The organism is Aquimarina sp. BL5 (assembly GCF_003443675.1).
In the GTDB taxonomy this organism is placed as follows: domain Bacteria; phylum Bacteroidota; class Bacteroidia; order Flavobacteriales; family Flavobacteriaceae; genus Aquimarina.
Genome location: NZ_CP031963.1, coordinates 1,538,872 through 1,654,214, shown reverse-complemented (window position 1 = coordinate 1,654,214; position 115,343 = coordinate 1,538,872). Strand labels below are relative to the sequence as shown.

General features: G+C 32.9%; 86 protein-coding genes (1 of these 86 running past the window's edge). 13 read left to right on the top strand and 73 right to left on the bottom strand.

The window, feature by feature from the left end:
* Positions 1-160: 160 nt before the first annotated feature.
* The 14 genes from D1818_RS07060 to D1818_RS06995 form a co-directional block, all read right to left on the bottom strand.
* A complete protein-coding gene (locus D1818_RS07060; protein ID WP_147406211.1) occupies positions 161-589 on the bottom strand; it encodes a hypothetical protein in 429 nt (142 codons plus the stop codon).
* A gap of 330 nt (positions 590-919) precedes the next feature.
* Positions 920-1,837 (bottom strand): SH3 domain-containing protein, encoded by a 918-nt coding sequence (locus tag D1818_RS07055; protein WP_118457394.1) that lies wholly within the window; start codon positions 1,835-1,837, stop codon positions 920-922.
* 325 nt (positions 1,838-2,162) lie between these two features.
* Entirely contained in the window at positions 2,163-3,008 is an 846-nt protein-coding gene (locus tag D1818_RS07050) for a toxin-antitoxin system YwqK family antitoxin (protein WP_147406210.1), read from the bottom strand.
* A gap of 200 nt (positions 3,009-3,208) precedes the next feature.
* A complete protein-coding gene (locus tag D1818_RS07045) occupies positions 3,209-3,796 on the bottom strand; it encodes a hypothetical protein (protein ID WP_233558631.1) in 588 nt (195 codons plus the stop codon).
* Positions 3,797-3,842: 46 nt separating this feature from the next.
* Entirely contained in the window at positions 3,843-4,874 is a 1,032-nt protein-coding gene (locus D1818_RS07040) for a methyltransferase (protein WP_118457387.1), read from the bottom strand.
* 253 nt (positions 4,875-5,127) lie between these two features.
* Positions 5,128-5,751, bottom strand: coding sequence for a hypothetical protein (locus D1818_RS07035; protein ID WP_120752564.1), 624 nt, complete (start codon positions 5,749-5,751; stop codon positions 5,128-5,130).
* Between the two features lie 200 nt (positions 5,752-5,951).
* Positions 5,952-6,605: a hypothetical protein gene (locus tag D1818_RS07030; RefSeq protein WP_118457383.1), complete on the bottom strand. Its 654-nt coding sequence runs from the start codon at positions 6,603-6,605 to the stop codon at positions 5,952-5,954.
* Positions 6,606-6,800: 195 nt separating this feature from the next.
* Complete coding sequence (locus D1818_RS07025; RefSeq protein ID WP_118457380.1) at positions 6,801-7,958, bottom strand: hypothetical protein; 1,158 nt, start codon at positions 7,956-7,958, stop codon at positions 6,801-6,803.
* A gap of 211 nt (positions 7,959-8,169) precedes the next feature.
* Complete coding sequence (locus D1818_RS07020; RefSeq protein WP_118457378.1) at positions 8,170-8,745, bottom strand: RDD family protein; 576 nt, start codon at positions 8,743-8,745, stop codon at positions 8,170-8,172.
* A 193-nt stretch (positions 8,746-8,938) separates the two neighbouring features.
* On the bottom strand, positions 8,939-9,490 hold the full coding sequence (locus D1818_RS07015) for a hypothetical protein (RefSeq protein WP_147406209.1): 552 nt from the start codon (positions 9,488-9,490) through the stop codon (positions 8,939-8,941).
* Positions 9,491-9,698: 208 nt separating this feature from the next.
* Positions 9,699-10,037, bottom strand: a complete 339-nt coding sequence (locus tag D1818_RS07010) for a hypothetical protein (protein ID WP_118457374.1) — start codon at positions 10,035-10,037, stop codon at positions 9,699-9,701.
* Positions 10,038-10,116: 79 nt separating this feature from the next.
* Positions 10,117-11,496, bottom strand: a complete 1,380-nt coding sequence (locus D1818_RS07005) for an IS110 family transposase (RefSeq protein ID WP_118456823.1) — start codon at positions 11,494-11,496, stop codon at positions 10,117-10,119.
* Between the two features lie 403 nt (positions 11,497-11,899).
* The gene (locus tag D1818_RS07000) at positions 11,900-13,381 is read right to left on the bottom strand and encodes a serine hydrolase (RefSeq protein ID WP_118457371.1); all 1,482 of its coding nucleotides are present in this window, start codon (positions 13,379-13,381) and stop codon (positions 11,900-11,902) included.
* A 409-nt stretch (positions 13,382-13,790) separates the two neighbouring features.
* The gene (locus D1818_RS06995) at positions 13,791-14,489 is read right to left on the bottom strand and encodes a hypothetical protein (RefSeq protein ID WP_118457368.1); all 699 of its coding nucleotides are present in this window, start codon (positions 14,487-14,489) and stop codon (positions 13,791-13,793) included.
* Between the two features lie 251 nt (positions 14,490-14,740).
* Here D1818_RS06995 and tssD point away from each other — a divergent pair, with 251 nt between their 5' ends.
* Genes tssD through D1818_RS06980 form a run of 3 tightly spaced genes read left to right on the top strand, consistent with a single transcriptional unit; the run spans position 14,741 to position 17,990 of the window.
* A complete protein-coding gene (gene tssD / locus D1818_RS06990; protein WP_118457366.1) occupies positions 14,741-15,442 on the top strand; it encodes a type VI secretion system tube protein TssD in 702 nt (233 codons plus the stop codon).
* A 3-nt stretch (positions 15,443-15,445) separates the two neighbouring features.
* Entirely contained in the window at positions 15,446-17,011 is a 1,566-nt protein-coding gene (locus D1818_RS06985; RefSeq protein ID WP_118457364.1) for a glycoside hydrolase family 19 protein, read from the top strand.
* Positions 16,983-17,990: a tetratricopeptide repeat protein gene (locus tag D1818_RS06980; RefSeq protein ID WP_118457362.1), complete on the top strand. Its 1,008-nt coding sequence runs from the start codon at positions 16,983-16,985 to the stop codon at positions 17,988-17,990. Before D1818_RS06985 ends, D1818_RS06980 begins: the two co-directional genes overlap by 29 nt.
* 251 nt (positions 17,991-18,241) lie before the next feature.
* On the opposite strand, the gene D1818_RS06970 is transcribed toward D1818_RS06980, so the two are convergent.
* From D1818_RS06970 to D1818_RS06930, 9 genes are all read right to left on the bottom strand, one after another.
* Positions 18,242-19,852, bottom strand: coding sequence for a hypothetical protein (locus D1818_RS06970; protein ID WP_118457358.1), 1,611 nt, complete (start codon positions 19,850-19,852; stop codon positions 18,242-18,244).
* A complete protein-coding gene (locus D1818_RS06965) occupies positions 19,849-20,802 on the bottom strand; it encodes a hypothetical protein (RefSeq protein ID WP_162897267.1) in 954 nt (317 codons plus the stop codon). Before D1818_RS06965 ends, D1818_RS06970 begins: the two co-directional genes overlap by 4 nt.
* A gap of 637 nt (positions 20,803-21,439) precedes the next feature.
* The gene (locus D1818_RS06960; RefSeq protein WP_118457354.1) at positions 21,440-22,309 is read right to left on the bottom strand and encodes an alpha/beta fold hydrolase; all 870 of its coding nucleotides are present in this window, start codon (positions 22,307-22,309) and stop codon (positions 21,440-21,442) included.
* Positions 22,310-22,376: 67 nt separating this feature from the next.
* Positions 22,377-24,464, bottom strand: a complete 2,088-nt coding sequence (locus D1818_RS06955; protein WP_118457352.1) for an acylase — start codon at positions 24,462-24,464, stop codon at positions 22,377-22,379.
* Between the two features lie 382 nt (positions 24,465-24,846).
* Entirely contained in the window at positions 24,847-25,419 is a 573-nt protein-coding gene (locus D1818_RS06950; RefSeq protein ID WP_118457350.1) for a cysteine hydrolase family protein, read from the bottom strand.
* 140 nt (positions 25,420-25,559) lie between these two features.
* Positions 25,560-26,243 carry a DUF2490 domain-containing protein gene (locus tag D1818_RS06945; protein ID WP_118457348.1) on the bottom strand — a complete coding sequence of 228 codons (684 nt, stop codon included), beginning with the start codon at positions 26,241-26,243 and terminating at the stop codon, positions 25,560-25,562.
* A gap of 25 nt (positions 26,244-26,268) precedes the next feature.
* On the bottom strand, positions 26,269-28,218 hold the full coding sequence (locus tag D1818_RS06940) for an alpha/beta fold hydrolase (RefSeq protein ID WP_118457346.1): 1,950 nt from the start codon (positions 28,216-28,218) through the stop codon (positions 26,269-26,271).
* Positions 28,219-28,230: 12 nt separating this feature from the next.
* A complete protein-coding gene (locus D1818_RS06935; protein ID WP_118457344.1) occupies positions 28,231-31,461 on the bottom strand; it encodes a hypothetical protein in 3,231 nt (1,076 codons plus the stop codon).
* A gap of 18 nt (positions 31,462-31,479) precedes the next feature.
* Positions 31,480-32,253 (bottom strand): MBL fold metallo-hydrolase, encoded by a 774-nt coding sequence (locus tag D1818_RS06930; RefSeq protein WP_118457342.1) that lies wholly within the window; start codon positions 32,251-32,253, stop codon positions 31,480-31,482.
* Between the two features lie 113 nt (positions 32,254-32,366).
* Between D1818_RS06930 and D1818_RS06925 the strand changes: the two genes are divergently transcribed.
* Positions 32,367-32,600 (top strand): hypothetical protein, encoded by a 234-nt coding sequence (locus tag D1818_RS06925; protein WP_118457340.1) that lies wholly within the window; start codon positions 32,367-32,369, stop codon positions 32,598-32,600.
* Between the two features lie 19 nt (positions 32,601-32,619).
* Here D1818_RS06925 and D1818_RS06920 read toward each other — a convergent pair whose 3' ends face one another.
* From D1818_RS06920 to D1818_RS06910, 3 genes are all read right to left on the bottom strand, one after another.
* Positions 32,620-32,961, bottom strand: a complete 342-nt coding sequence (locus D1818_RS06920; RefSeq protein WP_118457338.1) for a hypothetical protein — start codon at positions 32,959-32,961, stop codon at positions 32,620-32,622.
* 269 nt (positions 32,962-33,230) lie between these two features.
* Positions 33,231-34,265: a serine hydrolase gene (locus D1818_RS06915; protein WP_240338282.1), complete on the bottom strand. Its 1,035-nt coding sequence runs from the start codon at positions 34,263-34,265 to the stop codon at positions 33,231-33,233.
* 142 nt (positions 34,266-34,407) lie between these two features.
* Positions 34,408-35,877, bottom strand: a complete 1,470-nt coding sequence (locus tag D1818_RS06910) for a M28 family peptidase (protein ID WP_118457334.1) — start codon at positions 35,875-35,877, stop codon at positions 34,408-34,410.
* Between the two features lie 218 nt (positions 35,878-36,095).
* On the opposite strand from D1818_RS06910, the gene D1818_RS06905 reads away from it, so the two are divergent.
* The gene (locus tag D1818_RS06905; RefSeq protein WP_118457332.1) at positions 36,096-37,226 is read left to right on the top strand and encodes a VWA domain-containing protein; all 1,131 of its coding nucleotides are present in this window, start codon (positions 36,096-36,098) and stop codon (positions 37,224-37,226) included.
* Positions 37,227-37,263: 37 nt separating this feature from the next.
* Positions 37,264-38,727: a magnesium chelatase gene (locus D1818_RS06900; RefSeq protein ID WP_118457330.1), complete on the top strand. Its 1,464-nt coding sequence runs from the start codon at positions 37,264-37,266 to the stop codon at positions 38,725-38,727.
* Between the two features lie 75 nt (positions 38,728-38,802).
* Here the strand turns inward: D1818_RS06900 and D1818_RS06895 are convergent, their stop codons facing one another.
* The 14 genes from D1818_RS06895 to D1818_RS06825 form a co-directional block, all read right to left on the bottom strand.
* Entirely contained in the window at positions 38,803-39,624 is an 822-nt protein-coding gene (locus D1818_RS06895; RefSeq protein ID WP_118457328.1) for a DUF1853 family protein, read from the bottom strand.
* Positions 39,625-39,632: 8 nt separating this feature from the next.
* A complete protein-coding gene (locus D1818_RS06890) occupies positions 39,633-41,693 on the bottom strand; it encodes a response regulator (RefSeq protein ID WP_118457326.1) in 2,061 nt (686 codons plus the stop codon).
* 3 nt (positions 41,694-41,696) lie between these two features.
* Positions 41,697-43,784 carry a response regulator gene (locus D1818_RS06885; protein WP_118457324.1) on the bottom strand — a complete coding sequence of 696 codons (2,088 nt, stop codon included), beginning with the start codon at positions 43,782-43,784 and terminating at the stop codon, positions 41,697-41,699.
* A gap of 127 nt (positions 43,785-43,911) precedes the next feature.
* Positions 43,912-44,931, bottom strand: a complete 1,020-nt coding sequence (locus D1818_RS06880; protein ID WP_118457322.1) for a pirin family protein — start codon at positions 44,929-44,931, stop codon at positions 43,912-43,914.
* Positions 44,932-44,967: 36 nt separating this feature from the next.
* Complete coding sequence (locus tag D1818_RS06875) at positions 44,968-46,413, bottom strand: amidohydrolase family protein (RefSeq protein ID WP_233558585.1); 1,446 nt, start codon at positions 46,411-46,413, stop codon at positions 44,968-44,970.
* The gene (locus D1818_RS06870) at positions 46,385-46,846 is read right to left on the bottom strand and encodes a DUF3291 domain-containing protein (RefSeq protein WP_118457318.1); all 462 of its coding nucleotides are present in this window, start codon (positions 46,844-46,846) and stop codon (positions 46,385-46,387) included. Before D1818_RS06870 ends, D1818_RS06875 begins: the two co-directional genes overlap by 29 nt.
* Before the next feature lie 3 nt (positions 46,847-46,849).
* Positions 46,850-47,926 (bottom strand): proline iminopeptidase-family hydrolase, encoded by a 1,077-nt coding sequence (locus D1818_RS06865; RefSeq protein ID WP_118457316.1) that lies wholly within the window; start codon positions 47,924-47,926, stop codon positions 46,850-46,852.
* Positions 47,927-47,937: 11 nt separating this feature from the next.
* Positions 47,938-51,246, bottom strand: coding sequence for an amidohydrolase family protein (locus D1818_RS06860; protein ID WP_118457313.1), 3,309 nt, complete (start codon positions 51,244-51,246; stop codon positions 47,938-47,940).
* A 75-nt stretch (positions 51,247-51,321) separates the two neighbouring features.
* Positions 51,322-51,900 (bottom strand): YdeI family protein, encoded by a 579-nt coding sequence (locus D1818_RS06855; RefSeq protein ID WP_118457311.1) that lies wholly within the window; start codon positions 51,898-51,900, stop codon positions 51,322-51,324.
* On the bottom strand, positions 51,890-52,600 hold the full coding sequence (locus tag D1818_RS06850; RefSeq protein WP_118457308.1) for a DUF2490 domain-containing protein: 711 nt from the start codon (positions 52,598-52,600) through the stop codon (positions 51,890-51,892). The genes D1818_RS06855 and D1818_RS06850 overlap by 11 nt, the downstream gene beginning before the upstream one ends.
* A 3-nt stretch (positions 52,601-52,603) precedes the next feature.
* Positions 52,604-53,188 carry a hypothetical protein gene (locus D1818_RS06845; protein WP_118457306.1) on the bottom strand — a complete coding sequence of 195 codons (585 nt, stop codon included), beginning with the start codon at positions 53,186-53,188 and terminating at the stop codon, positions 52,604-52,606.
* A gap of 163 nt (positions 53,189-53,351) precedes the next feature.
* Positions 53,352-54,221 (bottom strand): hypothetical protein, encoded by an 870-nt coding sequence (locus D1818_RS06840; protein ID WP_118457304.1) that lies wholly within the window; start codon positions 54,219-54,221, stop codon positions 53,352-53,354.
* A 298-nt stretch (positions 54,222-54,519) separates the two neighbouring features.
* Positions 54,520-55,056 carry a GNAT family N-acetyltransferase gene (locus tag D1818_RS06835; RefSeq protein ID WP_240338281.1) on the bottom strand — a complete coding sequence of 179 codons (537 nt, stop codon included), beginning with the start codon at positions 55,054-55,056 and terminating at the stop codon, positions 54,520-54,522.
* Between the two features lie 567 nt (positions 55,057-55,623).
* The gene (locus tag D1818_RS06825; RefSeq protein ID WP_118457302.1) at positions 55,624-57,735 is read right to left on the bottom strand and encodes a serine hydrolase; all 2,112 of its coding nucleotides are present in this window, start codon (positions 57,733-57,735) and stop codon (positions 55,624-55,626) included.
* A gap of 234 nt (positions 57,736-57,969) precedes the next feature.
* Here D1818_RS06825 and D1818_RS06820 point away from each other — a divergent pair, with 234 nt between their 5' ends.
* Positions 57,970-59,610 carry an ABC-F family ATP-binding cassette domain-containing protein gene (locus D1818_RS06820; RefSeq protein WP_118457300.1) on the top strand — a complete coding sequence of 547 codons (1,641 nt, stop codon included), beginning with the start codon at positions 57,970-57,972 and terminating at the stop codon, positions 59,608-59,610.
* A gap of 48 nt (positions 59,611-59,658) precedes the next feature.
* On the opposite strand, the gene D1818_RS06815 is transcribed toward D1818_RS06820, so the two are convergent.
* The 18 genes from D1818_RS06815 to D1818_RS06730 all read right to left on the bottom strand — a co-directional run bounded on the left by D1818_RS06815 (position 59,659) and on the right by D1818_RS06730 (position 75,856).
* A complete protein-coding gene (locus D1818_RS06815; protein ID WP_118457298.1) occupies positions 59,659-60,150 on the bottom strand; it encodes a CIA30 family protein in 492 nt (163 codons plus the stop codon).
* 67 nt (positions 60,151-60,217) lie between these two features.
* Positions 60,218-60,385 (bottom strand): Lacal_2735 family protein, encoded by a 168-nt coding sequence (locus D1818_RS06810; RefSeq protein WP_118457295.1) that lies wholly within the window; start codon positions 60,383-60,385, stop codon positions 60,218-60,220.
* Positions 60,386-60,448: 63 nt separating this feature from the next.
* Positions 60,449-60,745: an ankyrin repeat domain-containing protein gene (locus D1818_RS06805; RefSeq protein WP_118457293.1), complete on the bottom strand. Its 297-nt coding sequence runs from the start codon at positions 60,743-60,745 to the stop codon at positions 60,449-60,451.
* A gap of 8 nt (positions 60,746-60,753) precedes the next feature.
* Positions 60,754-61,563 carry an arginase family protein gene (locus tag D1818_RS06800; RefSeq protein WP_158596972.1) on the bottom strand — a complete coding sequence of 270 codons (810 nt, stop codon included), beginning with the start codon at positions 61,561-61,563 and terminating at the stop codon, positions 60,754-60,756.
* Between the two features lie 11 nt (positions 61,564-61,574).
* Positions 61,575-63,215 carry a M1 family metallopeptidase gene (locus D1818_RS06795; protein WP_118457289.1) on the bottom strand — a complete coding sequence of 547 codons (1,641 nt, stop codon included), beginning with the start codon at positions 63,213-63,215 and terminating at the stop codon, positions 61,575-61,577.
* 12 nt (positions 63,216-63,227) lie between these two features.
* Positions 63,228-64,166 carry an alpha/beta hydrolase gene (locus D1818_RS06790; RefSeq protein ID WP_118457287.1) on the bottom strand — a complete coding sequence of 313 codons (939 nt, stop codon included), beginning with the start codon at positions 64,164-64,166 and terminating at the stop codon, positions 63,228-63,230.
* A 43-nt stretch (positions 64,167-64,209) separates the two neighbouring features.
* A complete protein-coding gene (locus tag D1818_RS06785) occupies positions 64,210-65,550 on the bottom strand; it encodes a M28 family peptidase (RefSeq protein WP_118457285.1) in 1,341 nt (446 codons plus the stop codon).
* Between the two features lie 339 nt (positions 65,551-65,889).
* Positions 65,890-66,444, bottom strand: coding sequence for a hypothetical protein (locus tag D1818_RS06780; RefSeq protein WP_118457283.1), 555 nt, complete (start codon positions 66,442-66,444; stop codon positions 65,890-65,892).
* Between the two features lie 24 nt (positions 66,445-66,468).
* Positions 66,469-67,029, bottom strand: coding sequence for a hypothetical protein (locus D1818_RS06775; RefSeq protein ID WP_118457281.1), 561 nt, complete (start codon positions 67,027-67,029; stop codon positions 66,469-66,471).
* 207 nt (positions 67,030-67,236) lie between these two features.
* On the bottom strand, positions 67,237-67,536 hold the full coding sequence (locus tag D1818_RS06770; RefSeq protein ID WP_118457279.1) for a hypothetical protein: 300 nt from the start codon (positions 67,534-67,536) through the stop codon (positions 67,237-67,239).
* Positions 67,533-68,198, bottom strand: coding sequence for a hypothetical protein (locus tag D1818_RS06765; protein WP_118457277.1), 666 nt, complete (start codon positions 68,196-68,198; stop codon positions 67,533-67,535). Before D1818_RS06765 ends, D1818_RS06770 begins: the two co-directional genes overlap by 4 nt.
* Positions 68,198-69,421, bottom strand: a complete 1,224-nt coding sequence (locus D1818_RS06760; protein ID WP_118457274.1) for a PAAR-like protein — start codon at positions 69,419-69,421, stop codon at positions 68,198-68,200. The genes D1818_RS06765 and D1818_RS06760 overlap by 1 nt, the downstream gene beginning before the upstream one ends.
* Positions 69,418-70,365, bottom strand: a complete 948-nt coding sequence (locus tag D1818_RS06755) for a hypothetical protein (RefSeq protein ID WP_118457272.1) — start codon at positions 70,363-70,365, stop codon at positions 69,418-69,420. Before D1818_RS06755 ends, D1818_RS06760 begins: the two co-directional genes overlap by 4 nt.
* Positions 70,366-70,381: 16 nt before the next feature.
* Positions 70,382-72,163: a type VI secretion system Vgr family protein gene (locus tag D1818_RS06750; protein WP_118457269.1), complete on the bottom strand. Its 1,782-nt coding sequence runs from the start codon at positions 72,161-72,163 to the stop codon at positions 70,382-70,384.
* A gap of 188 nt (positions 72,164-72,351) precedes the next feature.
* Positions 72,352-72,801 (bottom strand): GNAT family N-acetyltransferase, encoded by a 450-nt coding sequence (locus tag D1818_RS06745; protein WP_118457267.1) that lies wholly within the window; start codon positions 72,799-72,801, stop codon positions 72,352-72,354.
* Positions 72,802-72,921: 120 nt separating this feature from the next.
* Positions 72,922-74,247, bottom strand: a complete 1,326-nt coding sequence (locus D1818_RS06740; RefSeq protein ID WP_118457265.1) for an SH3 domain-containing protein — start codon at positions 74,245-74,247, stop codon at positions 72,922-72,924.
* A gap of 25 nt (positions 74,248-74,272) precedes the next feature.
* The gene (locus D1818_RS06735; RefSeq protein WP_255424782.1) at positions 74,273-74,554 is read right to left on the bottom strand and encodes an ATP-grasp domain-containing protein; all 282 of its coding nucleotides are present in this window, start codon (positions 74,552-74,554) and stop codon (positions 74,273-74,275) included.
* Positions 74,555-74,674: 120 nt separating this feature from the next.
* Positions 74,675-75,856 (bottom strand): nuclear transport factor 2 family protein, encoded by a 1,182-nt coding sequence (locus tag D1818_RS06730; protein WP_118457261.1) that lies wholly within the window; start codon positions 75,854-75,856, stop codon positions 74,675-74,677.
* Between the two features lie 484 nt (positions 75,857-76,340).
* Between D1818_RS06730 and D1818_RS06725 the strand changes: the two genes are divergently transcribed.
* From D1818_RS06725 to D1818_RS06705, 5 genes are all read left to right on the top strand, one after another.
* Complete coding sequence (locus D1818_RS06725; protein ID WP_118457259.1) at positions 76,341-77,090, top strand: hypothetical protein; 750 nt, start codon at positions 76,341-76,343, stop codon at positions 77,088-77,090.
* 4 nt (positions 77,091-77,094) lie between these two features.
* Complete coding sequence (locus D1818_RS06720; RefSeq protein ID WP_118457257.1) at positions 77,095-79,863, top strand: carboxypeptidase-like regulatory domain-containing protein; 2,769 nt, start codon at positions 77,095-77,097, stop codon at positions 79,861-79,863.
* A gap of 3 nt (positions 79,864-79,866) precedes the next feature.
* Positions 79,867-81,102, top strand: coding sequence for a DUF4249 domain-containing protein (locus D1818_RS06715; RefSeq protein WP_118457255.1), 1,236 nt, complete (start codon positions 79,867-79,869; stop codon positions 81,100-81,102).
* A gap of 80 nt (positions 81,103-81,182) precedes the next feature.
* Complete coding sequence (locus tag D1818_RS06710) at positions 81,183-82,421, top strand: DUF4249 domain-containing protein (RefSeq protein WP_118457253.1); 1,239 nt, start codon at positions 81,183-81,185, stop codon at positions 82,419-82,421.
* Between the two features lie 53 nt (positions 82,422-82,474).
* Positions 82,475-84,259 carry a hypothetical protein gene (locus tag D1818_RS06705; protein WP_118457251.1) on the top strand — a complete coding sequence of 595 codons (1,785 nt, stop codon included), beginning with the start codon at positions 82,475-82,477 and terminating at the stop codon, positions 84,257-84,259.
* A 13-nt stretch (positions 84,260-84,272) separates the two neighbouring features.
* Here the strand turns inward: D1818_RS06705 and D1818_RS06700 are convergent, their stop codons facing one another.
* A complete protein-coding gene (locus D1818_RS06700) occupies positions 84,273-85,391 on the bottom strand; it encodes an MFS transporter (protein ID WP_370449439.1) in 1,119 nt (372 codons plus the stop codon).
* 55 nt (positions 85,392-85,446) lie between these two features.
* Positions 85,447-87,651, bottom strand: a complete 2,205-nt coding sequence (locus D1818_RS06695; RefSeq protein ID WP_118457247.1) for a bifunctional alpha,alpha-trehalose-phosphate synthase (UDP-forming)/trehalose-phosphatase — start codon at positions 87,649-87,651, stop codon at positions 85,447-85,449.
* Between the two features lie 92 nt (positions 87,652-87,743).
* Between D1818_RS06695 and D1818_RS06690 the strand changes: the two genes are divergently transcribed.
* Entirely contained in the window at positions 87,744-89,549 is a 1,806-nt protein-coding gene (locus D1818_RS06690; RefSeq protein WP_118457245.1) for a glycoside hydrolase family 15 protein, read from the top strand.
* 108 nt (positions 89,550-89,657) lie between these two features.
* On the opposite strand, the gene D1818_RS06685 is transcribed toward D1818_RS06690, so the two are convergent.
* The 13 genes from D1818_RS06685 to D1818_RS06625 all read right to left on the bottom strand — a co-directional run.
* Entirely contained in the window at positions 89,658-90,977 is a 1,320-nt protein-coding gene (locus tag D1818_RS06685) for a DUF4302 domain-containing protein (RefSeq protein ID WP_118457243.1), read from the bottom strand.
* A gap of 19 nt (positions 90,978-90,996) precedes the next feature.
* Positions 90,997-91,923, bottom strand: a complete 927-nt coding sequence (locus D1818_RS06680; protein ID WP_118457241.1) for a substrate import-associated zinc metallohydrolase lipoprotein — start codon at positions 91,921-91,923, stop codon at positions 90,997-90,999.
* Positions 91,924-91,931: 8 nt separating this feature from the next.
* Positions 91,932-93,410 (bottom strand): RagB/SusD family nutrient uptake outer membrane protein, encoded by a 1,479-nt coding sequence (locus D1818_RS06675; RefSeq protein WP_118457239.1) that lies wholly within the window; start codon positions 93,408-93,410, stop codon positions 91,932-91,934.
* An 11-nt stretch (positions 93,411-93,421) separates the two neighbouring features.
* Positions 93,422-96,871: a SusC/RagA family TonB-linked outer membrane protein gene (locus D1818_RS06670; protein ID WP_118457236.1), complete on the bottom strand. Its 3,450-nt coding sequence runs from the start codon at positions 96,869-96,871 to the stop codon at positions 93,422-93,424.
* Positions 96,872-97,460: 589 nt separating this feature from the next.
* Positions 97,461-98,255 (bottom strand): CBM9 family sugar-binding protein, encoded by a 795-nt coding sequence (locus tag D1818_RS06665; RefSeq protein WP_233558575.1) that lies wholly within the window; start codon positions 98,253-98,255, stop codon positions 97,461-97,463.
* Between the two features lie 226 nt (positions 98,256-98,481).
* Positions 98,482-100,770: a starch-binding protein gene (locus tag D1818_RS06660; protein ID WP_118457233.1), complete on the bottom strand. Its 2,289-nt coding sequence runs from the start codon at positions 100,768-100,770 to the stop codon at positions 98,482-98,484.
* A gap of 1,173 nt (positions 100,771-101,943) precedes the next feature.
* Complete coding sequence (locus tag D1818_RS06655) at positions 101,944-104,931, bottom strand: carbohydrate-binding protein (RefSeq protein WP_158596961.1); 2,988 nt, start codon at positions 104,929-104,931, stop codon at positions 101,944-101,946.
* 123 nt (positions 104,932-105,054) lie between these two features.
* A complete protein-coding gene (locus tag D1818_RS06650) occupies positions 105,055-109,023 on the bottom strand; it encodes a T9SS type A sorting domain-containing protein (protein ID WP_118457228.1) in 3,969 nt (1,322 codons plus the stop codon).
* 381 nt (positions 109,024-109,404) lie between these two features.
* Complete coding sequence (locus D1818_RS06645) at positions 109,405-111,222, bottom strand: acyl-CoA dehydrogenase family protein (RefSeq protein WP_118457226.1); 1,818 nt, start codon at positions 111,220-111,222, stop codon at positions 109,405-109,407.
* Between the two features lie 28 nt (positions 111,223-111,250).
* The gene (locus D1818_RS06640; RefSeq protein ID WP_118457224.1) at positions 111,251-112,441 is read right to left on the bottom strand and encodes an acetyl-CoA C-acyltransferase; all 1,191 of its coding nucleotides are present in this window, start codon (positions 112,439-112,441) and stop codon (positions 111,251-111,253) included.
* Between the two features lie 17 nt (positions 112,442-112,458).
* Positions 112,459-112,839, bottom strand: a complete 381-nt coding sequence (locus D1818_RS06635) for a four helix bundle protein (RefSeq protein WP_118457222.1) — start codon at positions 112,837-112,839, stop codon at positions 112,459-112,461.
* Positions 112,840-112,878: 39 nt separating this feature from the next.
* Positions 112,879-115,284, bottom strand: a complete 2,406-nt coding sequence (locus D1818_RS06630; protein ID WP_118457220.1) for a 3-hydroxyacyl-CoA dehydrogenase/enoyl-CoA hydratase family protein — start codon at positions 115,282-115,284, stop codon at positions 112,879-112,881.
* Positions 115,285-115,301: 17 nt separating this feature from the next.
* Positions 115,302-115,343 carry the final stretch of a MarR family winged helix-turn-helix transcriptional regulator gene (locus tag D1818_RS06625; protein ID WP_118457218.1) on the bottom strand. The gene runs 414 nt beyond the window's last position, so 42 of the gene's 456 nt are visible here — the last part of the coding sequence; its start codon lies off the right edge, out of view — the gene reads right to left on this strand; its stop codon occupies positions 115,302-115,304.

Sequence of the window (115,343 nt, the reverse complement as noted above, 5' to 3'; positions counted from 1 at the left end):
AAGTCTACAATATTCATTTTTTTAATTATTTTTAATAAAATTAATTTAAGTATTAAAAAGCCAAAGAGTTCTTGTTTTTTAATTCTGACTAACGCCAAATATATGAATCAGAGCGTTGGAGGAAGAATTAACTACATATTTGTGTGAGAAATATTTTATATTACCTTTTTCTTTTTATTATTTCAAATATTCCTAAAGTCAAAATTGTAATTACTATACCTTGTAGGAATATCATTCCAATTCCGAATACAAATAAATCTATCAATTCAATATTTCTATTTCCATCTAAATAATCACGGTGAAAACTAGTCACGATGATTACAAAACGTTCAAAATACATTCCACTTTTTATTCCAAATACCACTAATAGAACATACCAAAATTTTGATGCTAATTTTTTAAAGAATAAAGTCAGAGGTAAAATCAAAGCAGATAGAAACATGATCCAGTAAGCCCAAGCATAGACTCCAGTCGCTCTATTAATAAAAGCATATTCATCTGGTTTTTCAGTCGTTGCCATTCCGATTAGATAGAATGTCCAAGTAATAATGGTATAGAAAATAATTGTCCAGCGAATTAAATTCAACACTTTTTTTACTTCAAATCGGTCTTTAAAAATCAGTTCGATAAAAATTAAAGTCAAAATTATCGGAATCAGACAGTTAATCAGATTCGCGTCAACTATTTCAATAATCCTTTTATATAATTCCATTTTTTGTTTTCGTAGAATGCTCCCTAAATTGTCCGCGATAATAATGTATACCTATTACTATATCTGTACTATGTTTAGAGGATAAGTATCACAAAACTAACTGATTTTTATAATGTTGTAATTTCGTTATTTTAGATTTATTTAAAATTATTGGCTAAATTCCGTTTTACACTTTTTTTTCGTTTGAGTGAATTCTTTGTGAAAATCCTAACACCCGTATGACAAGTTGATGTTAACATATTTAACTTCTGTAGTTCCATTACTATAATACAAAACTATTTTTAAAATAGCATCAGGTATTGAATGTACGCAGGGTTTTCCACGATAACTCATAGTTGCTGTTGTACCTCCCATTTCTCCAGGATAATGTACCAGAGTATCTCTTAACTTTAAGTTTACTTGTCTAGAAGTTTCCATCTTTTCATATTCTATTTTTGGGAATAGCGCAATGTTTCTTGTAAGTGGCAGTTTTTTAAATGGGCTATTTCCTTGCCACGTATAATATTTTTTAGAAGTAAGTGCATCTGCTCCATATTCCCAAACCTTTTCCTTAAATGTGTAAAACAATTCAATTTTATCTGTTTTTACTTTAGGCTGAATATGAATTAATTTATCGTTTAATTCATTAAACACATTTTCATAAACATACATCGTATCATTTTTTACAACATTATAATCTTCATAACGAGTATCCGTTTCATAAAAACAAAAAGTAAGATTAAAATTTCTAAATTTTAATGTAGAATTTTCGGTTGAAGTGGCGTCAGAAGGATTGTAAGGTCTGCTCTTGTTTTTTAGTAAATATCCACTAAACACATAACCTGTTAATGTTGGTTTGTCGTCCCAACTATGGTTCATTCTCTTTACTTTAAACCAATTTCCATGTACCGCTAAACCATTATCTACAATAGATAATAATTTTCCTGTATCTTCTATAAGTTCTAAATGCTCTCCTAGAGGAAACTTTCCTAATTTTTCACCATCTATTGAAGGTTTACTCCTCACTGTAAGACCACTTGGAGCAGCAACAGTATAAAAAGCATCACCTTTTAATTGACTTTGAGACCATACATCACAATGATTACAGAAAATAAGAACTAGTAGAATTATGCATTGTTTTTTCATGGTAAAGTGCTTGAGATTTTTAAACAAGTTAAAATTCTGCTATGATTTTCATTCCGCATTGGAGTGAGAATTTAGCATAAAATCATTGCAGGGTATACTCGTTCAAAATTAGTATTTTAAATTCCTGTTTTTTCGTTTACGAGTACATTCCGAAATGAATGACAAGGTTATATATATGTCTTTAAAGTGCAAAATGTTACCCAACAATCAACACATTTATATTGATATTTGATTAAGTCGAGTGTAGGGATATAAATTTTATCAGCTTAAATACAGGGCTATCGCAAATATACTAGAATCGATTATTACCTGAGTGTTATGATGGTTACCAAAATAAAAACCGAGGATGCTTTTTTGTTTTTATCAGGGTTCCGTTTTTATCATAGTATTTAAATTCTCCGATTTTCTTTCCTTTTTTATAATTTCCTTCCTCTTTAATAATATGATTAGGATAGTATTCTTTCCAGTATCCACTTTTCACACTTTTATAATTGGATAATCCACCAAAATTAATGGTGTAAAATCCGATTTTACGTTTTGAAACATAACAATTTCTATGTGTTTCGGTTTTTGGTGCGAATAATGGAATTCGGCAACTATCTTCAAAATCAACATTCATTAGATCTCTAATAGGGTTTAAGATAATAGCTTTTATCAAACGATTTTCTATTTCGATAAATTCGATTGGATAATTTTTGTCAGATGCTAATCTCGTAACTAAAAACGAAATATGATCATTCTTAATAATCCAGTATTTTTTTCCATTAGTAGATGTAAGACTTGATTTTGGGTACTGTTTAGATATTTCTTTTACAGTCGTTTTTCCTAACTCTATATTTTTTGTAGCATCAATTTTTCCTTTAAAAGGTGCATACAATAAAACTTTATGTATTAACTCACCTGTTTGATAATTTGCCTGAAATACTATTCCAAGTTTTTTGATAAAGAGAGAATTCAATTCGCCATAAATGGATTTTCCACATTTGTCTGTATGTGGACAATTAGACGTGATTGTATCAGTAATTATTTCTGATTTGTACTGTTCTCGAACATCCGAAAGCGTAGAATATCCGAATTGAAATCGATCAAGAGATTTTCCAGTTACAATCATATGTTCTTGACTAAAACATAGAAAAGGAATGATAAAGAAAAATATAAAACTGAATTTCATTGGTTTCATCTAATTACTGGCGATACTACATATAAGTATCGTAGCTGTACATAATGTTACCTTTTTTTTTGGTTTTTCCTGCACATTGATTGCTAGCTTTTACTTGTTGCAAGTATTGTGCCTTCGTTAATATACAACAACTAACCGATTGATTATTTTGCCGCTATGGCATCATATACGTTGTTCTGCACAGGTTTTGTTCAGCTTACCCAATTTCCAAAATTTTCTTTTTCAATCCACGTACCATTTATGTATTCATAAATGCGTTCTTCTCCACCACCACAGAGGCTACCACATACAGTTCCGATTTGTATATATGCTAAAGTATAATTTTCATTGAATATGGGTTTAGAAATCGAGCTATATCCATCAGAGCAATTGTTTTCTAACCAATCCCAAAACTTGAATTCTCCTAGTTCAGATTTCCGTTCGAATTCTTTAAATTGGGATTGTGTAAGAATATTTTTTCCTTTTGTAATATCAGAAGTCAGAATGAATTTTTTATATGATTCTAATTGAAGGTTATAATGTATGGAGTCTTTAATTTTGAGATGGTTTTTTACATATTCATCAAAATCAGAGACCATTGGACGATTAACACCTCTGGCTTTTTCAGTTATACAATTAGTGAATAAAAATCCCTTTTTCTCATCTTCAAAAATCTGAGTTATAAGCTCAGTCGTTTTTTCTACATCTTGGTTTTTCAATTCAGTCAATCGGACTTTTGATTCATCTTTACAAGAGATAAAAATCAAATTCAGAATTAATAGTTTGAGTAAGTTTTTCAAATTGCGTAGAATGTTTTAATGGTGCTGATTTATGTTAGCAAATGTTTTACTTTATAGCTATTACAGCACTTGTATTTCCGGTCAAAGGCATCGTTGAAACTTGTGAAAAACCAATCTCACGTACCCATATATTAAAATCAGCAGCTGTAAAGTCAAAACCGGCGGGTGTTTCCATTAGCATTTGTAATGACATCATTAGGCCAAATGCATTTGTTTTTCTATTATCATCAATAATATTTTCAATTACAATTAATGCGCCTTCATTTGGTAAAGCATCATAGGCTTTTTGGATAAGCATTTTTTTATCTTCTAATCCCCAGTTATGAAGAACGTTACCCATTGTAATCACATCAGACTCCGAAAATTCGTCTTTAAAAAAATCACCTGTTTGAAATGACACTCTATCACTTAATTGGTGAGATAAAATATTTTCTTTGGCAAGAATTTCTAAAGGAGGTAAGTCAAAGATGGTGGTTCTCATATGAATATTATTTTTTGCTATTTGTATAGCTAAATGCCCTGAAGAACCTCCTATATCACAAAGTGTTTTGTAATTTGAAAAATCAAATTTTTGGATCAACATCTTAAAATTAGAACTTTGGAGACCTTCCATCGCTTTCAAAAATTCTTTCAATTTTTGCTGGTCAGCATATACATCTTCAAAAATTGAAATATCTCCATTTTGTGGCTCGCCTGTTTTTAACCCATCTTCGAGTGTGTCCCAAAAGCGATATAATCTATTATTTGATAGTTCAAGCATTCCGCCAATGTAACTTGGCTTCTCTTTGTCAAGAAACAGATTGGTTTCCTCAGTATTGGCATATGTAGCGGACTCTTTTATCCCTGTCCTTTTTAAGAAATTTAATGCGACTAAAGTATCTAAAAAATCATAAAGACCTCTTTGGTGTAAATCTAATTTTTTCTTTATAGTTTCCCCAGAAGATTCTTCCTTCGCTAAAAGAGTAAACAAACCCATATTAACAGCTGATAATAATGTTTTTGAAGCCCAGAAACCTAATCCAACTTGCATTATTCTAGAAGGATTTAACTGCTCTTTAACGACTGTTTTATTTTCCATAATTACTATTTATTTTCTTAATGTATAATACTACGTATATGAAAAGTAACGCTGAAAATAAGCGGTTACTTTTCGGATAAACACAGAGCCGAATTTTTATATTTTGTTTTTATTTTTTCTTTTATAGCCAAATTAAAAATTTGGTGGTCTTTATAAATAAAATATAAACCTTTTGATTTAGTAATGATTAGCTATGTATTTATACACCTTATTGGCAAATGTTATTAAACATAACAATAATAGGGCCTATTTATCATTTCGAATATTCTATAAAACTAATCATAAACCATCCAGGAAGTAATTTCTTTTTATCATTACAATCTTGAAACTCCAACTTTAAAGTTGCTTTCGAATTGTCGTTTTCCCATTCTATCAATTTTTCTTTTGGTTCTGTTTTTAAAATAGACTTTTTAGATGAAGAGTATTTATTATCAAGTATTTGTTCCAACTTTGAAAAGAAGTCAGAATATTTATTTAACTTATCACATTCTGCCTCAACCAATTCTTGTAGTTTTTTTCGGTTAAATAATGTTTCATCGTCTATTCTATTAAAAAAAGCCCATTTATAAGAACTGTATTTTACTTCTCGCGAATTTTTATCATAGTAGTATTCGATATTTGCTGGGAAATCATTTGGTATAACTCTTGAAATTTGTTTTGGATTATTTAAATCATATTTATCAACGTACGGATAGAGTTCAGGAGCTAAAACTATTGTTGCGTAGTTTTTGTCAACTTTAGAATTAAGGTTTACTTCAAATTTAATAGCTTCTTCTATTGATTTTCCTGTAAAGATTAGATTTTGAATTTGTGATTCTTGAGAACAGGAATAGAGACTTGAAATCAAACAAAAAATGAAGGTAATTATTTTTTTCATATGGAGTATTCTGTAATATTTGCCAATGTTAAATATATGAATAGGAGCAAGGCAAACATACCTGAACCGATTGATCTATCTGCGCATTTTTATTTCATTATTAATTTATAAAAATCTTGTGCCATTGCAAAAGGAAATAACCTTTTGATTTAGCACCAAACTTTGCTCTGATTTCATATATGATGTTAGCAAATCGTTTTTTAGGGTATTAGTATAAATCGTTGTTTTAATTTTTCATTTCCAAATACCCAAACTATTAAATAGCCTCCAGCGCCATCGCCGTTCCATTGGTGGACTATATAGTCATCTTTGTTTTTGTTAATAGTAACTTCATTATCACATTCAAAAAGATCTTCATAAAATACTTCTGGGATGTCAATTGTTTTTCCATTTATTGTAACGTCAATTCCAGCAATTTCTATTTTGGGAATATTTCCGTCTGTTCCATAAAAATGCCGACCATTTATTCTCGTCAACCATTTTCCATCAAAGTCAGTTACTTTATTTTCAAGATTAAATTTGGTTAATTTATATTTGAAAAGAAACTCATTCCCTTTATATATTTCAATATTTTCAATTGGACTTATACGACTTTTGTGAATATAGCCAACAAAAGTATCTTGTCCATCACATCCCAATTGGTATCTGTTTTTTGAAATATTTACAGTCATCCAATCATTTTCTGATTCTTGATAACTAAAGATTTCAGAGTCTTTTAATTTGTATATAACTTCTGATTTAGAGTCTGGAAGTTTTCGAACATTGGTAAAACCATCTTTATCTTTTATGACAGCTATCTGACCAAAATTGGAATTACTAAAAAAAAGAATTGATATGATTATGAGATACTTCATCTAATTTTTTCAAAATGAGAGATAACGCCAAATATATGAATAGGAGCAAGGCAAACAACCCTGAACCGATTTATCTATTTATTCATTTTTATTTCTTATTAAACTTATAAAAATTTAGCGCCATTGCAAAAGGAAATGACGTTTAGATTAAATACTAATCGCCTAGTTTGTTGATATAGTGTTTGGCAACGTTTTTTATTTTTTATGGAATAAATAATCTAGTTCAATCTCAATTCGTGGTTTTTCAAATTCTATGTCAGTTAATGGCGAATACAGAATCTTAAAGGGCAATCTCATGGCTTTAAAAGTTTTGAAATATGCAATATAATTTTCTCTATCAATATATTCTCCTCTGTCAATTGACGAGCCGTGCAACAAAAGAGTCGCTGTGATATTCTCAATTTCTCCGTCTGAATTTTTTGAAACCACAATATTTTCCAAATACTTTTCAACTGGTGCGTTATTTGTCAATTCAACTTTATATTTCGAGGATAAATTATCCTTTTCGATTAAAATCGTTTTGTCCGTTGATTTGAAAAAAGGCAAAGAAACTACATCGCCAATTTTGTTCATTTTCCCAATATATGATTTGATATCCTTATCTGTATTTAGTCTTGGAGATTCATTCTGAATATTTCCATTTTGGTCATAAGTTCTTACGTATATTTTTTTAATTCTTTCGATTTTGAAATATTGATCAATTTTTTCTTGATAATCGAAAAATGAATTTTTAAATTCATCTACGTTATTAGCAATCCATTCGGTTTCTATTTCTCCAAATAAGTCAAAACCTATTAAATTCATCACGTTGTTCTGGATAGTAGAATAAGGAATATTTAGTCTAAATCTACCAAATAGGTTTTTGCCTAGTTTTCCTTCATTATCTTTCAGTAATTCCATATTCTCGAATAGTGTTCCATAAAAACTGAACTTATCGATTGTTTTATCAATAAGTTTTGAATACTCTGATAACCTATAAAAATTAGTATTCTTTTTATGATTTACTATATCTAACAGATAGACATTATTTCTCGTTAAATTTTTTGGGTAAATGTTTTTCGATGGATTTCCTTTTAAAAGATAATGTTTAATAATCTTCTTTTTTTGAGTTAGTTGAAAATCATAAATAACATTATTAAGAATGTATTTATTCCAAACCTCTTCTTGCTTCAGAGAATCAAGATTTTTGAACTCAGGGTTTTCCAAAACTAAATTTTCGTAAGGATCGAAAAATATAACTTTAAGTTCATAATTCTTAAACTCAAGTTTTTCAATTGTTTTAGATTTCTGCGCAAATGGAGTATTTAATCCGAATATTAAGAAGGTAATTAAAAGAACAAACTTTTTGGTCATAGTTTAATTTTGTTTTTTTGGCAAATTTGCCCTAACGTTTAATATAAGTGTCGTAGTAGAGCAAAATGTTACCTTTTTTCAGGTTTTTCTTGCACATTGATTGCTAGCTTTTACTTTCTGCAAGCAATGTGCCTTCATAAATAAACAACAAATAACCGATTGATTATTTTGCCGCTATGAACGTATATATAATGTTGTATGTACGTTTTTTTTAATTCATTCCTGGAAATATTAAGCTTAATCCGTAAAAATAGAATCCTCCAATTATTATAATTCCGATAAAATTTACTTTCAGTTTTACATTTTTTAAATCACTCCAAACCGTTTTTGGCTTCTCTTTTTTAGAATTAATAACTTTTGTATTTGCAATAAAATCACCAACTCGTCTTTTAGGGTTTATAAGTCCGACAACTACTTCTATGGGCCAAACAATTATAGTTAGATTTCTAATAAAGCATTGAAGTTCGTTTGCTGGTTTATTAGTTTTAACATCTATGATTTGATACCCCATTAACCGTTTTGCTAAACTTTTTGCTCTTAAAAAATCTTTGTTAAAATATACAAACATTGGGATAGAAAATAGACCGATTCCTGTCAGTTTATTAAAGTTTTGTCCAAATTGAAAGGCTAGTACACCAATTAAAATTCCCAATGGCACAATCAAAAGACACATAATAAAATGATCTAATAGCATACTTAAAACTCGATTAATTCGAGGATTAATGTTATTAATTTTGGATATTTCCTCAATTATTATTCCGTCAGAATTGGTATTTGATTCTGTCATTTTCTGAAATGTTTGCTAACGTTTAATGTATGTGTTGCAGTATAGCAAAATGTTACCCAACTTTCTACGTTTTCTGCACATTGGTTGCTAATTTTTACTTTCTGCAAGTATTGCGCCTTACCAAAGATAACAGAACCATTCGATTTATCAATTAGCTGCCATGATCAGATATATATTGTTGTAATACGGTTTACTATTTGATTTTTTTTGGTTCGTCTATTCCGTAAATGTTTTCTCTATTTTCAGGATATAGTTTCCGCATTACAGTATGATATTCTAATATAAACTTGTTTAGATCTACTAAACCACTTACAGAGTAACGGATTGTATCTTTTTTGTTTACCACATATAAAGTTCCATTAGAGTTTATATCATAGTTTTGCCATTGTTTATTTTGATCGACGAATTTCTCGAATTTCCAGATTGTGTCTGTTATAGGTATCTCTCTGTTGTAAATAACTTTCCATTTAGGATTGTCATTAAATGTACTTTCCATAAATTCAGATTTGATTCTGATTAAATTAGAATTCTTAGTGATTTCTAATTGTTCATATGCTTGATATGTACAAACAGAATGATTAAACCAGACTTTAATGGTATCTAATTTTGTCATTTTTCTTTTGAAGTTCGTAAAATCTTGTTTAAGCTTAAAATTAGACTTTACTAATTGAGTTTTCTTTTCAGTTTCTTTTCCGCAAGAGACTAAAGTCAAAATGATAATAGATATCTTTATTAAGATTTTCACAATGTGATACAACGTTTAGCTATGCTCGGTGCGGGAGCAAAAAATCACTTACTTTTTGATCTAGCACAGAGCCAAATTTTTCTATTTTGATTTAATTTATCAGTTTTAAAGCTAAATTAAAGACTTGGCGGTCTTAGCAAATAAAACATAAACCTTTTGATTTAGTAATGATTAGCTATGTATTTATACACCGCTTAAGTTTTTTCCTTTATGGTCTATAGATTTTTTCGGATTTTGGTTCAAAAACTACTAAATTATATTTTTTTGCAATTTTTACAATCTCACTTATCATTTCGTTTTTATTTTCATAATCAATACTTAACGAAATCCTATTTTCAAAGATTTCAGAAATTAAATAATTTCCCCAAACCATTTTAGTTGGAAGCATAGGGTAACTTTTTTCTAATTGTTTTATAAATACTTCAAAAATTTCATTTTTTACTTCGCTTTTTTCTGGCTCTTCTTTCATAATTCTTGACAAATAGTGCCATGCTTGAAAATCATTTTCAGGGATTTCATTTTTTGTAATCGAAGGATAGTATTTCATTATTCTATAACTTTCTTATTTTCTGTTTTTTTAGTTTAAAAAGTATCTATTAAATTCTTTTTCTAAATTCTGACTAACGTCAATTTTGTTTATTGATTATTATGCTGTTGTTAAACCCTAAATCTTCGGGTTTTAAGTCAAATTTATCGATTTGTTTTTTAATTCTTTTGACAAGCCCTAGTTTTCTTTTTTGATCGAGGAATAAATATAGTTTAGGCGGTTGGTATTGTATTTTCTTAGTTATCATATTCCATATTATTACTGCCAACTTTCTAGCTGTTGCGCTTACCGCTGAGTGCCTTCCCTTCCTGTAGGCTACTCTTCTGAAAAAATCAGAAAGATGAGTATCTTTTAAGTTTCCAATAGCATTTGCTGCTTGCCTGAGTGCTATTTTGAGTCTGTTACTTCCTTTGGGCACTCTATTACTTAGTATTTTTCCTCCAGATATTTTGTTGTTGGGAGCCAACCTTAGCCAAGAGGTAAAATGTTTAGCAGTAGGGAATTTTTTAAAACCTTCAGGTCCAATTTCGCTCATAATGCTAAGAATGGATGAATGACTCAATCCTTCAATTGCAAAAAGGTCAACACCATCAAAATATCTAAAAGCAATTTGATTCATATTTTTAATTTTAGGAGCATTTTTATTGATTCTTTTATAAGTTTTTTCTGTTGTTTTGAGTTTTTTTCTTTCGGGATATTGTTTGAGTTCTTGTTTTATAAACTGCTCAATCTTTTTGTCACAAGCTTTTATGTTTCTTTGGAAGAATTGATAACTTTTGAGCTCTTGTTGCAATCCAAAAAGGAAGTCTTCTCTATTATTACCGTGTAGCGCTTTTGCAATTTCTTCTTTAGGTTTTCTACAGTTAAAATGCCGATGTTCTGCTAGGTTATATGGATCAAGATTACCTTTACAGATATCTTCAATGATTTTCATTCCAGTAAGTCCGCAAACATCTTTGACTACTACATCCAATCTGAAGTTCAGTAGTTTTAGATATTTCTGCATTTTATGTGTTGCAGATGAAGCAAGTTCAATCCAATTTGTTCTTTGTCGGCAATATGTTCGTAAATGTTCAGTAACAAGATCTGGTAGAAAACTTCCCGTAAGTAGCCCAAGAGTATGTAGTTTTTGTATCCATCTACAATCTTTCACATCGGTCTTTTTTCCTTTGGCATTTTTAGTGAATTTCCCATTGACTAGTACTACCTCAAAACCAAAACTAATAAGTTCCGTATATAGATTCTGCCAATAATCTCCTGTAGATTCCATAGCTACAGTAGTTACATCGTTGCTCACAAACCACTCACATAATGAAGTCAAATCCTCAGCATATACGCCAAACTCTTTTACATCTTCTAACTCTTGACCAATAGCAGCATAATGAGAACGACTTCCAATATCAATTCCTGCTGCATTGAAATTCACCACATCCATTCCTAGTTTCATTTTTCTTTCCATTTTAAAAAAATTAAAGATTCATAAAAAATGACCCTAAGGAAATGTAACTTTGTACTTGAAAATTATTCTGAACGGGGTAACTGAGCAATCAGTTCCACCACTGAAATTATCAACAAGCCTCTGAACCACGAATTCAGAGGCTTTTACATTTCAACCAGAATTACGCCCGAGCTATTATGCATCAGTTTAAAAATCGGCCTTTCATAGGATCACAATAAAGTTCGGGACTTCGTAACGTTAGCAAAAGAAATTAATAGAGTTTCTTTATGTGGAGAATTACTGCTAACGCCTCCGGATATGAAAAGTAGTGCTAAAAATAAGCGATTACTTTTCGGATTAAACACAGAGCCGCATTTTTAAACTTTACTATTTATTTTTTTTATACACTGTTGCCAGTAGTTTATTAGTCGGATTTTTTAATAAATTCTACAGGTTCGGATTGAAGATTCATAGTAAAATAAGAAATTTCCCCATTTTCATTCATTTTGAAGTTCACCGCAAATTCTGGATTAAAAATATCTGACACATCTTTCAATGGTTTCATCACAAAAATATCATAATGCAAATGTTCCAGAAAAAACTTATAAGTAGGGTATACAGCGTAGAGTTTGTCATTTTCTAATACTATCTTTATCGTTCCATATCCTTTATGCTCATATTCTCCGACGAATGATGCTAATGATTTTGAAGGTGGTTTTTCGCTATTTATTGATTTTATTAACTCACTTGGTTGATAAATATCTTGTACAACAACAGGATAATTATCGACACTTTCTTTATTTAAAATTCTATTTTGAACAATATCAGCGATAATGTAAGGTAGTATAGAATCATCTTGATTCACCAAGATCGTGACTCCAAATTTCCTAAATGGATAGGTTACTACAAGCGTAGTAAAGCCTGATGTATTACCACCGTGTTGCACTCTGAATTCACCATCTCGCGCTTCTACTCTCCAACCTAAACCATATCCTTGAAGAAAAAGATTAGGCTCATCATCACCATCTCTTGAATTATGAAACATTCTCGCTTTTTTTACATAGTTTTCGGGAATTGCTTGAACAGTTCCGTATTTACCATTATTTAGCCAAGCCAACATCCAATGCGAAAGGTCTTTCGAAGTACTTCTAATCCCACCTGCTGGTTTAGAGTCATAATATTCTTCAAAATTTACTTTCTTGATTTCGTTTTGATATAGACCATAACCAAACGAAAAATTGTCAGTTTTCTTTGCTTTGTCTAAGGAGGTAAAAGAACTTGACATCTCCAATGGCGTAAATATTTTATGTTGAATGTTATGCTCCCAACTCTCATTCGTTACTTCTTCTACAATTGTACCTGCGACGGTATACCCAATATTACTATAGATACTACTTTCTTTGACTTTTCCTTCAGGTTTAATATATTTTAATTTCTCCATTACTTTAAGGCGATTATTTTCAGGAAAAAGAACTAATGTTCCGTTAACTCCTCCAAGTCCGCTTTTATGAGAAAGTAAATCTAAAATGCTAACTGAATTATCCATTTCAGCGGTATTAAATCGAAGGTTTGGTATGTGAGTTGAAGGTTTATCGGTAAGGAAAAGTTTATTTTCTGCTTCTAACATTCCTAACAAAGTTGCTGTAAACGCTTTTGAGCAAGAAGCAATTGGAAAGACCGTATTTTCTGTAACTAGCTTTTTATTTGTTAAGTCTCTGTAACCAAAACCTTTATTATAAAGGATTTCGTCATTTTCTACTATAGCAATAGATACTCCAACAGCATTGTATTTTTCCATCCACTTTATAATTTCTTGTTCTAATCCCTTTAGACGATTGTCTTTGGATTGTCCAAATATGGAAATGAATGTTGTTAGAAATATTACAGTTAGGATGCTTTTTTTCATTAGGTTATTTTTGGGAGGTTTTGTTCAAAATTACTGGCAACATGTTTATATAGCTACCAAGGTAATTATATTTTGAATAAATAAGCATATGATTAGGATAATTTCACAAGCTCTCCTGCTTTCTGTGATCATCATTGTATATACACATCACTTTTTTATGGCTCAGCGGTATCATTGCACCCTTCCGCGGATATTTTTTGTGTAGTATTGTATATATAGTGTCGATCAACGGTAGTGTTGGGTCGTTCCCGAGGGGTGTAGGAGCTGTCCGCGGAATCAAAACATCGACCAGCGGTCACTTTTGGCAATTCTGGATAGGTATATACGTAATCCGCGCACCTTGTTATCTGATCAGCGGTAGGCTGAGCAAGTATAAAGGTGCGCGGAAGTATCATGGCATTGATATGTATCATTGCTTATATCGGCTGATATATCCTTTATAGCGTTCGGGATCTTTACGGAATACATATTTACCGGTAGCACGGATTTCATCCATTGCTTCTTTAAGATGGGTAAAGGCACGATCTCGCATATTTTTTGCTTTGGTATTATCGAGCCTTGCACCATTGGCTTTGGCACGTAGGTCTGCCAGTTCATTTGCACGAACCGCCACGGTATCTAGTTGGGTAAGATCAAAATTAATAGCCGTAAGTTCTTGTGGATTGGCTTTGCCTAGTACGCTGATATCACTAAGGTCCTGTATCATATCGGCATCACCGCTGCCATCTGCAATGGCACGTACTCTGGATAAGAGATCTTGTCTTTTGCGATAGGCAAATCTAAAATCTGCTAACAGATCATTACGTAATTCATAGGCTTCTGGAGCTACTTCTCTCCATTCTTTGGCAGCTTCTTCTTGGGTGTAGCGCTCACTCATCCAGATAGATTGTGCATGTCGGGCGGCTCCTGTACGGATCGGGAGGTCGATTACGTAGGTGTCCCAGTCTAATCCTTTTGCCACTAGTAATTCCTGATCCTGCTGTATCCATACGTATTGATCTTCTGCCTCCTGGTAGTATACATCTGTGGGTATATCTGGAGTTTTTACAGTTTCTGGTGTTAGTGCTTCTAGTGTGTTTACTTTTGCATCATAATGTTCTTTTGACATACTTTTTTTGTTTTAATAGTTATCGCAGTACTCATTACTGCTTCTATTGGTCATGTGTCAAAAGAGTACAATATGTTACTAGTGGCTTGGGATTTTTTTTTGAAAAAATGTTCTTACAGTTGAAACTATTACAACAATAATCAAACTTTTTATCGCGGGAAAATATCGCTACATCGAAATATTAGTGTTGTTAGTATTTGTGAACGTTATTTTTAATATTTTCATCTCCAGAATACCAAATTATTACGCTTATGGCCTTTCAGGCAAAACTATTTATTAATGACCAAGAACGAAATGTACTGGATAGTACGTTTTTGTATCGACAATTGATCGATACCAATGGTCGCCCCAAAACGAATATACAAGGTGGCAAAATCAGTGTACTTATAGAATCCACTAAGAATGATGAATTGTTCTATGACTGGATGTTTTCTACACATACAATGTACAATGGATATGTTCGTTTTTATAAACGAGATGGATACAGCAAACTTTTTGATTTTGAGTTTGCCAATTGTCATTGTGTTCATTTAGAGGAGAAATTTAATGCAGAAGGTAACAGTCCCCTAAAAATGGAATTGGTACTTTCACCAGGGATACAGAAGGTACGCGGTCAGATTTTCGAAAAAAACTGGAACCCCAGCAATCCTTTTGAGAATGCGACTCCGGTTACGGAAAGGGAGGAGAATATTGAACCGGAAATAGAAGATATGTATTACACAGATATGAATGGAGAGAAAATCCCTGATGATGAATTACAATCAGGAACTGCCGTATATCTTGTCTTAAAAACGAAGAATGGTGTTGGTAAGGATGTTGATATAGATCTTGATGATAATCAAAATGATTTTAAGTACAATGGAGAAGTTTTAGTTAATGATGTTATAGAAAATTTAGTAATCAAGTCTGATATACAAAAAATAAAATTGGAGATTATATCTCAAAAAAAATAGATTATGCCTACTTTAAAATTTAAGGATTTTCCAAATATATTTAAATCGATTACTCCACTTAGTATAGTAAGACCTAAAGTTACAAAAGCTTATTTTGCAGAAGCTACTATAGAAGAGGTAGAAGTAGAAAGTGAATCTGGCGCGGAAGATAATGAAAAATATGTAGTAGAATCTGGTGACACACTAGGAGCGATCGCTACTAAAAAAGGTACTACTGTTGCAGCCATTATAGAAAGTGATCCTATAATTACTACAGCCAATCAGAATAGTTTGAGTATAGGGCAGGAAATTATATTACCAAGTACTGTTCCTGCTAAAGAAAAGAAACAGAAAATAACCTTTAAAAAAGTTGATACAGGTAATCTGGGACAAGAAATTTATGTAGTAGTAGAGACAGAATTGCTTCAGGGAAAAACCATGGCGATCAATATACGTCAAGGGAAAGAGAAGGGTATCGAAGAGCAGGATAAAAATCTTATGCTTAAGGATGATCAAGGCGATTATAGTACAATGGTAAAGACTACTATTGGAGGTATGTGCGAGACTGATTATTTAAATAAAGATGATTTTGCAGATCAAGCTATTTTTAAAATAACTATTGATAGTAGTGATAAAGAAAAAAAAGACGGTTGGATTAAATCTTTGAATGATGCTACTGATAAGAAAACCTTATTATACATTTTAGCTGATGCACATACTTTAGAGGAGCAAACGGAATTGAATATTCAATATCTTGGAGATACTGAAGAAGGAGAAATAAGAGGGGAAAAAATTACAAACCGATGGTTAGATACGGATGGACAATGGTTTAAATTTAAACTAAGTAGTTGTGGTTGTGATAGAGATCTGACAGAGCAAGAAGTTAAAGATATAATAATTGCCATGAGAAAATCTGAGACTTATGTTTATCAAGGTGATAATAAAGAAAAATTATTTTTCAAAGATAATTGCGATTTACCAGAGGATGACAAAACATTTAAGAGATTTGCCGAAGAATTAAATACCGTGTTTGATGATTATGATATAAATACTTGTTTAAGGCGAATGCATTTTTTGGCTCAGGTTTATCATGAAACTGATAGGTTTAGAACCACTAAAGAATACAATGAAACTGCTTCATATGCTCCGTATATTGGAAGAGGTTTAATGCAATTAACTTGGGAATCTAATTATAAAAAATATAAATCCTATAGTGATGTTGATTGCGTCGATGATGAGGAATTAATAGCAAATGACTTGCAAAATGCTTTTGATTCCGCAGGATGGTTTTGGAAGCAAGGAAAGGTTTTAAGTGTTGGTACAACTTGGTCCCCACCTGCAAGTGCACCCAGTTACGTAACTGTAAATAGTCCGAGTTATTCAAAAACTACTATTACTTATGAAGATGAAGATGGTGATACAAAATCGTATGGCACGATAGATATGAACTTGATAGCTGATGATGATTATGTGGATGTAATAAGTTGGCTAGTTAATGGAGGTGGAAATGGCCTAACGGAAAGACAGGATTATTTAGAAGAATTAAAAGAAGTTTTTGAATATGATACTAAGTGTAAAAATAAAGGTTAACTGGTTATATATTGTTGGTGGTTTTTTCTTTTTCATTGGATGTAAAAATAATGAGACAAAAAAGATCGTTGGAGAGAATGTTAGTTTAGAAGATTCAAATTCAATAAAAGCTCAATCAAAAACTATAGAACAGTTCGAAAATAATACTAGCTATTTTATACGAGAAATTGATATCAATAATGATGGAATTGAGGATAAAGTGGTTAGTAGCGAAAAGTATAAAGGGAATCAAATTTATTTCTTTCAAAAAGCAGGAAATAACTATGAACTAGTTTTAGAAAGTATAAATTTCTCTGAAGACGGAGGAAGAATAATAGCAGATGTTTTACCATCAAAAGATAATAAAGGCGGAATAAGAGTGCATACATATTTTCCGGATGGAGGAAATAATCAAGCTACTTATGTAATAAATTTCCAAGGTGGAAATTGGATCTTTACTAAAACTATATATGAGATAGGGGATTGGAAAGATGATCATACAAAGGTTTATTTATGCGAAGTCGATCAAAATTTGATTTTTAAAAATTTAATCTCAGAAGAGATTGCAAAACAAATAGTACATTTACCAGAAGAATCCAAGAGAGAGCATCTTTGTAAAGTGGAGTATCGTTTTGAAAATAGTTTGGAAGACTTCATAAAAAGATTTAAAGGAGATAATTCCAATTTGTATAAAGGAGTTAATAGATATAAATCTTTATTGACTCGTTTTGATCTATCAAACAATAATATTAGAGAATATAACGACATAGCCTACTATTTAGAAAAATCTAAAGCTTATAATGAAGCGGTATTTCTTTTAGAAAAAATAACTCAAAAATTCCCTAACAGAACAGTAGCATACATTAACCTGGGCGATGCATATTGGGGGCTAGAAGAAAGAGAAAAGGCGAAAAAATCTTATCAGATTTATATAGAGCAAATGAAAGCTAAAGGGAAAGATTCTAAAATTCCTAAAAGAGTTTTGGAGAGATCAAAATGAAAAAAGAAAAAAGATATTTTCTACTAACATATATGATATCCTTTTTGATAGGATGCAATCAAAATCCTTCTATCTCTAATAAAAATAAAAAACCGCTTCGCAAAGTCTCAAGACTTCGCGAAATTTTAGGTATACAGATCTCCTCAAAGTCAGGAGACTTTGTGGAGCAGGGTAGTGGACTTTGTTAATGTTCAGAGACCCTTCGGTTAAGGACAAACGTCCTATGTTTTTTTATGCATTGTTGGTGGTAGTTATTCTTTCACACCAAACTTTTCAAGTATTTTCGAGAAAGAATCTACATAACTAGGCTGTAGAATCTGACTATCTGCAAAATTCGAATAATCAATAACATTTACATTTTCTAGTTTTAGATATTTAGCAGAGTCATATTCCTCATCTTTTAGAGTAGAAGTTAATATAACTTGGTTTTCTAGTTTTATATACTCTTCAATCATAATGTTCTCTTTATTAGAAGATAATTCGCCTTCTCTGAAAGAGTCTATTATAATTGGGAATTGAGTTTTTAAGATTTTGTTTAATGCTAATAGTTTACAGAAGTAATATTCTTGTTCTTCACTACCAGAATAGGTTTGGCCTGATTTTGTAAATAAATCTTCAAATTCTAATAGACCTTCTTTATCAATGATTCTGTAATAACGTTGCATTTCAGAAATAATATTTTCTATTACTAGTTTTTGCAAATCTTTATTTGAAACAATTTTACTTTCGTTATTGTTTATTTTTCTTTGAACTTCTTCAAGCTGCTTTTGAAGGTCTAAAACAATTTTATCGATATCTTTAGAGTCAATGATTTCATCTTGAAACAGAATATAATTTTTTGCATCAGGTGTTGAACTCTCCAGTAATTTTTGAATTTGAGTTTGTTCTTTATTGATTTCACTATTAAATTCGTCAACAATTTCTTTTTTCATAGAAATGCTTTCTTGAATTGATTTTAATATGTTTTTGCGGACATAACTATTACTAACTTCAAATTCAAATTCAAATTCTTGATTTGCGAAAATAATTTTAGTACTGCCGCAGTCAGAGCATTTAACTTTACCTTCATTCAAACTTCTATTTAGAGAGTTTAATTCAATAATTAAATTTTCAAGTTTAATTTTTCTATTTTCTTCTCTATTTCTTTGTTTTCGTATGCCAGCAATGCTTTTATGTAATTCACTAAGTTGTTTAGAGGTATTTTGAAAATCAATATTATTGGCAGCCGAACTAATAAATGTAGCTATTTCAGGATTCTTTTTTAGTACCGTTATTTTTCTTTTTTCCGTTTTAATTTTTAAATCCAAGGACTTTTTTTGCTCTTTAAGTTCTTCTATATCATATTTATTTGTATTTGAAACTAGAACGTTTTGCATTGCAAAAATCATATTCTTAAAGTCCTGTTTGTTGTTACGACCTTTAACTATTAGGTTGGAAGAATTTCTTTTATCTTGTCCAAGAAAGAATAATTCATAGAACAATGTCAAATCTACAGGTTTTAACTCTCCTTCTTTTTCAATTTTTGGTAGTTCATAGATATATTTATCGAAATAATATTTAAACTCACTTATACTATTAAAAACATTAACGTTCTCATTTTCTAATAAGATTAAAGAGTTTCCTTTTCTAAGAAATTCGTAATCTTTGTCATTTATTATGATGTTTGAGTAGAAAAAATAACTTTTATAATTAAATCCACTTGGGAAAATGGAATCATAGCCAATTGAGTGCATGAGACCTTGAATTACTAAAGTCTTCCCTCTATTATTATCATTGCTGAATAAAATATTAGTTGCGTTTTTAAATCTACTTTCTATAAATGCTTCTCGATTATTTCCGAAAGCTGTTTTTTTTATAATCATTGTTTTCCTTCGATTGTTATAGCAATTAGATATTTAATAGTTATCGGGTTTAGATAGGATATTCTAAATATATAAGTGTCAAATAAAATTTTAAATATCTCATTAACCTTTGTCGTGCCGTTTGACTCCATAAAATCAATTATTATTTCACATATTTTCCAAAACTCTCGATTACTATTTTTGTTAAAAAAAGCTCTAGATAAATTTGAGTTACACTCTTGTACAGTGTCTTTTACATCTTCTATGTCAAGTCCATTAATTAGTGGATAAAAGTTTACAGGAATCGATTTGTATTCAAATACTTCACAGCCTATTATTCTGCTTATTATTAAAGTTTCGACATCTTTTGTAAGTAAATGTCTATTGAATTTTAAAACATCTTTTATTTTGGTAATAATAGAGTTTTCAATGTAAGAATTCTTTTTTGATGATTGAATATCTCTTAAATCTTGAAAAACACTTTTGTAAAAGGCATCTGTTTTAATTTCTTTCTTCTTGAATTTTGTAACAGTTTTAATATATTCATTATCAAGTTCTGTGTCTTCAACAATTATTACTTTTTTCAAAAACTCTAATTGCTCAGAACTATAATCTATAGTTTTTCCTTTGACTCTTTTTATTTCTTCATTTAGACCATTTTTTATCCTTAATAAAGTTTTGTCAGCTATGTTTTCAATTCCATAGGTGTTTAGTTTTTCGTCAATTTTATATTCAGGCTTTAGTACTGGGCAAAAGAAAATAAATTCTTTAAAATCAAATGATGAAATGTAATTATCAAAAAGGGTGAAAAAATATTTCCCAATCTTTTTTGGATTTAGGTTTTTTTCATTTTTGGATTGAATATCCCAAATTTTATCTGATTTTTTACTAATTCCACTAACATCATTGAAACAGTCAAAAGCAATATATTCTATTTCTTTGCTGTCTTTTCGTCTTCCTATTAAATACAATAGAGATTTTGTTTCAAAGTCAGTAGCCTTCTTGTTATTTATTTCAGTGTTCTTGAAGGTGTAATTCATTGACTTAGTTTTTCTATGTAGTTTATTTTAATTACCGTCAACATGTTTATATAGTTGCCAACGTAATTATATTTCTGATGTATCAGAAACAAAGTTACCATAGGATTCTGTGTCTTCTTTACGGAAAACCACAATCGTTTGGATTACGTTTTATTTTATTAAAAAAGGGGTAAGACTTCTAAACTAAGAAATTATTCTGTAAGTTAATACAGGATTGATTAAAAAAATAATAGGAGTATTCCCTTTGTTAAGAACCTAGCTCTAGTGGTTGCTGATAAAATAGAGTGGAGAAGTGGTAGGGAAAATTTATTATTTTTTTCAGGGTTTTATGTTTTTTAGTCGAAGTGTACTATACGTATTGAGTTTTATCGCTTTTTCTTTTCTATGTTGACTTGAATCCATATTACATTTCTTGGGGTGATGATAGATTTCGCTCTACAGTAGAATGACAAATTATAATCTTGAAACCAGATCCCTACTTCGATACCTGTCCGCCAGAAGAGGACGTTTTGTACTTGTGTCAAGAAAGAAAATTAATCTGGGTATCACTTTTATAACGGCAGGTAATTTAACTCACAAACGAATAAATTTCCTGATAAACTTTTTCAGGGTTTTCTAATTGTGGATAATGTCCTATGTTAGCGAGTTTAATTCCAGATTTGGGAGAAATTCTTTTTAGATACGCATTAATTATTTGCAAGCCTGAAACAGGGTCATCAATACCATTTATCATTTTTGTCTCTACGCATGTTTGTTCGATTGCATTGACCCATCGTTGACCATATACTTTCCTTTCGTTGATATAATTAAGAAATTTATAGACTTTAGTATTGCCATTATTATAGCAATTTAATATCCAGAATTCATCTATTTGTTGTTGAGAAGGTAGTGTGTCCTTTCCAAATAATGCGATCATTTTTTTTGTAAAATATTCTTTATTCTTCCCTAATAACCGATTGAATAATCCACCTAAAGGAGAAATTAATACCTTTTGCGAAAATGTAGGTTGATATAACTCAGGAAAAATAGAGCCATTGAGTAAAACCAATTTACTAATTTTAAAATCCAACCTGTTCTCATTTTCTTGAGCCAATAATTCCTGAGCCACAATAGTTCCATAATTATGTGCAACAATGTTTATATTATCTAAATTATAATGCTTTAATAATTCTTTTAATATTTCAACTTGTTTGAAAATAGAAGATTTTCGATTGGGTTTATCCGAAAAACCTAATCCAAGAAAATCAAAAGTAAATAAGGAGAATTTTTCTTCTAAATTATCCCATAAGAATTTATAATCATAGGATGATGTAGGAAATCCGTGCAAGAAGACAATTAACTTTTTGTTCAAATCTAACGTGTGTCGATAAAATATTTTATAATTTTCAAATTGATGATACTTTCCATTTGATTTCCAGTCATAAAGTTCTTTACTCATAATTTCTATGTTTTTTTAAGAAAGGTAATGTGCTGTTTTTAAAATGTATAGCTATTAGTTGCTTTTATTACTTTTTTTCTCGAAATCCATTGTCAGTCATCACCTCAATTCGTTTCGTATTTGATTTTACTTCTGCTTTTGTAAACCAGGCATCACGCAGTTCTTTTTTAGAAAATAACTCTAACTGATCTCCGTAATGTGGAGAATCTTTCTGGGTTGCGTTACCATAAGATAATAACACTTTTGCTTTTACGGTATCACCAAACTCAATAACACCTACCCAGGAATCACCACCACCTACAAACATATGGTCATCATTACGACCACCTGGCCATGCAACACGGAATATGCCCATAGATCCATCAGCGCCGTTTGCTGGTAAATTTTTACCATTGTAGTTGATTCTATAATATTCTCCCCATGCAATATCCAGGCTTCCAAACTTTGTTTCTAATTCCCGTACAGTTTTTTCTAATAATTGAACCGCACGGTCAGGATCTGCAATACCATCTGGCGTGGTATTGGGTTTGTCTATATTCCATTTTTCTTTGTAATTGGTATCGTTCCATACATTAAATTTTTGTGCCCAACTATAAAATAAAAGCATACCCTTACTATCTGCATCTGCGGTTCTGTCCCAATTTTGTAAAACGATTTTAGCTCTTTTAGCCAATTCGGAATCAGAAGCATCAATCGCTATGAATAAATCATCTAAAATCCTGTCTGCAAATTCTAAATGGGTGGACAATTTGTAATCTACTAATTCATCAAAAGTTATGGACTCGTCTTCGATCAGCATTCTAGCAGAACGTTGCGGTCTAAAGCTCATACTTTGTGGCGACATGTATCCAGGAAAATCATTTGGGTTCAAAGACATAGGAATGGTACTTGTCCATGGTGGGTCATTGGCATTTTGTAGCCAACCGTTTACAGGGTTTTTGACTTTTGGTAAATCAGCATACTGATGAACTTCGCTCCAGATATCAGCAGATTTACCACCAGGAATTATACGATCCCAGTACGCCCAGGCATTTTCTGTTCGTTTGGGGACTAAACCATTGAATAGATAAAAAATATCTCCTGTTTTATCAGCGTACATCACATTCCAAAAAGGAATTTGTGCCATTTTTAGAGCAGATTCAAATTCATTAAAGGTATTGCTATTGATCATTCGCCACCACTGTAATAACATATTAGGTTTGTCTAAACCTACCATACGTAAGGCTAAAACTTTATTTTCAGTTTTATTTACTACAGGACCGTGAACCGTTTTTAGTATCGGAATTTCTTCATCAATCATTTTACCATCTTTAAGTTTTATCTTAATTGTTTTTGATGAAGTTTCAAACGCTTTCTGTTTACCATCCAATAGATAGCCTTTGCCTTTGAGGTTTAATTCATAGGTGTCAGCATTATCTATGGTGTTATTCGTATGAGTCCAGCCAAGATTTTTATTAAAACCAATGGCGATTCCGGGGAAACCGACCAGCGTAGCACCGTACATGTTTTTACCTTTTAAATTTAAATGAGACTCAAAAAACAAAAATTCTTGCCACCAGGGCAAATGAGGATTTTGAACCAACATTGCATTCCCAGAAGCGGAACGACTAGGAGCTATAGCATAAGCGTTAGAACCCATATCAGGCCATTGTTGAATGTGGCCTAAATCGTTTCCTGCAATGAAACGTGTAAAAATGACATACATACTGTGCATATTCACGTCTTTTGTGGTTAAAGGTAAAACCACTTTATTCTTTTCATCAATCGCCTCAGGATGTAATGTTGCATACGCATTCATTCCGTTTATAAAAGATGTGTATATGATTTTTAGTTCGGGGTCTTGATTTTTTTCCCAATCATCTGCTAATTGATCAAAACCTAAAGTGTGCACTAGTCTATCATTACCAAATTGCTCTTGACCCCAGTATTCTGCTCCTTTTCCTCTAGCGCCTCCATAAAGTTTTAAAATAAGATTTGCGTGATTATGCATTTGAGCCCATCCTTGGGCATAGAACAATTCTTCTACAGTGTCGGCTGTAATATGGGGAACACCCCAGGTATCCCAGGCAATTTGAGTTTTTGTTTTTTCTTGGGAAGTACAAGAGTAAGTTAAAAAAGAAACGATAATAAAAGTAAAAAGAAGATTAGGTTTCATATTTTTCAATTAGAAGTTCGATATTACGATCGTAGTAAGCATTTAAAATAGATGTAGTCCCTTGTAGAACCATATTCCCAGTATATCAGGAAGGCTACCATAGGACTCCCGGCATTACATAAATAAAACCAAAGTCGTAGGATAATACGTTATTTTATTAAAAGTTGTAAAAGAATTTGGGGGATACCTCTAATGTAAACATTTATTCAGTAAGTTAAAAATACTATTTGTGTAGGCACAAAAAAAGTGTTTCTTTTTTAATCAGTCAGAACGATCCGATAAGTTTGAAAAATTTCCCCATTACGATTGATAGCAGTATAGTTTGGAAACTCCTATACTGCTGATAATTGAACTTATTTTTTAATGATGTTTGAGAAACTTCTTAATCAAAAACTCTCATCATATCTTCTGTCTGTACAACCGTAGCAAACTCATCTTTTAGATTGGCAATTTCTATATCATGAACTATTTGCGCGTCATATCGTTTGCCATTGGCACCGATTTTATCAAAAGCAGCGACTCCATCTTCCATCAAAAACACATTAAATCCATAGTTAGAAGCCATACGAGTGCTGGTAGATACACAATGCTCAGTGGTGAGTCCTACAATCACTACATTTTGGATACCAGCATTTTCTAACTGTGTCCTCAGATCAGTACCGATAAAAGCACTATTTACATCTTTTTCGATCACAGGTTCATTAGGCTGCGGTATAATAAAATCCTGGAAGTCATTACCGGGTTTTCCTTTAGCTAATGGTGATTCTGGATTAGAAGAGCAGTGTTTTACGTGATAGATTGGTAAAGCTTCTGTTCTCCATTTTTTTAGTAAGGCCTCTATGTTTTTTTCTGCTTGTGGATTATTTCGTTCGGTACCGTAATACCCAGGACTGTTGATGCCTTTTTGCACATCTATTAGCAAGAGTGCTGGATTGTCTTTTTTGGTCAATGTCATTGTTTACTTTTTATTTAAGAGCTTTTACATTTAGATTGTCAGTCTGAGCTTGTCGAAGACATTTTGAAAATCAAATGATAAATAACTTCGACAAGCTCAGTTTGACAATAATAAATTTCTTTTTAGACCTCTTATTCTAATTATTCACTTTTCCTAAAGTCGGTATTATAGATAATACCTAACTGTAATCGGTCAAAATTCGCTCCTGTAAAATGATTTTTCAGATACCCTAATTGAATACTAAAATTAGATTGTACATTATATCCAACGGCTCCATACAATCGATTCTGACCAAAAATAGGTTCTTGTAGATTGATAAAAACTTCGTCATACACATTCAGGAACCATTTGTCATTAAAAGGGTAGGTGAGTTGCAATCGATATCGTGCGCGATGCTCTGTAAAATCATCAAACTGAGTGCTGATAAAACGTTGCTCTAATCGATATCGATGCTCGAACTTTACTTTTCCTACGGTGTTCTTAAGAATAAACTGCTCAAATATTCTGTGTTCATTACTGTTTTCTTCATCAGGGATATCCGCAAAAGTTCCATCGGTATTGATATATCCATATCCAATGGTAGCAATTGCGTTTTCTGTAAGATGATAATTTAAACCAGTTCGCAGTAATAATTGATTAAACGTACCTGCCACCTCATAGAATCTAAACTGCGCTTCAGAATGAATACTTAGTTTATCTGTTATTCGATTGGTTCCAAAATACATATACCAAGCTCCCCATTCATCTTCTCCGGTTTCTTGAGCTTTAGTGTTTGTGATAGTAATAGTTGCTAGTATTAATGCAAGTACAATGCCTTTTTTCATAAATATATTCGGTAATTGGATGTTTTTAGGATTCTGATTCTACTGTTTTTACTTCGGATTTCCCATCATTAATGACTTCTGATCCAGATTCTTTTAGATATTTATCTAAGAATTTTAGGATTCTTCCATACGCTTCAATCTGATTTTCTTTTTTCACAAAACCATGTCCTTCATCTTCGAATAATACATATTCTACAGGAACACCATTTTTCTTAACTCCTGCTACAATTTCATCAGATTCTACTTTTAATACTCTTGGGTCTTTAGCTCCTTGTAATACAATCAATGGTTTAGTTACTTTTTCTGTATGGAACAAAGGAGAGATTTGGCGTAATCTTACAGAATCTGTAGTATTAGGATCTCCCATTTCTGTATATAAAGCTTCTTTAAAAGACTCCCACCATGGCGGAATACTTTTTAAGGTTCGCAACCAGTTCGTTACTCCAAAGATGTTTACTCCTACTTTAAATTCCTCTGGCGTATACGTAAGGGCTGCCATGGTCATATAACCTCCATAAGAACCACCAATAATTCCGATTTTATTTGGATCAATAATATCTTGTTGTGCTAACCAATCTTTTCCTGCTACGCAATCTTTTAGATCTTTGTCTCCGTGGTTCTGGTCATCCATTTTGTAAAACGTTTTTCCGTAACCACTACTTCCTCTATTATTGACAGCTAAGATCGCATATCCATGATTCACATAATACTGAATCTGGGAACTAAAACCTTGTCTGGATTGTCCTCCTGGACCCCCATGTACCCAAACCAAGGCGGGTACTTTATTCTTGGCCGATGCTTGTTTTGGTTTATAATAAATTGCAGGGATTTCTAACCCATCAAAGGATTTAAAACGAACCACTTCTGAAGCTACTAAATGCTCGGCATTGATGTCTTTATTCAATACATCTGTAAGTTGATGATATTCTTTTGAAGCTACATCAAAAGCGTATACATTTCTTGGAGTACTTGACCCCGAAACATTTAAGAACGCCATAGACTCATCTCTAGAAAAACGCGCACTAGAAATTTCTTTGTTTTCGAATGTAGGGAACTCTACTGACTTGTCAGTAGAAGACTCTTTTACATTCATCACGGTTTTAGCGTCTTCATTAGTAAACATCACCTTATATTTTCCATTTCTGGTAAAATAAAATGAATTGATGTCCCAGTTCTTTTCTGCTACTTTTTCTTTAGTACCATCTGCAAGATTGTATTTCATTAAATAACTAAATTCTGCATTGTCGTCAGTAGTATAATAGAATGAAGTATTATCGGGAGAAAAATCCTGAGGACTATTACCACTTATATTTTCATTGATTTTAGTTTTCTCTTTTGTCTCCGTGTTCATGATATACAGATCGATATCATTGGTAGTGATTGCTTTGGTAAGAGCAATATATTTTCTGTCTTCCGACATTCCGCCAAAATCCATTCCGTCATTATTCTGATAGATCATTTTAGAAGTGAAATCAGCAATATTCATTTCGTAATGATCCATATACTTAGGATCTCTTTCATTACTGCCATAGAAAAAGCTTTTGCCATCTTTAGACCAACCTCTAAATAATGCTCTTACGTTTTTCTCTGGAGTTAGGCGTGTGATACCTGAACTATCTTTTAGGAAAATCTTAAATATTTCATCTCCATTACCATCCATTCTAAATAGTATTCTATCATCTTCGGGGAAATATGAAATTCCAAAAACAGAAGAGCTATCTGATTTTGTGACAGGAATCAATTCTCCACCTTTAACCGAAGTTGTATACATATTATAGATACCAGAACGGTTACTAGTCATCAACACTTTGGACTTGTCGTTGGAGAAACCATTAGCAAATGCATTTTCATTATCCATAAATTGCTCAATTGAGTACTCTTCAATTGTAACAGCCTTTGCTACCTCTTCTTTCTTTTCTTTTTTGCAGGAATGGAGTAGTAGAACCCCAAGTCCCAAAATGATGAGTTTTTTCATGAGTAAGAATTTTTATTTGATTGTGAAAGTTTTTATTTCTTTAAAAGGAGAAGTTTCTAATTTCTCAATAGATTCCTGATAAGGTTTCCAATCATTTGTAAAGAATGTATTTGTTTTTTCTAATGCATCCATTAGTGCATCTTTAGCATGTTTTATCAGGGTTTTCTCTGTAGTAGTCAACCCATTCTGTCTGCTGCCGGTATACCAATCAGCCGTTCCTAGGCGCTGCATCACCGTTATTTCAGGATTACGAGTGATTCCTTGTCTTTTGTCCTCTTTTCCTAAATACATAGCAATGGTTGAATCAATTTTTTTAATGATGTCTTTAGAAGCTTTGATCTGATCTTTAAATTTCTTTTTATCTAGTTTTTTTAGCTCTTTCTGATATTTTGAAGCTACTTCTTTACTTTCTACCAATTGCTTCACAGCATCTGCTGCGGTCTGGCTCATAGTTTCTAGATTTTTAGAAGCCGCGTATACTTCGTTGATATTTTGCTGAGAAACTTGTAATCTAGGATCAGATTTTACCTGTATACTAGTTTCGGATTTCTGATCTCCATATTCCATCACCACTTTATAAGTTCCTGGTTTTACTTCAACACCACCTGATTCTTCTTTACGTTTCTGAATTTCTCTAGACGGTCTATCAACGCCTTTCTCATCCATAAACCAGCTTATTTTATGAATTCCGGTAGAGTCCGGAGTCTTTTGCTTTAATGTTCTGATGAGTCGGTCACCATCGTACACTTTTAGATAAATAGAATCCCATTTTATTTTCGTTTCTTCTTTTTCATCGTCTGTCGTATCTTCTTCTTCTTCTTCTTCTTTGTCAGTTTCTTTACTGTCCTCTTCTTTTTTAGACGCTTCTTTTTGCGCTACGGTTACAAAATAAGAGATATGAGCTCCAAAATCGCGATTTTCGCCATTAAACAAAGCGTCTCCACCGAAACGACTTCCGGTAGGTTGCTGATAAGCAGCCTGGTATCCAACAGGAGGATCGAATACTTTTATTTTTTGACTTAAGATGCTTTTGTTTTTTGCTAAAGCACGCAATGGTTTGATATCATCTAATACCCAAGCAGCTCTACCAAAGGTCCCTATAACCAAATCGTGTTCTCTGGGTTGAATTACTAAATCTTTTACGGATACTGTAGGGAAACCTGATGTCCATTTGGTCCATTTGTTTCCAGCATCCAGAGAAATATATAATCCGTCATCGGTTCCTAAAAACAATAAATTTTTCTCAATAGGATCTTCTACGATACTCAATGCATAGCTTTTTACATCACTACCATCTACAATGCGTTGCCATGTTTTACCATAATCCACCGTTCTATATGCGTATGGTGTATAATTAAATCTTCTATAATCATTGGCTACCAATAGCGCTTCTCCTTTTTTCTTATTAGAAGCTTTGATCTGTACAATCCAACTACCTGTTGGTAATCCTTTGATGTTTTTAGAAACGTCTGTCCAGTTTGCTCCTCCGTTTTGAGTAATATGAACTCGTCCATCATCGGTGGCTGCCCAAAGCATATTTTGTTCTAAAGATGAAGGTTCTATGACTAAAACAGTACAGTGATTTTCTGCTCCTGTAGCATCCATCGTAAGACCACCACTTTCTGCTTGTTTTAGTTTTTCGGGATCATTAGTAGATAGATCCGCCGAGATGATCTCCCAGGTCAGACCTTTGTCTGTGCTTTTATGTACAAACTGACTTCCGAAATACAAGGTGTTATTATCAAAAGGATCAATATTAATAGCTGCATTCCAGTTAAAACGTAATTTTATTTCTGGATCCGGATGTGTAGGTCTTACTATATAATTATTACCTGTCATCCAATCATAACGACTTACAAATCCTTGCTGGCTCATAGACCATCCATATCTGGAGTCGTCTTTATCTGGTACTACATCGAAACCATCTCCAAAGGAAATCTCTTGCCAGTATGAGTTTCTAATTCCCTGCGCTTTCCAGACATATGCAGGTCCACGCCAGCTACCATTATCTTGCATACCTCCATATACATTATATGGAAACTCATTATCTACATTAATATGATAAAATTGTGCTACGGGTAAGTTTCCTATGAATCTCCAGGTTTTTCCACCATCACGTGTGATGTTTAGTCCACCGTCATTACCATCGATCATAAAATTGCCATCTTGTGGATGTATCCACCAAGCGTGATGATCTGGATGAACTCCGTTATCTACACCATAGGCCGGCATTAATTGTTTAAAGTTTTTACCACCATCTTCGGATACATTTACATAGGTAAATACAGAATAAACTCTGTTTTCATTCTGTGGATCTACATAAATTTCTGAATAATAGAATGGACGATTGCCAATATCATTTTTGTCATTTATTTTTTTCCAGTTAAATCCTCCATCTTCTGATTTATAGAGTGCATTTTTTTTGGCTTCAATTAGCGCGTATACAGTGTTTGGCTTATTTCTAGAAATGGCAACTCCGATACGTCCTAAATCTCCTTTAGGTAAACCATCTTCATCCGTTCGTTCTTCCCAGGTTTTTCCTCCGTCATGTGTGATATATAGTCCAGAGCCTTCTCCTCCAGATTTAAAAAACCAGGGATCACGTTTATGTTCCCATAAAGCGGCAATCAATTTATTAGGATTAGAAGGATCCATAATCAGATCAGCTGCTCCTGTTTTGTTATTCGCGAAAAGTACTTTATTCCATGTTTCTCCTCCATCTGTAGTTTTAAAAACCCCTCTTTCTGGATGTTCTCCCCAAGGCGAACCTATCGCAGCGACGTATACAGTATTTGGATCAGTAGGATCCACAATTACTCTATGAATATGACGGGTCTTTTCTAAGCCCATCAGTTTCCAATTTTTACCGCCATCCAGGGATTTATATATTCCGTATCCCCCATTAAGACTGTTTCTGGGGTTCCCTTCTCCGGTTCCTACCCATATTACAGAAGGATTGGATTGTTGGATTGCTACCGCTCCGATGGAGGCAGTAACTTGTTTATCAAAAACGGGCTCCCATTTAATTCCTCCCGAAGTAGATTTCCAAAGTCCTCCAGAAGCTGTTCCTGCATACATAATATCTGGATCAGAAGTAACCACGTCTATAGAAGTTACACGACCACTCATTCCTCCGGGTCCTATATTACGTGGATTCATTTTTTTTACATAATCCATAGAAAATTCTTGAGCAGAAATTCCAGAAACCAGGATAAGAGATATTAGAAATAGTAATCTTTTCATGTTGTAATAGTGAGTTAATTATAATTGAATTTGTTGTTCTAGTGTTGTTAAGAAATGTATATCAGGATATTTTTTCTTCATCTCCTGTAATTCTTGTTGTGCTATTCTTGGCGATATATGTGTTGCAATAATTTGCTTAGGATTGATATGCTTTTTAATTTGTTGAGATGCGCTATTTTCTAAAAGCATCCAATATGGTAGGATTGCAATATCAATATGCTCATTAATCAGACCTAATTGACTAAATAGATTGATTTCCTCCATCCAATTGGTATCTCCAACATGTAGAATTCTGTACTCGCCCAAATCGACGATGTACCCAATATTTTCTACAGCGGTATGTCTTTTTCCAACGTGATTTATTTTTAGTCCGGTAATTTTAAAATCTTTAATTGTAATCGTCTGCTTGCTGTAATCAGTTGTAGCTATGGTAAACAATCTATCCTTAGAAGTTTTAATTTCTTTTGTGATCTGATTGGATCCACACAAAATGGAATTTTTGCTAGATGCAAGATATTCATTGGCTAAGGATGCACTGAAATGATCTCCATGATAGTGGGTAAATAAAATGGCATCTGGTCGTAATTGCTTACGAATCTTATGTATTAAAGAAGTCGTTGGAAAAAGATAATCGTCACCATATTTAGTATGCAAGCCATCAATCAGTACAGAAGAATCTTCATTTGATATATAAACACCCATATTTCCTGTATAGATTAAAGATAATTTCTTTTGTGAAAAGCCAGAAATACCTATAGAAATGAGCGTTAAAAGGAAAAATCTTTTTAACATTTTTTGATTGATTACCTGATTGTGAGCTTAAAGTTAAGAAAATGAAAATGCGAAACTCTTAAAGGGGTGTTAAGGTGAAAAATAGGTACATTTGAAGGAGCAAAACTAGTATTATGAAATATATTGAACTTACCTTAAAGAATCATATAATCGTGCACGGCTTCGATGCCAGAAATCAAGAAATTACTGAAGAAGTTACGGTAGCATCTGCATCAAAAAAGTTGGTAGCTGTAGATAGAATACTATCGATTAGTGAGCAATATATTTTAATCAAATATGCCTATGGAAGAATTATTTATTGGGAGTATCTAGAGGAATATAAAAGCGTAAAAGCAATGTTACTTTAAGAATAATATGAAAGAGTTTTTATTTTATTTTTTTACTATTTCGAGCAGAGATTAGCTTAAATTCCTTATTCACTTTAATGATGATAATATTTCCTGTATGTAGATTGATCATTTTCCATCTAAAACCATACGAAGTTTCGAAAATAGCTGATCGAGCCGTTTTTCTTAAATCGATTTCATCTATTTTTTCAATAACTTCTGCTGCTAATACATCTAGTCCTCTTTTCTGAACTTCTTCGTCAGTAAGTTTGCGATCTATTTGATTTAGAATAATTTCTAATGTGGGCTGTTCGGTAAAAAAGTCGTTTGGGTAACATATACCGACACAGAATAATGGTAAGAATAGTATATATCGTTTCATAAAGATGTGTTTTAAAGAAACTATATACTACACCTTTGGTATACTATATAGTTACTAGATTATTAATATTGTAACCATTCTGTTGTTGTTATTTGTACTAAAATTAGACGTTCTTAAATTAAGGGGAATTAAAATTAATCCATAAAAAGTCTATTTAAGATATAATTTTGTTAAAAAAACGTGAATAAATCATAAAAAATGAAATTTACAGTAGTATTTTTTATTTTTTTTTGAAGAATTGTTAAAGAAATCTGCTTTTTTAGGTGTAATTATTTATTTCGAAGCTTTTCTAATGTATAGATTTCTCTTCCTAATTCTGCTAGAAAAGGAATTCCTATTTCATCGTATTCATAGTGATCATCATTAAAAATGCCATTTTCATTTACATGTATTGTAGCGGATAGTACGAACTCTATATCGCTTTTTGTATCCTTAATATATGCACAGTCTGTAAGATATCCATATGCATATCCAACTTTATTGTAGATTTCTATGTGTTCTGGAATATCTTCTTTGGTGTCGCCAAACATAAAAAACTTAACATATCCATCGTAGTACTCCTTTTTATCATATCCTGCTCCACTTGGTAAAGTTTTCATAGCATTAATGACAAATTCATAATCACTCTCAGATATATCAAAACTCTTTTCTTTACTATAAATATTGGGGAACTGAATCCGCTTCATCATCTCATGTAAAGATCGCAATGGAAGATAATTTTTTTCAGAAAAATCTTTTGGTTTTTCTATTAATGTATCATTGTAGATATACCCTTTGCCTTTTAGTATTTTTTGCAACGATAATTTTAGGTGAGGATTATTTTCTATACTTTCTTGTTGGTATGCGATTGTATTATCTTCAACACTTTTTTTAAAAAGAATTGATTGTGTTTTCAGATTATTGGCGTGGAAGGCCGATAACCGATGTGCAATTCTAGCCTTAAGGTTTTTAGACTGTAATTTTTGATTGATATAATCTTGTCCAAGAAATTCGAATAGTCGATTATATGCCTGGTTATCACTTACTGCAAAAATCTTACTAATTTCTTTCTCAATATTTGTATAAAGTGTATCACGCTGTAGGATGAAATTAGTCGTTCTGTCTATGTTGATTCCTCTTTCGTTTAATTCTTTTAATTTCTCCAGGGCGATTAGAGCGACAGGGAATTTAACAGAACTTGCAGGATAAAAATAGATGCTGTCAGAAACGTTGAATTCATAATCCGTAAAAATCACTTTTCCATGCTCATCTCGATCAATCTGACTGTACAAAATCTGAACTTCATGTTTTTCAATATTTTGCATTACTTGTTTTATCTGTTCCCTATCTGAATCCAGTGTTTTTTCTAGAGGATTTTTTTGTGTACAGGATAATATCAAAAAGCTAATGACGAGAACTAATGAAATAGATTTCATATAGGTTAAAAATTAAACGATAAGAGAATGATTATCTATTTTTATTATATAATTTTTTACCAGCCTCATAGTATTTATCACCTTCTACCCAAAAAGGAGTTTCAGGATTGTTAGCAATATTTCTGCAAGCCAATACATAGGATTGAAAGAATTTTAATAGATAATCATAATCTAAAGTATCCGGATTATCAGTAACCTGATGATAGTATTTGGTTATTTCTTCGTCAAAGGCTGTAAAACCCATACTGAACGTTGGAGCAGGGATTCCTTTGGCAGCAAAATGTACATTGTCTGATCGATCAAATAAACCTTGTTCTGGAGCCGGATCATCAATAGCTTTTAGCCCAAAAGGTGTTGCCGCTTTTTTAATATCTTCTGCTGCTGTTGTTCGTTTCAGACCTACTATTGTCGCTATACTAGTATCGTTATATCCTCCATTATCGCTGTTGAAACAATATACCATTTGGTCTAACGGGATCATAGGATGGTTTACATACCATTTACTACCTAACAACCCTTTTTCTTCTCCGGTGAATAGGATAAATAATGCTGATCTTTTAGTAGGATATTTAGCAATGTTTTGTGCTGCAGATAATACAGTTACCGTTCCGACAGCATTGTCTCTTGCACCGTTATAAATAGAGTCATTATCAATAGCTTTTCCTATGCCTACATGATCATAATGAGCAGAATAAATAACAAACTCATCCTTTAGTTTAGGATCCGTGCCTTCCACCATTCCAACTACATTTTGTGATACTACTTTACTTTTCTTAATACCTTGAACTTCGACAGTAGCCTTAATTTCATTTTTATCTTCAAAGAATTTACTGATTTCTTCTTTCTGATCATTGATCCATAAATAAGTGAAGTTGTTAGGTTCTTCTTCTCCAGAAATGCTCATTTTTTCTCCATTAAAACTATGATCTAGTTGTGACCAGGTTCTATCATCTATACTATTAACTTCTATAATCCCTACTGCACCTTTTTCTTTGGCTAGTACTATCTTTTCCTGGACTTTAGAAAATGCAAATCTAAGATTGCTATTATCTTTTGTTCCAGAATACGTAACTACTATTTTTCCTTTCACATCTAAGGTATTATAATCTTCGGCTAAACCATAATTGGCAAATACTAATGCTCCTGAAAAGGAAGTATTTCCTTTTTTTATTGTCACTATTTTAGAAGTAGTGAAATCTCCTATTTTTAATGAAGCATTTGCGAATGAAGAGGTACTATTCAGTGTAACTTTCTGAAAATAACTTTTATTTTCTGTAACAGGTTTAACACCATATCCACGCAACATATTGGCCAGATATTGAGCGGCTATTTTATTTTCGGGAGTACCCGTTTGTCTTCCTTTTAACTCATCTGATGCTAAAAAATAAATATGTCCTTCAATTTCGCTTTTGGCAACAGTGGATGTTACTTTTTTGATATCATCTTGCGCAAAATTGATGAATGGGAAAGCTACTAGTAATGATAAAAATATAGTTTTCATAAGCAATTAAGATGTTTTACTATTATATGTGTGTAATTTTCAGAGTATGTGTAAAAAAAATATACCTGACTTCTCAAAGATAAGAATTGTGGAGAGTTTATAGGATAAGAACCGAAAGAGTTGTTATCTGAGTCAAATTCTCCAAAACATTTGTTAATTCTATGTGATTACCTTCCAGTTCGGTCGGTATCTTTTCCAAAATGTGTTAAATTTATATAATGAAAGAGAAAAAGGGAATTTTTAAAAAAGGATTTGCTTTTAAGCATTATGAAGCTCCAGAACAATCTCCATTTGATAAACTTTTTGATATTTTTCAGGAAATTATCACTCATACTTCAGGGGATCTGGATGAAGCTTTGGATTGGATGCGAGAGCTAGATAAAGAATACGAACTTACTAATGAAGACTACACACTGGATGATTTTATCGAGGATCTTAAGAAAAAAGGATATATCCGAGAGGAAATCAAACCAGATGGAAAAGGAGGTATGTCTATTACGTCTAAAACTGAACGAGCCATCAGGCAAAGAGCATTGGATCAGATTTTCGGAAACCTAAAGCGTAGCGGATCTGGAAATCATAGAACCAAATATACCGGAAGAGGAGACGAGCACGCTGGCGAATATAGAAACTATCAGTATGGAGATGCCTTAGAACGAATATCCATAACCGAAAGTTTAAAGAATGCTCAAATAAACCACGGAATTGGAGAATTGAATCTTACGGAAGATGATCTTGTGGTAGAGGAGACGCAGTTCAAAGCCCAGATGAGTACTGTATTGATGATCGATATTAGCCATAGTATGATTTTATACGGAGAAGATCGTATCACGCCAGCTAAAAAAGTGGCTATGGCACTTGCAGAACTTATCACAACAAGATATCCTAAAGATACCTTGGATATTCTTGTATTTGGTAACGACGCCTGGCCAATAGCGATTAAAGATTTACCATATTTACAGGTAGGGCCATATCATACTAATACAGTCGCGGGATTACAGCTAGCCATGGATATGTTAAGAAGAAAGCGTAATACAAACAAGCAAATTTTTATGATTACTGATGGTAAACCGAGTTGCCTGAGAATGCCAGATGGTCAATATTATAAGAATAGTAATGGATTAGATCGCCAAATTGTAAACAAGTGTTATATGATGGCACAGCAAGCCAGAAAATTACAGATACCGATTACAACTTTTATGATTGCGCAAGATCCATACCTGATGCAGTTTGTAAGAGAATTTACACATGCGAATCAGGGTAAAGCTTTTTACACAGGTTTAAAAGGATTAGGAGAGATGATTTTTGAAGATTACGAAACCAATAGAAAAAAAAGAATTAAAGGATAAAAGATAGTATAATCTAGAATTTTGCTTAAAAGAAAATATGAATACAAGTACAATAACGACATTTGGACAATTAAAGGAATCAGGATATAAAAGTAAAAGCATAAAAGATGAACTTAGAGATAATTTAAGGTCTAAGATTAGTAATAAAGAGACCACTTTTACAGGAATCCATGGATATGAAAACACGGTAATTCCAGAGTTGGAGCGGGCAATTTTATCACGGCATAATATTAATTTATTGGGATTAAGAGGTCAAGCAAAAACTCGTTTGGCCAGACAGATGATCAATTTGCTGGATGAATGGATTCCTATTGTAGAAGGATCAGAGATTAATGATGATCCATATCACCCGATATCCAGATATGCTATTAATTTAATTAAAGAAAAAGGAGATGAAACTCCAATAAGTTGGATACATAGGAATGATCGTTTTGCAGAAAAGCTAGCAACACCGGATGTAACTGTAGCTGATATTATTGGAGATGTAGATCCAATTAAAGCGGCGAATCTAAAATTGAGTTATGCAGATGATAGAGTGATTCACTTTGGAATGATTCCCAGAGCCAATCGCTGTATTTTTGTGATTAATGAGTTACCTGATTTACAGGCGCGTATCCAGGTAGCATTGTTTAATATCTTACAAGAAGGCGATATCCAGATAAGAGGATTTAAGCTTCGTTTACCATTAGACATGCAATTTGTATTTACTGCTAATCCCGAGGATTATACGAATAGAGGTAGTATTGTAACACCCTTAAAAGATAGAATAGGTTCTCAGATCCTTACGCATTATCCAGAAACTATAGAAATTGCTAAGACCATTACACAACAAGAGGCACAATTAGACTCTAGACAAAGCAATTTGGTTTACGTACCGGATTTGGCTAAGGATTTATTAGAACAGATTAGTTTCCAAGCTAGAGAAAGTGAGTTTGTTGATTCTAAAAGTGGGGTGAGTGCAAGAATGAGTATTACTGCATACGAGAATTTATTAAGTACCGCAGAATATAGAGCATTAAAATCTGGAGACGAACAAACATTGTTAAGACTAAGTGATTTTATGGGTGTTGTCCCTGCAATTACTGGTAAAGTAGAGCTTGTGTATGAAGGAGAACAAGAAGGTGCAGCATCTGTAGCACATAATTTGATTTCGGATTCGATTAAAACATTGTTTCCTGAATACTTTCCTAAAATCGAGCGATTAGAAAAAGAAAGTGAAAGAAGTCCTTATCAAGAATTGATTGATTGGTTTTTCGAGCAAAGCGGTTTTGAGCTTTTAGATGAAATTCCTGAAACGGAATACATAAAAAAGCTAGATGAAATTAAACCACTAAATGACCTTATAAAAAGCTACCAAGAAGATATTGATAAAAAAGATAGTTATTTTATGAAGGAATTCTTGTTATGGGGATTAGTAGAGCATAAAAAACTAAGTAAATATAGATTGTCTGAAGGGTTCAGATTTAAGGATTTATACGGTAGTTATATCAATGATTTATAGTAGATTATCGATGGTTTTTTGTTGATTGGAATATGGTTTAACCAAATAATTAACCCGTTTCTATCAACTTAAAAATCACCACCATACAACGAAACATTTAGAAAAAAAATCTCCATTACTTTTTATCCAAAGTAATGGAGATTTTTTTTTGATCAGTTGCGTATTCAGTTTATCTAATATGGATGTAAATGGATACCAGATTTCATTGCGCTTCGGATCAGTTACCCAGTCTTTTTTCTGAGGAATGTAATAGAGACATGATCCGTATTTTCCTTCTGTAAATTCTTCTGAGTGGATCCAATATCCCACGATACAATCATTATTAAGATGAGAAATTTTCTTGTTTTGATAGGATAATGGAACGAATAAATTGCCAAAGAAGCAGACTTTTTGTAGAATATTATTAGGTTCGATATCTAATTTTTGTAATGTAGTTATGGTTTCAGAGCGATAGAGTAGTGGTAACTGTTTTTCTTTTAATTTGGTTACTTTTTCTAATAGACTATCATTACGATTAGGACCAATCCACCTTTCCAGTACGCTCTCACTTTTTTTAGGATCATAGAGATAAAACTTATAAATTAATTCTATATGTAGCAACTGATTTTGCTGTTGGTCTTCCAATAAAAAATCTAATTCACCTATGGTTATTTTATCCTTAAATATCTGAAGATTTTTTAGGATGATCTTATAGTTTTTGCTGCTGTTAATGAAGTATTCAAAAAAATGCTCAACCCTTTTTCCTAAGACTTCATTTTCAGAAATTTGAATAGGTAATTCATTCGGTATAAAATCATCAGAAATCTGTAAGTCAAATTGCGATAGTTCGAAAAGAGAAACATTTTTCCATAATACATTGCTATCCAAAAAGCCAGCATATTGTTGTTTAATCGACATTACAGGTATTATTCATTTCTAAAAATAGAAATATATTTATCTAAGATAGGTCTTAGTATTTTTCGATCCACTGGTTTAGCAACAAAGTCATCACATCCGGCAGCCAAAGCTCTTTCTATATCTTCTTCTGTAGAATAGGCTGTTTGTGCTACTACAGGCAGATGTGGGCGCATTTTTTTGATACGTTTTGTGGCATCATACCCGTCCATAATCGGCATTTTGATATCCATTAGAACCAAATCGATTTTGTCGTTGCCCTCACATATTTCAACAGCTTCTTTACCATTCTTAGCACGATATATAACAAACTCGAAGTCCATCATTTTGGTTAATACGGTTTTTAAAAATAAGAAGTTTATTTCTCCATCTTCGGCTATGAGTACCACATGTTTTTCTGGTATGATATTTCCTTCTTTATTTGTAGATAGCTCTCCGTTATTTTGCATTGGGGTATAAGGAATTTTTAATAAGAAGGCACTACCTTCATTTTCTTTACTTACAAAAGAAATTTTTCCTCCGATTAAATCTGTATATTGTTTAGCAATTGCCAGACCTAAACCAAGGCCTCCAAAATTTTTAGAAATCTCTTTTTCTGATTGAGAGAAACTCTTAAAAATAATATCCTGATCCTTTTGTTTAATTCCGATTCCCGTATCTTTAATAGATATTTCAATAGAATCTTCCACAATATAAGAAAAGATTGTTATTGATCCAGTATTAGTGAATTTTATACCATTATCGATTAGATTGTTGAGTATTTTAGTAAGCTTTGATTTATCAGTAATAATTATATTTTTTTCTTCTGGAATTTCATTCTCTAAATGTATAATAAGATTTTTCTCTTTTGCTTTATGAGCATATTCGGATATTAATTTCAGTAGAAGTTCTTTTAAATCGGTTTTGGTAAATCGTAGTTTGCTTTGTTTAGTTTCTAGTAAAGAGATTTCTAAGATATCATCGACAGAAGTAATTAGGTCTTTACCACTATCAATAATAATCTCGGTGTATTCCTTTCTTTCTTCAGGTGTTAAAGAGTCTGATTTAAGTAATTCCGAAAATCCCATAATTCCGTTCATCGGAGTTCTGATTTCGTGAGATATATTCTGAATAAAATTAGTTTTTATCCTGTTACTTTCTTCTGCTTTATCCTTTGCAATTCGGAGCTCTCTAGTTTTTTGTTTAATGATGAATTTTAAATAGAAGTGTATAAGAATAATACTCGCTAAAGCAGTGAAAAAAATAATCGATGAAATAATCCAGAATTTAGGCTTTTTATAAAAAGGTTTCACTGTACTAAATAGCCAATTATCCAGAATCGCTTGCTTCTCTTTGTTAGATATGCTACGAGCTGTTTTCGCAATAATAGCATTAAGCATTTTATTCTCTTTATGGACTGCAACGCTCGGAATATAACTATGATTTATTTCTGTTAATACTTTTAGATCATTAATACCTTCTGATTTCATTAGGTAATTTACCATTGCTTTTCCCCCTACATATGCATCAGATTCTCCTGACTGAACGCTGAGTAAACAAGCTATATCATCGGGGTAATTTTTTATATTCAAATTGGGGTATTTTTTTTTAAGATAATCATCAATAGAATACCCCATAGGTATTGCAATTTGTTTGTTTTGAAAATCTTTAAATTTTAAATCATTATCAACTTCTTTTCCGGTAACCAAAACAAACGGGGTTTCAAAAAATTTTGCATAAAAATTAAGATAACTTTGTTTTTCTTCAGTTTCCTGCATTTCCAGTACAATATCTACTTTTTTGGTTCTAACGTCTTCAAGTAATTTGACCCAATCTGTATAGTATTTTTTTTGAAATTTATAATTAATTTTATTTTCAATAAGACTAAAATGGTCGACTAAAATTCCATCAATACTATCTTTTTTATCTATGAATTGATAGGGAGGATAATAGGGATATACGGCAACATTGATCACATCTTGTTGTAATAGCCAGTCTTTTTCCGTTTCATTAAGAATATTATCATTAGAACATGATGATATTCCAATGATTAGACATATGAAAAGAAAAGTGTGTGTTATCTTATTTAGCATATGTTATTTTGAGTTGATGGTCTTATTTCTATTTTTAAAAATGGGGAAATATTTATTAAGAATTGGTTTAAGTATTTTTCTATCTACAGGTTTGGAAACAAAATCATCACAACCTGCATCTAATGCTTTTTGTACATCCTCTTCAATAGAATATGCTGTTTGAGCTATAACTGGTAAATTTGGTCTCATTTTTTTGATATAAGAAGTGGCATCGTATCCATCCATAATTGGCATTTTAATGTCCATAAGAACCAGGTCGATATTAGCATTTTCTTGGCAAATTGTTACAGCTTCTTTACCATTTTTTGCTCTGTAGATAGTAAAGTCATAATCGTTCATCTTTGTGAGAATTGTTTTTAGAAATAAGAAGTTTGTTTCTCCATCCTCAGCTATCAGGATGATATGTTTTTCTGATTTTGAAAGGGTTTTATCTTGGTTAGTAGTTTTATCTTTTTTGTTTTTAAGTACAGGGTTATATGGCATCTTTAACGTAAATGTGGTGCCTTCGTTTTTCTCACTAAGTACAGTTATTTCACCTCCAATAAAATCAGCATTTTTTTTCGCAATAGTTAAACCAAGACCTAGCCCGTTATATTCTCCGATTGTATTTTCTGAGTTAGATGTTAGACTTTCTTGTATTTTATTTTCGCTTTTTTCATTAATGCCAATCCCAGTATCTTTCATAGAAATGTGTAAAAAGTCATTCTTTACCACGTACGAAATAGTTATTGATCCATTATTTGTATATTTTACTGCATTATCAAGAATAACATTGAGGATTTTATTTAATTTAGGACGATCTATGAATACTAAATTCTGAGAATTTTTTAAATTATTCTCGATGTAGAATTTGATGTTTTTTTCTTCTGCTTTGATTTTATGATTAGATACTAAATTTTGAAAGACATCTTGCAGATTAGTTTCTACCAATCGTAGCGTAAATCTTTTTGTTTGTAATTGAGAGATTTCCAAAATATTATCAATGATAGATAATAACTCTTTACTATTCCCAATAATCATTTGAGTATATTTTTGTCTTTCTTTCTGGCTTAAGCTTTCATCATTTAAAAACTCAGAAAGTCCAATGATGCCATTCATTGGAGTTCTGATTTCCTGAGGGATATTATTAATAAAATTTGTTTTTAATCGATTACTTTCTTCTGCAATATCTTTGGCAATGATTAGCTCCTCTGTTTTCTGTTTTATTTTAAATTTCAAGTAAGAGTTTAGAAATGCACCCAAAAAGAACGCTAGTATTGAGACTAAAGATATTATAATCCAAAATTTTGAAGTTTGATAAAAAGGAACTACGTTTTGGTAAAGCCAATTATTGATAATGGATTCTTTCTCTTCTCTAGTTATACTTTTAAGGGCTTTTGAAATAATACCATCAAGAACAGTATCACTATTAGTAATTGCTATACCTGGTTCATATTTTAAATGAATTCCTGGGTTTATTTTAAGATTATCGAGTTTTTTAGATCTAATAAAATAATTGGCAACAGCTCTTGGTCCAATGTATGCATCATATTCACCCGAATTTAATCTTTCTAAACATTCCAGTTCTCCCTGAACAGTTACAATCGTAAAATCAGGATATTCATAACTCAAGTTTTCGGTTATTCCGTAATTTTTAGGGAGTACAATTGTTTTATCGTGAAGATTTTTTATACTATTTCCAAACGTAACATCTTTTCGCGTAATAATAACGTGCTGAGATTCAAAAAGAGGAGGATAAAATTTTAAGTAAGATTTTCTATTTTCTGTTTTTTGGATTTCCAGAATCAGATCTATTTTATTCTTTTCTGCATCCTGAATTAGTTTTGGCCAATTGTTATATTGTTTTCTTTTGAATTTATAATTTATTTTCTCCTCTATAATTTCGAGATATTCCATAAAAACACCATCAGCCTCATTTTGCTCATTTAGAAATTGATAAGGAGGGTAATAAGGATAGATAGCAACGGTAATACTATCATTTTGTTTGAGGAATTCTTTTTCTAAATCATTTAGGACCAAAGATTTTGAGCAAGAACATACTACTGAAAGCAGAAGAAAGATTGGGAATAAGCGTAGTATTTTTTTTAGCATATACGTAGGTTATTAAACACTTAACTTTTTTATTCCCTCAAATAAAGATAGTGTTTTAATAGTATTTTTAAAAGAGAAAAGCAATCAAAATCTACAAGTAAAATAGGCTATAGTATGCTATACTACATTATTGTGCGCTCTTAATGATTTCTTTACCATCTGGATATAACGCAAAACGTCCTTTAGATTTTTTATGGACATGATCATAACTAGGCCAAGGCCAACCGCCAAATTCTGTTATCTGATATTCTTGAATAGCTTCTCGGATTTCAGATTGACTATTCATAACAAATGGTCCTTGTTTTACCACTGGTTCATTGATAGGCTTTCCTTGTAGAAGTAAGAAATGTGATTCAGTATTACCGTTTTTAATAGTTAAATCTTTATGGCCATGTGAAATGATTTGGTGATTTACCGGAATAGTATATCCTTCACTTTCGATTTCATTTCCTTTAAAAAAATAAACAGAACGATTAATTCCTTCAGAAGCATTCAGAAATGTAAATTCGGCATTTGGATCCATTTTTATTGTCCAGATATTAATTTCATTTTCTGGATTGGAGGCCCAGGAATCAGGAGCTGGATCTACAGCATCTTTATTTCCTAATTTTCCAGCGATTAAAGTAATTTCTATTTGATTTCCTTGCTGGTCTACTATGGTTGTTTTAGGGATCTCCTCGTTCCAGAGCATTTTAAAATGTGGTTCTACCATTTTCTTATCTCTGGGAAGATTGATCCAAATCTGAAACAATAAAAACGGATTTTCTTCTTGTTCATTTAGAAGGGGAAACATTTCTGAATGTTGAACACCTTTTCCAGCTGTCATCCACTGAACATCACCGTTACCAAAACGACCTGCAGCTCCCAGTGAATCAGAATGATCAACAAGTCCTTTTTGTACAATTGTTACAGTTTCAAAACCTCGATGAGGATGCGCAGGAAAACCTGGAACTGTAGTTCCGTGATACATTCTCCAACCATCTTTTGGTGTAAAATCCTGACCTATGTTTCTTCCAGCAAGAGAAGTGTCAGGACCTAGTTGCTCATTTCCTATGGGATACTGATCTTCATGATACGCACAGAATAAAAAAGGGTCGCTTGTTTCCCAGATAAAGTCTAATGGTTTAATTTTAATGATGGTATTCATAACATGACTTTTAGAATTTATTGATCTTAAAAACTTTTAGTTTTTGAAAGTAAGGCAGTCTAGACACTTATAGTCTTTCATTATTTTTTTAGGATCATAGACTTGATCACCTTTAATTACCCTAAAAATATCCCGTGTGTTTTTAATATTTAATAGAGGATTACTATTTAGAATTACCAAATCAGAAGCTTTTCCAATTGCTATTGTGCCAGTGATTTTATCTTTTTTAAGATATTTCGAGCCATTATAAGCAGAGGCCTGTATGGCTTCCAATGGTGTTAATCCTGCAGCTACCATTGCATCCAATTCTTGATGTAATGAAATACCAGAATATGTATAAGAGTTGTATGCTCCACTATCAGATCCCGCCAGAAGTTTTACGTCTGCATCTTGTAAGGATTTTGTCAAGCTTTTAAAAAAGGTGTTTAGCTCTTTTCTTGATTTTTTAGCTTCTTCGGATGCAGTTAGCGCTCGTTTTATGCGACCTTCATAGGTTTTAATGATTCCTTTTCCGATGATCTTTAGATAAGGATCAGCTGTATGATCAACTTCATCGAGATAACTTAATATGTTACCAATATGCAAAGTAGGTACTACATAGGTATTATTATCTTTTAATAATTGAAAGGTTTTTTGAGCAGTTGAATCACTGTAGGTAGAAATCAAGCCATCCATTGCATTCCAAAAAGTAAGCTTTTTATTAATAATAGCTTGAGTAATCTCTTTTTCGTTATCAGAACAGCCTTTTAATATATAATACAGATGTTCTATCGCTCCAATCCCTGAATCTACCGCTTCATTTAATTCAACAGTAAAAGGCATGTGACCTGAAGAGATCATACCTCTATCAGCAGCTTGCTTTAAAATTCCTAAATAGTTTTCTCTAGAAATTCTACTGTCGTATATTTTTACAAAATCAGAAGGGATTCTTTCTAATGAGTCTAGAGCTTTGCTAATATCTTCGGAAGATTCGACAACTAAAGAACCAGCCCAAGTTGCATTTGCTCCATCTAGTTTAGGACCGGAAGTATAAATGTTTGGACCAATTAACTCATTATTTTTAATTGCCTTCTTCCACTTTAAAACTTCAGCCGTAAGATCTCCTCCTGCATCTCTTACAGTTGTGATTCCGTTAGCAATAAAAAGAGGCAGCAAGTCTTTATTTTCCTCAATTAAAGAATCTCCGCCTCTAAGATGAATATGGTTATCCCAAAATCCCGGAAGTAAAAATTTACCTGTACCATCAATTCTATTCTTAGTACTATAAGTATCAATACTATCTATTGTTTTAAGTTTTGTGATCGTTCCATTATTAATATATATAGTTTTTTTTGTAATATCCCCGTTTTCAACCTGAATTAAATTGACATTAGTAATGACAATGTCATATTGCTCCTTATGTTTTTCGGAACAGCTTAAAACACTTATGGCTATAAGAGCAAGTAATAGTATGTTATAGTTTCTTATAATTGATAGCATCATCTATGGTAAATTTACTTTTAAAGGTAAATGCATAAGGAGTTTCTCCATACTCCTGCAAATAGTATAATCGTTCTTTTGCTTCTTCTGGAGAAGGTTCATGACCGTTTTCTACATACCAGAAAGCCATATGCATTCTAGGCATTTTGTGAAACCATTCTTTTTTACGTTTTAATATATCAGAATGAGCAGTTTTATACACGAAATCAAATAATGTTTCTATGCTTTCCCAAACAGACATATTGATAATTAAAAAAAGATTGTCGAATACAGTAATTGCTGTTGCATTACCTTCATCTCCTTTTAGTCTCCAAACGAAACCATCGCTTTGTTCTGCTAATTCATTGATACGGTCTAGGTTATTTACAAAATCTTCCATTATTGGATCATTAATGGGGGCTAACATTTCGGCAATATTTACTTGTGCTAATTGCATATATTATTTGGTGTTAAAGGTTCCGTTATCGACATCTTTGATAAACCTTATCAAACCATCGAAGAAGTTTTTTTGATCATCAAATTGTGATAAATGACTCCCATTTGGACAATGCAGATATCGACCATGTTGCACTTCATTGGCAATCCATTCCATTTCTTTAGGATCCATAGTGTCATATTTTGCGCCAATAGTTAGGGTAGGAACAGTGATTTTAGATAATTCATTTTTTACATCCCAGTTTTTAAGGGTAGCATCACCTTTGATCCCAAATTCACTAGGTCCTTGCATTGTAACATATACATCTGGATTAAGATGTTTAAAAGATCTATTGATAGGTTCCGGCCATTTGTCAACAGGCATTCTTATGACATGTTTTGTGTAGTAATGTTGTACTATAAGATCTAAGTATCGCTCATTAGAATAATCTTCCTTTTCTTCATAACTCATAATCTCCTTTAATACAGCTGGATCTAACTGAGGAGCTAATACTTCATCGGAATATTTTTGGTATTCAGGAATGGAAGCAACCATGTTAGAAATTATAAGTCCCTTCAAATTCTTTTGATATTTTAATGCGTATTGCATTCCTAAAATTCCTCCCCAAGACTGTCCATATAAGTAAAAATTATCTTTATCTAATCCTAAAGCAATACGTACCTGTTCTACTTCTTCTACAAATCGATCCAGATCCCATAAACTTTTATCTTTAGGCTGATCGCTATAGTAAGATCCTAGTTGATCGTAATAGTAGTACTCTATACCTTCTTGTGGGAAAAAACCATCAAAACATTCATAGATTTCGTGTGTCATTCCTGGACCTCCGTGGAGCAATAATACTTTAATTTTTGGGTTGTTACCTATGCGTTTTGTCCAGACTTTAAATTCTCCTTTGGGCGTAGTGATAGGTATCATTTTAATACCTCCCATAAATTGGTCATCCCGGTTGGTGTAATCAAAGTAATTGATTGTGTTTTCTATCTGTTCTTGTTCGACTACGATCTTTTCTTCGGTCTTAATTTCGGTACAACTTTGAACTAGTATGGAAACAAGTATAAAAAAAGGAATTAGGTTTTTCATGATCTTATTTTTTAATTATGCCCTAAGTGACATCCACAGCCTGGTTTCATAAAACTTTGTGATGCTTCATGCCAGGGGAATGCTGTATTAGATTTGTTATTCTCCCACCAAAACTTGGATCTTTCTTTAGATGTATTCCCAATTTCATTCATAGTATCCGTATCATATAATCTACCATTTACCATTGTGTATTTTACGGTTTCAGTATTTCGAATATCTTCTAGTGGATTTTTATCAAGTACAATTAAATCAGCTAATTTTCCTTCTTTCAGAGAACCAATATCATTTCCAGCTCCAATATAATTTGCACCATTTATTGTAGCTGCTTGCAATGCCTGCATATTGGTCATACCGCCTTGATGCAACATCCATAGCTCCCAATGAGCACCAAGACCTTGCAACTGACCGTGTGCGCCAAGATTTACTTTAACTCCTTCATTGGTTAATTTTGTTGCCGTTTTAGAAACTAAGATATGTCCGTTTTCATATTCCTCATCAGGAACCATTGTTCTATGGCGTGAACGTGCATCCACAATACTTCTAGGAGTGTATTTTAGTAATTTTTCATTTTCCCAAATATTATCTTTTTGGTAGAAAAAGTATTCACCATTCATCCCTCCATAGTTTACAATTAATGTAGGAGTGTATCCAGTTTTACTCGTTTTCCATAATTCATATACATCTTTATACACTGGAGCCACAGGAATATTATGTTCAACTCCAGTGTGTCCATCCATAATCATGGACATGTTATGATAAAAAGTAGAACCACCTTCTGGAACTACATTAATTTCTAACTCTCGAGCAGCTTGCATTACCTGTTGTCTTTGATCTCTGCGAGGTTGGTTATAGCTTTTTACTGATTTTGCTCCAAAGGCTTTTGTTCGCCTGATAGAAGATCTGGCATCTTCCAAGTTATTTACGACAGCTTTGAAATCGCCGTCGGCACCATATAATATAAAACCGGTAGAGTAGAGGCGAGGACCTACCATTTCTCCACTTTTTATTAGTTCCGAAATACTAAACACTGTTTCAGTATTGGCGGACGGATCATGTGCTGTGGTAACTCCAAAAGCTAAGTTAGCATATAATTGCCAATGTTTTTGAGTGGTCAATCCATATCTAAAGGCTCCCACATGAGCGTGAGCATCTACAATACCTGGCATAATTGTTTTGCCATTTACATCAAATACTTTGGCATCTTGTGGAACGGAGATATCACCTGATTTTCCTATTTTTTCAATAGTATTTCCGTTAATGATAATTGTTCCATCTTCAATCACTTGATCACCTTCCATAGTAATGATACGAGCATTGGTAAAAGCAATTTTTCCAGATGGTATATCTGTTTTTGTTACTAAATCAATACTAATACCTTTTGATGTAACTTCTCCTACTTTTTCAGGGGAATTAGGTAAGAAAGTAAATCGATCTTTAATCTCATTAGAAAAATATTCATCACCTAAGGTCCAGAATACTTTTTTACTGTCTTTGGACCAATGTAAGTTGATCCCGGCATCTTTGGATAATTGTGATACAGGAACTGATGTTGACTTATTATCCAAATCAATTTCTTTTCCATTAGTAATCAGAGGAGCGATATACGCTTTGTGTAGGTGAGTAAACGCAATCCACTTGTTATCTGGACTGGGTACTAATCTGTTAGCATATTTTGATTTTATATGTGTCTTTTTATCTTTTCCATGTAGGTCAACTGATTTTAACTCTTTGGTAAGGTTACCAAAGTAGGTTCCTCCAGTTTGATAAAAAATATGTTTTCCATCTTTGGTGAAAGTCGGATACGCTCCTTCCTGTGAAATCAGTTTTGCATTCGCTCCAGAAGCGGACATTGTATAAATCCCCGTTTTTTTTCCGAAACTTCTTCCTTGATCATTGTTACCTCCTTCTTTTCTGTAGGTAATTAAATTGCCAGAGGGATTGTAAGTTGGTGTTCTATAGATTCCTTTCTCTACTGTTAATTTGGTAGGAGTTCCTCCAGCAGTGGGTATTTTGCAAACAGATCCCAACGTTTCGTCATTCCAGGTGACATATACTATATGTTGACCGTCTGGAGAGAAGCTTGGCTCGAACTCAAAATCAGATTTTTGTGTGGTTAGGCGTTGCGGTTTTCCTTTTGGTAATTTTTTACTCCAAAGATGTCCAAGAGCACTAAAAATTATTGTTTTGCCATCAGGAGAAGTGACTACATGACGAATTACTTTAGAAGTAAATTCTTCTGGAGCGACAGCTGAATTAAAATGAACGGTCTCCGCAATTTTTAAAGTAGCATCTGCCGTAAATGGAATATTAGTAACCTGAGAATTTTCTGTGTTAATTTTTTGAATTTTTCCTGCAGTCCAGAATACGATTTCTTTATTATTCGGCATCCAGCTAAAGTTAGGATATACACCGAAAATTGCCCAAGCTTCTTGTTGGTCTTTATTTAATTGATCATAAACAGGCCATTCTTCACCTGTTTCCAGATCGTGGATGTATAGAACAGTTTTGGTTCGTACTCTTTTTACAAAAGCTAGTTTTTTGCCATCTCTGGATACTTGGGGTCTTGCGGCTCCTCCAGGTCCTCCTGTAATAGTCGTATTTTTCCCAGTTTCGAAATCATATCTTTTAATAACATATATCTGTTTATTAGGGTCTTTGTTATATTGAAAAAAACCTCCTGAGTACATATCTTCACTATAGTACATGTATTTTCCATCCGGAGAGATACAAGGTTCATTTACGTCTTGTTGATCGTTTTTTCTTTTGGTCAATTGGATTCCTGAACCTCCTGTGATATGATACTGCCACATTTCTCCTGCTCCTAATGAGCGCTGAGAGGTAAAATGCTTTCTAGCGATTAAATAATTACTATCTGGCATCCAGGCCGCATTGTTCAATAATCTGAATTTTTCTTTGGTAACTTGTTTAGCATTACTGCCATCAGAATTCATTATCCAAATATTATCACCGCCACCAGCATCGCTAGTAAAAGATATTTTTGATCCATCTGGACTAAAACGCGGTTGTACTTCAAAAGGAATTCCTGAACGTAAAATTTTTGCTTTTCCACCAGAGATAGGAATGCTATAAATATCCCCCATAAGATCAAAAACAATTGTTTTTCCATCGGGACTAACATCTAGGTTCATCCAGGTACCCTCATCAGTAGTAAAGGTGTGATCTTTGTAATTAAATTGTCCATTAGGATTAGCAACATCCCATGTTGATTCTTTTTTTTCGTCTTTTTTGTCTTTTTGTGCTTGAGTTGTACATACTAGAAATACTCCTAAGAGTAGGGTAGTGATAATGTGTTTGTGCATGGTATTCTATTTATCTAAACCGAAAATAGTGAATTCGAAGATAAAATGTCTTAAAGTGTTGTTAAGTGAAGTGTCTTACCTACCATTATCTCTTGTTTTAATATTAGCTTTACAAAGCCTTATAATTTCCAGAATTCTTTTATCTCTTGTTTCTTGTCGTTTAGCTTGATTGAGCCAGTATAAATAGCTTTTTCGATAACTAGGAGAAAAGTTTTTGTAATTGGTAAAGGCTTCAGAATTGGAGTTAAAGGCTTTTTTAAGATCCTGTGGAATAATACCGTTTTCTACATTATCCAAAGCTGTCCAAGAATTATTTTTTTTGGCAATTTCGATTATATCTAGTCCACTTTGATGCATCAGATCATCTCTGATAAGATCAATGATATATGTTTTATTCAGTTTGCTCCACACACTTTTTGGTTTACGTGGACAGAAATATTGTCTTCTTCGTTCTTCGTCCAATCTCTTTACTGTAGAATCAATCCATCCGTAACAGAGTGCTACTTTTACAGCTTCTTCCCAGCGCATACTGGGTTGTTTACTTTCTACTTTATAAAAAATCAAATAAACACCATCAGAAATAGTATGATTTTTGTTTAGCCAATGCCGCCATTCTTTATCATTTTTAAAATATAACTCTGGTTTAGTTTTCATTTCTCAAGGTTTTTGTATCAATAGCATAGTAGTAATTTAGACTTAACCATACTCGATTTTTGATTCCGGATTCTAATAGTTGACTTAAACGATAATCTGGTCCGATTTCAAGTTTACTTTTTGGAGTAACTACATATCCAATAAAAGGAATGATTCTTATTTCTATATCAGAATTAGAACTTTGATATGAACCTAAATATTCATTATTGACTTTAAGATAAAACTCTCCGGGATCAGCACGGTAACCGCTAAATGGTATTTCTACAGTAAAACGATACCTAAGTCTGAATTCTGGAGATTCGTCCTTAGTAAATGTTTGATCAGTTACAAAACGATGTGCAACTCTAGTAGATTCTAATTGTTGTGTACTAGCATATTGAAATATGGAACGATGAATAAGCTGATCTCCTTCTAGTCTCAATAAATATCCTATATTGAAAACTTTATCAGAGGATAGTTTAAAAGAAAGAATGGTGGTGAGATCTGTTAGCAAATAGTCATAAGAGAAATCATCATCAGGATAGTGTTCCCATAATTGTTGACGAGACTCAAGACTATGGATCAATTTAGTGTAATTAGATAGTTTGTTAGATACTACAATTTTAGGTAATAAGCCAGAAGTGAAAGATGTTTGTGCTACCATTTGATAACAAATGGTATTAAATAAATATACCAATATGAAAGCTCTTTTAGTTTTCATAATTTAATAAAGAAGATTATCCGTATTGGCATTTACAATTTTTAAAACCTTTAATAGAGATCCACTATGATCATACAATAATTCATAATAACTATAACGTTGATTTTTTTTACCCTTTAATACTAATTCGTAGTTCACACTATAATTCTCCGTAGTAGTTTTGTTATTTATCAAAGCAATAAGAGTGGATCGAGAGGCAATCCATTGTTTTTGTGTTTTTTTGACTTTTGATTTGATGAAAATACTATCTAAAGAATTTTGAATTTGTTTTCTCAAACCTTCTGAGATAGAGGTGAAAGGAATTTTTTGTTCCACGTCTTGTGGATTTCCTTCAGTATCAAATTCGATACTATACTTTCTGTTTTTATAAATAGTTTTAGCCTCGATACTATTACCATCCTGGCTTTCTTCTGCATACCATTTGATTTTTTTATCAAAAGGCCCTTGAGCTATAAAATCTAAAGCTAATTTAGGAACTTCAGAACTTTTAATTCGATACTCTTTCTCTAATTTATTTTGTGAATAACCGGAGAAAGCAAAAGCTATCGAAAGACAAAATATTAAGACAGGTGAAAAAAGGTATGCCATATGCTTGAAAGTACTTTTGGAATATACTAAAATAGTAAGAATCTGTTATTCGAAAGAATCTGCTATGGTAAATCTTTCTGAAATTTGAATACCCAACAAAAATGAACTCATAACATCTCTAATGATGTTATGAGTTCTATTATTTTTTGTGTAATATGGTTTTCTAGTAGAATCTAGTGTAGGCTCTAAAAGAACCACTGTTTGTTGGTCTAGTTCTTTTTACTTGTCGTTCCGTATTGGTAGACGTGTAGTAGTAATAATACCAGTATCCATTTGGTAAGTCAACTTGATATTTTAATACCCATTTCCAATCACTAAAAGGCCAAGAAGCTGTATTTTCCCAAGCATAGAACTGTAATCTAGTTAATCCGCATACTACATTAGTACGTGTATAAGTGTCATCAAGTTCTTTCCAATCCCCTCCATAAATAGAACTTCTGGTTAAAGAATTCCATAATCCATTATCACAGAATCTGATATCTGTAGGTGTAGAGGTAACAGGAACTCCACCGCAGTAAATATTCCTAAAGTCGGTAGAACCGATATCATAACAGGATTTTTGGATTGCAAAATCTGAGTAATTAGGGTCGTTGATTTCTAACAGTGCATTACTCTTTTCTAAATTTCGACCAGATTGGTTGAATTCAGAACCCTTTGCAGTTTTTGCAATACGTTCAGGGACAGATACAGAGGATTTTGTTAAAGAAATAAATAAATTGAATGGTGATTGATCCAAGCTATGTAAACTTTCTTCAGCATTTTTAGCAGCATCACCATATAAGGTTTCTGCTACAATCATTTCTTCTTCATCACCAACCGCTATGAAATGATATTCATGACCATTTTTTTGAATTTTTGCTACTTCAAAAGAAGTTTGATCTAGTTCATTCACATATGCTGCATTTTTAGAAGGTATTGGATTTACTCCTTGTAGTTGCTCATCTTGTAATTCTTCTTCTTTGTCTTCACAAGCTACAAATACTACTCCAAGAGTCATGGCGATAGCCAATGTTTTGAAAATTGATTTTTTCATAATTTAAGGTTTTAAAAGTGTGTAATTAATTTTAAGGTGTTCCGGAATACCTTTCTGAGAGCAAATATATTGTGTAAGTATTTGTTAGTCAAGAAGTAAAAGACGGTTTGTGTATAGGTGTACAACCGTTGGTATTATGGGTTTTTTCCCCTTTTCAATAATTTTGGATGTAAAATAAAAGCAGTAAACGTTTTTCTATTTGCGCAAAATAGGATGGAAAAAGAAATGATTACGCTTTAGCTATAAAAGGATTTCCTTCATAATAAATTTCTGAAAAAGATGTAGTGAATGTATTAGATTAAAGTAGTAATCTAAAGCCATAAACGGAAAGTTCTTCTTGTTTAAAATCTAAATCTTGCGATCGTATGAATCCAATTTTTTCATACATTTTCCACGCAATTTGCATTGCTTTGGTCGAATGGATTATTAATTGGTGCTGTTTTTCATCCTTTGCTAATCTAATACAGGTTTCAGTTAAGAGTTTGCCAATACCTTTTCCTCTAGCCGTTGGAGCCACGGCTAACAATCTAAAGCCTGCCGCATTTTTTTCTTGGGTAGCAATTCCGCCAGAACCATAATATTTCATATCACTAAAATAAACAAGACCTCCACCGATTTCGTCATTTATAGAAACAGCGACCAATAATCTAGTTTTTGGTTTTTCTGTAAGGCTTCCGATGTTGGCAAGTGTTTGGTAATAGTTAGGTTGTTCTTCTTTATCGGGAAATCCATCTAGCTGCGAATAGGCACTAACCATGAGTTCTCCAATTTTTGGAAACTCATTAGGAGTAGCATCTCTTATTGTATATTCTTGATTCATATAAGAGGGCTCCATTATTTAGGTTCTAGAGACATTACATAATCATAGCTTTCATCCAGATACACAGCCAAAGAATCTAGGTCATCCCACATAGATTCAGGAAATAGAACGTATCCTTTCATCACCGCTCAATAAGATTTATATAAGGTAGTTGATAACTCTTCCATATATTTCTGCTGTACTTCTTTAGAGAATCTAATCCCAATTTCACCTGCTTTATTAAATAACTAAAACATATATCCATTAGCAGATGTATATGGCATCGTCTTACCTTTTCGTTCGAATCTGGAACATTTGGCTACTAGTTGGTCATAGATTTTTAATTTCTCCTCCCACATGATTGACAAAAGTTTGTTTAAACAGGAGTACTAAAATACTTATTTTTTTCTGTTTTTATATTCGCTCTACGGGTTTATGTATATTGTATAGATCAGGATTCTGGGGTTCTCAGAGCCGCTTTAAGCTCTGTATTAATCGATGATGTGTTTGTGGAAACCTAAATTGATTTACAATGTAATGCCTCAAGGACAGGTTCTTAGGTGTTTTGCAACTATATATAATGGTTGAGATAATTACTAACCGCTAGCTTTTCTTCATTTTACCGGCAATTAGAAATTCTATCAGTGCGTTATATAACTGATCACCTCTATTACTATTGGTAAATACAACGAATCCCATATTAAGATCTTGATACATTCTGGCCAAACATTTGAAATCTCCATTATTACCGCCGTGACCAAAGGTATTTCCGAAAGGTGTTTTTTCCATATGTATACTAAGTCCAAAATATTCCTCCCAACCAGGTCTATTTTTCCCTTCATCTTCGGCTATTGTTGTTTCTATGGTAAACATTTGCTTGTAAGTTTCGGGTTTTAGTCCTTTTTTGGTTGATAATCCAAGTATGAAGTTGGTAAACGTTTTGGCTTCCGTATGCATACTCCAAGCCATACCTGCTTTACCGGGTAAATCTATTCGAGTAGGCATGTTATCAAAATGGCCATTGGCAACTACTTTTTCCAAATATTCATTTTTTTCGAAATAAGTATGTTCTAATCCTAATGGAGTTAATACTTCTTCCTGTAGCAAAACATTAATATCCTTCTTAGTGATATGAGTAACTACTCGTTTTAAATATTCAAAACCTTCTCCGGAATAATTATAATCTGTTCCAGGAGTGAATTTTATATCGAGTTTTCCATCATCGTTCATCCAGGCCCAGTTTGGAAACCCGGTTTTATGAGTCAATACGTGTCTTGCTGTTATTAACTTATAACGTTCATCATGCGCAATAGCTTCAAAAGGTAAGTATTGATACAAGGGTTTGTCTAAATCAATTTCTCCTCGCTCCACCAATCTCATCACTGCGAATCCAAAAACTGGTTTTGTTATGGATGCCGCTTCAAATAGGGTTGTATCGTCTACTTTTTCTTCGGTATATGCGTTTTTTATCCCATAGGTTTGATGATATGCTAGTTTCCCATCTTTGATGAGTGCTAGTGAAACCCCTGGAATTTCATAGTATTCCTGATAAGCTTTGATAAATTGATCTACTGATACTATTTTTTTAGCATCAAAATCATGAAGTATTCCTTTTTTTGGTATAAGGTCTAATTCTGGCGCAATGGATAGTAACATCGTAGGCGCTGTAATTGTATTGCCAGATGTTATGGTTACTTTTTGGTTAGACTTTTTAGAATCTATTCTAAACAAATTATCATCTTGATTATAAAATTTTTGAGTAGTAGAAATAATATAATCTCCTGCGGGAAGGTCAATTTCGTATCGACCTAAAGAGTCTACCGCAACTTGGGTCCAAAGAGAAGGATTCGTAGCAGATGTTAGCCGAATATTGTTTGGAAATCCTTTAATAGTTTTATCATCCCATGTTAATTCACCAGATAGGTTTCCAGTAACTTCTTTTGCTCTCATTAAGAGTATATCTCCTAATCTAGAGGATGATTGACTTTTACCACCTCCTTTTCCCCAGGAAATAAAAGTATTAGAGTTACTATCATCTTCTTCGTCTTTATCAATAATTACGTGATCTATTCCAATTGTTTTTCCTTCAGCTAATTGGCCTGTCAATTTTATTTTACATTCATAGATAGTAGTGGTTCCTTTTCGACTAAACTTTATTTCAAGTTGATCCCAACTGTGATTTTTTGTTTTAGGATCCCAACTTGTGGTTGGATCCATTATTTCTTTATAATTTTCTCCAAACTGATATAAATCCAAACCAGATCCTTTGGGTGAATGTTGCCCATCTATATAGAGGGTATAGGTGTCTTGTGTGTTCCAGTCTGCCTTTTCTGTGGTATCCACTATATGGGAATCATCTATAACAGTTACCAAAACGTATAAGGATTGTTCGGATAGGTTGTATCCTACCTGAAAATTAGCGGAAAAGTCATTTTTATCTTTTGGGTGACTGCCGAAAGGAACATCCTGGATAGGAAATTTTGTAATATTTTTTGGCCAATCTGAAGCATCACCATCGATTGTGATATTTTTGATAGGGTAGGCATAAGCAATTGCTCCATTAGAGTCATACAAATTAGTATCCATGTTTGTCGAATTCATAGAATAGCTATATCCTTGGATACCTAATAAGAAAGCAAAAAATAGAATAACAGGTTGATTAATACTGCGGTAATTTGCGGAAATACGATGTAAATGATTGATTAGCGACCTCATGATGATTATGTTTTACAACTAAAGATGAAGATTAGATACAATTGTTACAGTTTTACTCGATAATCGAGATTTAAATGCTCCGAGGCTTGTCCCTAACTCAAATTGATTTTCAATCTAACGCTCTATGCACTTGCCTTAAGGTAGCTTACTGGTTAAAAGTTTAGTATCTATTATTAATAATTCCTTTGTTGTCCCCTGCTTTTTTATAGTTTTGCATTTTTAAAGAAAAAGAATATGATTTCTGTAGACGGAATTGCAGTAGAGTTTAGCGGAGAAACCCTATTTAGCAATGTTTCTTTTGTAATTAATGAGAATGATAAAATTGCTCTAATGGGTAAAAATGGAGCAGGTAAATCTACCATGATGAAGATCATTGCAGGCGCTCAAAAGGCAACCAGAGGAAATGTACGAGCTCCTAAAGAAGCAGTGATTGCATATCTGCCACAGCATTTATTAACGGATGACGATTGTACTGTATTTGAAGAAGCATCCAAAGCTTTTGGTCAGATTCACGAGATGCAAAGCGAAATGGACCGTCTTAATAAGGAACTAGAAACTCGCACGGATTACGATTCTGAAGAGTATATGGGCATAATCCAAAAAGTAACTGACTTAGGAGAAAAATTTTATGCTATAGAAGAGGTAAATTATGATGCAGAAGTAGAGAAAGCATTGCAGGGGTTAGGTTTTAAAAGAGCAGATTTTACTCGACCAACTAGTGAATTTAGCGGGGGTTGGAGAATGCGTATTGAGCTTGCTAAAATATTACTACAAAAACCGGATCTGATTCTCTTGGATGAGCCTACGAACCACGTGGATATAGAATCGGTAATCTGGTTAGAGGATTTCTTACTAAATAAAGCAAAAGCGGTTATTGTAATTTCTCATGATAAAGCATTTATAGATAATATAACCAATAGAACGATAGAAGTTACTATGGGTAGAATCTATGATTATAAAGCGAATTATACGCACTACTTGCAGTTAAGAGAAGATAGACGTGCACATCAGATAAAAGCATATCAGGAACAACAAAAGTTTATTGCGGATACCAAACAATTTATAGACAGGTTTAAAGGAACTTATTCTAAAACGAATCAGGTAAATTCTCGTGAGCGTATGCTAGAGAAATTAGATATTATAGAAATTGATGAAGTAGATACTTCTTCACTAAAACTTAGATTTCCGCCATCGGCTCGTTCTGGTGATTATCCTGTAATAGCTAAAGATTTATCAAAAAAATATGATGATCTTGTAGTTTTTAAAGATGCCAGTATGTCTATTGCAAGAGGAGAAAAAGTTTCTTTTGTAGGAAGAAATGGAGAAGGGAAATCTACGATGATTAAAGCCATTATGGGTGAAATAGACTTTGAAGGACAGTGTGACTTGGGGCATAATGCAAGAGTTGGATACTTCGCACAAAACCAAGCGGCTTTGTTGGATCCTAATCTCACTGTTTTTCAAACAGTTGATGAGGTTGCCAAAGGAGATGTAAGAACACAGATCAAAAATATACTTGGGCAATTTATGTTTAGCGGAGATCATATCGATAAAAAAGTGGGTGTGCTTTCTGGTGGAGAAAGAACAAGGCTTGCCATGGTGAAATTGCTTCTGGAACCAGTCAACGTATTAATTTTGGATGAGCCCACAAATCACTTAGATATTAGATCTAAAGATGTTTTAAAAGAAGCCTTGTTAGCTTTCGATGGTGCGCTGATACTGGTTTCTCACGATCGTGATTTTTTAAGAGGATTATCCAATAAAGTTTTTGAATTTAAAGATAAAAGAGTTATCGAACATTTTGAAACTATCGATGCTTTCTTAGAACGAAACAGAATGGAAAACCTTAATGAGATTCATCTTAAGAATTCCTAAATGGTATTTACTTTACACTAATTAGGAATAAAAACCGAAACCCAAGTTTTATTTCAATTCTATTTTATCAATTTCTAATCGGAATTGTTCTGCTTTTTTATTACCAATAAGAAATGCAATTTCTTGCATAGTTTCTGTTGGATAATTTGGTAAATCTAAGTTTCTACCTCTAAATGCCGGGTACATTTCTGATAATGAAATCTCGATAGTTTGCCAATTCCCAGTAGTTGTAAAATGAGCAATATAAGAATACCGATCATAACTATTGGTTTTTACTCTAAATTGATATTTTTTTTCATCTCCTTTAAGCCTGATTAAAACCTTTGTAAATCCCTTCACCTTTTGGGTGTCAAAACGATGGCGCACAGAAGAAAATCCACCATTATTTTCTAAAGAAACAGTTCCTTCAAAAACAGCGTTACCTTCCTTGTTAATTTCGAAATTACCTTGTGATAAACCACCCATCACGCCATCATCAACAACATTCCAATTGGATAGGTTGCTATCTTTGTTAAAATCAAAAATAATAAGGGATGACATAATTATTGATATATAGATACAAAATGAAATAGTATTCATAGCTGATAAAATATTTGATTTTTATCAATTACTCCTTCAGTTGTTCTATCTTTTTCAGTATTTCTTCAGCTTCAGCTTGTTTAGTATCACTAGCTTTTCGGTTTGTGTGTGATAGCTTATATGATTCTTCCATTAAAGCTCTATATTTTTTCTGAAGTTGCTCCTTTTCTGATTTCTTTTTGAATAATGTAAACATAGCAAAGGTTTTATTATAAAGGTAGCATATAAGGCTTTAAACATATCAGAAAGTTATCTTAAATTACTTTTTCAGATAAAGACTCAATAAATCTAAGGCTTCTTGATTTTGTTTTTCAGTTGCTATTGATAATGCTGTATCTCCACTAAACCCCTCTTTAGCGTATACATCGGCACCACTCTCGAGGAGAAATTTAGCAATATCTAGATGTTCAAACCTAAAACTCTCAATAAGCGGAGTGGTCATAGCTTCAGGATGTTGGTAATTAATATCAATTCCTGTTCTAACATAATATTTTACTAACTCTAAATCTCCAGTTTGTGATGCTAATAGCATATCTTTCCAATTGCCTCCTGACATAAATTTGCTTATTGTTTTATTAACATGTTGATAATTTTAGTGATAGGTTTTAATTCTGAGATATCTGTTGTTATGGATTCCAAAACACTGCTGCCTACTATAGAGAAATTTTCTTGTAATGCTTTTATGCAAGCTTCTGCCTCAGAAATAGTTACTCCATTAGGAACCTGATAATAGGTTTTGTTATAATCCTTAGGTTCTAAACAATCAAAATCGAAATGTAAGTAGAGGTTTGTTATTTTTTTTGATTGTAAAGTGTTAACTAAATCAGCAATATTGGTCTTTTTTGGTGCATAAATTTCGCCATCATTAATTCTAGTTTGTTCCGTGTCGTCAATATCTCTTACACCAACATAATGGATCTGAGAAGCTTCTATGAAAGTAAATAGAAGTGGATTCATATGCTCGGACCCTTCGCCTAATAATGTTCTTAGTGGCATACCATGAAAATTGCAACTGGGGGAATCACAAGGTTTATTAATATCTGCATGTGCATCAAACCAAATGACACCAAGATTAGGATACTTTTTATTAAGATAGGAGACAGGAACTATTTCTAATCCGCAATCTCCACCGATAGTTTTGATCGTATTGGGTTGTGATTCCTCAATACTTTTTTTCAGACGTGTTAACTGTTCTGTGATTGCATCGTAATTATGAATATCATGTTTTTTTGTACCATCTTTTCCAGCAGATATCTCCGATAATGGTACATGAATAAATTTTGGATCGTCTAGATAATCCAATATGGTTTTTGCTCCATTTTCTATGGTTTTACCTGTTCCGGATCCTTGCCACTGAGGAAAGTAGATTTTCACGTGTTCTCTTGTTAAATAGATTTAGCTTTTATATAAAAATTTGGGTCAATGCTTATTTCATTTGCAGTCAATTTTAGGATTTGCCATTCGGCATTAGGTTGTATCCATTGATCTTTTCCATCAATTTTTAAACGAACAGGCATATCAAAATCTTCTACAATATCTATGTATCTATATTTTAGTCCGTTATCATCAAAACCATATTCTAAAGTAGGGATTCTAGTGTCTCTTAAATATTGATTAAAGAAGGCCGTTAGATCGATTTTAGTTTTTTCACTAAGAAAATTTTCGATTTGCTTTGTGCTAACCGTTTGATGATAAAACTCTTTATTTAAACCTCTTAAAATAGATCTCCACTTATCGTCATCTTCTAATAACTGACGCAAGGTATGTAACATATTAGCTCCTTTATAATACATATCACTGGATCCTTCGTGATTCACATCATATTGCCCGATAATAGGTTTATCATTACTAATGCCACGTCTAGTGCCAATTACGTATTCTTCAGCAGCTTCTTTACCATAGTGGTAATCAAGAAATAGATTTTCTGAGTACGCTGTGAAACTTTCGTGAATCCACATATCAGCGATATCTTTATTTGTAATATTGTTAGCAAACCATTCGTGGCCTGATTCGTGGATGATGATGAAATCAAATTTCAATCCCCATCCGGTATCAGATAAATCATTTCCCAGATATCCATTTACGTATTTATTTCCATAGGTAACAGAGCTTTGATGTTCCATTCCTAAATAAGGCACTTCTACTAATTTAAAACTATCTTCATAAAAAGGATACGGTCCAAACCAGTGCTCGAAGGCTTTCATTGTTCTAGGAGCATCTTTAAATTGTTTTTTGGCAGCTTCGAGGTTATCTCTTAATACATAATAATCCATGTCTAAGATTCCTTTTTCACCTTCATATTTTTCACCGAAGTGAACGTAATCCCCAATATTAATATTAACTCCATAATTATTGATAGGATTGCTCACAAACCAGTGATACGTTTTTGTGTCAGGGGAACGCTCTTCTACTTTACGAAGTCTTCCATTACCTACATTCATCAAACCCTTCGGAACAGTTACGCTTACTAACATACTATCTACTTCATCATACATATGATCTTTGTTAGGCCACCAAACGCTGGCTCCTAATCCTTGACAAGAAGAGGCAATAAAGTGTTTGCCATTACTATCTTTTTTCCAGGAAATTCCTCCATCCCAAGGTGCTCGTACTGCTTCTCTTGGTTTTCCACTGTAGTAAACTTCTAATGTATTGATAGTACCTTTCTTTTGTGTTTGGAGGAGTGTGATAAAATGAGCATTTACTTCTGAATTTACTTTTAGTTCTTTTCCGTCTTGTACCACTTTTTCTATAACCAAAGGTGGTTGTAAATCCACTTGTAAGACATTATGATTTTCCAACACTTTATAATGTATAGTATTCTTTCCTTTTATAGTTTTCTTCTCAGGATCTACGGATATATCCAGATGGTTATAAGTAAGATCCCACCAAGCTCTTTCGGGAGTAATAGAACCTCTTAGCGTATCCTGTCTGGTAAATTTTTGTTGATGATCGAAAAGAGATGTTTGCGAAAAAATTGGAGATAATCCACAAACAATACATACTACTAAGAAAAGCTTATTCATTTACGTGTCAATTTATTTCAATAAAAATTCAATGGGAATATGTACTCGTTCATTCCAACTTTTTTCATCGTGTGATGCACCTTCAAACTTTTTAGTGATCCAATTTTCACCTTCGATGTATCCCTTATCCCTCATCATTTGATCTACTTGTTTCTGGTAAGGTTCATACTGAGCATCTAATGTTTCAGTTCCAAAATCAAAATATATTTTATGCGTTTTTGGATCTGGGAGGGTAGCAGGTAATGTTTTTATATAAGCTTCTCCTAATACAGGAACGGGCCAATGTGTTGATACACATCCGGCAGCACTAAACACCTCAGGATATTTACAGATCGCATATAAAGATATTAAACCTCCCATAGAAGATCCCATTATAGAGGTGTTTTCGACTTTAGCGTATACATTATATGTCTTGTCTATAAAAGGCTTTAATTCTTCTACTAAGAATTTTAAATACTCGTCCGAGTACAAATCATCAAAACCAGTGTTTTGTTTTAAAGCAGCTTTTACTTCGTCACTGCTAGTAAGTTCAGATGGAGATTCTGGCATGTATTCCGAAAAACGTTTTTTTACGGTATTCCAAGGAGCCACGACGATGGTATTTTTAATCTTTCCGATTTTAATTAAACTATCTATAGTTTCATCAACACCCCAATCAATACCTGTATAGGATGTCTTTGAATTAAATACATTTTGACCGTCATGCATATACAATACACTGTATTTATCTTTAGAATTACTATCATAGCCATCAGGTAGAAAAACCTCTACATTTCTTGGGATAACATGTTCTGATTTAAAGTTTTCATGAATGATAACTCTACCTTTAGTTTTTACAGATATTTTTTCTACTGTATCTAGTTGCGCAATTAATTTTCTTTTAATCGGTTCTTGTTTGCAAGAAAATAACAGTAGCAGCGTTAATATCGATATAGATTTAATAAACTTCATTCGATGTGGTTAAATTATTATAGTTAATATAATGAGAATTCGGTTATTTTCTGAAAATTCCGGAAGGAAATACTACGGGACTTTCGTGACCATCTTTTCCTACTGTTGCTATACCAAAAAAGTAATTATCAATAACAATACCATTTAGCGTAAAGTTATCTACATCACCAACGAAACGACTATGATCCCAAGTAGGAGAAGTGGTGTCTCTCCAGTAGATTTTATATCCTTTTATGTTTGAGTCATTTGCTTTTTTCCACCTAAACTTGGCAGAAGGTTCTACAATTCCTCCAATCTTAACTTCGGTTGGAGTAGGAGGAGCCCAAGCAATACCTGCCAGGTTAATTGCATTGACAGCCGTTAATTTTGCTGCGTAGTCAAAATTCACATGTTCGACTACATCACCATATTTGATTCCATTTTCTTCTCTTATATCCTGATGCTGTTGCGTATAGTTTTCGTGAGCTTCCATAATACGTATTCCTGCAAAACCAGCATCATTAAATGGACGATGGTGTCCGCCACGACCAAAACGATCTAAACGATACACCATCATTGGGTTCATCTCCGGCATATAGGTTTTGGTGGTTTTATAAATGTATCGTGCTAATTGACGAGAGATTCCATCCACTTCTCCACCATAAAAACGTCTTCGTTCTACAGTCTTTTTGTCATCGGTTAGATTCGTAGGTTCAGAAAAAATCCTAAAGGTTCTGTTATCTATTACTCCGTCTACTCCTTTGATATTTCCGATCATATCGTTATTCATGACTCCAATAATATCCCAATTATTTTCTTTTGCGTATTTCGCTAAGCCTTGACCTCCAAAAAGGCCTTGTTCTTCTCCGGATAATCCAACATATATAATACTACTTTCGAACTTATATTTAGATAAAACTCTAGCTGCTTCAATAGCTCCAGCCATTCCTGTGGCATTATCGTTTGCTCCGGGAGCATCATCTGTAAAATTGGTTGGGTCAGTAATCCTTGAATCGATGTCACCACTCATCATAATAAAACGATTAGGGTATTTTGTACCTCGTTGTATGGCAACAACATTCACTACCATAACATCTTTAACAATACGTTGATTAGTACCTTTTTTTACCAAATCTTTTTGATAAAAAACTTCTAGACAATTATTGCAAGTTTTAGATATGTTATCGAACTCTGATTTAATCCATCTCCTGGCGGCACCAATTCCTCTTGTTGTTGAAACTGTGTCGCTTAGTGTATGCCTTGTGCCAAAATCTGCCAGTTTTTTGATATCTGCTTCGATTCTTTCTGAAGAAACGGCATCAATAATATCATATATTCTTTGATCGGTTTGCGCGGTTATAATGATTGTAAATAAAAAGAGTGTTGAGGTAAGAATGATCTTCATTTGTGTTAATTTGATCGCCTAATTTAAGTAAAAGCGATCATTGGATACTACTCCTTAACAAATTTATAAGACCAAGTGCTATTCCTATCTTTCAACAAAAAACTCTTAGATATACTACATATATCATTACTGGAATGATAAAGTGTATGAGTTTAAAACTAAAGTTAAGGCTATCTGAGGATATGGAAATTAATAATAGCACTAGTAATAAACCACCAAATAGAACTCCATAACTGTAACCTATTTTAAGGAGTAAGCTAAGTTTGCTATATCTTCTTCTGTGAAATCTGCAGCTGCTTTATGGTAAATAACTAATCATTGTAGTTGAATTCTAAAAAGTTAATGATTATATATTAATTTATAATCTCCTTGTTTATTTATTAATTGCTTACTCAAAGAATTAGAATCTATATTAAAAAAAGATAAATATGATTCGATAAAATCATTAAAAACACCTTCCTGATTTTTATCCCTACTAACAATTTTTAAACGCTTTTTTTTACTCCAGATTAATTCAATTGTTCGGTAGCGATTTTTTAAAGAAGTGTCATCATTTTTGCGAATAATGGTTTGAGTTATTTTTTTACTATCTAATTCTAGTATTGTTTTATGACCCCTCTTAATAAGAATTTTATCTCCTACTAAGGCATACGTTTTCAAATAAAAGAAATGAAATAGAAGTTTAAAAAACACCCAAGTAAACGGAGTGATTATAATAGTATAAATTATAAGTGTAGGAAATAGTGATATCTTTCCTAAACTAGTAAAAAGTAGCTCAGTTATAATAAACCAAGGTAATCCAATTATTAGAAAACTTCCCGTAAGGAAAACCAAAACGGCTTGGTAATATTTTCGAAAAATGAAAGCTTTGAATTCGAACTCTTTTTTTTGCATGTGTGTTATTTTTTATCCAAAATATTATAACTCCTGAGAATCGTTTAGTACGTATTTTTTAATGATTTTGTTTTTCTTTTTTTCTTTAATAGTTTGATAACTGGAATTTTGTAAATAATATTCTAAATGCTTTTTGAAAGCTAAAAACTCTTGGTAATATATGTTCTTGTTTTTATGAAAATTCTTCTTCAAAGTTTTTAAAAATAAGGAACGGCTAGTTTTTTGTTTAAACTTTATATAGAAAACACCATCTGTTTCTGTTTTAGTATACTCAACAATACTAATATATTCGAAATCCTTTAGAGGAGTATCAATGAATATATTTTGCGAATTCGTTTTTATAAATATTCTTTGTTGATTTAAATCTATAATAAGTTTTTTAAAGAAAATTGTTGAGAGAATTGCCATCGTTATGGATAGATAGAGCATTGCAGAACCATATTTGTATACTCTCTTCATTAATCCAGAAAGTGTTTCATACCATTCGTTTAATTCAAATATATGCATTAATAAGAATGGTAGTATTATACCGGATACCAAAACGAAACACGCAATAAAAATAGCAAGTGCTTCAGAACGATACATTACTGTTTTAAAAATAAATTTTTCTTTATATATCCTATATGATGTGTATGTCTCGATACCTTAATCAAGTTTTCTTACATATACTTACTTGTACTCTGAATATTATGCGCTACATCTTCTATAATAGTTAATATGGTATCATTAATAACTCTATCAAATAAAGAATAAATGAGAATCAAAGTCACATTTTTAATTTATCATTCCAATCTATTTACCAGTAGTTAATTCAGGACATTCACTTTGTAACATTGTCATATATATTAATTGAAAATAAAATGGATTTACCTCATTGTTCTCATTTAATAAAGAAATGCCTTGTTCTTTATATTCATTTTCTAAAATCTCTTTGTTATCAATAATAACTTTAGTAGTACAAACTCTAGTGTCTTTAGCGGTATCATTCTCAATACATTGACAGGCTTGCTTAGCTACGGTAGTAGTAATGGATTCTGAGCAGCTGATAATAAAAAAAGCCAAACCTAAAAAAAGTAATTGTGTAGTTTTCATAATTGAATTATTAAATAAATACAGAAAAAACTTATAAACAGTGGTATGAAAATTATCAAAAGCCCTTCTAATTGTCTTTTTTCAGCGATATACTCATGCACACTTTGTACATATGTAGCTTCCAAATCATACCTGTCTTTTATAAACCTAAAAACCTTGATACTGCTTATTTTTTTCTTTTCATTATAGTTATATTTTTTATGCAAATTTTCTTTAGTCATAAAAACTGTAATCATCTTATTTTTCCAACTAGATATGATATCATATGTAGGCTGATGGCCTATAGAACTAATAGTTACATGTTTAGAAAGTTCTTTATTAAAAAAGGTGATATAATATTCGTAAACATTTGCACCCATGCCATAATAGTTAAACACTCTTTTATGAACCTCAGTAGTTACTACTTTATCCATTTTTATGGGGATTTCTTGCCAACCAGAGATTTCTTTATTAACTAATTTGGTATAGTATATTTCGACAATAACCTTTAAATATAGCGCATACGCTATTACAGGTATTATAATATATAGGAGTTTAAGACTAAAGTTAAGGTTATCAGAAAATATTGAAATTAGTAATAACAGTAGTAATAATACTCCGATCAAAACACTACAACCATACCCTATCTTAATAAGTAAATTTAGATTATTTTTTCTAAACATTAAATTGGTGATTGCGCAGATATTGTTCCTTGTCCACTTATTAAATCCATAGAAGCAGCAATTGCTAATTCTTTCCTAGCACTTTCTGTAAACCAGGTGGAAACAAATGGGAGAATAAGAGCAACTACCGAAAATGATTCAATTTTTTTTGCTGCGGCTAGTCTGTTTCCTGTTCTTACTGTTTCAGAATTACTAACTCTTTCTATTTGTACTTGATCTTTAGTAAGGCTTGTTCTTCCATGTTTTTCTATTGCTCTTGCTATTTCAGGATTTGTTTTTTTGAGATTTCTAAGTGCTGCTCTTCTTTGGGAACGAGGCATTCTATATAATCTTTCATATATAGGAAGGTTCTCTTTTGCAACTCCCCGTTCTGTTAAAATTCTTCTTGCCTCTTCCCAATTCTGAAAACTTAATACATCCCCAATGTTTTCGGGGTCACTAGGATCTATAGTTCCTGTATCACTTATCCATTCAGGCACATAACTAAGACCTTCTACTTCATTTAGATTTTCATAGCTTTCGTTATCTTCTAAAGAATTAGACCTAATGATATCTTTTTCTGCTGTGGTTGCTAGTGATATCAATGGTGTACCTATAGCAGTGGTTAAAAACATTTTACCTACTGCACCCCATCCTGCAGCACCAGCTGAAACTAAACCAAAACCAAACAAAAATGAAATTGCCATATTAGCACCAACCTCAACAGAGTTCCCAAAGGCAATTTCTTCGGCTGCTTTCTGAGCCAGACCTGGATCAAGAATTGGTTTTAAAATCCCTGATTTTCCACAAGTCATAATTGACATTTGGGTAACTGCCGGACTTTGGTCTAATTTTACAGTACTATGTTGCAAAGACCAAGCTCCAGCTTCTAGATTGGGAGTACAAGTATGCGATACCTTTGCAACGACATACGTTACTGCACCAGCAGCCATAACGGCAGCTCCAACGGCTATAACAGCCCAACCTATTGGTCCTGATAAAATCAAAGCAGCTCCCAATAATAAGCCAGCTCCAAAAGCAAAAAGCGAACCTGCTAAATTCATAGGGATTTTGCAAGCAAAAGCTACTTGTATATTTTTATCCGCTATAGTTAATAATGGTTCTTTCTTACTTTTATACATTACAGTAACGGCACTTCTAGTTACTATTAGTTCACTAGGAGCTGGGCTAGTTTGATATGTACAAACAACGGGTGTTTTATTAGGAATATATTTTGCACTCATATCTTTACCTGTTTAAGATTAAACTCTGTTATAAATTCATAGTTATTCTTAATTTGTTCAGAAAAAACAGCTTTTCCTTCAGTTATATAGCCTGTTTTCTTATCTATACGATAAGATTGTCTATATATGTAATTATATTCTGTAAAGTTATACTGTATCATTGGTTTGTAAAACAAATTATACTGTCTTATGAGCTCCTCATTGTCTAATGTATCTCTAATTAATGTTCCTACTTTTCTTTTATAAATAAAATCATTATCCTCTTTAATTGTAGTCTCTGAGATCTCCAATTTAACTTTTACTTTTTGGAATATCTGTGATATAAATGTCAAAGTAGTTATTTTTGTTTTATGATCTAAGTCTATTAGATAGGAATCAAGTAAAATGTTATAGAAGACATTTTTATCTAATGTTTTTATGAGGTTTTTTTCATTTTTAAATTCAATATCTCCATTGTCAATAATATCCTTTGCGGCATTTTTATTAGCTTTTTTTAATTCCTGAAAAAAATCGGTATCAGGCAATACTTTGGTTTTAAACTTGATCCAAGATTCTGATAAGTTATTTAGATTAAGAATTTGTTTTATTTTTCCATTCTCGTTTAATTGCAACGAAATATTTTCTTTCCAATATTCTAAATCTCGAAATGCATCCATTGCAATTTCAAAGTGCTTGGGTTCTGAACTATAAACATAATCTTCTAGAACGGAATTAAACACGATGTTTTTTTCTTTTTTCAGAAACTCTACGAGATATTCTTTTTTTATGTTTGCGTGGAAAATTATTGATTTATCACTGTGTGTACTATTTGTTTGTTCGCAACGATAACGTATTTTATTTGTTTTGTTTACTGGATTGAAAAAAGAATCATCATCAACTTGCACATTTCCCGAAGTTGTATCTTCTTCATCCAATAAAAAACTCAGTCTTTTTTTCTTAGACATTCCTTAACATTATTTTTTAATTAATATCAACATTAGAACCAATAATCTTTGCATTTCCATCCAGATAAACCTGGCTATTCTTAGAAATTACACTTATGTTATCGTTACCTGATAATCCTATGGTATCTCCGATTACAGTGATATTTTTACCTTTAAGTTCTATCGTTCCATCTTTTTTTAAGATCAAAGAACTTTCACCAACAACGACTTGAAATATTTCTTTTGCTACAATGTCAATTTTTCCGTCTTTATCCATGACCAGCGTACTAGACTCATCACCAACATTAACTTCAAATTTTTCATTAGCTTGTGATATTAAAAGTCCATTTCCATCTAGTTTTATACCAGCCGTTCCTTGATCGGTTATGGTTGTAGAGCCTTCTTTATCATCCAATACCAATTTAGTTCCACTTCTGGATTGAATTGCTTTAATATCATTAGCATCACTCTGGAACGCTCCTGGCTGTGCTGCGCCTGTGTATAAACTTCCCATTACATAAGGTCGTTCTGCATTTCCTCCTTCGAAGCCTATAAGGACTTCTTCTCCTTTTTCTGGAATAAAGTGAAATCCTTTTTCACCTCCTGCGTGTGGCGAAACAACCCGTAACCAGGGAGTTAGTTCTCCATAAGGTTTTTGCCAAGGAAACTGAACACGAATTCTACTCAATCCATCTGGATCAACATTTTCCATCACCGTCGCAATCTGAGTTTCACTTTTAGGAAATGCCATCATATCTGTATTAGGATATACATCTAATTCTGCAGTAATTCCTTCGAATTCATTCTGATACTTCCCATTTTCTGATGCGGAGTGGGTTACTTTGATGATTCTAAAAGAGCCATACCCTGTCATATCATCTTGTATCGTAACTACATCTCCTAAATTAACCCCAGGATTATCACTTTTTCCTTTTACAATCACTTGGTTTACTACCGTAGCCTTTTTTTGTTGAACGACGTGAGTATCGAGTCGTTGTTTTAACTTAGCGTCATCGTATGAGTTAATATAAACAGCGGTTTCTTTTGCGAATATAGCTTCACTTTTATCATTTGTAAACTGATTAAATCCATTGACTCCAGTATCAACTTCTGTAGTTGATTTTTCATGTCGCTCATCAGTTAAATAATCATTGGTGAAGTATTTGTATTTATTAGGTTTTGGAGCTAGTTTTAGAGAAAACTCCTGTAGATCAATACCATAAGAAAGAGGAACGGTGTCATATTCAGTTGTTCCAAAAACCAATGAATTGCCATTGTAATAAAACCATTCGCTGTATTGTGCGGCAAGTCTAGTTGCATATTCATATGAGCTTTCGTTTTGCTGCACACTATAATGTAAAGCATCTGTTTTTGTAGGGTCAAAAGCTAATGCTAACATAGAAGTATCATATCCCTGAAATGTTTTCTGTAGGATATCAGATAAAGATACATCATTATGAGATGCATAATGAGGACCATCATCTGCTATTATAGAACTACTCTTACCAGAAATTACAACGCTGTCACCTGTGGCGTTTTGGAATCCTTTAGTACTGTTTACAGATGTAACAATTCCTTTGAACGCTAATTCTTTATAACCTCCTACGAATCCTAAAGCTTTTATTTGTACTATAAAAGACTCTCCTAAAAAGTTCTTAGTCTGAGATACCATTTCTCCTGATAGCTGTTCTAAAACATCTGTTCTACAAACTAACTCAAAATCGTGATGTTCCGTTATTTTTTGTTTAAGAGAAAAAGTTTTGAACGAGGTTATAGGTGTTCCTCCTATGTAAATATCTAATTTTGATTGCAGCGCCATAAATGATTGTTGGTTTTAGATTTTCCTATTAGTACTACGATGAGCATATTTGTTACCTAAATAACGGTTTTTCCTCCTTATTATTAATTGTTTTCGATGAGTTACTTTAATTTTCGTTTAATAGCATCTTACTTTATGTTTTACTTACAATATACGAGTATATGTTTTTTGTTTTGTATGCTTTGATGTTACATTTTACTGGTTTTACAAAGAAGCATTACTTTTTCATCATACTTACTTTCAGAATTACACCACTTTAGTTTTTGAGCTATTTTTTCAGGAATTTTTACATGCTTAGAATTTTGAAACCCGAATTTTAAATAGAAATTCGATAAGTTTTCAAAGGGTAAACACCAGATGGTTGCTATACCGAATGAGTTTTCCTCACATAAATGCTGAACTATCTTTTCTGCAACTCCAAAACCTCTAAAATTTGGAAATACGTAAATTCCTCCAAGCTCTATGTTATTGTTGTCAATTTGGACTAATCTACCGAGTCCAGCATTTTCATTTTCTACTTTAGCAATAATGATATACTCGTTTTCATAATTGGATTTTACAAAACCTACTTCAGAATATTTTACATTTATCCAATTTATTTCATTTTTCTCGGCTTGTTTTATTCTTATTGTTTTCATGTTAGTTTCCTAGTGATTTAGATTACTTACAAAGATGTTTTATATGAAAGGTAGGGTAGAAGATCTTTACTAAGTTTCAGATTAATACTAAACCAAAAATAAGTATTTGTTCTTATCTTTTTAATCATACCAGTATACGTTAAATGATTCTGTTTTTTTGGAACAATATAATTGCCAATAAATTTCACTTCCATTATTTTTTTCTCTAATAGCTCCAAATTGAAATAGCATTCCGTCATTATGATTATATCGCTGTCTTCTGCTTATAAACTGTATTGGGAATAATTTTGTAATTGTTTTTAATGTAGTTGAACTATCAATCCTAAATCCGTTATATTCTAAGTAATTATTATTTATCGTGAAATCAATATTAGAAAAAGCAGTTTCGCCATTTAGTTCTTCGTATTCAATTCCGTTTTTGTAGTAATATTTCATGTTGATATCATCATAGATCCAACCTCCTTCACCGTATTCTAAATAATTATAGGGAATGTCTTGAACAATATGCAAAATTTCATTTTCATATTCCCTTTTGGTTTTGTCAGAAAAATCATTTTCAACTACATTATATGACCGAATACTATCTGGTCTTCCCATAACTTCTAAAAAATCATTTAGTGGCGATATTGTTTTTAACTTTCCGTTGATTAGAAGTTCATTGCCTTCAATTCCTTTTGGATTTAGCTTTTCAGATAATTTGTTAAATGGGATGATGTACCCATTAAAAGCATAACCTTCCGTTCCATTTAATAATCTTACTTTACACCAGTTTCCGTGAACAGGTCCGTCTTCTTCATCCTCAATAGTTTCCTTTTTATTAGGTAGATTTTCAATAACTTCCACCGGTTCTAAATATTTCAAAACTGTAATTCGTTGTGCATCTAAGGAGGGTTTCTTACGTAAAGATAATTTGTTTGCAATCGTATAAAAGTAATTTTTAGAAGGTTTATCGTCAAAACTGTTAGACAATCGTAACATCGCTTCCGCTTTTGATAGTTTTCCGTTTTTAATAATACTTTTTTTATCAAATCCATTCATTTTTAAAAGCTTAGATAATTCATCATAAGTTTTTAAATGTTGATTAAAAATGAATCCGACTTTTCCGTTTAAGGTTCTTATTTTACAGATATATCCTTTTAAATCTTTGCGATTATAATACCCACCGTAACTAACGGTGTGTTTTAAATCTTTGTGCTTTTTAAGAATCTCGACAGGTTCTAAAAAATCAAGTGTATCTATTTTTTCAGAACTGTAGTTAATATTGATGTCGCTATATAAAATAGTGCCATTTTCTACGACATAATAATAGGTAGTATCCTGAGAGATTGTTTTTTGTTTTGCATGCTCTGATATTGTATTTTTTGTTTTTTTTACAGCTTGCTGATTTTTTTCTTTGCAAGAAAAAAATAGACTGAGAATTAATATTATCGTAATTCTAGAAATCATGTTTTTACGTTTTTTTAGAGACGCCTCAGTTTATTGTTGCTTCCCTTATTCCAGCAATTACTTTATTTGGATCACAAAAATTTAATCCAGCACCCCAACTTGAATTAAATTCGATAATATACCATCCATTTGTTTTATTAAATCCTAAATCAATAACGTAGGACTTAGGTAAATCTATAGTATGATTTTGTAAAAAACAAGTCAGGAATTCCCTAGCAGAACTTAAATCAGAGTTTCCTTCATAAATTGCCATATCAAGGATTTTGTTGCTTAATATAAACGCTCGAACTTCACTTTCTATCTTGATGATATTTGTAAATAGATAACAACCTCTTATTAAAAATGGATAATCTTATCTGCTATATCTCCTCCAGCGTTGTGTTCGTTTCCATAGCAATCAAACACTTTATATAGTTTATTAACCAACCTACCGTACGAAGGTTACTTTAGAGATTTTTCCGTTTTCTACTTCATAAATAGCTACAGCTTTAATTTCTCTTCCATTTATTAGTACTAACTCTTCATCGATGACCTTATTCCCATAAACGATTCTGTTTTTGATTTCGCAATGTAAATCCGGTGTTCTGTCAAAAAATGGAGCATATATACTTTTCATTTTTTCTTTACCTTTATATGTCAATTCATTTGGGTAATTATATACTTTTACTTGGTCAGCATAGGTAGCTAAAAATGCCTCAATATTTCTGGTATTATATGCATCTAATTGTTTTTGTACCACATGTTCTGGAGAAATATCAGAAACCAACGCAAGCATAGTTCCTATTTCATTCGTAACAATTCTGCTAATATTGGAGATCTCCTTATTAAGGAAGGTATGGAAGATGCTCCAATTGGTATCCGTCTTAGGATTAAATTTATAGATGATATTATCTTTAGACATTAGAATAGTTCCATTAATTAACCAGCACATATCTTCTGCCTTAGGAATGGTATTAATTATCTTTTTTGTTTCCCCAGTTATCGGGTTTAGCGATCTTATTTCCCATTTTTCGTTTTCCTTACTGATATAACTGATAAGTTGCGAATTAGGAACTTTATGTAGTGATCTTCCTATTTTCTTTTGGATCGTTTTGTTGGTGTTGTCTTTAAGGTTAGAAACTACCAATGACAATCCACCTTCTTCCAGGATCGAAGAAACCAGTATATCTTTACTAAACCAAGTATGATATCCAATCACAAGATCTTTAATTAACTCTTCTGATTTTCCTGTTTTGTAGTCATATTGATACAGTAATTGTTTCCCAGTAGTATCTAATCTAATAGCCGATATTGCTTTTTGATTTGGAACTTTAATAGGTGAATATTCACTGCCTTGTAATGTTTCAGAAACCCAATTGACCTTGTTGTCTCTTATATTATATTCAGCAATATCAGTCTGTCCATTTCTGGTAGCAGCAAATAATATAATATTATCATTGTAAAATGAAGGTTGATTGTCATAACCTTCATTATTAGAAATGTTTCTTTGATTTTTTAATTCTAAAACATTTTCATTGATAGATAAATCAAATAAATAAATTTCAGTATCTGATTGTGCTGATAGTATAAAAACATTTAGCAGAGTGAGCAGTATGATACGGTTTTGCATACTTTTTGTTTTCTAAAATACATTGAAATATTAAGGATTATCTTAAGTATTTGTTAAGAGTTGTAGGGATAACGGTGATAAATTTTGGAGACAATTACGAACTTGGAGATTTTTGGTAAATATCAATATTATTAATAAAACTGCTAAGTGCAGTTGAGTAGATGTTTATAACTAGTGAGTTGAAATCTTTCTATTTTTTCCCCAGAATCGTACGGTTCTATTATTGATATAATTAGGTAGGGATCAAAAAAATAGTTTCTTCTGTTAATTTTTTTGTTTTTAATCTTTTCTTAACACGTATTGAAATTTTAATATTCAATATTTTCCTACATTAGATGCTTTAAAGAAACTATAGGGGATAGTTTTTAAATCTTTAAACTAATTTATCGACTGATTTTTATATACTTAGAGTGTAATTCTTTTGTTCTAAAGTTTTTAATGAAAGTTATACAGTCGCTAATTTATATCACAGATCATTATAAGTATGGGGAAAACTACTAAGAACACAATTGTTTTTTTATTCCTGCCTTTTATTTTTTTTAGTCAAGTTAAAGAAAAAGAAAACCTTTATTACAATTGGTTTGATCAGGTTATTGGACAAGAACATACCGGATTATACAATGGAAAACAGTATGTGAATCTTGATGTGAATCGGATATATAAAGGAAAACACTCATTCTTCCTAACTGATAAGGTTGTAACAGGATCTATTTTGTATGATGGTCAGATCTACTATGATGTAGATATGAAATACAACCTTGAGACAGATAACCTTTTAATCGCACTTAAGCCTGGTGCAGTAGCGTCCATTTTACAATTAATACGTGATAAAGTAGATCGATTTACTATTGAAGATTATACATTTATAAGGATTGACGGATTTAAGGAGAATAATACTTTAGTCAACGGATTCCATCAAGTACTTCTAAAGAATACTGCATATTCTTTACTAAAAAGGCATCAGAAAATAAGAAGGAAAAAAATCGGGAATGTGGGAGATAACAAGCTATATTTTGAATTTGTAAGTAAGAATACATATGTTTTGTTTGCCGATGGTTATTACAAGCGTATTAAATCTAAAGGGGATGTAATTAAGATGTATCCTACATTAAAAAAAGCAATCAATCAGTTTTATATTAAAAATAAAACGCTTAAAAACTCAAACTCGGATAGATTTATGCAGCGATTGTTCGAAACGATTATTAAACAGTCATCACCACTAAAAGCAACGTAGTATTATGAGAAAATGTTTTGTTTTATTTTTTTCGTTGCTAGTTTTCAATGGCTGGACTCAACAAAATGATCCCTTACTAACCCTTTCTTTCGAAAATTCTGATTTAATTTTTGTTTTAAATCAGATAGAAGAGAAGACTGATTATAATTTCTATTTTATTGATGCATGGTTAACTGATTACAAGGGTATGTCCGGGAATTATGACAATGTACCTATGAGTAAAGTTTTAAAGGAACTTTTCGAGAATACCGTTGTTAACTTTTATATAATGGATAATAACAAGGTGATTCTTGCTAAAAATAGCATCATATATGACACCTTACCAGATCGATTTTTCGGAGAATATGAGAAAGATTCTGTTGAAATAGAAACGAAAACAACCAAAATAATCTCTCCTGTTTTTACATCAACCAAGAGTGCACCTAAAAAGAGTACGATGGAAACGATTACCATCGGTAGAGCACTAAGAGGTAATTCAAGGGAGAAATTTAAATTTTATGGGTATCTCACAAATATCCAAACCGGCAAGCCTTTACCTAATGCTATTATTGTGGTGAATGGTAATGATGTTGGAGCCGATACGGATGCTAAAGGATATTTTGAAACAGAACTAACTGTAGGATCAAATATCGTAGAAATTAGCGCTATAGGAATGGAGCGTTTTAAAAAGCGAGTGATCATATATAATGATGGTAAATATGATGTAGAACTTAATGAGAAAATAGAGTTTTTGGATGCGGTTATTTTAAATGCAGAGGTTAATGATAATGTAAATGAGGTAGTTACAAAAACTAAAATAGACGTAAAAGAGTCTAAAAATATTCCTTTGGCACTTGGAGAGCGAGATGTACTTAAGGTGGCAACAACTTTACCGGGTATTACCACTGCGGGAGAAGGAGCATCTGGATACAATGTTAGAGGAGGGAAATCTGATCAGAACTTAATACTTCTGGATGATGCCGTTATATATAATCCTCAACACTTTTTCGGAATTTTTTCTGCGCTAAATCCATTTGCTTTGGGAGATGTTAGTATATATAAAAATAATATTCCAGCGCAATTTGGAGGTAGGTTATCATCTGTTTTTGACTTAACAACCAAAGATGCTAGTGTTACCGAGTTTAAGGGAGAAGCTTCTATTGGACCAGTTACAGGAAACGTGCTTATAGAAACACCAATCGTCAAAGATAAAGCAGGAATAATGGTAGGAGGAAGAGGGGCTTATGCCAATTGGGTTTTACGTTCTCTAGATGAAGAATCTCTTAATGATAGTGAGGCCTCATTTTATGATGTTGTAGCAAAGTATAATCATCAGATTACAGAAAGGTCAAAAGTAGAAGCAACAGCCTATTTAAGTAGAGATGATTTCAGTATTACTTCGGATTCATTATATGTATATAATAACAGAGCATTTTCTTTAAGATGGAACTATCGTTTTAATGAAAAAAACACAGGAAAATTAGCCTTATCGAATAGCCAGTATAAATTCAATATAGAGTTTGATGGCCAATCAAATGATGATTTTGATTTAGGTTACCGTATAGATGAGACCGAGTTAAAACTTCATTTTAAATACTTATATAGTAGCAAACTTAAATTTGATTATGGTGTTTCTAGTAAATTATATGGTGTAAACCCAGGGAGTATTGATCCCGAAGGAAGTGAATCAATTGTGACTCCATTTGAGATCGAAAGAGAACGAGCGCTAGAATCGGCAGCTTTTTTAGCTACGGAAATAGATCTTACTAAAAATCTAACCTTAGATGCAGGAATCAGATATTCTGTCTATAATTTTTTAGGAGAAGGAACACAAAATGTATATCAGGAAGGAGTGCCAAGAAGTGAACAAACAATACAAGAAACCTTATCATTTGATAAAAATGAGGTGATAGAAACATATGGTGGTCCGGAGTTTAGAATATCAGGGAGGTATTTAATAGAAGAAGATTTTTCTGTAAAGGCATCTTACAATAAGACTTTTCAATTTATTCATACATTATCTAATAACACTACAGTTTCGCCAATCGATACGTGGAAGCTTTCTGATCTTAATATAGAACCACAGAGCTCGCAACAATATGCTTTAGGAGCATATAAAAATTTTGATGGTGGAGCATATGAATTGAGCTTAGAAGGTTTTTACAAAGAATCTAAAAATATAGTTGACTTTAAAACGGGAGCGGAAATATTACTTAATGAGAATATAGAAACCGAAGTATTACAAGGAAATGGAAAATCATACGGAGTGGAAGTTTTGCTTAAGAAGCAAAAGGGAAGACTTTATGGTTGGTTAGGGTACACATATTCTCGTTCTTTAATTCAATTAGATAGCGAGTTTAGGGAAGAGCGAGTAAATGGAGGGGAGTTTTTTCCTTCTAATTTTGATAAGCCGCATGATTTTAGTTTAGTAGCAAATTACAAGTTTACAAGACGCTTTAGTTTGGCAACTAATTTTGTGTATCAAACAGGTCGTCCCGTTACCTTTCCTGTAGGTAGTTTTACTTTTAATGGATCGGATTTTACCGTTTTTAGTGATCGAAATAAATTTAGAATTCCAGATTTTTATCGATTAGACATTGGGTTTAATATTGAAGGGAATCATAAGAAAAATAAAGTAGGACATAGTTTTTGGACCATTTCAATTTATAATGTATTGGGTAGAAACAATCCGTTCTCCGTGTTTTTTGTTACAGAAGACGGAGAAGTTAAAGCGTTGCAGAGTTCTATTTTTTCTGTACCTGTACCCTCTATTACTTATAATTTTAAGTTTTAACACATGACATATTTAGTAAGATATAGCAAAGGTATGATGAGTAGTAGAATTTTAATTCTGCTATGGATTTCTACCTTAATGTCTGGTTGTATCGATCCTTTTGAAATAGAAACTGAAAATTTCGAAAACATACTGGTTGTTAATACTACGATTACAAATGAAATGAAAAACCAAGAAGTTCTATTAACAAGAACTTTTAGATTCGAAGATGATGGTCCTCTTGCAGAAGAAGGAGCTACGGTAAAAGTAGTAGAAGACGCTAGTATAGAGTATCTTTTTGAAGAACGCTCCCCGGGAATATATCGTTCTGTTCAAGAATTTGCGGCAAGCTCAGGTAGAGAATATCAATTGTCAATACAGACTATAGACGGAAAGTCCTATATTTCGGATAAAGTAACTTTACCACAAGAAACATTAATTGATAGAATCTATCCCCAAAGAATCACAAATAATGATGGAGTAGAGGGATTAGGAATATTTGTCGATACATTTGATCCAACAGGAAATTCTCTGTATTACAGATACGAATTTGATGAAACATATAGAGTAGTTTCACCTAAATGGTATCCTTTTGATCTTGTTGTTACTCGAGATGGACCGGGATTGTTATTTTTCGAATTTGATTTGGTAGAAAGATCAGAAGATCAAAGGATATGTTACGCAAATAATAAGTCTAATAATATTAAACTAACAAATACTGCTATTTTAGAAGAAGATCGGATAACAGGACTAGAGGTTAACTTTATACCTGCAGAAGATATACGCGTAGAAAATAGGTATAGTATATTAGTCAGACAGTATGTGCAGTCTAGAGAAGCAAATGGGTTTTATGAAATACTAAGCAGTTTTTCGGAATCAGAGAGTTTGTTTTCTCAAATACAACCTGGATTTATTGAAGGTAATATAGTTTCCGAAAATAATGCTGATGAAAAAGTATTAGGTTATTTCGATGTTTCCTCTGTTTCAGAACAACGTATTTTTGTCGATCGTGATGATTTTTTAGCAGATTTACCATCGTTCGAATTACAGTGTGAGCTATTTAGGCCTGAGGCAGGATCTGCTACCTTACTTGAGTACCATATGCTTATTAGAGATTTTATAGATAGTAATACAGTTAGATATTATTCTGATGTACCACTTCCACCTGATGGATCTATTCCCTTTACTTTTGTTCGTAGAGTTTGTGGAGATTGTACAACATCAGGAGTTAGTGAGGCCCCAGATTTTTGGATAGATTAATGGTTTGATATAGTATAATTGAAGGAGAGAATTTTGCGTACGGTATGATGAAAGATAAATAATGTTTTAGGAGTTTTAGAATGGTAGAAGTATTTAAGTGGATAAAGTGGGGTCGAATATTAGTAGTAATATTCGTATGTATTACTTTGAATAGCTGTATAGATCCTTTTGAAATAGAAACTGAAAATTTTGAGAATATTTTGGTAATAAATGCCACTATTACTAATGAGGTTAAAAACCAAGAAATTTTACTATCCAGAACATTTAGATTCGAAGATGATGGCCCTCTTTCAGAAGAGGGTGCTATAGTAAAAGTAATAGAAGATGCCAGTGTAGAATATACTTTTGAAGAAAGTTCTCCTGGAATATATCGTTCTGTACAGGAATTTGCGGCAAGCTCAGGTAAAGAATATGAGTTGTCCATCCAGACTTCTGAAGGAAGATCATATGTTTCAGATAAGGTAACTTTGCCACAAGAGACATCAATTGAAAGAATCTACCCTCAAAAAATCACTAATAATAATGGAGTAGAAGGCTTAGGGATATTTGTAGACACATTTGATCCAACAGGAAATTCACAGTATTATCGCTATGAGTTTGAGGAAACGTATAGAATAATTACTCCATTATGGTACCCTTTTGATCTTATAGTAACCTCAGAAGGGGAAAATAGTTTTGAATTTGGTTTAGTTAATAGACCCGAAAATCAAAAAGTATGTTATGCAAGCAATGTGTCAAATAATATAAAAATCGCAAATACTACAATTTTTGAAGAAGATCGTATAACAGGACTGGAAGTTAATTTTATACCTGCAGAAGATATACGAGTGGATAATAGATATAGTATATTAGTTAGGCAATATGTACAGTCTAGAGAGGCTAATGGGTTTTATGAAATACTTAGTAGTTTTTCGGAATCAGAGAGTTTGTTTTCTCAAATACAACCTGGATTTATTACAGGGAATATTATTTCGGAGAATAACCAAGACGAAAAAGTATTAGGTTATTTTGATGTTTCTTCTGTTTCAGAACAACGTATTTTTGTAAATCGCGATGATTTTCTGATAGATTTACCAAGGTTTGCCTTAGAATGTGATTTAATAGAGCTAGTGAAAGATCCTTTTGATGAACTTATAACGTTTCATCAGCGTATTGGTGCTTTTATAGATAGTAATGAAGTTAGGTATTTTCCCGATGCACCACCTGAACCCGGTGAGCCTATAGAATTTCCAGGCATTTTAAGTTATTTTGTACCTAGAGCTTGTGGAGATTGCACCGCTTTAGGTGTTAGTACGGCTCCAGGTTTTTGGGTAGATTAAGTAACAAAAATACATTATCAGAGAATGAAAAATTTTAATATAAAATTAGACTAGTGAGAATATTATCAATTATATATGTCCTGTTTTCTTTAACCTATAGTGTTCACGGACAACGACAATCAGTGTTAAAAACCAATAAGGATGTCTATGGCTATAATCTTGTTCCACAGGAGAAGGTTTTTGTACATTATAATACATCATTGTTGTTTTCGGGAGAATATTTTTACTACCGTGTATATTGTTTCAATTCCGAAAGTAATGTTTTGAGCACTATAAGTAAGGTCGCTTATTTAGTGCTTTTAGACGAAGATCAAAATACTGTTTTTGAGCACAAGATTAAATTAGAAAACGGACTGGGACAAGGGGATTTTTTTGTTCCCGTATCCATTCCATCTGGAAACTATAAATTAGTGGGGTATACACAATGGATGTTAAATGAGACTTCTCGTTTTTTTCAAGCGGATGTTAGTATTGTAAATCCATATCAAGGAAATCAAGGTAAAATTCTTTCTGCTGATGTTCCTAAAGATTCTTTAGACAATCCTAATACACAAGGTTTAAAAGGAAATGAGTTTAAGATAGTTGATGGGAATACTAAAACTGACTTAAAATTGTCTACAGATAGTAAATCTTATGGAAAAAGAAGTTTGGTGAAGCTTAGTCTAGAAACTCCAGAATTGAGTGCAACAGAAGGTAATTATTCTCTTTCAGTAAGAAAAAGGGATGCTTTTACTAAAGCATTACCAGTAGGAGCTAAAAATTTCTCTACCTTATATAGTGATGCTGTTAGAAGTTTGACCAAATCATCAGGAGCTCTTGTTTTTTTGCCAGAAATGAGAGGAGAATTGATCTATGGAAAAATTGTTGCTAAAGAAGCCTCTTTTTCAGTTTCAAAACAATCTGTAGGTTTATCTATTCCGGGTAAAACAGGTGATATGAAAGTTGTTTTAACCGATGATACAGGTAATTTTGTATTTAATTTAAGCAATAGAAATGATAGTGATGAAGTATTGATTCAGGTTTTAGGAAAAGATAAAGAAAATTTTACGGTACAAATTTTTGAAATACCCGAAGTAAAAACCCAGAATTTAGAATTTTATCAATTTAAAATTTCACCTTCTTTAAAAGATAAAATAGTCGAGAGGAGTGTTCATAATCAAATTGATAATGTTTTTTATAGTGTAAAACCTGATACACTAAACGCACTTACAAATGCTTTTCCTTTTCATGGGACAGAAATAGAAACCTATAAATTGGATGATTATACCAGATTTGGCACGGTTAAAGAAACAATAGTTGAGGTGGTAGAAAACGTATGGACTAAAAAAGATGAAAATGGAAATGAAGTTTTCGCTGTAAGAGGATACTATCCTACTGTTAAAAAACAACAAAACTTTTTACCATTATTAGTTGTCGACGGTGTTTTCATACAAGATCAAGAAAGTATCATAAACTATGATGCCAGGAAAATTAAAAGCATTAGCTTTATTAGAGATCGATATTATTTGGGAGCTCAAGTTTTTGAAGGCTTAGTGATCATAGAAACGATGACAGGAGATTATTTAAATTCAATTAATAATAGTGCTACAATTACATTATCATCTTTACAGGTAAGTAAAAAATATTTTAGACAAAACTATAATGATGATGAGTCATACAAGAGGATTCCTGATTTCCGGAACCAATTGTTATGGCAACCAAATGTAAAAATGACAAAAGGCAAGAGTAGTATAGAATTTTACACATCCGATGTTACAGGAGATTTTGAAATATGTTTAGAGGGATTTAAAGATAATGGATTTCCTATTTCAATTAAGAAATACATAACTGTAGAGTAATAAATTATGTAGTCTATTTTCTGGAACTGTATAATCCAATTATAGGTCCGATTGCTAAAAACATAAATAAATAAGTAGGGTTTATTTTAGTCACTAGATATGAGAGTAACTGAATGCTTATAATTGTAATAGCAAAGCCTATGCAATTTACTATAGTAAGTCCTGTTCCTCTTAACTCAGCAGGTGCGGCGGCAGCAACCAAAGTAGAAAACTGAGGAGAATCCGATATAACGACCATTCCCCAAATACAAAGTAGGGTTAAAAAAATCTCTGTTGGTAGTTGAAAAAGTAGAGGAGAGGAGAGACAGAAAAGTCCTGAAATAATAAGTGAATATCGCGCTACTTTTCTGCTTCCTGTTTTTAAAGAAATGTACCCTCCCACTATACAAGAAAAAAAACCAATTGCTATAACAATAAACGACCAAAAGGATATAGGAAGTCCAATTCGATTTTGTTCCACATATGTTTTTAACAGTACAGGGATAAAACCCCAGAATGCATATAATTCCCACATATGTCCAAAATAACCCAAAGCTGCTTTTCTAAAACTAACAATACCAAAAAGCTCCGTAATTACTCCTAATTGGAGTTTTGTTACCGGTTTTCTGTAGGGACCATTAGGGACAAACAGGAAAATTAATAAACCGCCAATAGATGAAAGTAAGCTGGTTGATTGGATGACTATTTTGTAGTCACTATTCCAAGAAATCTCTTTTAATAAATGGGGCAATGCTGTACCCAAAACTAGAGCACCCACTAAATACCCTAGTGCTTTTCCTAATCCATCTTTATAATAATCTGAAGCTATTTTCATGCCTACAGGATAAATTCCAGCAAGAAAAAAACCAGTTCCAAAACGCGCCGTTAGCACATTTAGTACTGTGATATTTGGTATTAATAAAGCAATATTACAAAGTGCTCCTAGAATAGCAGATATCATAAATACTTTTGAGGGAGGAAATCTATCTACTAAAGTTAGCAAGGCAAAGGTTAGCGTACCTACTATAAAACCAAACTGGACCGTGGATAAGAGATACCCAAGAATGTTGAAACCTGCATTAAATTGAGTAGCAAAATCATCAATGACCGCATTTCCTGCAAACCATAAAGAAGTACAGAAAAATTGCGCTATTATAATTACTGGAAGTATATATAATTTTGGTTTCAGAGATATCCGTTTACTAGAGTTAATTAAATTCTTTTAATAATTCGTGTACTTGATTTGTATCTTCTACATAGTATTTAGCGATTGTTTTCTTTAATCCTACTTTTACCGTATATGAAGATAAAGGTAATTCTTTAAACATATATTCATCTGTCCAATCATCTCCAATAGCAAAAATAAAATCATAATCCTTTTCAATTAACATTCTACAAGCTGATTTACCTTTGTTAATTCCACTTACCTTTATTTCTAATACTTTATCACCTTCTAGAATTTCCAAATTATGATTTGCTATTAGATGTTGTATGGTGGTTTTTAATTCCATAGATCTTAATTTACCTAAATCTGGATCTACATTTCTAAAATGCCAAGCTAATGAATAATTTTTTTCTTCGATAAGAGAGCCTGGTGTTCTATCCGTAAATGATTCTAATACCGGTGCAATTGATTCGAACCAATCATTCCTTACATGTTCTAAAAGTTCCCAGTCTTTAGCGGGTTCTTTTAGCCAAGCTCCATGTTCTGTTATTAAGGTATAGTCTTTATGTCCAAACCATTTATTGAAAGTGTATTTATCTCTTCCTGTTATTAGTATAACTTTTGTTTTTTTATCTTGTTGTAATGCATCTAAAATATCAAATATCTTGGGGGTTGGTTTCGCATCTTCAGGAATTTTTTCGAAAGGTGCTAGTGTGCCGTCATAATCTATGTAAAGAATTCTATTTTTAGAGTTCTCAAAATCCTGAAGCATCTCTTCCTTAATTGATGAAGTCAATTTCTTTAGTGAATATTTTTTTGCACTTGTCTTTGTAGTTTCAAGAGACTCCATAAAATCATTTGCCCACTTTTCTACATTATATCTCTTTAGCCTTTTTTGAAGTGCTTTGTTTCTTTTTATTTGCTCTTCTTCAGGCATTTCTAAAGCAAATTTCAGAGTGTCCGCTATTTCTTCAAAGTTATTAGGATTTATAATCAATGCTTCACTCATTTCTTTTGAAGCTCCTGTCATTTCACTCAAAATAAGCACACCTTTTTGATCAACTCTAGAGGCAATATATTCCTTTGCTACCAGATTCATTCCATCCCGAATTGGAGTAAGTAATGCTACATCACTAGAAGTGTATAGATCAATTAAATTTTCAAAAGGCATAGAACGGTAAAAATACCAAATAGGTGTCCAGCTAACTTCAGAAAACTTACCATTGATTCTGCCTACTAATTGATCTATTTCATTTTTTAGGAGTTGATATTGTGGTACGTTTGATCTGGATGGTACAGCTAGCATTACCAATCTTGCTTTCCCTTTGAATTGAGGATATTTGTCCAGAAAATATTCAAAAGCTCTTAATCTATTAGCAATTCCTTTAGTGTAGTCTAGTCGATCAATTGACAAGATTAATTTTGCCCGATCACCTTTAACAAGGTGTTCATCTATTTTTTGTTGTATTTCTGTTTGGTCTTTTTTCTCTTTCTCATCATGTATTTTCGCCGCATTATGAAATTTTTCATAGTCAATTCCCATAGGGAAAGAATCTACCTTCACGATTCTATTGTCCATATGAACATTGTTGAAGTTGATTTCTAACCCTAAAATTCTTTGCGCAGAACTTAGAAAATGACGTTCGTAATCATATGTATGAAAACCAATAAGGTCGGCTCCTAATAATCCTTTTAGTAATTCTTCTCTACAGGGAATAGTTCTAAAAACTTCATAAGAAGGGAATGGTATATGTAAAAAGAAACCTATGGTAACGTTGGGTTTCTTTTTGCGAATCATTTCCGGTAATAATAATAATTGATAATCGTGTACCCAAATAGTATCATTTTCTCCTAGATTTTCGATGACAACATCTGCAAACTTTTGATTAACTAATTGATACGTTTCCCAATTTCCTTTATCAAACTCAGTATATTCCATAAAGTAATGGAACAGTGGCCATAGCGTATTGTTACTAAAACCATAGTAAAAACCGTCTATTTCATGTTCGGTTAATGGCACACCAACGCATTGATGCTTTTTCAAAGCTTTTTGTACAAGGTTTCTTTTTTCAGAGTCTAATTGTTCCTCTGTAAGACCACTCCATCCGATCCAAATACTATCACTTCCAGAATGAACTGACTTCATTCCTGTTGCTAATCCTCCAATACTTGGTGTTGCATTGATGGAATTATTGTCAATTTCTAATTGTAAGGGTAATCGATTTGAGATTATGATAGTTTTACTCATAAAGCGTGGTGAAAGTTGGTTGACTAATTTTGATTTATTAAATTTCCGTTCAGCGAATAAAGGTACGTTTATTTAAAAGAACTACGAATCATATGAATAATTTAGACTACGGAATTATTGGAAATTGTAAAAGTGCAGCGTTGATTTCAAAAAGCGGATCAATTGATTGGTGTTGTTTGCCAAACTTTGATTCTTCTTCTGTTTTTGCAAAAATTCTTGATGATAAAAAAGGAGGTTCTTTTGAAATTTTGGTTTCCTCGGCATATACCATTTCTCAAAAGTATATTGCTAAAACGAATATTCTTGTAACCGAATTTAAAAACGGAAACGATGTGTTTGAGAGTATTGATTTCATGCCTCGATATAAAGAAGCAGATGGCTCTTTTTATGCACCGCCTGATATTATTCGTTATATAAAACATATTTCTGGAGCACCGGTTTTTAAAGTAAAATATAATCCTAAACTAGAATATGCGAAGGAAGAGACTTATTTTAAAACAACAGATAATTATATTAAAAGCATAACGGATGAGGATAAGTATGATACTTTATATCTATACTCAGACCTCAATTCTGAAGCTATTCTTAGTGGAGAAGAAATTCAATTAACGACTCACGCCTATTTTATAATTAGTTATCACGAAAAATTGTTAGAACAATCTATGGAACGTTGTTATTTAAAATTACAACGTACGAGAGTATACTGGCTAAATTGGAGTGAAAATACTACTTCTTATAAGGTGTATAATGATCAAATTTTGAGAAGTGCTTTGGTGCTTAAACTATTAAGTTATGAAAAATCTGGGGCTGTATTAGCCGCTGCCACGACATCATTACCAGAAACTATTGGTGAAGTTCGTAACTGGGATTATAGATTTTGCTGGATTAGAGATGCATCCATGGTAATTAAAGTGATCTCTGATTTAGGGCATAAAAGATTAGCACAGCGTTTTCTTCAGTTTATTATTGACATTATTCCGGATAAAGATGAAAAAATACAGATCATGTACGGAATCAATGGAGAAAAAGATCTTACTGAAAAGACACTTGACCATTTAAGCGGTTATAAGGATTCCAGTCCGGTAAGAATTGGAAATGCAGCTTTTCATCAAAAGCAAAATGATATTTATGGTATTTTGATGAATGTGATATATCAACAGTTTGTGAAATTTGACTGTGATCTTGATAACAGTGAGAGCTTATGGACGATTAGTAAAAGTATTGTTCATATTGTTAACGTTAATTGGGAAAAACCAGATAAAGGTATTTGGGAGTTCAGAACTGAAGAAAGACATTTTACATTCTCTAAATTGTTGTGTTGGGTCGCTGTAGACAGAGCAATAAAGATAGGAGAACTAATAGGGAAGACAAGTAATAATCCTAGGTGGATTGAACTAAGAGATCGGATCTATAATGATATTTATGAAAATGCCTGGAACGAAGAAGTACAAGCATATACACAGTCTTATGGTTCTTCAGATCTTGATGCTTCTACTTTATTAATGGAATCTTACGGATTCATAGAACCTATGGATCCTAGGTTTATAAGTACTGTAAAAGCTACGGAAAAAGAATTATGTAATGACGGATTGTTGTACCGTTATAAAAACAAAGATGATTTTGGATTACCATCTTCTTCTTTTACTATTTGTAGTTTTTGGTTTATTAATAGCCTCTATAAAATAGGAGAGACAAAAAAAGCAAAATTAATGTTCGATCAGTTATTATCGTATAGTAATCATTTAGGATTGTTTAGCGAGGATATTGATTTTAAATCTAAAAGATTATTAGGGAATTTTCCCCAAGCATATTCTCATTTGGCGCTAATAGAAACAGCAGTTAATTTTTCTAAAGGAATAACTAGTGAACAAAAGCTTAAGAAAGTAGTGGAACAATAAAAATCAATTAAATAATGAAAGCTGTAAATTTTATACAGTTCTTTTATGAAATTAAAATCTTCGGGAATAAATTTCCCGAAGATTTTAAAAATAGGCTAATTCTCTTTATTACAGTCCGTATACAGAGAAATTAAGATTAGGGGCAATTACACTTGTGAATTTATATGAAGGATTTGAAGCAAATGTACTTTCATCTGTTTGAGTAATATAAAACCCGTCGGTACTAAATAGTAGTGCGAATATATTGATAAGACCATCTGAGTCTCCAAAGAATTCAGAAAATGTAAAAACTACTCTTTCATTCGCTATTATTTCTCTGGTAAATGTTGCGAAATTGAAACTTCCATCATTCATATTGAAAATGAAATATGATTGGTTAGAAAAGTTCGGATCATCAAGAACCATATCTATTCTAAAAAGATCACTTACTTTAGCCAGATTTATAAAATTCTCTGAAGTTTGACTAAGAAAACTACTACCAAAAGATTCATCGAAATATGAATATGTTGAAAAATCTAATCCAAAGGAATTTACATCAGCAGAAGCAAGTTCAGGAATTATTTCAGTAGCTACAGTAGCTAAGTCATATCCAATTATTGTAGTAACACCACTATCAGTAGAGGTGTAGGTGCCAAGGTCTTGGTCATAAATAAAAGAGGAAATACTTAAATCTCCAAGGATTAAAGGTTCTAAAAAATTAAACCCATCTGTTGTTACATTTATTGGTAATATTTCTGTAGAAATCTCTCCTGTTTCTGCATTAAAGCTAGTTACACCAGCTGTTCTTTCTAAATCATCAAAATAGGTAAAGGTTCTGTTATACAAAATCTCATTAGCTTCATTTAAGACTACTAGATTTCTAATAAATCTAAAAGTATTGTTCTCATCTTCTAATTGAGTGTAAAACGCTCTTAAGCTTTCTACGTTATCTCTATCTTCTGCTGTTGCTTTTTCAAAAATTATTTCTGTTGGATTAGAAATATCAGTTTTACTTCTAAATTTGATTCGGTCTTCGTTAACTTCCTCAAAAATAAATTCAAATTCCGCGCCTAGACTAAAATTTTGAGCTTCAAATAAAGCATGGAAAGTAGTGTAATTTTCGAATACTAATTCGGGGAATTGGCTAATTCCTACTCTAAAAGTTGTTTCTAAATCATTTTGACCTCCTAATACGTCAGAAACGATATCTACTGTATTATCTTCATTAAAATTTAAGTAAATATTGTTTCCTCCAAAATTAGTTCCTGGCTGATAAACGGTTTTCCATCCAAATTCTGAATTTAGTAAGGTCTCGCGATATGATTCTAATAATAGATTCACTCTTGTATCAGAATCTTGTTCGAATAAAGGTTGAACATCATCGTCACTACATGCAAAAACTGCTAATAGTAAAAACAACAATGAATTGATTTTTATATTTCGTAACATATTATTATGTTTTGTATTATTAATTAAGGGTATTTAAAAATTCGTCTCTCACTATTAATAAATCAATACCAACATCTTCCTTCATGTACCGTAATACAGCATTGTATTTCTCCTGAATTCTTTGACGTCCAATATTTCTTTGAAAACAATCTTCATCTCCACCTGAACAACTTTCCAAAGTCAAATATGTATTTTCGAATTCAACTGGATCTGTTGTAATTATTCTGGAAACGATCTCTGCAAAGTCTTCAGCTACAGATGAAGTACCATAAGGTGTGACCATACCGCGTGAAATCGCATTATTTATGGATTGAGTGCTATTTTCACTTCCAAAAATTAAGGTTGTCCAAGTACCTGGGGAAGTATAATCTTCTCCTGAGATTTCATAGAATGATTCTACATCAAAGTTGAAATTTTGATCTATGATGTGAGCGAATTCGTGATGTAATGTTCTAAATGATTGTATAATCCATTCATTGTTATCAGGACTATAATCATTAACCTGAGTCAAAGTAACTCTTACACCAGCATCTGCTGTACCAAGAGTAATGGTTCCATCTCCATTATATAATGGCGAACCTAAAAATACAATCTCTGCTGGAAAATATCTCTTCAAAAAATCTTCTCCTTCTTCAGATCCCATATTGTATGGTTCAATCCACGCTTGCTTTATTAATTCTGCAACAGGTCTTACAACATCTCTTCTTGGTGGTATTGCGGTTCTGTTAACATCGATATAGCGATCTACGAATTTATAAATGATAACACTTCCATAAGGATCTCTAAACTCTTCTTTTAAATAGATATCTAGAGGATCAGTCGATTCTTGCTCTTGTTCGAAAATACTTTCGGCAGTAATGCTTTTTTCTCTTTCACAGCTAATTAGTGTAATACTTAATAAAGAGATTGTAAAAAGCTTTTTTATAAAATTATTTGTTTTCTTCATGTCTAATATTATCTAGGATTAGGTGTGATTCCAAAATCAATTGCACTATCTGGAATTTGAATTGCTTTTCTTAAATCATTTGCAGTGAGTTCGAATGTCTCTCCACCAAGATTTTCAGGTAATGTGTGTGAAATAGAAAGATTAAATCTTTTTATATCAAACCAACGAAGACCGTGATCCCAAAATTCTTTTTTTCTTTCATCAAGAATTAGTTGTTCGATTGCATCAATTCCATCAGTGGCATTATAATAAGTAATTAACTGATTAATGTCGCTGTATTCTTGATTGTTATATCTCAGTCTTGCTAGCACATTGATGTCTGACAAAGCTTCGTTCTGGGCTCCTGTGAATAGTTGTGCTTCTGCGCGATTTAATAGAACTTCTTCACCTTTTAATTCTATAGAAATGTGATAAGGTAATCCAGAGTTAGAACTTAAATTTTCTCTGAAAAAATATTCTCTTAATCTAGCAGTATATCTCGCATCTGTCCCTACATTCCAGATACCTGTAGAGATTCTTTCATCAAAAGTATTTAATGCATTATCAAACAATCTTCCTAAATCAGTAATGTTAAGTCTAAAGCCTATTCCTACTCTTTGGTGATTACTAAATTTTTGTATAACCAATACATTACTATCGTCGGTCGTTTCATTGTATTTATCGGCAATATCATTGTAGGTGGATCCTTGTAGCTCATCGTATTTTTTTACATACAGCTCTGGATTTCCATCAAAGAAAAGGTCACTGTATTTTATACAATTGATATAATCCTTCTTCCAAAGATAAAAACGTGAAGCAAAAGCTAGTCCAGCTTTTTTCGTGAAATGATATTTTTTTGATCCAGAGAAAAACTGATCATCTATTAGAGATAATCCTTCTAGAAGATCTTTTTCTACTAAATCATAAACTTCTTCCACTGTATTTCTTTCATAATCTGGAAGAAATCTTGTTTCTGGCTTGAGTACATATGGTACACCTAAATTTGTAGACGCATTTTGATCATAGTGTAAAGCAAAGACATTAACTAACATAAAATGGCTATAAGCTCTAGATAGTAAAGCTTCTCCTTTAATGGCGTTTTTATATTCAGTACTTCCAGGTAAATCATCTATTACAGCTAATACTTCATTAGTTTGAGCAATTGCTTCATAAGATCTGTCCCAAAAATAAGTGGGTGTATCCTGGGTAATTCCGTCTACATTTTCCCAAGTATATAATTGAAGTGAATTTTGATCGATAAAGTTACCTCCTGCGTTTGCTACCACGCCTTCATTTTCTATTCCAGTAGGACCCGCTAAATCGGTATACATATCTGTAAAAGCATAACTTCCTTGAGAGTAAGAATCTGCAACTACTTTTGCGGCTTTTTCAACAGAATCTAGTTCTAATCTGTCATCTGGTAATTCGTCTAAATAGTCATCACATGATGTGAATAACAAAATAAAAGAAACCAGAATTTTATATGGTGTTAATTTATATTTATTCATCTTTTTAATTTTTAGAAACCAACGTTAAGTGAAAATGTAAATGATCTAGCTACCGGTAAGGCTGTTCCTCCTGAATTAAAAAATTCTGGATCTTGGCCATTAAGAGCTTTATCGGAATAAATAAGGAATAAATTTTCTCCTTGTACTCTGAACTGTGCTGACTGAATTCCTAAATTTTCTAAATAGTTTTTTGGAACATCAAAACCTAAAGACATCGATCTCATTCTAGCGTATGTACCATCAGCAACTCTGGCGTCACTAATGTTGTATAGATCATAAGCATTATCGGCACCTAATTGGTTTTGTATTGTTCTATCGCTCAAGATAGCAGGTATGTTAGTTATGTTTTCGTCTCCAGGAAGCCTCCATCTGTTTACTAAGTCACCAGGTAAGGAGTTGAAATCAGTATAAGTAGGTCCAAAGTTACTGTTCAGACGTATTTTGTAATCAAATTTGAACGTAACATTCGCACTTAATGTAAAATTTTTATACTTAAATGTGTTATTAAAACCACCTGCACCTCTTGGTTGTGTTGGTCCCTCATACTTCAATATTTGTTCCAGATTTTCTCTCTCTTGAAGATTGATATTCGTTACGATATTATTATTTTCATCGAAAAAAGTAGGGATACCAAACTCATTTAATCCTGCAAACCTAGTTGAATATAAAGCAGATATCTCTCTTCCAGAAAATGGAGCTCCAGCTGGTTGTGTTAATTGAACTAAAGTAGGGTCAAAAAGCAATTCTGTTATTTGTTCTGTGTTATAACCTACATTAATGTTTGTATTCCATTGGAAGTTAGATGTTTTTACGTTTACTGTAGAAATTCCAAATTCGTAACCTTCTGTCTTTAAATCTGCATAATTTCCACTTTGGAAAGCTTGTCCACCTACACCACTTGTTTTTACGATTCCGATCAAATCAAATGAGTTTCGATTATAATAACCTATTTCTCCACTTAGTCGATTTTCGAAAAGAGAGAATTCTAATCCAGTACTGAACTCTTTAAGTTTTTCAAACGTTAGATCATCATTAGCTAATGAATTAATTTCAATTACAGTTTCTTGATCCGTTGGTCGTAGAGGAACCCTACTACGTAGATCCAATGTAGCGCTTGTTAATGGACCTCTTCCTCCAGAAAGTCCATAAGTAGCTTTTAGTCTTAATTGATTAATCCAATCGGAAGTAATGAAATTTTCTTTGTGGATGTTCCAAGCACCACTTACATTATAACTGGTAAGGTATCGTGATTTAGAACTAGTTCCCTGTAAATTAGATCCATCATATCGAATTGTACCGTTTAGAATATATTTGTTTTTCAGCGTATACCCACCATTTGCAAAAAATCCTACAAATCTATCTTTTAGATTACTTATTCCGAAATATTGATCATTTTGACTAGCCAGTTGATCAATTGCATCAGGATTTGTATTTACAATGTATCCATTTTCGTAAGAAATACCAATACCTGTATACTCTCTGGAATTTCTGGTTGAAGATTTTATTTCCTGTCCAACCAAAAAAGTAAATTGATTATCATAATTTATTTCTGGATTCCAGGTAATAGAATTTCTGATGTAAAAATAATTTAGGATATCTTCATTATAAATATTTAAACCGCCTTCTGGTAAAATAGAATAAGCTGGTCGGGTAGGATTATCTGGATCTTGAAATAAAAATGGGTTGATATTAATCAATACTCCTTCATCCGCTCTAAATGCTTCCGCCTGATTAGAATTATCACCAATAACGTGTTCCCGTCTAGTGATAGCTTGTCTGTAATTTATAATAGAATTAAATGTTAAATTATCTTTTAATTTATAATCTAAATCAAGTTGAGCAGAGATATCGGCCACGTCAATATTAATCTGATTATTGTTTAATTCATTTATTATATTAAAGGGAGCATAGTTTTTTCTGAAAAATTCAAGATTTCCATTTTCATCATAAGGAGTTACACTACGACTATTAGTAAGTGAGTAGCTATATGGGTTTATGTCGAATTCACGATTAAACTCACCAGTGATGGGGTTAAATGTTCTGTTGTTTGTTCCAGGTACAACTTGATCTCTAATACTAAGGGCTAGGGTCGTGCCTAAAGTGAATTTATCAGAAATCTTAAAAGTGTTTTTTAATCTGGAAGTAAGTCTTTCAGCTCTGTCTCCGATTGTTATACCTTCATCTTTTAGATATCCTAAAGAAAATAGGTATGAAGCATCATCAGATCCTCCTGATAAACTTAGAGAATGATTTTGAAGAGTGGTTACATCGGTAAACAGTACCTTAAACCAGTCCGTATTTGCGGTTTGATATCTTCTGAAAAAATCATCAGATAACTGTCCATTAGCTCCTATAGCGACATCATTTGTTCCTCTTAAATTGAAATAACTTCCCAGTACTCCATAAGATTCAGCGAATTGTGCTGTAGTAAGATCAATTAGGTTTTTGTCTACTAATTCTGCATAAACCGAAAGTTCTTGTTGCGAGTTTAAAACATCAAATTGCTCGTAACGTGGTCTTAATCTATAAGAGAAGTTACCAGAGTAATTTATTTTTAAAGGACCATTTTTACCGTTTTTTGTGGTGATTACAATTACACCGTTTTTTGCTCTTGCACCATATAAGGCAGTCGCTGATGCATCTTTTAGTATCGAAAAAGATTCTATATCATCTGGATTTAATCCAGCTACTGATGATCCAATTACAGAGCTGATATCTCCGGAGCCTAGCTCATTTTGAGATAATTCGATATTATCTTCTAGAATGACTCCATCAACAACCCAAATAGGATTATTGTTGCCATTTAAAGATGTATTACCACGAATTCTAATACGAGGAGAAGCACCAAAAGTTCCAGATAAATTATCTACAACTACTCCTGCATCTCTACCTTCTAAAAGTCTAGAGGCATCAGATGTTCCATCAATTTTGATGTCTTCGGTATTAAGTCTTGTGGCAACACCAGCAAATAATTTTTTATAACTTTTTCTATATCCATCAGTTATGATAACTTCGTCAAGAGATTCAACTGCTGGTTCTAACTGAATGAAGAATTCTTTCTTATTTCCTGTTATTAGGATTTCTTGATCTATAAATCCTAAATTTTGTATTCTTATAGTTTCTCCGTTAGAAACAGAAATAACAAAATTTCCATCAAAATCTGTGATTACACCACGTTGTGTTCCAACTACAGAGATTGTAGCTCCGGGAATTGGTATTCCTCTGTCATCTGTAATCTGTCCTTTTACTTCATATTCCGCTTGAAATAAAAAAACCTTAGTGGATTTAGAAGAGTTTTTGTATGCTAATGAAAATCGTTCCGAATTGTTCGTTTCATTTACACGACTTTCTCCTTTAGCAACATTAAGGAATAATAAGATAAAAACAGCAGAGAATAAAGGTCTACTTTTTTTTATACTTAGATTTATTCCACAATGAAACTTGAGTAGTTTTTTTTTCATAAGATTTGTAGGTTTAAAAAATATTTTACAATTTTAATGTAAGTAAAAGGCTACTTTTTTTAGTTAATTTTTATTTAGGACTCTTTTTCAAGATTGCGAATTTAAACAATTTTAACATTTTTTAGTATTTTTTACGCATTATTTTTGTGGTTAAACCATAATTAACTTTTGTTTAATCAAAAAAGAGATGCGGTGAAGTTTCTTAAATAAGTGTATTTAAGCGGTTTTTTAGTTTATTTTACCGATTGTTTATTATTCGTTTGAAAAGAGAGTTAAAACAGTATTCAGGTTAACTATAGGGCAGAAGTGACGTTTATTATCGACTGTGAAGAGTTTCTTTTGTGATCTTTGTGGAAAATCAATATAATGGTATATGAAGAAAAGTAAACCTTATAACATTTTCTTTAAAAATGTTATAAGGTTTACTTTATTTTTTTATTAATTAAATTCCAATTTAGACGGTTACTACAGTGTTATTTAGTTGTAATTATTTGAGTTTACCAAGATAAGATGTCATGATATACCCGAATTTTATGAGGAGTATTTTATTTTAGATATGTACAATGATGGTTTTAAATATTTTCAATACTTATTCAACGAGTACAATTGTTCCAAAAATATCTGCATTGATCCATCCTTGGTTTTTGTCTTCTCCGGGGACAAAGACAGAACCCATAAAATTCTCTCTTTCTTTACTAGTATCATTATCATTATAAGCAATTGCAAAACCTAGTTTTTGATTTTTGGATAATACAACAGGATCATTTGTTTTACCTTCTTGATATGTATGGTCATATACAGTAAGCTCGAACTCCCAAACAGAAACATCACCTTCGGTCTTGCGTTTGGTTATCACGTGATTATTATAAAGCACTGGTTTTTTTTGAGAGTCAAGATCCACAACATTGCCATCTAACGCTATGTGATATGCAAACGCATTATTATTATATTGATGTTCGCCACCAGAGTTGTCTGCATCTATAAAAATTTCTACACAATCATCGTCCCACCATAATTTTAAAGGATCCTTATGTTGATCGTATAAAGTATCATCTTTTATTTCTACTAGGATATAAAGTGCTTCTGGAGTCCAGGTCATTTTGTATCTACCTAAAAAATCTTTAAAATCTGGAAATTCTCCAATCCAGTTTTGATCCATTGGATGCCACTGTGTTTGATTCCATATGGGGTCGTTCATATCTCCATCTAAGTTTGGAGCTATTTCGGCTTTTTTTATTTCTCGTATTTGATGATCTTTTTTTTCTTTTTTTATACCTATTAGTTGTTCTTTTGTATCAACAACTGCTTTTTCAGAATTCTTATTTTCTTCGCTTTTACAACATACAGCTAAAGCTAAGACTAGTATTATGGCTATTCTTTTCACAATGATAATGTTTCGATATTAGTTTTACTTTTAAAAAAGAATGTAAGATATTAAAAACATTTACTATTTGTAGACCGATATAATGAAGTTAAGATTTTGTAAAGTTGAAAACTAACATAGTTTCATAAAAAGCCCCTAAAAGGAAAAGCGATCGTTTAGTGCTAAACGATCGCTTTTGGCTAATATATCAGTTTAAGATATATTCATTATAATAGGGACAAAAAAATTATTGTTTTATAACTTTTAATCTCTTTAGTTTCGTGCCATTTAGTTTCACCGTACAGAAGTACATACCTTGATCTCGCATATCAGAGCTATTGATTTCTATGGTTTGATTTCCTGCTTGAGTGTTTTTACTATATACGGTTTTAGTTTGGCCTAATATATTAGAAATAGATACTTCTAAGAGTCCATTTTTTGATGTATTTATACTAAGAGTACCTCTATCTCTAGTAGGATTTGGCCAAAAAGAAATACTACTTTCTGTTACTGGAGAATTTTCTTTATCAGCATTATCGGCTAATTCCATTGCTCTGTTAGAAGGGCAATTATTTGTACAATTGTTAGACCAGGTTCCAGTTCTTTTTCCATTACTACTACCAGTAACACTGAACCATCCATCAGTACCTCTGGTTAGATCGACCGTTTGTTGCCCATTTCCGTTATTAAAAACAACACCAACATTATTGGGAGTAACTCCGTTAGGTAGCGTAAAAGTTTTTCTGCACCAGGATGTGCTGCTTAAATTATTCATATCTGCTCCAGGCCAACCTGGCGTGCCAGACAGTGTTTGATTTGTAGATTTATTATACAAATATATATTGGTGTTATTACCCCATCCACTTGGTTTTTGGAAGTTTAATGTAACATCACTGGATGATCCAGATCCGTTACTACTACAATCACTCGGGCACGTATTACTCCATGCATTCCCTCTGTACCATCCATCTGCACTTCTGGATAGATCATCGGTTTGATTGTTCCCATCATTAAAAATTACTCTAAGATTATTTGCTGATACACCTGCCGGAGGTGTTATCGTGAAAGAATACCAATCAGTTCCTGAAATGTTAGTCATATTATTTCCTGGCCATCCACTAGTTCCAGGAAGTGTTACATTAGCTCCAGAATCATATACGTATGCATTGATATTAGATCCCCAACCTGCTGGTTTGAAGAAATTAACCGTGTAAGGAGGTACTGTTTCTCCACCGCCAGTATTTCCACCTTGCGTCCATACAGCATAGTCAGTACCAGAAGTCTGTAATGTCCATCCGCTTCCATTTGGAGACCAATTACCTGATCCTAATTTCATTGCTAGTGTTCCAGATTTACCATCTATGTACGCAGCATATAAATCTGCTCTAGCTTCATCGATACTGATAGTTGATCCAGCATATACTCTTACACTTTTTCTTGCAGAAATAAGATCCTTTATTGCATTACGCACTCCAGTTCCTCCATCGAAGAAATGTGTCCAGAATACCATAGGGTTTCCTGGATGAGTAAGAATATAAGCATATCCTTTTCTAAGATTGGTTTCTCCGCCAGGAAAAACAAAATTTGATCCACAACATTGTTGTGCAAATCCGGTATCGTGATTGTCAAGAAAAGTAACTGACTTCGAAGGGTTGATTCCGATCATTCCAGAAGGGTTACCAGAAAAATCTCTTAAATAGGATAGATTATTATCTCTAATTGCATTTTGCAGACTTACTTTTGTATTAAAATCAAATGCAGAAGATGAACCTTGTGTTCGATTTACAAAATTGTTAGTTTGTACTCTACTACTTTCTAGTAATTCCCCAACTGCGAAATAAGGATTTGTAGCATCGTTATATTCTTTGTTGTAGATTGGGTCATATCCATGAACGAAATCATATCTCCATCCATCAAAACCAAGATCATCTTGTAGTTTTTTCATCCACTTAATAATCTCTGCTCTTACAGCAGGATTTCTATGATCTAAATCTCTAGCTGCTGCAAAACCTCCGCTCGATCCATCTGCTTTTAGATCAAAACCAGGTACAAAGTCGTTATTAATGCTAAACTCAACTGGTCCATTTACAAAGTTTCTCCCTTCATCATCAGCGGTGATATAAAATGTTGGCCAAGCTGGATTTGTAAAAGTTACCGCATCGTTAGTACCTACACGGTGATTGACAACTATGTCACTAATTACTTTAATATCCAAGCTATGAAATTGATCAATAAGGGTTTTTAGTTGATTGGTAGTACCGTAAGCACTATCAAAGTTATTAATTTCTCTAGGGAGATATCCTTGTGGTGCAGCAGAATTACTTGGAGGTGGCATCCATATTAGATCAATACCAGCATCATTTATCGCGTTTCTCGCATTAGATACTACGTTATACCAAGTTTGTCCTGCTGGTTGATTTTGAACATTCCAGTCAAATGCTTGAAACATTACATCTTCATCTTGAGCTTGTAATCCTACAAAAGGTAAACAAAACAGAAGACTTACAAGAATTCGTAATACGTTTTTTCTTTTCATTTTTAAGATTTTTTTCGTTCTGTTAAGAACAATAGTTTGTAATAAGTGAGTTTGTGTTTTCTCTCAAATTTTCGTTCCGAGAAAAAATAGAAATCTGAAGTAAATAACTTAATAGAACTGTATAAGGTGAATAAACAGTATTTCTAACTAAAGAAGAATTAATACTGACTTTTTTATTGTGGTATATAGAAAGATACTGGTTTGAGTATTATTCGATAACAATAGAAATTAATTATGACGGCTACTATTAAGTAATCTTTTTCAGAGGTTTAGTTTGATAAAATTATTCTTCTTTATTCTGACTGATATTTTGGAGAATAATTTTATCTAATTAGAGTAGCTCAAACAATTTTGAAATTTTCGGTGGAGGGGGTGTTGATTTCATAATTCATAAGTTTTAGTTTGTAAAAGTGTTTCTTGTGTTATTTTTTCACTAAGTTATTACGAAATATTCAATTTTTATGTTATAGGAAGTTACTACAACGTTTTCGTGTTGATAAATTATTAGTATTTCACATAATATGTTAAAAAACAGGGTTTAATTAACAGTTGTTTATACTGTTTAGAAAATATTCATTGTGTAGATGTTAATGTTTTTAGTAGGTTTATGTATTATAATATCATAGCTTTTTTTAGGTTACGAAACTTGTTTTGAGAATTATAGCAACTAATAAAAATTAAACAACTCTCTGGTTTTTATTCTTAAGATAGAATATATTATTAAGGAATAATACAATTGTTAATCGGAGCCTGTCGAAGTTTTAACTTGGTTAGAAATCTTATCCAACCCTTATCAGACATCACACTGATAGCCGATAAAATCAAATCCTAATACCCTAGATTAACTGCATATCTTAGGAATAAGCACCCAACTTTCTGATATAGAAATTAGTACTGTTTATTTACCAAACTTACTCTGTCGGTTAAAAAGGTAGGGGTGATACTCGGAGTGCCTCCAGAAGTATCACTCAAGGAATATCTAGATAAAACTTATATTTAGTATATATGAGATATCAGTACTATTTTGATGTGTTTTTAGTATTTGTCTAGTCCTAAATAATCTGTATCGATTATTTAGGACTAGACATATTTAATTCGTTTATATGGGTAAAAATTAGTAACAACTTTATCTGTGAAATAGTTACAGTATTAGCTGTCTTGTTTTTTATTATATTACTTTTTAAATATTTTCTTAGTTCTCACTTGTTTCACATCAGTTACTTTAATGATGTATATACCAGAAGTAAGATTACTTAGATCCACGGTGACATTTGCCTCTTCCATATTTTGCGAAAGCACCTGTTGTCCTAGACTATTGATTATTTTAAGATTAGCAGTCTTTGAACCATTATTATTGATAGTAAGTATATCTGTTACAGGGTTCGGAAATGCGTACAGTACGCCTTTGGCATCTGAAGCTTCTAGTTCAGGACTCGTTCTTATTAGATTAGTGCATCCAGAAACGATAAGATCTGGTCCAGTTACTTCTACATAATCAATTTTAGCAAGCCCCTCAATACTAGTAGCATTAAGTGATATCGATTTCACTCCGGCATCTAAGGTAACTGTTGTCGACATCGTTATCCAATTACCTTGTGTATCGCTGAATAGCATATCATTAGCCATGGTAGTTCCGTTAACAATTAAGTCAGCGGTTCTGGCCGAACCACCATAGTAACGCCATACAAAAGTATACGAGCCAGCTGCACCATCAATTTCCCAATCTATTGCTTTTCCAACTGCATTTGATGTGTTGGCGTAACCAATACCAGTATACCCTTTAGAAACACTTTTAATGGAACCATCTACGTTGCAAAAGCCCATTTCATTTTCTTCAATGATTATGGTATTTGTGGATCCATTGAATTCTATCCAATTTAGATTTAATAAATACCCGTTGCCTCCTTTAAATACCAGATATACATCGTGAGTTCCACTTACTGCGTTCAGAGCAGCACTTACAGTTTCATAATTAGTCCATGAACCTGTGGTATCTACAGGAATAGTGGTGATTAAAGTGCCAGAGATTCCATTGAGTCGAACTTCAATATCTCCTCCATTGTTTTTGCTTGAAACTCGGGCATTAATAGCATTAGCACAGCTAAGATCAATATTATTAAATCGGAGCCAATCTCCATTTTGTATAAACCCAACTTGTTGTCCACCACCAGTATCAGAAGATGATTCAATCATTATTCCTGACATCGTATCGTAGTCTTCCGCTTCAATGGTTGTACAAGCTGATACTTCACTTCCATATACTTCTACTTCAGCTAAATTTAATACAATAGCTGTAGAATCAGAATGTTGTTGTATTTTAATAATTTGACCAGTGACTCCACCAACATCCATTGTTATAGATGGATCTGGATAAGTAGTGTATGTTTTGGTATAGGTTATAGCGCCATTACTATCCATAACAATAACATCAAAATTAGATAACCTAGTATTGCAACAATTATCTATACGGGCAAAAACATTAATATCGTCAATGGTATGATTTGACCCTAAATCAACCTGCCACCAAGGATCTATTTCTGAGGATGTACGTGTTACCGAACCGCCAGACCATTTTCCATTGGTGTTGCCATCAATAGCTAGAAATGCTTCACCACCACCGTTCGGATGATTGGATGATTGAGTAGCAGCTCCCTGTAAGGCAAGGTTAGTTTCATCTGGATCAGTTCCTCCGTCATCTGTAGTAATAGTTAATTGTCGCATTTTAGATGCGGCAGCTGCGAAGGTATTATTTCCGCTTTGTGAAGCTGTTATATTTGTCGTGCCCACTCCTTTAATGCGAATCTTATTGTTTACAATAGTTGCTACATTGTTATTAGAACTGGAAAGGGTAACTGCAGCTCCGGAACTGGCATGTGCAAAAGGCGAAAAATCAGGATCACCTACTTTTTTATTCGGTATCTCACGAAAATCAATGAATTGATGGTAATTAGGTCTTGTTTCTCCTACTAAATAAGCTTGCTCAGGTCTAGTATAGGGTACGTAATCTGCATTCGCTTCTAATTGATCATTTACATGCTTTAATACTTCTACTTCATCAGGCATGGCTAATCCACCGTTAGTAATTGTTGTAGAAAATGTTATTGAAGCTCCGGCAGAAGTAATTCTTTTTACCATTCTATATGCTTGATCCTTGTCGTACATTAGTGGCTCGTCGTTTAAAGACCACCGTCTACGAATGGGAGCAAACATATGTTTTACGAATACTTTACCTGTTTCGGGGTGTACTGATAAAGGTGATTCTTCCATATCTGTAACAGTATACTCTTCATAGCCCCAAGAATTTGATGGGGCTTTTTGTCCTCCTATAGAAGTCACATGGCCTGCTGTAAATTGAGACCATATGTCATTAGCTTGATATTTTATTATTTTATAATCATCTTCATCTCTTTCATTTACACCATCTGAGTCGACCTTTATGCCAGGGAAATAACTTTTATTAAAATTGACACCAAGAGCAGCTCCAGGATTCGTTTCTTTAATTACATTAATAAATATATCCTTTCTGGGAATAGAATCGTCTGATCCCCCAATTTTATCAATCCAATATCCATCTACTAAACCATCGAAACGCTCTAGAAACCCTCTCATTAATAGATTGAAAGCTGGGTAATTACCCAGGTTATTTCTGTTTTTATAGGCATCCCAACCAGCTATTTGAGCCGCTGACCCTTCGCCCATATTAGGCCAGTGGTTTATGTATAGGATGACTTTAATGCCAGCATCTTTAAATACTTTGATGACATCAAAAATGATTTGTTCATTTTCTAGACTTGGAACAAAATCAGGATGTATTTCATTCGCTACATCTATATAATTATTTTGCCGTACTGTATATAAACTACTATTCGCATTATTGGTTAAGTTTGTAATCACGTGACCAATAGTAGGATAATCTCTAACGATTTGTTTAGCCGCTTCTACGTAGTCATAACCATTGGCTACATACCGATCTAAATCTTTTCCTCCTCGAATAATTAAACGAACACCCCAGGAACCTTCCATCCATGGAACCTCAGAGTTTTGCTGTGCCTTCCCTATATCGGAACAAAGGATTAAAAAAACTAATAAGACAAGTGTTTTCGTTCGTGAAATCAGGTTGTTTTTTTTAAAAACAGCTATTAATTTGTTATTTGTAATCATTATTTTCATTTTTGCGGGTTCATTAAAATTATGTGCGTGTATCCGTGTTTTTATATGAAATGTCTAGTTCTAAATAGTATTACACAAAAATGTTATTTATGGAATCACGCATAATAATAGTTTTTACTCTTTAATTATTTTTCCTGTAAGTACGTGTAATCTGTTAGATACTTTTAAGAGATACAATCCTCTTGACAATCCACCGATATTAACAGAAGCCGTCCCTTTAATTACACCTGTGCGTATGGTTTTACCAGTAGTGTCACTAATTGTGTATTTGTATGTTTCAGCAGTGTTTAAGCCAATTGTTACTTGATCTTCTACAGGGTTTGGATAAATAAGGACTTCACTAGTATCGCTAGTATCAGCATCTCTATTGCTTGTTATTGGAGTAATGATCCAATGCAAGTTTTGATTGGTACTAGACGAATTCCAAAGCCCAACATTCTGAAGATTTGATCCACCTGAACCACCATCGATAGCAAGACTTGGATTACTACGCATAATCAATTTGAATGCACCTCCACCTACATCAACTTTTTGCCAATGTTGATTATGATTATTTTCATTCATATCCCATAAATATACATTTCCTTCATCTTCACCTACACCGCCTCCATCTAAGGCATAATCAGTATCCAGTTTTTGATAAGTATAGTAGCCATTACCTCTATCAATCTCGATCCATTGCTGATTCACATTATTCGGTTTTTGACTATATAAATAAACATTTTGAGTAGTATCGCCTCCCCAATTTCCATCTATAGCATAACCTTTTGCATTATGCTTAGTAATATGCACTAATTTGGTGTTTGAGATACTAGTTCCATAAACTTCAACCTCAGCTAAATTCATAGTAGGTGTTTCATTAGATTGAACTCTAACAATCTGACCAGTAGCTGATGGAATCTCTATAATCATTAATGGGTTAGGAATATCGATGAATGTTTGTGAATATTTTGTATTACCATTACTATCAAGAATTGATACAGTGAAATTTGTTAATCTTCCGATACAACATGCATCGGTTCTATTGTACAAATGAACCTCATCAATGCTAAATTCATTTCCTAAATTTACCTCCCACCAAGCGTTAGGACCGGTAGCAGCAATTACAGAATCTCCTCCGAAAGCTCCATTGGTATTGCCATCAATTGCATACTCGGCAACTCCGCCATTTTGCGTTCCTGATTGTGAGGCTGTTCCATTTAAAGCTAAATTATCCCCATTATCGATAAAATCTGAGATAGAAATATATTCAGAGGTTACCATGTATCCCTGTGCATCAGTAACTGCAAAAAATATTAGTTCAGCACTAGTAGGAATAGCAGCAGAAATCGTATTTCCAGAAATAGTTGCATTGATTGACTCCCAAGATTTGTCGTTTAAATCTACAGTATTACCATCAGCAGTATAGAATAATTGAGCACTATCTAGTCCAATGGCTGAACTAGCAGTCACATACCCTATGTTTGAATTAATAGAAATATTTTCTACTAGCGGTAATGCTGCACCTCCATTAACAACAGAATTAGCAAACCTATATACTTCATCACGATTTCTCCAAGTTAAATGACCGTGTGCAAAGCCATCAACGTACAATAAAGTTGAGGGTCCATTAACTGCTTGTGAAGATTTCTGGTTTACAGAAAGAGAAAAATGAAAATCATTAAGTCCGTTCAGCCATAATGTAGGAAAAGTTACGTTATCAAAATACGCACTTCCATCAAAATAGGTGTTCACAAAGTCTGCTTCTGCCTCACTTGTTATAGCGTCTCCTTGATGCCCATCAGATTCGGATAAGAATCCTCCGCCGTAAACTGGTATTGCCCAAGCTAAGCGATTGTCTACTCCAATTACAGTACTTGTTATGGTTCCTCCCCAACTCGACCCCATAACACCAATTTTACTGGCATTAATCTCAGGGAAAGAAGCTATAAGTGAATGTGCTTTCATTACCTGAGCAATAGCGTGATAGAACCATTGCTCCTCAATAGGTAATTGATAATCATTCCAAACGCCAGCGCGTTTTGGACCTGGATTTGGAGTTAGGTCACCGTTAGGGTAATGACCCTCTAAATCCATGCTAATGGCGGCATAGCCTTTATCATTCCAGTAATCTATTACCTGAGGAAAGGCAGTTCCACCACCACCATGAGCATATACGACAGCTGGCCAGCCTCTTGCAGGAGGATTACCGCTTGGCGCGCTGTAGTAAGCAAAAACTTCCACTTTCTCTCCTAAATAGTTAATGGACTCGTATAAGATCCCTTGCATGCCATTTTGTGCATCCACATTTGTAGTTGTCCAATTAGGAACTTCTTTTAATTCTGAGACATTCCAGGGACCAATAGTTTCATTATTCTCTGCACCCAACACTGTTAATACACGTGATCTATTTGGTGCAGCATTATATGTTGCGTTACCCGCTTGTGATGCAGTTATATTTGATCTACCTTCTCCAACAATACGAATTTTACCATTTACAATAGTCGCTACACTAGTATTTCCACTAGTATACGTTACTGGCAAACCAGAGCTTGCGGTAACTCCTGGATCTAAGTCAGGATCGCCTACTCGAGTAGTAGGAAATGATGGAAACGTAATTACTTGATCTTGTTTAGTATCCCCTACAACCACTAGTGGTCGCTCAGCCGGTACAGCCGATGTATAAGCTCCTGCACCAGATTGCGTAGCCGTAATGGTAGTTTTACCAGGACCTATAATACGTATTCTACCATTAACTATAGTAGCTACATTGGTATTAGAACTCGTAAAAGACACCGCTAATCCTGAGGTTGCAGTAGCCGCAATGAAATCAGGGTTACCAACCTCTTTTGTTGGAATATCCGGAAATTCAATATATTGGGTTTCTCCTACTAAACTAGCACCTTGTGGTCGTGTATAGGGTACATAATCAGGTTTAGTATTCATAAGCATTCTTCGATTAACTTCCTTCATAATGCCCATTTCATCAGACATCATATGACCCGCTCGACCGTCTCCAAGGTTTGGTGTTTGGTTAGTGTTTGCAAAAGTAATCATCCCACCATAATCCGTAATCCTTCTAACAAACCTATAGGCTTCTTCGGTATTAAAAACTATAGGTACTTGTGGAGAGTGCCATCTTTCTCTAATAGGAAACCAACCGTGCTTTTGAACTTGTTTTCCGTTACTAGCTGTATAGAAGGGCTCTACCATGATATTTGGTATCATGAACTCTTCATATGACCATGAGTTTGGCGGAGCTCCTTGTCCCAAAGGTACAATATGTCCATCCGTAAAATCAGGTAAAGGATCATTAGAATCGTGCAGTTTCACATAATAATCGGCAGGGTTTGTGTCATTAACACCATCTGAATCTACATAAACATCTTCTCCATTATGTGTTAATCTACTTGCTCCTCCAGAAGCAATTAAAGCCGTTGGATCAGCTTCACGTATCATTGCTACAAAATCTCCAAAATTACCATCGCCTCTTAGGACGGATGTTGTATCTAACCAGTACCCATCGGCATAACCTGCGGAAGCTTCTACAAAGCCTTGTATGAGATGGCGATAAGCTAAATATTCATTTCCGCCAAATTTAGTGGTGTAATAGTTCACCCAACCTTCCTTGAGGTCACCAGTAGCTCTATCCAAATAGTTTGTAGAAATGTAAAGAATTATTTTCTTACCTGAATTTCTTAACAGTTGAATTGCTTCTACAGCAACTCCATCATTTTCCACGCTGGGAATCATTGCAGGATGTATTTCATTAGCTACATCAACATTGGTATTTGCTCTTGTATTAAAATAATGGGAGTGTGCAAAGTAAGATAGATTGGTAATTACATGGCCTGCTGTAGGAAGCTCATCTACTATTTCCTGAGCACCACTCATATAATCTTTTTGATTTAGGTTAATTTCTGTATCTAGTCTTTCTCCTCCAAAAATAGGAAACGTCACTCCCCAAGATCCTTCAAAACTAACTTGAGAAAACGTAACAGTTTGTGAAACTATGAATAATAAGATGAATAGGACTAAGGGCTTTGATATATCGAACAGCCGACTTCCGGACTGAGCGAATACATTTTGATTGTTGTTTTTCATGGTTGAGTTTGTGTGGTTTTAGAGTTTTGTATGATGTATTTGTCAAGCGAATAGTTTTTTTGAGAGACTAAGCTCATTGCTTGTACTGCGGTTCATAGATTAAAATTGGTTAACCAATTTTAATCTCATACAATTGTACATAATTTACAGATAGAGAAGGGTTGTTGTCTAGAATTAGTAAGTATATAACTAGAATTCGTAAGTGTCTGAAATACAATTAAATTAATATCGATAGACAATTTTTATAACTGTTTTTATTGTGATGCTATTTTAGGACGAGATGTATTTAAATAAAAAACCGCCTTTCCCCAACAGAAAGACGGTCTCTTAAATCAAAATTAAACAACTTCCTAGTTTTAATCCTTAGGAGCGGATATATTATTATGAGAAACAGTATCCGTTTTCTGCGGCTACTTTATCTGCAATTTTAGTTCTTAATGCAACCACATTTGGTTGGTTCGCATATTTAGTGAAACGCTTAAGTCCCATAAGCATCATACGTTGTTCATCACCTTCAGCAAAAGAAACGATTCCTTCTTTTCCTTTTTTAATAACGATATCTACTGCGTTATATAAGTATAATTGAGACATTGCAATCTGGATCTCTTGAGAATCTTCTCCATAACGCTTAGCATTTTTCTCTGTACGCAGAATTGTAGATTCCGCCATGTAGATTTCAATTAGAATATCAGAAGCAGCCATTAATAATTGTTGGTGCTCTTCTAGTTGCGGACCAAATTTCTGCATAGCAGCTCCTGCAACCATTAGGAATACTTTCTTCATTTTTGCAATGATCTCTTTTTCTTCTGCAAATAAAGCAGAGTAATCGGGAGTATCAAAAGAAGGGATTCCTGTTAATTCATCAGCAACCTTCATAGCAGGGTTTAAAAGATCTACGTGACCTTTCATGGCTTTCTTTACGAGCATACCTACTGCTAACATACGGTTGATCTCATTGGTACCTTCATAGATACGAGAAATACGAGCATCTCTCCAAGCAGATTCCATTGGAGTATCTGCAGAGAATCCCATTCCTCCAAAAATCTGGATACCTTCATCAGTAGTATTCTGTACATCTTCAGAAACAGCAACTTTTAGAATAGAACATTCTATAGCATATTCTTCTACTCCTTTAAGTTCAGCTTCTTGATGTGTGTTTCCTTCTGCTTGACGAATAGCAATTCTATCTTCGATATTTTTTGCAGCACGGTAACTAGCAGATTCATCAGCATACGTATTAGTAGCCATCTCTGCAATCTTAGATTTAATAGCACCAAAATTCATAATAGGAGTTTTAAACTGAATACGCTCATTAGCATATTTAGTAGCTTCTCCAATAACTCTACGTTGTGCATCTAAACAAGCTGCAGCTAATTTGATACGTCCAACATTTAATGCATTCATCGCTATTTTAAATCCATTACCTCTTTCGGATAACATATTCTCTACAGGTACTTTAGTGTCGCTAAAGAAAACCTGACGAGTAGAAGAGGAGTGGATACCTAATTTCTTTTCTTCATCACCTAATGAGATACCATTAGCATTGTTAGGATCGTATTCTACAATAAATCCAGTAATATTTTTGTCATCCTCAATACGAGCAAAAACAATCATTACATTACAGAATCCGGCATTCGAGATCCACATTTTTTGACCAGAAATCAAATAATGCTTACCATCATCAGATAAAACAGCTTTAGTTTTACCAGAGTTAGCATCAGATCCAGCACCTGGTTCAGTTAAACAATATGCTCCCATCCACTCACCAGTAGCTAATTTAGAAACATATTTTTTCTTTTGCTCTTCATTACCATATAATGATATTGGCATAGTACCAATACCTGTATGAGCTCCAAACGCAGTACTAAAAGATCCGGTCGCACCAGAAATATAATCACATACTAACATTGTAGAAACGAATCCCATTCCTAATCCATCATATGCTTCTGGCACAGCTACACCTAGTAGTCCAAGCTCACCAGCTTTTTTCATACACGCTTCTGTATACGCATAATCTTTTGATTCGAATTTTTCCCAATGCGCCCATAATTCACGGTCTACAAATTCTTTTGTACTATCACGCATCATTTTTTGCTCCTCAGAAAAATCTTCTGGAGTAAATACATCTTCGGCTTTTGTTTCTTTAACAAGGAATTGTCCTCCTCTAAGAATGTCTTTGTTTAAAGTTTCTGTACTCATTGTTTTATTATATTATCTCTATCGTTTCTTAATTCAAAAATTCAAAAATACCAGCAGCTCCCTGACCAGTACCAACACACATAGTCACCATACCATATTTTCCTTTCATATCACGTTTGCGCATTTCATCAAACAATTGAACAGAAAGTTTCGCTCCTGTACAACCAAGTGGATGACCCAAAGCAATAGCTCCTCCATTTACGTTCACGATATCTTGATTGATGTTTAGCTCACGCATTACTGCTAATGATTGAGAAGCAAAGGCTTCATTCAGTTCAATTAGCTCAATATCCTCTTGTTTTAAGCCTGCTTGTTTTAAAGCTTTTGGAATTGCCTTTACAGGTCCGATTCCCATAATTCTTGGTTCTACACCGGCAGCAGCATAGTTTACAAGTCTTGCTATTGGTTCCAAGTTTAGTTCTTTAACCATATCTTCACTCATAACCATCACAAATGCAGCACCATCACTCATCTGAGAAGAATTACCCGCAGTTACACTTCCTCCAAGTTCAAAAACCGGTCTAAGTTTTCCTAAAACTTCTTTACTAGTTCCTTTACGAGGCCCTTCATCTTTAGTTACAGTATACGATTTACTGGCTTTTTTTCCGTTTTCATCGACATAAATTTGCTCTACATTGATAGGAACTATTTGATCTTGAAAACGATTTTCAGCTTGTGCTTTTAATGCTTTCATATGAGAATTGTAAGCAAACTCATCTTGATCTTCACGTGATACATTGAATTGATGAGCTACCGCTTCTGCAGTGTTACCCATTCCCCAATAGTAATCTTCATGACCAGACTTGGCTAAATCATAATTTAATTCTGTTTTGTATCCAGTCATAGGAACCGAACTCATGCTTTCTGCACCTCCTGCGATAATACAATCTGCCATTCCAGCTTGTATTTTTGCAGTAGCCATACCTATAGTTTCTATTCCAGAAGAACAGAATCTATTTACGGTAACACCAGGTACATCAATAGATTCTAATCCCATAAGTGATATTAAACGTGCCATATTAAGACCTTGAGATCCTTCTGGCATTGCATTACCAACAATAACATCATCAATACGACTTTTGTCTAATTGTGGCAGTTCTTTCATCATATGCTGAATTGTTTCAGCAGCTAACTCATCAGTTCTTTTAAATCTGAACACTCCGCGAGGTGCTTTTCCTACGGCTGTTCTATATGCTTTTACTATATATGCGGTTTTCATTTTTTATAAAATAGATTTTAGATATTAGTATCAAGTATTGAGATTTTGTTCGCAATACTTTTCTGTAATGAATAATTCATTTTTTGAATTTCAATCAACAAGTCAATAGCTTGTTGAACTTTTTCTTTCGATAAAAGATCAAGTTCTATCGTTAGTACTAACTGTGTATGAAGTTCATAAGCTGAACCATTAGCAATACTTAAAAAATGCTTAAATTCCTTATTTGAATTTCTTCCGCTGCCTTCCGCAATGTTTGAAGAAATTGAAATTGCACTTCGTTTTATTTGAGAAATCAATCCATATTTTTCATCAGAAGGCAGTTCTTTAGTTAATAGATATATAGATTTAGCCAAAACAATTGACCTTTTCCATATTTTTAAATCTTCAACTTTATGCATTACTCTATTTTCTAATTACTCAATACTTAATTCTCAATACTAGTTACGTAACGGTTTACCTTTCTTAAGCATATGTTCAATACGCTCTAACGTTTTACGTTCTGTACATAAAGACAAGAAAGCTTCACGTTCTAGATCTAATAAATATTGTTCTGTTACCAAGGTTGGTTCTGATAAATCTCCTCCAGCCATTACATAACCTAGTTTATTCGCTATTTTATGATCGTGTTCCGAAATATATTTACTAGCTTCCATAGAATCTGTACCTACTAAGAACATACCTAGTGCTTGTTTTCCAAGTACTTTGATGTCCTTTCGTTTTACAGGTTGGGTATATCCTTGTTCCGCCATTAATTTTGCATATGCTTTAGCAGTAGCAATCTGACGGTCTTTATTAACAACAACGATATCTTTTCCTTTTTGAAGTAAGTTCGTGTCAAATGCTTCGTAAGCAGAAGTAGATACCTTTGCCATACCTATAGTTAAGAAATGTTCTTGTAGTACATTTAGCTCTACATCATCTTTTTTGAAAAGATCAGAAGCTCTTAAAGCCATCTCTTTAGAACCCCCTCCACCAGGGATCACACCAACACCAAATTCTACTAATCCCATATACGTTTCTGCTGCAGCAACTACTTTATCAGCATGTAATGAAATTTCACATCCACCACCTAAAGCCATACCATGAGGAGCAACAATAGTAGGGATTGAAGAGTAACGCATACGCATCATAGAATCTTGGAAATACTTAATTGCCATATTCAATTCATCATACTCTTGCTCTACAGCCATCATAAAGATCATTCCGATGTTGGCACCTACAGAGAAATTAGCTGCTTGATTACCAACAACCAATCCTTGGAAGTTTTTCTCAGCCATATCAATAGCTGTATTTAATCCAGCAAGTACATCACCACCTATAGTATTCATCTTACTTTGGAATTCTACGTTAAGGATTCCATCACCAAGATCTTCTACTACAACACCGCTATTTTTGAAAACTTCAGAAGATTTACGGATGTTATCTAAAATGATAAATGCATCTTGTCCTGGAACTTTTACTTGTTCCTTTTTTGGAATGTCGTAATAATTAGTAGCTCCATTTTTAACCGTATAAAAAGAAGTACTTCCTGAAGCGATCATATCATTAACCCAAGCAGCTGGTTCATATCCTTCTGCTTTCATCATTTCAATTCCTTTTTCTACTCCAATAGCATCCCAAATTTGGAAAGGACCGTGTTCCCAACCAAATCCAGCTTTCATAGCATCATCAATCTTATAAAGGTCGTCTGTAATCTCTGGAATACGGTTAGATACATATGCAAATAATGCAGCAAAACTTTTACGATAAAATTCTCCTGCTTTATCTTTTCCAGCAACTAGTACTTTAAAACGATCTACTACTTTATCAATAGTTTTAGTCATTTCTAAGGTAGCAAAAGAAGCTCTTTTACTAGCTCTATATTCTAATGTGTCTAAATCAAGAGAAAGAATTTCCTTTTTTCCTTCTGGAGATACATGTTTTTTATAAAATCCTTGTTTCGTCTTACTACCTAACCATTTATTCTCCATCATCGTATTGATGAACGCTGGTAGTTTAAATAATTCGTGACGTTCATCATCAGGACAATTATCAGCAATACCATTAGCAACGTGTACTAAAGTATCTAATCCTACTACATCAACCGTACGGAAAGTTGCAGATTTTGGACGTCCAATAACTGGACCGGATAATTTATCAACTTCTTCAATGGTTAATCCCATATCTTTTACCATATGGAATAAGCTCATAATACTGAAGATACCTATTCTGTTTCCAATAAACGCAGGAGTATCTTTAGCAACTACAGATGTTTTTCCTAAATATTGCTCTCCATATCCGTTTAGGAACTCAAGCACTTCGGTAGAAGTATTTGGCCCAGGTATAATCTCAAATAATTTCAGGTAACGAGCAGGGTTAAAGAAGTGAGTTCCACAGAAATGTTTTTGGAAATCTTCACTTCTTCCTTCGTTCATGAATTTTATAGGAATACCTGAAGTGTTAGAAGTAATTAAAGTTCCAGGCGTTCTGTGTTTTTCTAGATTTTCAAAAACTAACTTTTTAATATCTAGTCTTTCTACTACTACCTCAATAATCCAATCTACATCAGCTACTTTTGCAATATCATCTTCTAGGTTTCCTGTAGTGATACGGTTTGCAAATTTTTGATGGTAAATAGGAGAAGGTTTGGATTTAAGAGCGGCGGTTAGTGAATCATTTACTAACCTGTTACGAACCACTTTGCTTTCTAGTGTAAGGCCTTTTGCCTTTTCTTTCTCGTTTAATTCTCTTGGTACTATATCTAATAATAGTACTTCGACGCCGATATTAGCGAAATGACATGCAATACCGGAGCCCATAATTCCTGAACCAACGACTGCAACTTTTTTAATGACTCTTTTCATTTTTTAACTTCTGGTTGTTAAGATGTTATAGATTCCTTTTTTGTGTATATTTTCTTGGT

Bases quoted from the DNA above. Each gene is read 5' to 3' on its own strand.
- D1818_RS06630 (WP_118457220.1), bottom strand. From the start codon at position 115,284: ATGAAAAGAGTCATTAAAAAAGTTGCAGTCGTTGGTTCAGGAATTATG.
- D1818_RS06770 (WP_118457279.1), bottom strand. From the start codon at position 67,536: ATGAAAACTACACAATTACTTTTTTTAGGTTTGGCTTTTTTTATTATC.
- D1818_RS06950 (WP_118457350.1), bottom strand. From the start codon at position 25,419: ATGACATTGACCAAAAAAGACAATCCAGCACTCTTGCTAATAGATGTG.
- D1818_RS07035 (WP_120752564.1), bottom strand. From the start codon at position 5,751: ATGAAAAAAATAATTACCTTCATTTTTTGTTTGATTTCAAGTCTCTAT.
- D1818_RS06920 (WP_118457338.1), bottom strand. From the start codon at position 32,961: ATGAAACGATATATACTATTCTTACCATTATTCTGTGTCGGTATATGT.
- D1818_RS06660 (WP_118457233.1), bottom strand. From the start codon at position 100,770: ATGAAAAGAAAAAACGTATTACGAATTCTTGTAAGTCTTCTGTTTTGT.
- D1818_RS06635 (WP_118457222.1), bottom strand. From the start codon at position 112,839: ATGCATAAAGTTGAAGATTTAAAAATATGGAAAAGGTCAATTGTTTTG.
- D1818_RS06670 (WP_118457236.1), bottom strand. From the start codon at position 96,871: ATGAAAAAAAAACTACTCAAGTTTCATTGTGGAATAAATCTAAGTATA.
- D1818_RS06655 (WP_158596961.1), bottom strand. From the start codon at position 104,931: ATGATTACAAATAACAAATTAATAGCTGTTTTTAAAAAAAACAACCTG.
- D1818_RS07025 (WP_118457380.1), bottom strand. From the start codon at position 7,958: ATGACCAAAAAGTTTGTTCTTTTAATTACCTTCTTAATATTCGGATTA.
- D1818_RS06640 (WP_118457224.1), bottom strand. From the start codon at position 112,441: ATGAAAACCGCATATATAGTAAAAGCATATAGAACAGCCGTAGGAAAA.
- D1818_RS06765 (WP_118457277.1), bottom strand. From the start codon at position 68,198: ATGTTTAGAAAAAATAATCTAAATTTACTTATTAAGATAGGGTATGGT.
- D1818_RS06745 (WP_118457267.1), bottom strand. From the start codon at position 72,801: ATGAAAACAATAAGAATAAAACAAGCCGAGAAAAATGAAATAAATTGG.
- D1818_RS06940 (WP_118457346.1), bottom strand. From the start codon at position 28,218: ATGAAAAAACTCATCATTTTGGGACTTGGGGTTCTACTACTCCATTCC.
- D1818_RS06730 (WP_118457261.1), bottom strand. From the start codon at position 75,856: ATGCAAAACCGTATCATACTGCTCACTCTGCTAAATGTTTTTATACTA.
- D1818_RS06725 (WP_118457259.1), top strand. From the start codon at position 76,341: ATGGGGAAAACTACTAAGAACACAATTGTTTTTTTATTCCTGCCTTTT.
- D1818_RS07050 (WP_147406210.1), bottom strand. From the start codon at position 3,008: ATGAAATTCAGTTTTATATTTTTCTTTATCATTCCTTTTCTATGTTTT.
- D1818_RS06825 (WP_118457302.1), bottom strand. From the start codon at position 57,735: ATGAGGTCGCTAATCAATCATTTACATCGTATTTCCGCAAATTACCGC.
- D1818_RS06680 (WP_118457241.1), bottom strand. From the start codon at position 91,923: ATGAAGAAAACAAATAATTTTATAAAAAAGCTTTTTACAATCTCTTTA.
- D1818_RS06910 (WP_118457334.1), bottom strand. From the start codon at position 35,877: ATGAAAACTATATTTTTATCATTACTAGTAGCTTTCCCATTCATCAAT.
- D1818_RS06845 (WP_118457306.1), bottom strand. From the start codon at position 53,188: ATGGCATACCTTTTTTCACCTGTCTTAATATTTTGTCTTTCGATAGCT.
- D1818_RS06955 (WP_118457352.1), bottom strand. From the start codon at position 24,464: ATGAAACCTAATCTTCTTTTTACTTTTATTATCGTTTCTTTTTTAACT.
- D1818_RS06810 (WP_118457295.1), bottom strand. From the start codon at position 60,385: ATGTTTACATTATTCAAAAAGAAATCAGAAAAGGAGCAACTTCAGAAA.
- D1818_RS06865 (WP_118457316.1), bottom strand. From the start codon at position 47,926: ATGAAAAACCTAATTCCTTTTTTTATACTTGTTTCCATACTAGTTCAA.
- D1818_RS06880 (WP_118457322.1), bottom strand. From the start codon at position 44,931: ATGAATACCATCATTAAAATTAAACCATTAGACTTTATCTGGGAAACA.
- D1818_RS07005 (WP_118456823.1), bottom strand. From the start codon at position 11,496: ATGGAAAGAAAAATGAAACTAGGAATGGATGTGGTGAATTTCAATGCA.
- D1818_RS06895 (WP_118457328.1), bottom strand. From the start codon at position 39,624: ATGTCGATTAAACAACAATATGCTGGCTTTTTGGATAGCAATGTATTA.
- D1818_RS06795 (WP_118457289.1), bottom strand. From the start codon at position 63,215: ATGAATAAGCTTTTCTTAGTAGTATGTATTGTTTGTGGATTATCTCCA.
- D1818_RS07020 (WP_118457378.1), bottom strand. From the start codon at position 8,745: ATGACAGAATCAAATACCAATTCTGACGGAATAATAATTGAGGAAATA.
- D1818_RS06860 (WP_118457313.1), bottom strand. From the start codon at position 51,246: ATGCACAAACACATTATCACTACCCTACTCTTAGGAGTATTTCTAGTA.
- D1818_RS06960 (WP_118457354.1), bottom strand. From the start codon at position 22,309: ATGAGTAAAGAACTTTATGACTGGAAATCAAATGGAAAGTATCATCAA.
- D1818_RS06930 (WP_118457342.1), bottom strand. From the start codon at position 32,253: ATGTTAAAAAGATTTTTCCTTTTAACGCTCATTTCTATAGGTATTTCT.
- D1818_RS06840 (WP_118457304.1), bottom strand. From the start codon at position 54,221: ATGAAAAAATCAATTTTCAAAACATTGGCTATCGCCATGACTCTTGGA.
- tssD (WP_118457366.1), top strand. From the start codon at position 14,741: ATGGCCTTTCAGGCAAAACTATTTATTAATGACCAAGAACGAAATGTA.
- D1818_RS06850 (WP_118457308.1), bottom strand. From the start codon at position 52,600: ATGAAAACTAAAAGAGCTTTCATATTGGTATATTTATTTAATACCATT.
- D1818_RS06870 (WP_118457318.1), bottom strand. From the start codon at position 46,846: ATGCAATTAGCACAAGTAAATATTGCCGAAATGTTAGCCCCCATTAAT.
- D1818_RS06890 (WP_118457326.1), bottom strand. From the start codon at position 41,693: ATGCTAAATAAGATAACACACACTTTTCTTTTCATATGTCTAATCATT.
- D1818_RS07030 (WP_118457383.1), bottom strand. From the start codon at position 6,605: ATGAAGTATCTCATAATCATATCAATTCTTTTTTTTAGTAATTCCAAT.
- D1818_RS06900 (WP_118457330.1), top strand. From the start codon at position 37,264: ATGAATACAAGTACAATAACGACATTTGGACAATTAAAGGAATCAGGA.
- D1818_RS06855 (WP_118457311.1), bottom strand. From the start codon at position 51,900: ATGAAAACTAAACCAGAGTTATATTTTAAAAATGATAAAGAATGGCGG.
- D1818_RS06785 (WP_118457285.1), bottom strand. From the start codon at position 65,550: ATGAAGATCATTCTTACCTCAACACTCTTTTTATTTACAATCATTATA.
- D1818_RS06750 (WP_118457269.1), bottom strand. From the start codon at position 72,163: ATGGCGCTGCAATCAAAATTAGATATTTACATAGGAGGAACACCTATA.
- D1818_RS06905 (WP_118457332.1), top strand. From the start codon at position 36,096: ATGAAAGAGAAAAAGGGAATTTTTAAAAAAGGATTTGCTTTTAAGCAT.
- D1818_RS06935 (WP_118457344.1), bottom strand. From the start codon at position 31,461: ATGAAAAGATTACTATTTCTAATATCTCTTATCCTGGTTTCTGGAATT.
- D1818_RS06915 (WP_240338282.1), bottom strand. From the start codon at position 34,265: ATGCAAAATATTGAAAAACATGAAGTTCAGATTTTGTACAGTCAGATT.
- D1818_RS06740 (WP_118457265.1), bottom strand. From the start codon at position 74,247: ATGATTTCTAGAATTACGATAATATTAATTCTCAGTCTATTTTTTTCT.
- D1818_RS06675 (WP_118457239.1), bottom strand. From the start codon at position 93,410: ATGAATAAATATAAATTAACACCATATAAAATTCTGGTTTCTTTTATT.
- D1818_RS06780 (WP_118457283.1), bottom strand. From the start codon at position 66,444: ATGCAAAAAAAAGAGTTCGAATTCAAAGCTTTCATTTTTCGAAAATAT.
- D1818_RS06645 (WP_118457226.1), bottom strand. From the start codon at position 111,222: ATGAGTACAGAAACTTTAAACAAAGACATTCTTAGAGGAGGACAATTC.
- D1818_RS06715 (WP_118457255.1), top strand. From the start codon at position 79,867: ATGACATATTTAGTAAGATATAGCAAAGGTATGATGAGTAGTAGAATT.
- D1818_RS07010 (WP_118457374.1), bottom strand. From the start codon at position 10,037: ATGAAATACTATCCTTCGATTACAAAAAATGAAATCCCTGAAAATGAT.
- D1818_RS06695 (WP_118457247.1), bottom strand. From the start codon at position 87,651: ATGAGTAAAACTATCATAATCTCAAATCGATTACCCTTACAATTAGAA.
- D1818_RS06925 (WP_118457340.1), top strand. From the start codon at position 32,367: ATGAAATATATTGAACTTACCTTAAAGAATCATATAATCGTGCACGGC.
- D1818_RS06980 (WP_118457362.1), top strand. From the start codon at position 16,983: ATGATACTAAGTGTAAAAATAAAGGTTAACTGGTTATATATTGTTGGT.
- D1818_RS06755 (WP_118457272.1), bottom strand. From the start codon at position 70,365: ATGTCTAAGAAAAAAAGACTGAGTTTTTTATTGGATGAAGAAGATACA.
- D1818_RS06760 (WP_118457274.1), bottom strand. From the start codon at position 69,421: ATGAGTGCAAAATATATTCCTAATAAAACACCCGTTGTTTGTACATAT.
- D1818_RS06970 (WP_118457358.1), bottom strand. From the start codon at position 19,852: ATGATTATAAAAAAAACAGCTTTCGGAAATAATCGAGAAGCATTTATA.
- D1818_RS06790 (WP_118457287.1), bottom strand. From the start codon at position 64,166: ATGAAGTTTATTAAATCTATATCGATATTAACGCTGCTACTGTTATTT.
- D1818_RS06815 (WP_118457298.1), bottom strand. From the start codon at position 60,150: ATGTCATCCCTTATTATTTTTGATTTTAACAAAGATAGCAACCTATCC.
- D1818_RS06885 (WP_118457324.1), bottom strand. From the start codon at position 43,784: ATGCTAAAAAAAATACTACGCTTATTCCCAATCTTTCTTCTGCTTTCA.
- D1818_RS06775 (WP_118457281.1), bottom strand. From the start codon at position 67,029: ATGTATCGTTCTGAAGCACTTGCTATTTTTATTGCGTGTTTCGTTTTG.
- D1818_RS06995 (WP_118457368.1), bottom strand. From the start codon at position 14,489: ATGTCAAAAGAACATTATGATGCAAAAGTAAACACACTAGAAGCACTA.
- D1818_RS06720 (WP_118457257.1), top strand. From the start codon at position 77,095: ATGAGAAAATGTTTTGTTTTATTTTTTTCGTTGCTAGTTTTCAATGGC.
- D1818_RS06985 (WP_118457364.1), top strand. From the start codon at position 15,446: ATGCCTACTTTAAAATTTAAGGATTTTCCAAATATATTTAAATCGATT.
- D1818_RS06650 (WP_118457228.1), bottom strand. From the start codon at position 109,023: ATGAAAAACAACAATCAAAATGTATTCGCTCAGTCCGGAAGTCGGCTG.
- D1818_RS06820 (WP_118457300.1), top strand. From the start codon at position 57,970: ATGATTTCTGTAGACGGAATTGCAGTAGAGTTTAGCGGAGAAACCCTA.
- D1818_RS06835 (WP_240338281.1), bottom strand. From the start codon at position 55,056: ATGGAGCCCTCTTATATGAATCAAGAATATACAATAAGAGATGCTACT.
- D1818_RS07040 (WP_118457387.1), bottom strand. From the start codon at position 4,874: ATGGAAAATAAAACAGTCGTTAAAGAGCAGTTAAATCCTTCTAGAATA.
- D1818_RS06690 (WP_118457245.1), top strand. From the start codon at position 87,744: ATGAATAATTTAGACTACGGAATTATTGGAAATTGTAAAAGTGCAGCG.
- D1818_RS06805 (WP_118457293.1), bottom strand. From the start codon at position 60,745: ATGTCAGGAGGCAATTGGAAAGATATGCTATTAGCATCACAAACTGGA.
- D1818_RS06875 (WP_233558585.1), bottom strand. From the start codon at position 46,413: ATGATGCTATCAATTATAAGAAACTATAACATACTATTACTTGCTCTT.
- D1818_RS07000 (WP_118457371.1), bottom strand. From the start codon at position 13,381: ATGAAAAAAAGCATCCTAACTGTAATATTTCTAACAACATTCATTTCC.
- D1818_RS06945 (WP_118457348.1), bottom strand. From the start codon at position 26,243: ATGAAAAAAGGCATTGTACTTGCATTAATACTAGCAACTATTACTATC.
- D1818_RS06710 (WP_118457253.1), top strand. From the start codon at position 81,183: ATGGTAGAAGTATTTAAGTGGATAAAGTGGGGTCGAATATTAGTAGTA.
- D1818_RS06685 (WP_118457243.1), bottom strand. From the start codon at position 90,977: ATGTTACGAAATATAAAAATCAATTCATTGTTGTTTTTACTATTAGCA.
- D1818_RS07055 (WP_118457394.1), bottom strand. From the start codon at position 1,837: ATGAAAAAACAATGCATAATTCTACTAGTTCTTATTTTCTGTAATCAT.